Origin of the sequence: Flavobacterium sp. 123, from assembly GCF_003634825.1 — a bacterium.
Classification (GTDB): domain Bacteria; phylum Bacteroidota; class Bacteroidia; order Flavobacteriales; family Flavobacteriaceae; genus Flavobacterium.
Genome location: NZ_RBXD01000001.1, coordinates 793,872 through 909,214 on the forward strand (window position 1 = coordinate 793,872; position 115,343 = coordinate 909,214).

A 115,343-nucleotide genomic window follows, 5' to 3' on the forward strand; every position below is an offset into this window, starting at 1 on the left:
GAGCCAATATTTTATTCCTAACTCTTTCCGGTAAATATCTCGCCAAAACCTCTTTTAATTCATCTGTTGTCTTGATTGGCTGTTCTTCTCTGGCTTCTATAATTGTTCTGGACAAAGCAGGAGCATTTTTCAATTCGCCATAATCTAAAAACACTCTTCTTAGATTTGCATCATCATATTCATTAACAACTCTGTAGGCGTTTAGATCGTTTTTCTGACTCATACGCATGTCTAATTCTGCATCAAATCGAGTAGAAAACCCTCTTTCAGCCACATCAAACTGATGCGAAGAAACTCCTAAATCTGCTAAAATTCCATCCACACCTTTAACTCCATAAAAACGTAAAAAACGTTTTATAAATCTGAAATTTTCATTTATAAGTGTAAATCTTTCGTCTTCCAAAGCATTCGCCAAAGCATCTTCATCCTGATCAAAAGCAAATAATTTACCATCAGGACCAAGCCTTTTCAAAATTTCTTTAGAGTGTCCTCCTCCTCCAAAAGTCACATCAACATACACCCCATCAGGTTTAATATTTAAACCATCTACAGACTCCTGAAGTAAAACCGGATTATGATATTCCATTTTCGTCGTCATTTATATTTCCCATTACTTCCTCAGCCAAATCTGCAAAATCAACATCATCACCGCTTATAGATTTCTCATACAAGTCTTTATCCCAAATCTCAACAATAGTAACCGCAGAAGAAAAAACTACATCTTTAGTAATGCTTGCAAAAGAAACCAAGTCCTTCGCAACTAACAATCTACCTAAAGCATCTATTTCAACCATCTTCACGCCAGCAGTAAATCTTCGGATAAAATCATTGTTCTTTTTAACAAATCGATTCAGCTTATTGATTTTTTGCATCATCAAATCCCACTCTTCCATTGGATACAATTCTAAACAAGGTTGAAATACGGAACGCTTCAAAACAAATCCGCTTTGAAGAGACGAAGCCAATTGCTTTTTTAAAGGTGACGGCAACAAGAGCCTACCTTTAGCATCAACTTTACATTCATATGTTCCAACTATTGTATTCAAGAAAAAAGTATTTAATGATATAAAGCAAAAATATAAAAAATATTACCACAATTTACCACTACATACCACTTTGTTAATAAGTTTAACCACTTTCGAATAAAAACCCTTAATTTTTGGACAATCAGAACATTAGCTTCATTTCAATTATTCTTAACAATGTTTATATGTTGCAAAAAATGATTCCTGAAAAAATTGATTTTTTTAATTTTTTTTGGGTAGTTAAAAAAAAGAATAGTCCTCGTTTTTCATTAAATAAAAATGAAATTTTAATCTACAAAAAGAGATTACACAATTAAAAAATGTTTGCAAAAATTATTTTTTGTTTATTAAATCCTATATTTGTCAAAATTGAAAAAATCGGTATCCAAAACATGGAAAAACACTATAAAAAAGAAGGTAGATACAGTTTTTATGAAGCTGGAGAAGGTACGCCAATTGTAATCTTGCATGGTTTAATGGGAGGTCTAAGTAATTTTGACGCAGTAGCAGCTCATTTTTCAAACAAAGGATACAAAATCATCATTCCAGATTTACCTATTTACACGCAAAGCATTTTAAAAACAAATGTTAAGAGTTTTGCAAAATATGTAAAGGATTTTATAACATTCAAAGGATTAGACCGAGTTATACTTCTTGGAAATTCATTAGGAGGCCATATTGCTTTATACCATACTAAAATGTATCCTGAAAAGGTAGCTGGACTTGTAATTACTGGAAGTTCTGGATTGTACGAAAGCGCCATGGGCGACAGCTATCCAAAAAGAGGAGATTATGAATATATCAAGAAAAAAGCCGAAGATGTATTTTACGACCCAAAAGTAGCAACACCTGAACTTATTGACGAGGTTTACGCAACGGTTAATGACAGAATAAAATTAATAAAAACATTAACTATTGCAAAGAGTGCTATTCGCCATAATATGGCAAAGGACTTGCCAAAAATGCATGTTCAAACCTGTATTATTTGGGGTAAAAACGACAAGGTTACTCCGCCCGATGTAGCAGTAGAATTTAATAAATTATTACCTAACTCTACTTTGTATTGGATAGACAAATGTGGACACGCTGCCATGATGGAGCATCCAGAAGAATTCAACCGTCTGTTAGAGGATTGGTTGACAAAAACACATTTACAAGTTAGTTCTGAAAAAGAATAAATTTACAAATAAATATCATGAAAATTAATACTGCCGAATTCATTATAAGCAATTCACAAGTTGACAAATGTCCTAAAGACTTTTTGCCAGAATATGCTTTTATAGGCAGATCAAATGTTGGAAAGTCTTCGTTAATAAATATGTTGACTAACAATAAAAACCTAGCCAAAACTTCTGGAAGACCAGGAAAAACTCAGCTTATAAATCACTTTTTGATTAATAACAATTGGTTTTTAGTAGATTTACCTGGTTACGGTTATGCAAAAGTATCTAAGAAAACAAAATCAATATTTCAACAGTTTATAACGGATTATTTTGAAACAAGAGAACAATTAGTTTGTGCTTTTGTATTAATTGACATTCGTCATGAGGCTCAAAATATCGATATTGAATTCATGTCTTACATGGGAGAAAGCGAAATCCCATTTTGTATTATTTTTACTAAAGCTGACAAAATAAGTAAAGTTAAAATCGATTCTCATATTGCTGCTTACAAAAAGAAAATGTTTGCAAACAATTGGGCTGAGATGCCACATTACTTTGTAACTTCAGCAACTGAATCAACTGGAAAAGAAGATGTTTTAAACTATATTGACGAAGTAAATCAAGAAGTTTTCAAAAACAATAGTCAGTTTTAGAAATACAATTTTAATTTCAATAAAAAATCCCAAAACTAAGTTTGTTTAGTTTTGGGATTTTTTTAATGATAACCGTCCAAAAATTATTTTTGAAGTTCTAATTTTTCCGCAAAATAATCACAGAAATCTTTCATAGTATCGGCCATTTTCTCGTCATTAGTAGCGCGCTTAAAGGTATCAGACATAGCCACTAATGTTTGATGAAAGAAAATTTTCATTTCGTCAACTGGCATATCTTTTGTCCACAAATCGATACGCATTGTTTCTTTCACTTTACTATCCCAAATAGACAGCATAATTGCTTTTGCCTCTTCTTGTTCCACGCCACCATCTTGTGCGGACCACATTAATTTTTCTGGAACACGATTTTCGTCTAACGCGACTAAAAATTTAATTTCTGATGTATTTTTATCTGACATTATTTTTTTGGTTTATATTTTGATTTTTCAAACAATTCTTTAGCATTCATTTTTAACATATCTGACAAAGGAATATCGTTGTTTTTCATAAAAGAACGAACCATTTGCCATCCTACCCATGCTCCAACTTGACCTGGCGATTCATTATCAATTTCCAAATAGAATTTAGAAAAAGGGGCAGGATTTACAAATCGAGGTATTAATTTTTGATCGTCACTATAAAGCATTTCTTTTTCTAAAAAATAACGCCACATATAACCCTCATTTTCTTGACACCACTTTATTTGATCTTCAGTATAACCCATTTTTTCTGCATCTGTATAATCTGGCAAAAGCAAATCTTTCAGATACAATTGCTTTCCGTGATAAATCATCTGACTAAGCAAGGACTTATCAATTATAGGGGAAATTTCTCTAGTAGAAAAGCTACTCACTAAATCAGGCATGATTTGTTTCTGCTCAAAATTTTGTTTTATGTATTTTGGAAACTGATAAAATTTATGATTCTTTCCTAGATACAATTCAAGCGAAACAATAACTAAGCTATCCGCATAAATAACTTTATTGTTATAATCCATTTCTGAAATTACCGTGATAACTTTTGGCGTTTTTGTTTTGGGAAAATAATATTTTATATGTTTAAAAAGAGTGGTAAGCTCGTTTTTTACAGGATTAATATCTGCATACTTTTTTTGAACTTCCGTATACAATTCCCTCCAAATAGGATCTTGCATTTTATTTAACCAAACACTATCATCATTTCCAGCAGGAAAAAAAAATGGAAACTCTTTTTTAACTTTTGGCAAATCCTGAGCTGGAGTCTCAAAAAATATTTTGTCAAAGCGTACAATTTTTATTTCTACAGGAATTGCTGTAACGGCTTTCTCGACTTTATTCTTCTTATCGCAGGATAAAAAAAATAAACAAAAGGCTACAGAAAACAGATATATTTTCATATTAATTAATTAAATTTGTTTTCAAAGTATCAGGAAAACGAATACACTACGAATTGATTTTGCAAATATACATTCCTGCTTTTTTAATACCTAAACTATTATGACTAAAAAAAGTACTCTTCAAGTAGAAAAAGTGAACACCCATATTGTTAATTGGTTAAAAACATATGCAGAAAACGCTAAAGTAAATGGATTTGTTGTAGGGATTTCAGGAGGAGTGGATTCAGCAGTAACTTCAACTTTATGTGCGCAAACTGGATTAAAAGTTTTATGTGTTGAAATGCCAATCCATCAAGCTCATAGTCATGTTACTCGAGGACGTGAACATATTGAGCAATTAAAAAAAAGATTTCCTAATGTAACTCATATTGAAACCGATTTAACTTCGGTATTTGAAGATTTTAAGAAAAACGTTCCTGATTCAACCGATACTTGCAGACTTCATTTATCATTAGCAAATACAAGAGCACGTTTACGAATGACTACCTTATATTATCATGCTGGAATTAATGGTTTACTTGTTGCCGGAACAGGTAATAAAGTAGAGGATTTTGGAGTAGGCTTTTATACAAAATATGGAGATGGCGGGGTTGATTTAAGCCCAATTGCAGATTTAATGAAATCTGAAGTTTTTCTTTTAGGAGACTATCTGAAAATCCCAAATTCAATTTTAACAGCCGCACCAACAGATGGATTATTTGGTGATGAAAGAACAGATGAAGATCAACTAGGCGCTAGTTATGACGAATTAGAATGGGCCATGACGGAAGCTGAAGAAGGAAAATCAGCAAATGATTTTTCTGGAAGAAAAAAAGAGGTTTTTGAAATCTATAGAAGGTTAAATACTGTAAACCAGCACAAAATGAATGCTATTCCGGTTTGTTTAATTCCAAATCCGTTAAAGTAATTATATTTTATTCTGATTTGCAATTAATTACAGAATTTATTTATTAATTTTACTCTTCCAAAAACAAAATATAAAAATAATTCTTAAAAAATCCAATTATGATTAAAGTATGTATAGCTGATAATTATCCCGTTGTGCATTTTGGAGTAAAATCTTACTTTAAAGATCATGCCGACATATCAATAGTTGCCAACGTAGGTAACTTTCTGATGGTTAGGGACATACTACTTACCAAAGAAATTGATGTTTTAATCTTAGATTTAGAATTAGAAGGTCTTGCAAGTATTTTTGAAGTTAAAGCTGTCTTGAAAAACTTTCCAAAAACTAAAATTATTATCTTCAGTGGTCTTTCTGAACAAATTTACGCTCCAAATGCCATAAAAGCAGGTGTTTCAGGTTTTGTCCATAAAACAGAAAAACTAGAAACTTTAGGCCAGTCCATTATTAAAGTACACCAAGGTAAAATAATAATGAATGAAACAGTTAAGAAAAACTTGGCATTAATTGCGAAACAAAGCAAAAGCGAACGATTATATAGAAAACTTTCTAATCGTGAAGTTGAAGTTTTACGTTATTTAAGTGATGGTAAAAAGAACCACGAAATTGCCGAAATCTTAAATCTTAATGAAAAAACAATTAGTACTTACAAATTAAGATTACTAACAAAATTGAATGTTACAAACCTTGTTGATTTAGTTAACAAAGCAAAAACATTAGAAATCGTTTAAATTTAATGGTATCGTGACATTACTCTTCCTAATTTTTTAGAAAAAGAATTAATAAGTTTGTAGTAGTCCATCGCCATAGACAAAGGCTCTGTATTATCTGAATCTGGTTCAGTTGATATAGAGCTTTTTAATTCCTCAATGATTTTATCTACTAAAAACCATCTTAAAGTAAGAATCGTTTCGGAAACATATTGACTGATTGTTTCACTTTTAGCTTTAGGAAAAATGTTTTGCCCTTCCCAATTATGCAAAGTAACTCGTTCATCTTCCATTAAAATATCTGTTACTTCCTGAGCAAAATCAACAGATAAATGCATCAAATATTGTTCAACACCAAAGTCTCCATTTTGGAGATAATAATTAATAAGGTCATTAAAAATATCTCTGAATAAAGGATTAGCAAGCTCCACTTCGTCTTCTTGTAAGCTCAAATAAATTCTTTGATATACTTTATATTCTTTCTTTTCAATTACATGCTCAATCTCTCCGTCTTCATTTGTTTTTAAAAGCACATCTTCAAATTCTTCCGTTTTATTTCCATACAACAAAAGAATTTCAATTATTTTTCGTTCCAAACGATACAGTACATCAACTTTTTGTGTTTGAACTGGGTTTTCATTTTTGACTACTTCAAATGCTTTTTGTTCTTGTTTTTGCTTCTTATCAATTTCGGCAACATCTTTTTTGACTAACTGCGCAAGAGTACTAACAAGGACTTGTTCAGAAATATCCATGATTCTGGAACATTCCTGAATGTATATTTCTCGCTGAATTCTATCTGGAATTTTTGAAATACTAAGCACCATATCCCGAATCAAATCTGCTTTTTTAATCGGATCATTCTTTGCTTCATTCATCAAAAGCGATGCCTTGAATTGAATAAAATCTTTAGTATTATTCTCTAGATAAGCTACTAAATCATCATAGGATGTTTTTCTGGCAAAGCTATCCGGATCTTCTCCATCAGGGAAAGTACACACTTTTACATTCATACCTTCTTCAAGAATCAAATCTATCCCACGAATAGAAGCACGTAATCCGGCAGCATCTCCATCAAAAAGCACCGTAATGTTTTTTGTTAATCTGTTTATTAATCGGATTTGATCTGGAGTTAAAGCAGTTCCTGATGAGGCAACAACATTCTCAATTCCAGATTGATTGAATTGAATAACATCCGTATATCCTTCAACTAAGTAGCAATTATTTTGTTTAGCTATGGATTGTTTGGCTTGAAAAATTCCATAAAGGACTTTGCTTTTATGGTAAATATCACTTTCTGGTGAGTTCAGGTATTTAGCTGCTTTTTTATCATTGGTCAAAATTCGACCTCCAAAACCAAGTACTCGCCCGGACATACTTTGTATAGGAAACATAACCCTTCCTTTGAAGCGGTCAAATGGCCGATCTTCTCTCGGAATTGTAAGCCCCGTACTTTCTAAAAACTCTAACTTATATCCTTTACCGAGCGCTTCTTTAGTAAAAGCGTCCCAAGTTTCTGGAGAATATCCTAAGCCGAATTTTTTAATAGTTTCATTGGTAAAACTTCTTTCTTTAAAATAGGAATAACCTATGGCTTTGCCTTCTTCTGTATTTAATAGTACATTTTGAAAATAGGTTTTCGCAAATTCTGAAACCAAGTACATACTTTCACGAACATCCGTAATGGCTTTTTCTTCATCCGTTTGTTCTGTTTCTTCAATTTCAATATTGTATTTTTTGGCCAAATATCGAATTGCTTCAGGATACGTGAAATGCTCATGCTCCATAAGAAAAGCTACTGAGTTTCCGCCTTTTCCGGAACTAAAATCTTTCCATATTTGTTTCACAGGCGAAACCATAAACGATGGAGATCGTTCATCAGAAAACGGACTCAGTCCTTTGAAATTACTTCCCGCACGCTTTAATTGCACGAAATCTCCAATAACTTCCTCCACTCGAGCAGTTTCGAAAACAGTATCTATGGTCGCTTTTGAAATCATTTTTTAGTAGCAAAGTCACAAAGATACAAAGATGTTATGTGTTTTAAACAACGAATTTTTAATTTATCAGGAATGACAAATAGACTTAAGAAACTTCATACGCTACCCATCTAATAGCCTTTATGAATCAAATTGTGCCTGAAAAAAGCATTATTTGTTAATACCCTTTTATTTTTAAACAAAAAGTGTAAATTTGCTTTTTAACAACCTACAATAAGATTCCAATTTCTTGAAAAAGAATCAATTACTTTCAAAAAATATGTCATCATTCCCAAATAAAAAACATCTAAGAAAAATATTTGATTCTGAAGATTTTAAACAAGAATTAAATAGCATTCTTTTATTTGTTTCGGAAATATGCGACATTCCATACGCTTATATAGCTTCCATTGAAAATGAGCTTGAAATACTTAAGAATAGTATTGGATTAGATTTTACAACTATTCCTAAAAATATTCAGGAGTTAAATAAAAATGTGATTCAACAAAACAAGTCATATGTTGTTTCGAATATAAACAAAGATTCAAAAATTTCATCTGATTTTTCAGCAGCTGAAAACTTCCCAATAGCATTTTATGCTGGCTTTCCTTTATATTTTGATGTCAATACAATTGTTGGAATTGTCTCTGTAATGGACACAAAACCTAGAGAATTATCTGACACACAATTAAAAACATTATCACACGCAACAAAGCAAATTGAATCACTGCTAAACATTTACATCAAAAATAAAGAATTACAAAAAATAGCGAAGCAAAAAGAAAGTCAATTTCAACTGTTTCTAGATAATTCAAAAGAAATTGTTTACGAAGTTAATTTGGACGGCAAAATTGAGTATGTTTCAAAAAGCTGGAAAAATTTTCTAGGACATGAGGTTGAGGAAGTTATAGGGAAAAATAATGGTGATTTTATTCATCCAGAAGACTTTGACAATTGTGTTGCTTTTTTAGAAAAAGTTGCTGCAGGAGAAAAGACAGACGAAGAAATTGTTTTCAGAATAAAGCATAAAGAGGGTCATTATTTATGGCACGCTTCAAGTTTAAAATTAATACAAAAAGAAGACGGAGAACCTTTTTATATTGGTAACTGTAGAGATATTACTGAATATATAAAAGCAAGACAGGAAGTATTAAAACAAAAACAATTTTACGAAAAAATATTAGATCGACTTCCTACCGATGTAGCTGTTTTTAATAGTAATCATAAATATATTTATTTGAATCGTGCAGCAATAAAAAATGATGCACTTCGGAAATTTATTATTGGCAAGGATGATTTTGAATATGCAAATCATACCGGAAGAGATGATACATTTGCAAAAAGTAGACGAGAAAGATTCAACCAAGCTTTAGACTCTAAAGACGTTATAGAATGGGTTGATGAGATTGCTCGACAAGATCATGAAATTGCCTACTTTACTCGTAAATTTGCTCCTGTTTTTAATGAAATTGACGAATCACTCGAAATGATGATTGGTTTTGGGGTAGACATAACAGATAGTAAGAAAATACAAGAAGAAATTTTAAGAAGTAGACAACTTACTAATAGTATTATTCAAAATGTTGCCGTTGGGATTTTAGTTCAAGGACCCAATTCTGAAATCCTTGAAAACAACAAAGCTGCTTGCGAAATGTTAGGTCTGACTGAAGACCAACTATTAGGTAAAACTTCATTTGATCCACATTGGAAAGTTATTCATTTAGATGGCAGCGAATTTAAATCAGAAGAACATCCTGTACCACAAGCCATAAAAAAATTAAAACCTATAAATAATATTGTAATGGGTGTTCACCGCCCACTATTAAACGATTTAGTTTGGTTATTAGTTGATGCCATACCCGTATTTGGAAAATCTGGAGAATTACTGTATGTTATTTGTTCTTTCAATGATATAACAGCGCAAAAAAATGCAGAAGACGATTTAAAAATAAGTAACGAACGATTTAGTTATTCTAGTAAAGCAACTTCAGATGCCATTTGGGATTGGAATATGATTACTGATAAAATATATGTTGGTGAGAGCTATAGTTTAATTTTTGGACACCAATTCGAAAATAACATTATAACTGCATTAGAATGTGAAAATTTTGTTCACCCAGAAGACAGAGCATCCTATTTTGAAAAAATTGACAAAGCAATTGAAGGCATTGATTACAAATGGTTTGACGAATATCGTTATTTAAAATCAGATGGTTCATACGCCTATGTCAACGACAAAGCAATTATTATAAGGAATGACGAAGGCAAGGCAATCCGAATGATTGGCGCAATGCAAGACATTACTACCGAAAGAAAACTTAAAGATCAATTGCAACAAAGCGAAGAACAGTTCAAAGGAGCTTTTGAAAACTCTGCGGTAGGAATGGCCTTAGTAAACACCGAAGGTTTCTACAAAGAAGTTAATGACCGCCTTTCCGATATGTTTGGTTATTCAAATCAAGAGATGAAATCTATGACATTTCAAGAAATCACTCATAATGAAGACTTAGAAATTGATTTAGATTACAAAGATCAATTAGACTCAGGAAAAATATCTAATTTCAGCTCAGAAAAAAGATTTATTCATAAAAATAAATCTATAGTATGGGTTCATATGTCGGTTTCATTAGCCAAAAACAATAAAAATGAAATTATCCATTACATTGTTCAAATAATTGACATCAGTAATAGAAAAAAAGTCGAAGAGGAAAATAAACTGTTGGTCGAAGAGAACAACCGAAATAAAACAATACAGCTTAATGAAGCTAAAAACATGTACCGTCTTTTAGCGGACAACACGATTGATTTAATCTGTTTACATAATTTAGACACCAGCTTCCAGTATGTTTCACCATCCGTACAAAGGCTTCTAGGGTACAATCCTGAAGAATTGTTAGGAAAATCTCCATTAGAATATGTTCACCCAGATGAGATTGCTACATTAGAAAAAGAGTTTTACGATTTCATAAATGAATATAAAGAAGAGGCTATTGAGCTTAAATTTAAAACCAAAGATGAAAATTATATTCTACTGGAAATCAAAGCTACCATAGTTAAAGAAAATGGAATTACAATAGGATTTCAATCTCATGCACGGGATATTACCCAACGAAAAGAAGCAGAAGATGCCATTGAGAAAACCTTAATGCAAGAACGTGAATTAAATGAATTACGAACAAATTTAGTATCAACTATTTCACATGAGTTTAGAACTCCTATGACCACTATACGTACTAGTGCGGAGTTGATAACCATGTATATAGAAGGTCATAATTTTGCAAATTCGCCTCAATTACAAAAAAGAATAAATATAATAACTGAAGAAATAGATCGAATAGTTGAGCTAATGAATGCGGTGTTAACTATTTCAAAAGAAGATTCTGGAAAAACAAATTTCAATCCCGTTGTACTTGATGTAAAACAAGTTTGCCAAGAAGTTATTGAAGCAAATTACAACAATGATTTACAGGAAAGAAAAGTTACATTTTCTGCTGAAGGAGACGCTTTTATGGTTTTTGCAGATAAAAATCTGATACAATACTCGCTTTTAAATTTACTGAATAATGCTTTTAAATATTCCGAAGATTTAGAGGACGTCTATTTAAACGTTATTTCAAATCGTGATGAAATAGAAATTCAAATAATTGATTTTGGTATTGGAATCCCCGAAAAAGATCATCCAAAACTTTTCAATACTTTTTTTAGAGCAAGTAATACAAATGGAATCCAAGGAACTGGTTTAGGTCTTTACATTGTAAAAACATTTACCGAAAAAAATTCTGGAACGATACAATTAGAAAGTCAACTAGGAAAAGGAACTACAGTTAAACTACAATTCCCATTATATAAAGTAAAATAAAATGTCAAAAATATTGATTATTGACGACGAGATAAAATTAAGAGAAACTATTGCTGAATTGTTTTCGCTTATTAATTATCAAGTCTTTGAAGCTCAAGATGGCTCAGAAGGTTTAGAAAAAGTACAAGAACACAAACCGGATTTAATTATTTGTGATGTTATGATGCCAAAATTAGATGGCTATGGATTCTTAGCAGAACATCAAAAATCAAATCATTCGAATATACCGGTATTATTACTTAGTGCTAAAATTGAGGAAATTGATGAAAAAACTGGTTTTAGTTTAGGAGCTAAAGGATATTTAAGAAAACCTTTTGTATTCAAAGAGCTAAAAGAAATTGTAGATTTTCATTTAAGGGAAAAAATTTGATATAAAAATCAAATCTAATATTCAAAACGCAGGTCTATCAATTATTTAAGCTAAACACTTACTTAAGTAATCATACCTTTCTTTAGCATTGCTGAATTGGGTCATTGTAGTATTTGTTTTGAACATAGAAACAAACGATTGTGCACAACTAAGATTTTGCTTAGATATACTAAATTCATTAAAACAATAATTATTTTTATTTATTAAAAGTCGATATGAATAATGCTTTATTGAAAACGAAGCTATAACAGCTAAAACAATTAATATTAAAAAAATATCATTATATCGATTATCTGCATTGTAAGAAGATAGAAGTGGAAAATTAATCGTAAAGGCAGTTACCAAAACAAGAATATTAGGAATCAAATTTCTTCTTTTAATAATTCTTGCATTTGAAATTTTATTCAAATTCAAGCGTATTTCTTCTCCTTTGTTCTGAATAGTGATTTTTGAATCTACAATGGTAAAAAAGGATTTTACATTGCGGTCTTTTTTAAATTTATCTGTAAAAAAAACACTAAGACCCATACTTTAGAAGTTTTGTTGATTAAAAACATCTTACCAAAAACAGCTTACTTTAACTAAATGTAATCATAAATTCATTGCCCCCAATAAATTTTCTGAGTAAGCTGTTTGGTAAGAAAGATTCCAAATCTAATACAAATTTAGATTTTGATTTTTAATCTAAAGCGTTTTAATCGATAGGTTAAAAAAAAATACTTATAATTTAATTTTAGACTTTTAGACTTAAAAAAAGTAAATGATTGTCCTCTTATACTATAGAGTCGTATCTAATTCATGAAGATATAGATCCCTAAAAAAACTAAAAAAAAGAAAGCTAGAAGAACTAATGTTCTATTAAAATCAACTCTTGCTTTTTCTTCATAATTCAATAAATGATCTAATCTATCCCATACATCTTCTGAAGGCCGTATTTTCATTTTATCAATATATTTTGTCAAACATTAAAGCCGATACAACATATTATTATATCACCTAAACAAAATAAATTAATAGAAAAACAATTCTAAGTAATTTGATTGATAATTTAAAAAAGATTGATGCAGATTAAAATTTTATTAAAAGTAGAAGCAACTTCAAAATAATATATTAGAAATATATTCGTACGCAAATCAAAAAATATTGAAGAATTTACTTGATTTGTTGAAATTCACATAGAATTATCAGGTAATTTATTTTTTCACCTGAATGGTTTTAACATAATCTCGAGGTGTCATATTTACGTATGCTTTAAAACTTGTTGAAAAGTAAGAAAAAGAACTAAAGCCCGTTTCGTCAGATAAAAACTGAATATTTCTTTCACCAAGGTTTATTAATTTTATAGCATATTGTATTTTAAACTCTCTTATATATTGACTCGTGTTCTTATTTACGAGTTTTCTGATCCTTTTATCTAAAGTTGACTTGCTAATAAAAAGTTTATTTGACAAGTCATCTATATCTACTTTTGATTTTAAATTTTTAAGCAAATGCTCATCAACAGAAGAAAGAAAATCTTTTTCGGATAATTTTATTGTAACTTTTGAGAACGGATCTGGCTTATATTTCTTCTCAATATTTGCTCTAAAATCTAATAGATTATTGATTTTAAGTATCAGTTCTTTAACCTTGAAAGGCTTCATTATATAGTCATTGACGCCGTTTTCTAACTGTCTATATTTTACTTCATCATCAATATTAGCTGTAATTATAATAAAAGGAATTGTATCAAGTTTACTATTTTTTCTAACATTCAAGTACAATTCTTCTCCATTCATAAGCGGCATCATCAAATCACTTATGACAATGTCAGGAATATGAATTTTTAGATAAATAAGTGCCTCAACACCGTCTTGAAACCAACTTACGCTAAAATCATTTAAGATCAATAATTCTGATATTGAATTCCCTAATGCAATATCATCTTCAATTAATACTATTTTCTTTTTTTGACTTCTCATCGTACTAAATTAGTTCTTTTTATTTAAATTATAATTATTAATTTTCAAATTATCAGTAATATTAATAAAAAAAAATCGAATTATAAATACATTTATCAGTTGACTTTATGCAAATAAAAAAACATTACCTTCTATCATTAATAATTATTAGATTTATCTAATTAAACACTTCGCCATTTTATCTGTTTAAAAAATTGCTATGTTGTTTAATTACAGCTATTTAAAGAAATTAAAACAATTAATTCCCAATGCAGAATCTTTTATTAAGCATTTCAAAAGCAAATAATCACCTTTTAAAAGAGCAATCAATTGATAATGCTTTGAATTTTTGCATTACTGATATTGGCAAAGGGCAAGACATTGACAGATGCTACATTTTTAAAAATGAAACCGAAAATGGCATTTTAAAACTATATTACACTCACGAATGGTGCAATGACGATGTTACACCTTACATAGGCAGCCCGGAACTCAACGGACTCCCTTACGATGTGTTTCCAGGACTCTTTGAAACTCTCTCTAAAGACGAATCAATACATGGGTTAGTGAGGGAAAGTGATAACGATTTCTTCCGAGAAACCATGGAAATGCAAGACATAAAATCCTATTTATTCACCCCTATTTTTTCAAACAATAAATTTTGGGGATGGATTGGATATGATGATTGTAAAACTGAAAGAAGATGGACAGAAGAGGAAGTATATGCTTTGCATTCCATTGCTAAAAATATTGGCATAAGGCTTAATCAAGACAAAATTATAGCAAAATTAGAATCCACTTTAGAAAAATTTAATTTCTATATGGAAGGTTCGAAACAGGCTATGTGGGAATGGAATCTTGAAACAGATATAACTACATTTTCCTATAATTGGGCAGGAATACTTGGGTATAAAGAAAATGAGATAATTCAGAATCTAGAATTTTGGAAAAAAAGTATCTATCCCGGAGACTTGGTTCAAATTGAGACAAAATTAAAAAATTATATAGAAGGAAAATCAGATATTTACAAAGGAACTACAAGAATGATCCACAAAGACGGGCACCTTGTATGGATAAAATATTCTGGTTTAATTCGGAAAAATAAAGATGGTAAACCAATTAAAATCATTGGAACATACATCGATATTAGCGAAATTAAAGAGGCTGAAAATCAACTAGAACTTTCTGAAGAGAAATTTAGATTTATTGCAGAAAACACCACTGATTTGATTTGCCAACATTCAATAGATTTGAACTATACTTACGTATCCTCGTCATGTGAAGAAATAATTGGATACAAGCCCGAAGAATTATTAAACAAAAAACCGCTTGAATTCATTCACCCCGATGACATAGAATTAGTTAAAAATCACCATGACAATTTAATTAAACATTCTAAAAACCCTATTGTAACTTTTAGATACAGAAAAAAAGACGGAAGTTATATCTGGCTAGAAGCACAAATTAAACTAATCTTTGATAAAGAGAATAAAATTATTGGTATTCAAAGTTGCAATAGAGATATCAGCGAAAGAATAACAGCAGCCGAAGAAATGGAAACAGCTCTTTTAAAAGAACGAAAATTTAACGAATTAAAAGCAAAATTTGTGTCAATGGCTTCGCATCAATTTAGAACGCCTTTGACCGTTATTTATTCTAATGCGGAACTTCTAGAAATGAAGGTTCAGAACATGGAAAATAAAATAACCAAAAGCATCAATTTAATTAGCGAAAGAATAAAAAGCGAAGTGGAACGAATGACTGAGCTAATGAATAACATTCTTGTTTTTGGAAAATATGAGCTCCAAGAAACCAAAAAAGACATTAAATCAATTGATTTTACTGACTTTATCGAAAAACTAATTGAAACTTATTTCAACAATGAACCTGACGGCCGAAAAATTAAACTAAGTCTTGAGGGTACAAAGAAACATTTTTTAACGGATGAAACTTTAATGCTCCATATTATAACAAATTTAATTAGTAATGCCTTCAAATATTCAGAAAACAAACCTGAACCTCAAATCACAATTAAATATTTGAGTACAGAAATACAAATTGAAATTGAAGATCATGGAATTGGAATTCCAGAGAAAGATATTCAAAATTTATATACCTCTTTCTTTAGAGCAAAAAACACAAGCACAATAAAAGGTTCTGGGTTAGGATTAGTAATTGTCAAACAATTTACAGAATTCTTAAATGGTAGAATTACGTTGAATAGTAAGGAAAACATAGGAACAACAATAATTTTAAATTTTCCTTATGAACAAGAATAGAATTCTTCTGGTAGATGATGAGCTAAAAATTAGAGAAACTATTTCAGAGCTCTTGACACATAAAAACTACGAGGTTATATCAGCGCAGGATGGACATGAAGCATTAGAGATCCTCGAAAACTGGATCCCAGATTTAATCATTAGCGACATCTCGATGCCTGTTATGGATGGGTATTCATTTCATGAAATTATTAGGCAAAATAAATTTTTGGAAACTATTCCATTTATTTTTTTGACCGCAAAAAATGATAATAATGAAATGAGAGAATGCCTCCTTAATGGTGCTGATGATTTCATTTCAAAACCTTTTAAAGTCAGTGAACTAATACAAACCATAGAAACAAAAATAAATAGATTCAACAAGATTAAAAATGCAAATAATACTTTTAACGTTACTAAAAATAATTTTTTAATCCACGAAATCAACACTCCACTTACTGGAATTTTAGGCTCTATAGATCTTTTGATTGAAAATGAAGATAATTTTAAAAAAAATGAAATTGCCTTATTTTATGATACTATAAAAACTTCTGGGGAAAGATTGAACAGAACTATGCAAAACTTAATTCTGTATCAAAATTTAAAAAACAACACCATCAACTTTTCTGAAAATTCAAATTCTGAAATTCTTGAAACCTTTTTAAAAGTAAAAGATAAAATTTCAAAAGTTGATGAGAGTGAAGCTAAAAGAATTCATTTCAATATTGATCCTTCTGATGTGAAAATACACCAAAATCATTTGTATTTTATCCTCTATGAATTAATTGATAATGGATTAAAATTTTCACCAAATGACAAAACTGTTCTCGTTACTGGCTTGAAGTTTGACGAAAAATATTATGAATTAACTATATGTGACTCTGGAATAGGATTTAGCGAAGATGAATTAAAAAAAATTGATGCAACAAAACAATTCAATCGCGAAGTAATGGAACAACAAGGATTAGGATTAGGTCTTTTTTTGAGTAAAATAATTATCAAAAAAAAGAAAGGTGTTTTTAGTATTGTTTCAAAGCTAAATGAAGGCACTAAAATTTCTATTTTCTTACCTTTAAAATAAAAAAGCAATTTTTTCAAATTGCTTTTTTAAATAAACGACTTCAAACCATTTTTAATTTAAATCAAATCGAATTCCTACAGAAATATTGTTTTGATTAATTGTATTGTTTTTAAACAAAGAGTTTAAATCATATTTAACATACAAACTGGTCTCTTTGTACCCAATATAAGAACTCAAACCATAAATAAAAGTACTAGTATTAAAGTCCCCTTTACTTTTTTCAGTAGCCTCTAAATTACTATCATCAAATTTTAAAACTTGCTTTGATTTAAGATGAAATCCAGCATATCCCCCAATTCCAAGACGAACATTCTGATGTGTTTTAAAATAGCGTTTGTTACCTTTTGTTTCGCTTCCCGAAAAATCAAACTCTAAATGAACCGGAGCTACTAAATACACATTTCTAAAACGAGAATCTTTCAAATGAATTGGATTTGTCTCTAAATTTGTTTGTTCTCCATTGATAACAAAATTCTGATTATCCGTTGGACGCAAATTATTATACATCAATGAAAGTCCATATTTAGCATGCAGAAAATTACTATTTTGAGCTAATCTAGAATTATAAGTAAGTCCTAATTCATAAAAATGAGAGCCCAAAAATCTAAAATCAGAATCCTCAATTTTACCATCTGTAACCAGATTATTTAACCCTGCGGCAAAAACAAACTGCGAGGTCGTTCTTTTTTCATTTTTAGCAATATGTTTTTTATCTCCTTTTTCCCATTTCAAAATTAGTTGATTCGATTTTTTGATTGTGTCTGATTCGGAAATCTTACCATCAACTTTTTCTTGTACCAAATTTTTCAAATTTTCTTGTTCCTTACCTACTCGAGCTTCAATATTAATTGCTCTAGCTTCTGCTAAAACTTTCTTTTTATTTTCCGCTTGTTCCAAAGTAATTGAACCTTTTTCTAATTGATTGTTAACAGCTTCGACTTCTTCTTTTAATGCCGATTTTTCTTCTTTAGTTATGGTCTCAATTTTTGCAGCAATATTTTTTGCTCTTGTTTCAAAAGTTTCCTGCCCTACTACTTTACTCGCCAAAAGGCATAAAAGAGTTGCTAGATAAATAGTAAAATTGTTCATGATTGATTGTTTTTAATTGTGATTGATGATTTATGGTTGATTATTGCGATTATCTAAAGCGACTTTCAAAGTTTGGTAATTTTTGTTTACCTTATTAATTACTTTTTCTCTAAAAGAAAGTTCTAGTTCACCGTCAACTTGTGAGAGCAAATTATCTGGATTTACATGAATCTTAGATTTTTGATCAGATGAATTTTCTTTTTTTAAATTTTCAACTATCACTAGCTGATTTTCAACAAGAAGAACATTAGTTGGATTGACAATTGATTTTTGTTCTGTTTTTTGATTAATGATTGAAACTGCGACTATTTGATTATTATTTTTTAGTTGTTTATTTGTCGAAGGAATTATGTTGCTTTTTGAAATTGATTTTTTTGTTTCGGAAATTACTACAGCTGACTTCTTACTACTATTCAATATTGGAGCTGTTTCATTACTTTTAATAGTAATTTCGTTCTGAATCTTAATAGTATCTTTTGGATTCAGAACTACACTTTCTTTTTGATTAAAAAAAACAGTGCCTACTGTAAAAAAAACTAATACACTAGCCGCAATATACAACCAGCTAAATTTTCTTTTGGGCTTTTCAGAAACTGATAACATGGCATCTAATCTATCCCAAGCTGCATCCGAAGGTTTTATCTCCCTAGTGCTTAGTTTTTCCTTAAATTGATTATCAAATTTATTCGGTTCCATTGTCGTACTTTTTTAATAAATTAATCTGCTGTTGCAACATCTTTCTAGCATGTGATAATTGTGATTTTGATGTTCCTTCATTAATTTTCAGCATACTTGCTATTTCCTGATGTTTATATCCTTCGATGGCGTATAAATTAAAAATCATTTTATATCCATCTGGCAAACCGTCAATCAAAACCTGAATATCTTCTACTGAAAGTTGGCTGTCCATAGAACTAAAACCTTCCTCAAAATGCATTTCATCTTCAAGAAACATAACTTTTTTTTGGACTCTAATAAAGGAAATACATTCATTCACCATAATTCGCCTAATCCAACCCTCAAAACTTCCTTTATGTTCAAAATTTTTCAGATTGCTAAATATTTTCATAAAAGCAGTAATCATAACATCTTCGGCTTGATGAATGTCTTTTATATACTGCCTACAAACACTTAGCATTCTAGACGAAAACTGTGCATAAATCTTCTGTTGCGCTTGCCGATTGCTTTCGACTGCTAACTGGATTAGTTCTTTTTCCTCTTGATGTAAATTAATTACTTTCAATTTTTTTATAAAGTGTTTCTATTGACAAGACGATTTATAATGCAAAAAGGTTGCATCATGAATTAGTATTTTTTTTAAAATTTCAGAAAGAAATTAAAAAACCGAGAAATTAAAGGGTATTAGGAGAAAAATATTTTACTATTATTCTATTTTTTTCTTTCAATAACATAATTTACCATCAAAATTAGCGCTTCTTTAAACTCTGAATTTGGATAATTATCCAAAATAGAAAGTGCTTCTTGCTGGAACTGAATCATCTTATTTTCGGCATAGGATAATCCGTTGTTATTTTTCACAAAGGCAATAACTTCTTTTACACGCTTTTTGTCTTTGTTGTGGTTTTTAATAGAATTGATTAGCCAATTTTTTTCTTTTGAAGTACATGAATTCAAAACATGAATAAGTGGCAAAGTCATTTTTTGCTCTTTAATATCTATTCCGGTAGGTTTACCAATGGCTTCATCAGTGTAATCAAATAAATCATCTTTGATTTGGAAGGCCATACCAATCAATTCACCAAATTTGCGCATATTCTCCACCTGCATCTCATCTTCAATAACAGATTTTGCACCAAGGGCACAACAAGCAGCAATAAGTGTGGCTGTTTTTTTACGTATAATTTCGTAATAGATAGCTTCGGTAATATCTAATCTTCGAGCTTTTTCAATTTGAAGTAATTCCCCTTCGCTCATTTCACGAACGGCAACAGAAATAATTCGCAATAAATCAAAATCTCCATTATCTATGGAAAGTAGCAATCCTTTTGAAAGCAAATAATCTCCAACTAAAACAGCGATTTTATTTTTCCAAAGAGCATTAATAGAGAAAAAACCTCTTCGACGATTGCTATCATCAACTACATCATCATGGACTAAAGTAGCGGTATGAATTAGTTCAATAACACAGGCACCTCGATACGTTCTTTCGTTCACTGTACCACCAGAAACCATTTTTGCAGTAAGAAAAACAAACATAGGACGCATTTGTTTTCCTTTTCTATTTACAATATAATAGGTTATTCTATTTAGTAAAGCAACTTTGGAAGACATTGATTCGTAGAACTTTTTTTCAAAAAGTTCCATTTCACAAAAGATGGGCTGTTTTATTTGAGAAGTAATATTCATTTAGTTTTCAAATATACAATATTACCACACAAACTTACAAACCATAGTTTGATTTTGAAATTAATTTTCTGAGAAAAAAATTAATTTACGCTTCTTTATTCGCTAATTGTCCACAAGCTGCATCGATATCTTTACCACGGCTACGTCGTACTTTAACTACTATACCACTAGCTTCAAGCGCTTTTATGTAGGCATTTATAGATTCTTCAGAAGCTTGTTGAAACTCTCCATCATCAATAGGATTGTACTCTATAAGATTAACCTTGCAAGGAACGTATTTACAAAATTTTACAAAAGCATCAACAGAAGCTTTAGTGTCATTTATTCCTTTCCAAACTACATATTCATAGGAAACTTTACTTTTGGTTTTTCTGTACCAATATTCTAATGCTTCTCGTAATTCTGCTAATGGAAAATTTTGGCTAAAAGGCATTATTCGAGAACGAATTTCATCAATAGCGGAGTGTAACGAAACTGCTAATTTAAATTTTACATCATCATCAGCCAATTTCTTAATCATTTTAGGCACACCCGAAGTAGAAACCATGATTCGTTTTGGCGACATGCCTAAACCTTCCGGAGAAGTAATCATTTCAATTGCTTTCAGGACATTATTATAGTTCATAAGAGGTTCTCCCATTCCCATGAATACAATATTAGATAGTGGATGATTGTAATACAAACGGCTTTCTTTATCAATAGCTATAACTTGATCGTAAATTTCAGCCGGTTCCAGATTTCGCATTCGCTTTAATCTCGCTGTAGCGCAAAAATTACAATCTAAACTACAACCTACTTGGCTGGAAACACAAGCTGTAGTTCTTGTTGCTGTAGGTATCAAAACAGATTCAACTACCAGACCATCATGCAAACGAACCGCATTTTTTACTGTTCCATCTTCACTACGCTGCATTGTATCTACTTTGATATGATTAATCACAAAATGAGTTTCAAGCATTAACCTTGTAGGCTTAGCCAGATTAGTCATATCATCAAAGCTATGCGCACCCTTACTCCATAACCATTCGTAAACTTGATTGCCACGAAAAGCTTTGTCACCATTAGCTACAAAAAAATCACGTAATTGTTCTTTAGATAAGGCGCGGATGTCTTTTTTTTCGATTTGCATGCTGCAAATTTAATGCTTTTTGTTCTTTTTTTAATTGACGAAAAAAATATAATAATAAATTATTTGCCTTTTCAGAAAAAAAATTCCAGTTCTAAAACGATATAGTAAGGAATTATAAATTTAATAAAACTTTAACAATGACTTTTATCATGTTATTATTTGGAGGTATGCAATAATTTTGTTTCAAATTAATAAGGCATTTAATAGTAAACGCAATTAATTTAATCTCAAATCAATTAATAATAAATAAATAGAATAATGAAATCAACAAAAATTAAATCAATCTTTTTAACAATCGCATTCTTCGGAATGGCATTGTATGCTAATGCACAAAAAAGTTATGCATTGGATACAAAAGCAAATTTTTCAGTGTTTGGTACATCAACGCTTCACGATTGGGAAATGAAATCTGTTTCAGGAACTGGTGTAGCAAATTTAACAGTTACGGATTCTAAAGTAACAGATATTAATTCACTTACTGTATCTCTTTTGACAGAGAGCATTAAAAGCGGAAAAAATGCAATGGACAAAATTGCATATGAAACTTTGAAAAGTGGTAAAAACAAAACAATTAAATATGTTTTAAAATCAGCAGAAAAAGTAAATGAGACTACTTGGAATTTAACTGGTACTTATACTATTGCTGGAGCTAGCAAAGAATTGAAAACACAAATTAAAACAAGTGTAGTAAACGGAGTTGTTTCAATTCAAGGAGCTAACAAAATTACTTTTGATGAATTTGGAATGACAGCACCTACTGCTTTATTCGGAACAATCAAAACTGGAAAAGAACTAACAATAAAATTCAATATTAATTTCAAATAAAAACAACTAGCCATGAAAAAAATTTATTTCTTAGCAGTAGCACTAACATCTATGGCTGCCGCAAACGCCCAAGTATCGTTTGGCAATATGCAAAATCAAATTTCAAGAAGCAAAGATGGAATCAACGTTTTTGACGTACAAAAAGACGATAAGGAATTCAAAGGAATGAGCGTTGATTTAGGAGGCGCATTCAATATGGATTTCCAAGCAATCAATTCATTCAATGATCAACCTGCAACTTTTGTTGCTCCTTCAAAAATCACTGGATATCGATTAATGAATACTGAAAATAATTTTGTCCTTCCAGCTGCTGATATGACTATTGGAGCTCAATTATTTGATGGTGTAAGAGTAAACTTAGATATTTATTTAGCTTCTAGACACCACAATGACACTTATGCAAGAGGTGGATATTTACAAATTGACAAGTTAGACTTCATTAAAAAAGACTTCCTTGCTAATTTCATGAAATACGCTACAATTAAAATCGGACAAATGGAGAACAACTTTGGTGATGCTCACTTCAGAAGTTCTGACAACGGTAGTACACTTAGAAATGCATTTGTAGGAAACAACATCATGAATGCATTCAGTACAGAAATGGGTATTGAAGTATATTACAAAAGAAACGGATGGGTAAGCATGTTAGGTGCTACAAATGGAAATTTAAATCAAGGTACACAAGAAGTTGTTTACACTGCTGGTCCAAATACAAATACTGCAGTTAGCCCTTCAATCTTAGCTAAATTTGGTTATGACAAACAAATTGACAAAGACTTGAGAGTTAGACTTACAGGTTCTTACTATCATAATGCAAACTTGGGTAACTCAAACATATATTCTTCTTCTAGATCAGGATTTGGTTTTTGGGGTGTATTAAACAATAACGCTTATAAAAATAATGGTGTTGATGTTGCTGCTAGTTATAATTCAACTTCTACACCAGAAGCAACTTTCAACCCTAACTTCAAAAACTGGGCTACTTCAATCATGATTAACCCATTTGTAAAATACAAAGGTCTTGAGTTATTTGGAACTGTTGAATTAGCTTCAGGAGGAGATAAAGCAGGTGTTGATGCCAAACGTACTGCAGATCAATATTCTGGAGAGCTTATCTACAGATTTGGAAAAACAGAACAATTTTATATAGGAGGAAAATACAATACTGTATCTGGAAAATTGTCTAATGCAGATGCTAAAAAAGTTACTGTAGACAGACTTGAATCAAGTATTGGTTGGTTCATGACTAAAAACATTGTAGCAAAATTAGATTACGTTAATCAAAACTATAAAGATTACACACAATTTGTAGGAAACGTACCTACTGGAAATGCTAATAATTTTTATGGTGGTCAATTCAAAGGTCTAGTATTTGAAGCTGCAATTTCATTCTAATTCACTGAAATAACTACAAGTAGATTATATTTATTGGGTCTAGTATTTTTCAAAAGAAAAGTGCTAGACCCTTTTTTTATTCCTAATTTTCCAATTAAAACTCGAGAGCTATAAATCAAACAAAATCAAAGGGACAACTCGATTTTGATTCTGAATTTGGTAACTTTGTCCTCTATTTAAAATAAAAAAAATGCATTTCATCTCACAGGAATTAGAAGATTATATTGAACAACACTCTGAAAAAGAACCTGCACATTTAGCTGCTTTGAATAAAGAAACGTATCAGAAAATTCTATTGCCTAGGATGCTAAGTGGTCATTTTCAAGGCCGTGTTTTAAGTATGCTATCAAAACTGATTCGCCCTGTAAACATTCTTGAAATTGGAACTTATACTGGCTATTCGGCATTGTGTTTATGCGAAGGAATGCAGGAAAGTGGAGAACTTCACACCATTGATATAAAAGAAGAATTAGTTAATTTTCAAAGAAAACATTTCGACAAATCACCTTGGGGAAAACAAATTGTACAACATTTAGGAAATGCAATCGAAATTATCCCAACTTTAAACCTCAAATTTGATTTAGTTTTCATCGATGCAGATAAAGAAAACTACCTCAACTACTTTGAATTAATAGTTCCAAAAATGAATAAAGGAGGTATTATTTTATCTGATAATGTTTTGTGGAGCGGTAAAGTTCTAGAGCCTTTACAAAAAAATGATTTGAGCACAAAAGTACTTTTAGAATACAACCAAATTCTGAAAAATGATCCTAGAGTTGAAACCGTATTGCTTCCTATTAGAGATGGTTTAACAGTAAGTAGAGTCCTTTAAATTTTCCCTTTTTTTATTCAGGAAAATACTTTTGCTTTACTATTTTGTATACTTTATACATTAAAAAGCCTAAGATAAGTCCGGCTATATAGCCCGAAATTATATCTAAAGGATAGTGCAATCCTAAATAAATACGGCTGTAAGCAAAAATTAATGGCCATAAAAATAAAAGTCCTAAATAGTTGAAATAACGCTTTAGATTTAAATACAAGAAAGTAGCTACCGCCATTGTATTAGCAGCGTGTCCTGAGAAAAAACTATAGGAACTTCTGGATTGTACGATTCGAATAATCGATTTTATATCCGGATTATTGCAAGGACGCAATCTTTGAAATCCGTTTTTAAACAAATTAGTTGTTTGATCTGTAATAGTAACTAAAACAGCTACGAACAACAATAAATACAAAGTTTGTTTGGTTCCAATTTTTTTATAAATTAAATACAATAAAAGTAAAAAAAATGGAATCCAATTAACTTGTTTTGTAATAAACAGCCAAAAACCATCATAGGTTTCAGAACCTAAACCATTAAGATATACAAAGAGTTTAGTATCGAGGGACTGCAATTTCTCCAACATTAAATCTGACGTTTTATTGGACCTACAATTTCGTCAATTTCATCAATTCCCTCTTTTACTTTATCAACTGGAACAGTCGTGTCACTTACTAATGTGTCTTTTACAATATCAATTTCTGAAGAGAAAGTATTCGAAACAGAAGTCAATGTTGACGTATCGCCTAATAAGTTATCTTTTGCTTTGCTAATTTCTGATGTAATACTACCTGTTAAATCTGATAATGTTTTTTGGTCAAAACCATTATCCTCAACTCCTTTTTGGATTTCATTTTTAATATCATTCGTGGCATTTTTTAACTGCGCCATCGCTTTCCCCATAGTACGTGCTATTTCTGGAACTTTATCAGAACCAAAAAGCATTAAAACTATAAACATGATAAAAATTAATTCTCCTCCTCCTATGCCAAACATATTTTCTATTTTTTTCTTGATGACAAAGATATCAAATTTTGAATGTCTGAATTTTAATTTTTTCATAAAAAAAAAGACTCTTTATCAGAGTCTCTTTTTTTTAAATTAATCAAATTTAGATTTGACTTCTTCTTTTGGCCAAGCATTATTAGTTACATCAATATCAGCTGTCTCTAATTTTGGATCAATCTGTATTTTTTTGATTGCTTTTGTTGTTGCAAACACCTTCTTAGCAGTTTCATTATTTTTTCTCCAAATCTGAGCTGGATACTTGAAAACTTCTTTCGTTTCGTCTTCATAAGTAAGCTCAACAATAATAGGCATAAGCATTCCTCCTGGCTTATTGAAAGTCACTTCATAAAAATATTTAGGTGATTTCAATTTTGCTTTTTCTTCTTCAGAAAGATTTTGACTAACATAATCTGAAAGAGATTTAATCTCGTCAAGTTGCAAAGCTTTCTTTTGTGCAGAAGCTAATTCTGTGCTTTTCTCTGAAATTAAATATACGAAAGGTCCTTTTTCTTGACCGAAACGTCCTTTTCTTACTTTTACGTCTTTCAATTCTGCTGTTGGATTTTCAGAAACATAGTATTGTTTTACCTCATCAATTCCAATATCAACATAATCGGTTGAATAAAACCAACCTCTAAAAAACCAATCTAAATCTACTGCAGAAGCATCTTCCATTGTTCTAAAGAAATCCTCTGGAGTTGGATGTTTGAACTTCCATCTGTTTGCATATACTTTGAAGGCATGGTCAAACAATTCTCTTCCCATAATAGTTTCTCTAAGAATATTAAGTCCTGCAGCTGGTTTGCCATAAGAGTTATTACCAAATTGAATTATGTTTTCTGAGTTTGACATAATTGGTTCCAAAAATTTTTGATCACCGCTCATATAAGGTACAATATTTTTTGCTGGACCTCGACTTGAAGGATAATTAGGATCTAATTCTTGTTCCGCCATATATTCCATGAATGAATTTAGTCCTTCGTCCATCCATGTCCATTGACGTTCATCGGAGTTTACAATCATTGGGAAAAAATTATGCCCCACTTCATGAATAATTACACTCATCATTCCGTGCTTAATTCGGTCACTCGTAACTCCATTTTCATCTGGACGACCGTAATTCCAACAAATCATTGGGTATTCCATTCCTTGATCTTCAGCCGAAACAGAAACTGCTTTTGGATAAGGATAATCAAATGTATGACTTGAATAGCTTTTCAGAGTATGAGCAACTGTTCTCGTAGAAGTTTCTCCCCACAACGGATTACTTTCTTTTGGATATACTGAAGTAGCCATAACCACTTTATTACTTAATTGTACTGCCATTGCATCGTAAATAAACTTTCTTGATGTGGCAATTCCAAAATCTCTTACATTCTTAGCGCTATATTTCCATGTTTTTTTCTTGTCAGAAAATCCTTTTTCACTAGCCTCAGCTTCTTCCTGAGTAACAATAACAACAGGTTTGTCAAATGATTTTTGCGCAAGCTCATAGCGTTTTACTTGTTCTGGTGTAAACACTTCGCTTCTATTCATTAGTTCTCCCGTAGCCTCCATAACATGATCCGCAGGAACGGTTATATTCACATCATAATTACCAAATGGCAAAGCAAATTCTCCGCTTCCCCAAAACTGCATATTCTGCCATCCTTCAACATCGTTATAAACGGCCATTCTTGGAAAAAACTGAGCAATAACATACAATTTATTACCTCCTTTTTCGAATAATTCATAACCCGAACGTCCTCCGTCTTTTTGATAGTTATTGATATTATACCACCATTTTACAGAAAACGAATATTTCTCACCAGGTTTCAATGGCGCAGGCAGATTGATTCTCATCATGGTTTGATTAACAGTATACGATAGCGGATTTCCTTTAGCGTCTTTTACATATTCAATATTAAATCCACGGGATAATCCTTCTTGTAAGTACGTATTTGCAAATTTTTCTACTGTTACTACTTGAGAAATTTTTTCGCTTTCAGCCAAAGGAGATTGAGAGTTTTTGGCCGCTTGATTTTGCTCTAACTGAACCCATAAATATTCCAAACTATCTGGAGAATTATTATAGTACGTAACCGTTTCGGAACCACTTAATCTAGAATTTTTATCATCTAATTCCACATCCATTTTATAATCGGCTTGTTGCTGATAATAAGCTGGCCCTGGAGCTCCTGATGCCGTACGAAACATATTGGGCGTAGCCAATAAATCATACATTTGGCTAAATTTGTTGGTGTCGTACTTACCCGGTTGTTTGGGAGTAATTACTGCTGGTTTTTCTTGAGCAAATAAAATTGCAGGTAGAATTAACAATAAAGAAAAGTTTTTCATAAAAAGGAATACTATTATTTTCAGTGCGTGAAAATAATGATTTTTAACAAATTCTTCTATTTATATCAATATTTTAACACTTCGCTTTTATTAGAACTCGTAAAAAGAACGCTTCTTTTCTCTGAAAAGACAATAAAATGCATGATGTTTTGCTGCTCAGAGTTCCATTCTGACAAAATTGAATTGTATGTTTCAATAGATTTTATTTTGGGGACTTCTTTTATACTACAATAGCAAATAAGAACATCTCCTTCAAGTTCTTTGCTTAAGAAATTAAGTGGCTTAGCCTGCCCATTAATTTTAAAAATAAGATTTTCAGCAAAATATTTTTTAAGCAATACTATGTCTTCCGAGGATTCTTTCTCTGTGCCTAAATAGTTTTTTTTGTTGTATTTTTTTTCGATGGCCTTACTTAGGTCATCAACAAAAATCCGAGAAGTAATTTGGAGCATTTTCTTTTCCGGAGCATAATTCACCTGATAAACTGCCACATAAAATTTATGCACTTCAAAAGCTGAAACGGTTAAAAACAGGAATCCAAGAATTGTGTAAAAAATTGTTTTTCTCATTTTTCAAAAGTAGTAAATCTTTTAAAGTCCCTCTTTTTTAAAGCTAATTTTCTATGTTATTTACGCAAAAGAAGGCAATCTTATTTTTCACATGCAATAGTATCGTTGTATTGTATCGCTAATTCACCAAGCAAAAACTCAACGGTAGTTCTATTTTTTAGGCTTAAAATTTTAGTAAACTTATCGTTTTCAACTGCATAATACTCAAATCCTTTTACGTACTCCGAAGGAATATTAAGTGTATTCGTAAAATGACTTTTATCAAACATTTGTTCTAATAAAGCTAAGTATGATTCTTTCTTTTCAACCGCTAATTCTTTTTTTAACATGGCAGTACGCCCCGAAAATAAATTAAGCAAACCATCAATCCCGCCACCAGAAGTCGCAGTACGTAATTTTCGCTCTGCTTGGGTATAAGATTTCTGTCCTTTGGGAATAATTCCAAGCGACACAGCATTTATATTATCATATCTACGGATAACAACTTCTTTCAATTGATTCATAATCGGCTCCATTTTTACAATGAGCCTTTCTTTTTGAAAATGTTCTGGAGTCAAAACTATCGTAACACTTTTAAATTGAACAGATGAAAACAATAAAGTATCACCTACAGCAGCCTGAATGGAATAATAGCCATCGGCATCCGTAATAGCGGCTTTTTCAGTTTTTAAATTGATTATGTATATCCCTTCCAGATCGAGCATGTTAGCATTTACTTTTCCTTCTAATTGAGTTGGAACCGATTGTTGTGCTAAAACATTAGCTGCAACTAAACAAAATAAAAAGGAAATAGTTCTACTCATCTGTAAGGCGAATCAATTTTAAGATCTTAAATACGGTGTAAAAGTATCTTAGTATACTCCAAATTAATTACTAACGACTTGGTAAAAATATGTTAATTAAAAACAACTATTTAATACCTTTGAATCATAATTTTTTATCAAAACCAAATGAAAAATATAATTATTGCCAGTACCTCTACACTCCATAACGAAGGGTATTTAGACTACTTATTAGAAACCTTACAAATTCATTTTAAGGATTGCAAAACAATACTTTTCATTCCATATGCAAGACCAAGCGGCATTTCGCATGAAGAATATACTGCTACTGTTGCTTTGGCTTTCGCCAAAATAAATATAGGCGTAAAAGGAATTCATGAATTTGAAAATCCTGCGGAAGCTATTCAAAATGCAGAAGGAATTTTTACAGGTGGAGGAAACACTTTTGTACTTGTTTCACAGTTGTACAAGAACAAAATCATGGATGTTCTTGCAGAAACTGTAAAAAAAGGAACCCCTTATTTAGGAACTAGCGCTGGAAGCAACATTTGCGGAATGACAATTCAAACTACAAATGATATGCCGATAGTTTACCCACCAAGTTTTCAGGCTCTAGGATTAATCCCTTTCAATTTGAATGCACATTATTTAGATGCTAATTTGCAATCCAAACACATGGGTGAAACTCGTGAGACTCGAATAAAAGAATTTCATGCTTACAATTCTCTTCCTGTTTTAGGATTACGAGAAGGAAGCTGGTTAAATGCAAAAGGAGAAAAAATTACTTTAGAAGGAAACTTATCCGCTCGTCTTTTTAGACAGAATCAACTTCCTGAAGAATTAGAAAGCGGTTCTGATTTAAGTTTTATAAAATAAGCATCGCTGATTTAAAATAAAAAAGCCGAAACAATTAAGTTTCGGCTTTTAAGAGCGAAAGACGAGGCTCGAACTCGCGACAACCAGCTTGGAAGGCTGGAGCTCTACCAACTGAGCTACTTTCGCATTATAACAGTAAAATAAAAAACCTCAAATTAATGAGGACTTAGAGCGAAAGACGAGGCTCGAACTCGCGACAACCAGCTTGGAAGGCTGGAGCTCTACCAACTGAGCTACTTTCGCATTAACAACGGTGCAAATATAAATAATAAGTTTGCTTCAATGCAAGTTTTTTTAAAAAAATTAATAGCCATAGCCTTCTGCAACTTTATTTAACATGACCTCTGCAATAGATAAAGAATTTAATATGAAAATATTATACCTTTATTTAGTCGAAAAAAATATTTTAAAATCAATGCAAAATATCTCAAAAATATCTTCTCAAGAAACTTTTACAGTAAGGCATCCTGTTTTAAGAATGGGAAAACCAATAGAAAGCTGTTCTTTTGAAGGCGATGATTTAGAAACCACAACTCATTTTGGATTGTTTCTCAAGGAATCAATTATTGGTGTAGTGTCATTATTCGAAGCCACAAATAAATTATTTCCACAAAAAAAACAATTTCAAATTCGGGGAATGGCAGTTTTAAAAGAACATACCAAACAAGGTTTTGGCAAAGCTCTTCTTCTGCATTGTGAAAAATATTCTATCAATCAGGACGCAAATTTAATTTGGTTCAATGCTCGAACAGAAGCGACTGGTTTTTATGAAAAAATGGGATATCAAAAAACAGGAACTCCATTTGACATAAAAGATGTTGGCGAACATTATCTAATGTTTAAACTAGTATAACTTTCTAGATTTCTTACTAATTAAACCTTAAGAAACAAACTTAGATATTGCGGAAGGATGATAAATAAACAAACAAGATTTGTCTTTAATTACGTTTATAATCTCTTTTGATAATTCTTCTGGAAGCGCAGGACACCCTTGGCTTCTGCCTAATCTTTTATTATTTTTGATAAAAGAATTTGACACATAATTTGCACCGTGTACCACAACTCCTCTACTTCTAGCATTATCATTTATTCCTTTTTCAAGACCATCCAATCGCAATGACATTCCATGTTTACCCGAATATATTTCGCCTGTAGCATAAAATCCTAAACTACTTTTGAAAGACTGAGCTGAATTAGAAAAACTTTTAGCAAATTCCTCACCCGTGTTTCTGCCATGAGCAACAAGTGATTGAAATAAAATTGTATTTGTAGCTAAATCAATAACCCAAAGTCTCTTTGAGTTTGACGACAAGCTAAAATCAACAAGCGTTAAAATATTTTTCTTAATTAACCCTTTTTCTTTCAAAGAATAATATCCTTTTAAGGCTTTAGCAAAACTTTCTAATTTAGGCAAAGCATATTTGTCAGAATGCAAATGATTATAAACCATTTCTACATTAGCATCGTCTAAATTTGGATTAATAGTTTTTTCTATTGCTATTGCATTCTTGTTTTCAGATTTTGAAATAAAAGAATGAATTGAAAAAAACGAAAAAACAAAAAGTAAAGAGGCGGGAAATATCTTATAAATCATTGATTACGTTTAGGTTATGAGTTAGACTTGGGATTGCAAAGATACATAAAAACACATTTTTTTTAAAAAATAAAGCTCAAAAAGTCCCTTTTAGAAATAATTTAACATTTGAAACACTATCAAATAATTTATAAATTAATCACTTTTCATGTTAATTTTGTTATTTTTGCTTACCAACATACCCAATTTATGCAGAAATTCCAAGTTTTAGTTTTAGTTTATTTAATTTTTGTTAGCCTTAATTTCTATGGCCAAAAAAAAATTATTAGGGCGAAATCTACTACAGAAAGCATAATCATTGATGGCGAAATCAACGAAAAAATCTGGAAATCAGCCGTTGATGCTACTGATTTTATCATGTTTGAACCCGACAATGGGAAACCAATAAGCAATGATAAAAAAACGGACGTCAAAATTCTTTATGATAATAATGCCATATATATTGCCGCATTATTATATGATAATGAGCCAAATAAAATTCAAAAGGAAATAACTAACCGAGACGTTTTTGGTGTGTCAGATCATTTTGGAGTTTACATCAATGGGTTTAATGATGGCCAACAAGATTTCAGGTTTTTTGTAAGCGCTGCTGGAGTTCAAATGGATTGTTTGGCAACAGAAGATTATGAAGATTATACTTGGGATGCGATTTGGGACAGCAAAGTATCTCTAACCGATTTTGGTTGGGTAGTTGAAATGAAAATCCCTTATGCTGCATTACGTTTTTCTAAATCTGATAATCCAACTTGGGGAATCAATTTTATCCGTGAAATAAAACGAGATGTTCAAAAATATACTTGGAACAGAATTGATACTAAAATTGGAGCTGTAATTCCACAAGCCGGTATTCTTGAAGGGATTGAAAATATAAATACTCCTACTCGTCTTTTCTTAATTCCATATTCTTCTGTGTATTATCAAAAAAGCGATATTGGATCCGACACTACCCTAAAAGCAGGTTTAGATATTAAATATGGAATAAACGATTCCTTTACACTTGATGCCATTTTAGTTCCTGATTTTGGGCAAACTAAATTTGACAATGCCATTTTAAACCTAGAACCTTTTGAACAACAGTTAGAAGAAAATAGGCCTTTTTTCACGGAAGGAACTGATTTATTTACAAAAGGAAATCTATTTTATTCCAGAAGAATTGGTGGTGCTCCAAGCACGGAACCAGCCGTAAATTCAAATGAAGAAATAACAAATTATCCAAGCTCCGTTGATTTACTCAACGCTATAAAAGTATCTGGTCGAACAGAAAAAGGATTAGGAATTGGTTTTCTGAATGCCGTTACCGAAAAAACGTACGCAACAATTCTAGATACTGACACCAATAAAACGCGTAAACAAGTCATTGAACCACTAACAAATTACAATGTTTTGGTTTTTGATCAACGTTTCAATCAAAATTCATCTGTTTCTTTTGTAAATACGAATACAACTCGAAATGGTAACTTCAGAGATGCAAATGTCTCCGCTTTATTGTTCGATTTAAACACAAAAAAGAACACCTACAATTTATATGGCGATTTTAAATACAGTAGTATAAACACTCTTGAAGATTACAACGGATTCAAGACCTCTTTAAATTTTGATAAAACAAGTGGTCGATACCGATATAGTCTTAGCGGAAAATACATCTCCAAAAAATACGATATTAACGATCTAGGAATTAATTTTTATACCAATTACCACAATGCTTATGCAAGTGCTAGTTATAGAATTCTAAATCCTACAAAAGTCTTCAATACCTTCAAAATAAACCAATATGTTAATTTAGAAATTGAAAACACATCTGGAAAACTGCAAGAAGGCGCCATAGGAACTGAGATTAAATCCACAACGCTTGGAAATCAATATCTAGAATTTGCGTTCCAAATTACGCCTTTCAAAACTTATGATTTTTATGAACCAAGAGCAGATGGAAGATATGTTTTTATTCCTGAAGAAATATTCACTGCTATCAATTTTACCACAAATGACAACCATGCTTTTTCAGTAATTTTGCAACCTTCTTTTACAACATACAATGAGGATGGTAGATACAATTTTGGTTTTTATTTTGGTCCAAAATATAGATTCAACGATAAATTTTCATTAGGTTACACCCTAGATTATACGAACAAAAAAAATGACCGCGGTTGGGTGGACACTACCGACTCAGAAATAATTTTTGCGGAACGCAATCGAGAAATCGTTCAAAATGATTTTACCGGGAAATATGCCCTAAATAACAAAATGACAGTAAACTTAACCGCTCGATATTATTGGTCTTATTCTAAAAATCATGAATTTTTCAGCTTACAAAATGATGGCTATTTATCTCCAAATAATGCCTACACTTTAAACAAAAACAGAAATTTCAACTCTTGGAATTTTGATTTATCCTATTCATGGTGGTTTGCCCCTGGCAGTGAAATCTCTTTTCTTTACCGTAATTATTCCCTTGAAAGAACAAATGTAGTCGATAAAAACCTAACTAATAATATCAAAAGTGTATTCAATAGTAACTTAACGAATATTTTCTCTATTAGTGTTCGTTATTTTATAGACTACAATTCTCTAAAAAAGAAATACTAAAAAACCCCCTGATTTTGAAATAAAATCCAAAACCAATCGTTTTTAATTCGTTACTTTTTAATTAGAAAATAATTTTAACTAAACGTTTTGTAACAAAATCGTAAAAGTTAAGTCTATTATATTCTAACCGATCATCAATCAAATTCAATCAATCAAAAATCGTATGAGGAAAATATTTTTTATAGGAATCCTTTTATTTTCGTTTTTTGGCTACAGCCAAAAAAAAGTACTACAAACCAAATTTATCACTGAAGGCAACATAATCATCGACGGAAAAATAGATGAAAAAATATGGGAAACTGTTCCCGAAGCTACAAATTTCATCATGTTTGATCCTGATAATGGAAAACCAATCCCAGAGGAAAAGAAAACAGATGTAAAAGTTTTATATGACAACGATGCCATCTATATTGCTGCTTTCCTATACGACAATGAACCCAATAAAATTTTAAAAGAAATCACAAAACGAGATGAATTTGGAACTTCGGATGTTTTTGGAGTATTTATAAATGGTTTTAATGACGGCCAACAAGATTTTGATTTTTTTGTAAATGCTGCTGATGGCCAATCTGACTGTATATCAACAAATACAAATGGAGAAGACTATTCTTGGGATGCAGTTTGGAAAAGCAAAGCTGTAATAACAGACAAAGGTTGGACTGTAGAAATGAGAATTCCTTATGCTGCATTACGTTTTTCTGGAGAAAAAAAGCAAACTTGGGGACTAAATTTTTTCAGAGAAATTAAACGAGACCGACAAGTATATACATGGAATAGACTGGATACAAAAATTGGAACTTTCACGCAACAATCTGGAAATCTTGAAGGAATTGAAAATATAAAAACACCTACTCGATTGTTTCTTTTGCCTTATTCGTCATTTTATTTAAATGCTAATTCAAAACAAAAATCATACGGAACCCTCAAAGGTGGTTTAGATGTTAAGTACGGAATTAATGACGCTTTTACGCTTGATGCAATATTAATTCCTGATTTTGGGCAGACAAAATACGATGAAAAAATATTGAATTTAGGTCCATTCGAACAACAATTTAATGAAAACAGACCTTTTTTTACCGAAGGAACTGATCTGTTCAGCAAAGGAAATCTTCTTTATTCTAGAAGAATTGGTGGAAGTCCGTCAAAATTTCCAACCCTTGCAACTAATGAAGAAATAAGTAGCAGCCCAGCAAATGTAAATCTTATCAATGCCTTGAAAGTTTCTGGCAGAACCAAAGATGGATTAGGAATTGGAATTTTAAATGCCGTTACTGAAAAAACTGCCGCGACCATATTAAATACGGATACCCAAGAAACTAGAAGAGAAATCATTGAGCCTTTATCTAATTATAATGTTTTAGTATTGGATCAACGCTTCCGCAAAAATTCATCGGTTTCTTTTGTAAATACAAATGTTACTCGTAACGGAGATTTTAGAGATGCGAATGTTTCTGCATTAGTCTGGGATTTGAACACAAAGAAAAATACCTATAATTTAGCTGGAGATTTTAAATACAGCTACGTAAATGAGCTCGAAGACAAAAAAGGAATTGCTACAACATTAAACTTTTCTGAAACATCAGGAAAATATAGATACAGCTTTGGCGGTGACTTGTTTACTAAAAACTATGACAATAATGACTTAGGAATCAATTTTGAAACCAACTATTACAGCATTTATGGCAATGCTAATTATAGAATTCTGAATCCTACAAAATACTTTAATAGCTTTAGATTGAATTACAATAATTTTGTTCAATTCAATAAAGAAACAGGCAAAATTCAAGGGAACAATTTCAATGTTAATGTCAATTTAAATACTAAAAAAAATCTTTTTTTTGGAATAGGAATCAACTTAGATCCATTTGAAAAATACGATTATTATGAACCTAGAACAGAAGGCAAATATGTAATTTCACCTAAACGATTTGGCAGTTGGCTTTACTTTTCTTCAAATTACAATAATAAATTTGCCATAGATATTAATCCTTCTTTTGCAGTTCTAAGCGAATCTGGAAGAAATTCATATGGTTTCTTATTATCCCCAAGATATCGATTTAACGACAAGTTTTCGCTGAACTACTCTTTCAATTTTTTTAGACAAAATAACAATAAAGGATTTGTTGATAGCATTGACGCGGACTCAAATCCAGCAACCGAAAACACTATTGTTTTTGCAAATCGAAATGTAATAACCTATTCCAATACGCTTTCGGGGAAATATTCTATAAACAGCAAAATGAATTTTGATCTTTCGGCACGCCAATATTGGTCTTATGCTGAAAATAAAAACTTTCTGTCATTAGAACAAAACGGCAGACTGACAAATAATTCAAGTTATTCAGAGAACAAAAATTCAAGTTTTTACTCTTGGAATTTTGACTTATCCTATTCTTGGTGGTTTGCACCTGGAAGTCAAGTTTCCATACTATACCGAAACAATGCAGCAAATTTTGAAAACATAATCAATAAAAAATTTGACAAAAACCTGACTAATTTGCTCAATAATGAAAGTTTAAGCCATGTTTTATCCGTAAGTGTTCGCTATTTTATAGATTACAATTCCATGAAAAATAATTTTTTATAAGCATTAATTGTAAAAAAATCGCTTAATATAACAGAATTATTATTGAATGGTTCTGTTCACTTAAAAATGTATAATAGTGATTTATAGACCCCTACTTTTTTTCTAAAATTCTTTATATTTGCGTAAAAAATTATCATGAATAAAAAAGTAATTCTTATGATTCTAGACGGTTGGGGGAAATCTCCAGACCCGAAAGTTTCTGCAATAGATAACGCAAACGTTCCGTTTATAAATAGCCTTTATAAAAATTACCCAAGTGCTCAACTTAGAACAGATGGTTTAAACGTAGGTTTACCTGAAGGACAAATGGGTAACAGCGAAGTAGGTCACATGAACTTAGGAGCTGGTCGTATTGTGTATCAAGATTTAGCCAAAATAAATTTGGCTGTAGCCAATAATACTTTGATAAAAGAACAAGTACTAATTGATGCCTTTACATATGCTAAAGAAAACAATAAAAAAGTTCACTTTTTAGGTCTTGTTTCTGACGGAGGCGTTCACTCGCACACTTCACACTTACGAGGATTAATAGATGCTACTCAGCAATATGGATTAAAAGAAGTGTTTGTTCACGCCTTCACCGATGGTCGTGACGTAGATCCAAAATCTGGAAAAAAATACATTCAAGATTTAGAAAATTATATCGCTAATACTACTGTAAAACTGGCTTCAGTTATTGGTCGTTATTATGCAATGGACCGAGATAAACGTTGGGAAAGAGTAAAATTAGCGTATGACTTAGTTGTAAACGGAACAGGAACTCATTCTAAAAATGCTGTAGCTTCTATTGAAGAAAGTTACAAAAATGATGTTACAGATGAGTTTATTCACCCAACAGTTATGGTTGATGAAAACGACAAACCTCTTGCAACTATTCAAGAAGACGATGTTGTAATTTTCTTTAATTTCAGAACTGATAGAGGACGTGAATTGACTGAAGCGCTTTCGCAACAAGATTTTCATGAGCAAAACATGCACAAAATTAATTTGTATTATGTAACGCTTACTAATTATGACGAAACGTACCAAAATGTAAAAGTAGTCTACAATAAAGACAACATTACAGAAACTCTTGGTGAAGTATTAGAAAAAGCACATAAAAAACAAATTCGTATTGCTGAAACTGAAAAGTATCCACACGTAACTTTTTTCTTTTCAGGTGGTAGAGAAACACCATTTGAAGGAGAATCTAGAATTTTGAGAAACTCGCCAAAAGTAGCCACTTACGACTTACAACCAGAAATGAGTGCTTTTGAATTAAAAGACGCTTTGGTTCCTGAATTAAACAAAGGAGAAGTAGATTTTGTATGCCTTAATTTTGCTAACGGCGATATGGTAGGACATACCGGAATTATGAGTGCAGCCATAAAAGCATGTGAAGCAGTTGATGCTTGTGTAAAAGAAGTTATTGAAGCTGCTTTAGCAAATGATTATACTACGATTGTAATTGCTGACCATGGAAATTGCGAAACAATGATTAATCCTGACGGAAGCCCAAATACAGCTCACACAACAAATCCTGTGCCTATTATATTAGTAGACAAAGATTTAAAAACAATTCACGATGGTGTTTTAGGTGATATTGCACCTACTATTCTAGAATTGATGGGAATTGAAAAACCAGAAGCAATGAGTTGTCATTCTTTATTATAAGATTACAATTCAGCTGAATTTAAACTAAAAAAAGCTGTTCCAGTTGGGACAGCTTTTTTATTATCCGCTATTTAGCATCAAAAGTTGTCATAAAATTGTACTTTTGCAAACTGAAAATTCGTAAATATGATTATAGTAAAATCACGTGAAGAAATAGAATTGATGCGAGAAAGCGCATTGATCGTATCAAAAACATTAGGAATGATAGCTTCCGAAATAAAGGAAGGAGTTACTACTTTATACTTAGACAAACTAGCCGAAGAATTTATTCGTGACCATGGAGCTGAACCAAGTTTTCTTGGCTTATATGGTTTCCCAAATTCACTTTGCATGAGTCCAAACGCACAAGTTGTTCACGGAATTCCAAACGACAAACCATTAGAAAGTGGGGATGTAATTTCTGTAGATTGTGGGGCTTACAAAAATGGCTATCATGGAGATCATGCCTATTCATTCGAAATTGGTGAAGTTGCTCCTGAAACCAAAAAATTATTGCAAGTAACCAAAGAATCGTTATACGTAGGAATTCGAGAATTCAAATTAGGAAATCGTGTTGAAGACGTAGGAAATGCAATTCAAAAATATACCGAAGCACATGGTTACGGAGTAGTTCGTGAACTTGTAGGTCATGGTGTTGGACAAAAAATGCACGAAGATCCTGAAATGCCAAACTACGGAAAACGTGGTCGTGGAAAACTTTTTGTAGAAGGAATGGTCGTTGCTATTGAGCCGATGATTAATCTTGGAACACGAAACATCAAACAATTAAAAGACGGTTGGACAATCCTAACTGCCGATGGAAAACCAAGTGCACATTTTGAACATGATGTTGCTATCATCGATGGAAAACCTGAAATTTTATCAACATTTGGATACATATACAAAGCATTAGGAATTGTGAGTAATGAAGAAGATGAATTTAGAAAAGAACCTTTAGTTATCTAAACAAATCAAAAACTTAAATAGCCTTATATGGTTAACCTTTTTTTAAACCATGTAAGACATTTAAGGTCGTTGAAGAAAAACTAAACTTATATTTTTTTTAAAAAATTATATAAAATAGCTAATGAAAAAACTTTTTAAACTTATACTTAATACTATTCCGAGACCAATTCTTATTCGGTTAAGTTATATTGCGCGTCCAATTCTTGCATTGGCACTAAAAGGAGATGCTTTCACCGATCCAATTGATGAAAAAAGTTTTAGAATGTTTTTGCCATACGGTTATGGGACACAAAGAAATAATGTACTTTCACCAAGCACACTTTCTCTAGAAAGACATCGTTTACTTTGGTTATATTTAAATGATAAAACTGATTTTTTCACTTCAAAAGAAAAAAAGAAAATCTTGCATTTTGCACCAGAACAGGCTTTCTATAAATTATTTCGAAATCAAAAAAATCTAGAATACACCACTACTGATTTATTTTCCCCGCTAGCGGATGTAAAAGCTGATATTTGTAATTTGCCTTTTGAAGACAATCAATATGATGTTATTCTATGCAACCATGTTTTGGAGCACATTCCTGACGACACTAAGGCTATGCAGGAATTATTTCGTGTTTTAAAACCAGGCGGAATGGCTGTTTTACAGATTCCTCAGGATTTATCAAGAGCTACTACTTTTGCAGATGATAGCATTACTGACCAAAAAGAGCGTGCTAAAATATTCGGACAATACGATCATGTACGTATTTATGGACGTGATTATTTTGATAAATTAAGGTCAATCGGTTTTAATGTTATCGAAGAAGATTACACCAATGAAATAGCTCCAGAATTAGTTGAAAAATACTGCTTGGCCAAAGGAGAAATCATTCCCGTTTGTTTCAAATAAGAACATTTTACACCAATAATATAGTATGGCATAATTCGTTATATTTACATTTTAGTAAATTGACAATTATGCCAACTTTGTTTTTTAGAAAACTAATGTTTCTTTTATTCATCACTTCTGTTTCTGCACAAGTAGAAAATGAAGTTGCTCCTCCTTATAATATCAAAACCATTTCGTTTGTTCAAAACAACAAAAACGCAATCCCTATATTTCATTTGGGAGATGGCTTTCAGTTGCAATTTGACGATTTATTCGGAAATGAAGCGGATTATTATTACGAAATAATTCACTGTGATTACAATTGGATTCCTACAAACATCCCAAAAACAGATTATTTACAAGGATTTGACAATCAAAGAATTCAAGATTATTCGAATTCCTTCAATACGTTACAAATGTATTCTCATTATAGATTATCCATTCCAAATCAGCTTACACAATTACGAATTAGCGGAAATTATATCCTCAAAATTTTAAGTGAAGACAAAGAAGTTGTTTTTTCTAGAAAATTTATTTTATATGAAGACCTTGTAACCGTTCCTATTCAAGTAAAAAGAGCTCGAACTGTAGATAACTTAGAATATAAACAAAATCTAGAATTTACCATAAAAACAAATTCCATTAATTTTCAGAACCCTTTAAAAAACGTTAAGGTTGCCTTACTTCAAAACGGAAAATTCAATACTGCCATCACTAATGTGGCCCCACAATACACCATTGGAAATGATTTAGTATACAAGTACGATACACAAACACAATTTTGGGCTGGTAATGAATTTTTGTATTTCGACAATAAAGACATCCGATCTGCTAGCAATAATGTAGCTCGAATTGATTCAAACGGAACCTTATATAATTCTTATTTATTTACTAATAATGCCCGAACAAATTTCCCTTATTCAGTGACTCATGATGTAAATGGTGATTTTGCGGTTCGGAATTTAAATGCGAATAACAACGAAATTGAATCCGATTATGCTTGGGTATATTTTAGCTTATCAGCACCCGCTTTTAGATTAAACAAAGACATATATATTACAGGAATGTTCAATAATTATGCGCTAACTCCTGAATATAAAATGGATTATAATTCTAAAAACAATCGTTATGAAAAAGCAGTACTGATAAAACAAGGATTCACTAATTTCGAATATACCGTAGCGGATAGTAAAGGAATAATTGATTCAGAAAACGGTATTGATGGTAATTTTTATCAAACAGAAAACGATTATACCGTTCTGGTTTATTTCCGAGAAAACAATGATCGTTATGACCATGTTATCGGAAAAGGAACGGCAAATTCTCTAAATATTATCAACTAAAAAAAACATTTCTAAAAGTGATTAAACAAATCAAATTTTCGTAAATTTGTAACTATTAAACACATATTTAACGCTTTAATATGGTTTCTCAAATAACAAGAGGTATAAAAATTTCGGTTTTGACTAGTTTTGAAGGTACTTACTTCAAAAACTACAGAATCCATTTTGCCTTTAGTTATGAAATTAAAATAGAAAACCACAGCAAAGATTCCGTTCAATTAACTTCCCGCCATTGGGAAATTTACGATTCCCTAAATGATCTTGAAATAGTTGATGGCGAAGGCGTGATTGGTAAAAAACCCGTTTTAAAACCAGGTGAATTCCATATATACAGTTCTGGTTGTTTATTATCATCTCCTCATGGAGCTATGAAAGGACATTTTGATATGGTTAATTTTACTACTACAAAAACGTTCAAAGTTATTGTACCTACTTTCAGGCTAAGTGCTCCTTTTGCTCTAAATTAATTTGACTTATATTTTGTTAAAAATAGTGATATTTTAAATTATCATCCGTAATTTTGCGTCAAATTATATAATTCAATGGGTTATATTTTAAATTGTCTAATTATTTAATCGATCAACATGCTTAAAGGATTTTTTAATGTACCCAAAGCGGTAAACGAACCAGTAAAAGGATACGCCCCTAATTCACCAGAAAAAGCTGCAGTTCAAGCTGCTTATTCTACTATGTGGAATTCTAAAATTGATGTGCCTTTATATATCGGTAGCGACGAAATTAGAACAGGAAACACCAAAACAATGTCGGCTCCACACGATCACAAACATATCGTAGGAACGTACCATTTAGCCGAAAAAACTCATGTTGAAAAAGCGATTGCAAATGCATTAGAATCAAGAACTGCATGGGCAAATATGGCTTGGGAACAAAGAGCAGCTATTTTTCTTAAAGCAGCTGAATTAATTGCAGGTCCTTACAGAGCTAGAATAAATGCCGCAACTATGATTGCGCAATCTAAAAATATCCATCAAGCAGAAATTGATGCTTCTTGTGAGTTAATTGATTTTTTACGTTTTAACGTGGAATTCATGACGCAAATTTACAACGATCAACCAAAGTCAAATTCTGACATGTGGAATCGATTAGAATACAGACCTCTTGAAGGTTTTGTATATGCTATTACTCCTTTTAACTTTACAGCTATTGCCGCAAATCTTCCTGCAAGTGCAGCCATGATGGGAAATGTTGTAATTTGGAAACCAAGTGATAGTCAAGTATTTTCTGCAAAAATCATCATTGATGTTTTCAAAGAAGCGGGTGTTCCTGACGGAGTTATCAACGTAGTTTTTGGAGATGCGCTAATGATTACGGATACAGTTTTAGCAAGTCGTGACTTTGCTGGAATACATTTTACTGGATCAACTCATGTTTTCAAAGATATTTGGTCAAAAATTGGAACTAACATTCACCACTATAAAACATATCCAAGAATTGTAGGTGAAACTGGTGGAAAAGATTTTATCATTGCCCATTCAAGTGCTAATCCAAAACAAGTAGCAACAGGAATTGTACGTGGTGCTTTTGAATTTCAAGGTCAAAAATGTTCTGCAGCTTCAAGAGCTTATGTTCCTCAAAGTTTATGGCCAGCAATTAAAGAACAATTAATTACTGATACTAAATCCATGAAAATGGGATCTCCAGAAGATTTCAGCAACTTTATTACCGCTGTAATTCACGAAGGTTCTTTTGATAAATTAGCTAGTTTTATTGACCAAGCTAAAAAAGATGCTGATGCCGAAATTATTGTTGGAGGAAATTATGATAAATCTGTTGGTTACTTTATTGAACCTACAATTATCGTAACTACTAACCCACATTACACTACAATGGAAACCGAATTATTCGGACCAGTAATCACAATTTTCGTTTACGAAGATGCAAAATGGGCAGAAACTTTAGAATTAGTTGATACAACTTCTGAATATGCATTAACAGGTGCGGTTTTCAGTAAAGATCGTTATGCTATTGAGCAAGCAACAGTTGCTTTACAAAACGCGGCTGGTAACTTCTATATCAATGACAAACCTACGGGGGCTGTTGTGGGAATGCAACCTTTTGGTGGTGCTAGAGCATCTGGAACAAATGACAAAGCGGGTTCTGCTTTAAATTTATTACGTTGGGCTTCGCCAAGAACTATCAAAGAAACATTTGTAACACCTGAAGATTATAGATATCCATTTTTAGGAGAATAAATTAGTCCTAAAGTTTGAAAGTCAAAAGTCTTAAAGGACTTTGTAAATATAAAAGCCGAATCTAAAATTTAGATTCGGCTTTTATATTTACATTTTTTCTACTCAATTCTATCTTTCAACTTTAAGACTTTTGACCTTATGACTAATAAACTTTATGACTAAATTTGAAACTTCAACGGCAAATGCACTACTTTCTTTGTTTCGAAAAACTCATCTTCAAAAAAGTCTACTAAATTATATTCCGTAGCTTTCGGAAAATCTTTTAACTCTTCGGTTAAATCACCGCCTTTTAGATACAGAATTCCGTTTTTCAATTCATGTTTGTTGTTTTTTTTGATTTTGGTTTTAACCCAAGATACAAAATCTGGCATATTCGTTACCGCACGACTCACAATAAAATCAAAATCTCCTTTTACATTCTCAGCACGAATTTGCTCTGCTTTTACGTTTTTCAGTTCCAAGGCTTCGGCAACAGCTTGAACCACTTTGATTTTTTTTGCGATAACATCAATCAAATAAAAACGTGTTTCTGGAAAAAGAATAGCCAAGGGAATCCCTGGAAACCCACCACCAGTACCAACATCCAAGACATAAGTTCTCGGTTCGAATTTTATAATTTTAGCAATCCCTAACGAATGTAAAATGTGCTTTGTATATAAAGCATCAATATCTTTTCTCGAAATCACATTGATTTTTTCATTCCAATCATGGTATAAAAAATCCAACTGCTCGAATTGTTTTTTTTGTATATCGGTTAAATTAGGAAAATACTTAAGAATCTCGTCCATTTGAAAAATTTTTAACAAAAGTACTATTTTTAGCTTGTAAATATTTAACTCAATTTTGCATATTGAAAATTTATAATAATTATCTTTGGGGATTATTACAAAAATATATGAATAACAACCCACCTACATTTGCTAAGCAAGACAATTTAAAATTTTTCAGAACGCTTAACTCACGGGTTAACAATTACTTTAAGGAAAATAATATCCAAAAAACAGGAAATTGGAGACTTCACTTAAAAACTATAATTCTCTTTACTGTTTTTCTTGCACCTTACTTTTTAATCCTAACACTGGATATGCCATTTTGGGCACATCTGTTGCTGACTATCGTTATAGGAATTGGTATGGCAGGTGTTGGCATGAATGTTATGCACGATGGTAATCATGGCTCGTATTCTAATAAAAACTGGGTCAATAAATTCATGGGAGGAACCATTTATATTTTAGCTGGAAACGTATACAATTGGCAGGTTCAACATAACGTATTACACCACACTTACACTAATATTCCTGGACACGATGAAGATCTTGACGCAGGAAGAATTATTCGATTTACCAAGGAAGCTAAATGGCATAGTTTTCATCGTTTTCAACAATATTATTCTGTGTTTTTATATGGATTATTAACTTTCAATTGGGCAATCACTACTGATTTTAAGCAAATGAAAAGTTATCTAAAAAGAAAATTATCTTATGGCGAAGCCAAAAGCCCTAAAACACTTTGGACTACTTTAATTATCACTAAAATCATTTATGTTTCTATATGGATTGTATTGCCTATTGTTATAGGAATTACATGGTGGGAAGTGCTTATCGGATTTTTTGTAATGCATTATACAGCTGGATTAATCTTAAGTATTGTTTTCCAATTGGCACATGTGGTTGAAGAAACTACTAATCCATTACCAAATGAAGACGGTGAAATTGAAAACACTTGGGCTATTCACCAATTGTTTACTACGACTAACTTTGCTCCAAAAAATAAAATTGTAAATTGGTATACTGGCGGGTTAAACCACCAAATCGAGCACCATATTTTCCCAAATATAAGTCACATTCACTACGGTAAAATTGCTGCAATTGTTAAAGAAACCGCTAAAGAATGTAATTTACCTTATTACGAATACAAAACAATGCGTTCCGCTGTTATCGCCCATTTCAAACATTTAAAAGATCTAGGAATGAAACCAGAATTAACCGCATAAAAAACAAATAACTAATAAAATAAATAATTAACCTCCCTAATTTTCCAATGGAAACCCGGGACATTCAACCCTTTTTTAATGAGTAATCCACTTTCAGACAGAATTAACAATCTGGCTACATCACAAACATTAGCCATGGCTGCTTTGGCTAGAGAATTAAAAGCACAAGGAAAAGATATCATCAGTTTAAGCTTAGGTGAGCCTGATTTCAATACACCAGACTTCATCAAAGAAGCTGCGAAAAAAGCAATCGACGACAACTATAGCACCTACTCTCCAGTAGAAGGATACGCTGATTTAAAAGAAGCTATCTGCAGAAAATTCAAAAGAGACAATGGTTTAGAGTACAAACCTTCTCAAATTGTAGTTTCAACAGGAGCAAAACAATCATTATATAACATTGCTCAAGTAATGTTAAATGATGGTGACGAAGTAATTTTGCCAGCACCATACTGGGTATCTTATTTCGAAATTGTAAAATTATCCGGTGGAGTTCCTGTAGAAGTTCCTACTTCTGTAGAAACAGATTTCAAAATCACACCAGAACAATTAGAAGCTGCCATCACTCCAAAAACAAAAATGATGTGGTTCAGTTCTCCTTGTAACCCAAGTGGCTCTGTTTATAACAGAGAAGAACTTACTGCTTTAGCAAAAGTATTAGAAAAACATCCTAATGTATATGTTGTTGCTGACGAAATCTATGAGCACATCAATTTCTCAGGAACATTCTGCAGCATTGGTTCAATCCCAGGAATGCTAGAAAAAACAATTACTGTAAATGGAGTAGCAAAAGCATTCGCTATGACAGGATACAGAATTGGATACATTGGTGCACCAGAATTCATCGCAAAAGCATGTACAAAAATTCAAGGTCAAGTAACTTCAGGAGCAAATTCTATCGCACAACGTGCAACTATAACTGCTGTTGATGCTGACCCTAGTGTATTAAACCACATGGTTCAAGCTTTCCATAGCCGTAGAGATTTAGTTGTAGGATTACTAAAAGAAATTCCAGGAATCAAAATAAACGTTCCAGAAGGAGCTTTTTACGTATTTCCTGACGTTTCTTCTTTCTTCGGAAAAACATTAAAAGGAACACATATCAAAGATGCAAATGACTTCTCTATGTACCTTTTGGCAGAAGCCAATGTAGCTACTGTAACAGGTGACGCTTTTGGTAATCCAAACTGTATTCGTTTCTCTTACGCAACTAGCGAAGATTTACTAAAAGAAGCATTACGCAGAATAAAAGAAGCGGTTGCATAACACCTTCTGATTATAACATTAAAAGCCTAAGGAAACTTGGGCTTTTTTTTTGTTTTATACCAAAATAAAATGGAAATTTGAAAAACTATCTATTTCATTAAATTATGCTAACAGCCATACATCCAAAACTCCCTATGCGTAACAAAGCCGTTACAAGAGAATTCTATTGTAATCAATTGGGTTTTGAGGAATTTGGTAGCGCTGACTTTAACGGCTATTTAATGGTACAAAAAGACCAAATTCAGATTCATTTTTTTGAATTTACTACAATTAACCCTTTGGAAAATTACGGGCAAGTCTACATTCGAACCAAAGATATCGAAACCGTTTATAGAAACTTCTTGAACAACGGCGTTGCCATTCATCCCAACGGCCCTTTGGAAATTAAACCTTGGGGACAAAAAGAATTTTCAATACTTGATCCTGACCATAATTTACTCACTTTTGGGCAAAGTTCAGACACTTTTTAGTTTATAAATCTTCGCAGAAAGTTAAAACTTAATTTCTTAGTAGCAAAAAAGCCCTTTTGAATTAGAAATCTCGGATAATTTATAAGAACTTTGCAAACTTTTTTAGGCATATATTTTTTCCTAAAAAGTTTTAGAAATTAAAAATTATCATCCTGAGATGAAAAAGAAAATAGAAATATTAGCCCCGGCAAAGGATTTAATTCACGGTATAGCAGCCATCAATAGTGGAGCGGATGCCGTTTATATAGGCGCACCTCAATTTGGAGCGCGTTCTAATGCACACAATTCGATGGAGGATGTAGCCGCATTAGTCCAATATGCCCATTTATTTCACGCACAAGTTTTTGTGGTAATGAATACCATTTTATACGACAACGAACTCGAAACTTGTCGTCAAATGATTTGGAAATTATATGATATTGGTGTCGATGCATTAATTATCCAAGATATGGCCATCATGGAAATGGAGTTGCCTCCAATTGTTTTGCATGCCAGTACACAAGCCAATAATAGAGATGCAAATAATATTAAATTTCTGAAAGATGCTGGTATCAAACGTGTTGTTTTGGCTCGCGAATTAAACCTGCACCAAATCAAAGAAATCAGTGATGCCGCAGATGTTGAATTGGAATTTTTTGTAACGGGAGCGTTGTGCGTTTCCTTTAGTGGCAATTGTTATATGAGCGTGGCCAATGGCGAACGTTCAGCTAACCGAGGTTCTTGTGCTCAAAACTGTCGTTTACCATACAATCTGATTGACGGTCATGGCGATACGCTAATCAAAAACAGCCACCTGCTTTCTATCAAAGATTTTGATGTTACCGATCAAATTCCTAATTTAATTGAAGCTGGAATTTGTTCTTTCAAAATAGAAGGCCGACTAAAAGATATTGTTTATGTAAAAAATAATGTTTCTTTTCTTAGACAAAAATTAGATGCTTTTTTAGAAGAAAACAACGCTTATACTAAAGCCTCTTCGGGAAGTTGTACCTATACTTTTGATTCGGCATTGAATCGTACTTTTAACCGCGGTTATACCGATTATTTTGTTAATGAACGTCATAGTTCTATTGGTTCTTGGGAAAGTCCAAAATCCAAAGGACAATACATTGGTAAACTTATCGAAACTAAGGGTGGTGCTTACAAAATTGAAAATGGACATCTTTTGAATAATGGTGACGGTCTTTGTTTTATCAACGAAAATAATGAAGCCGATGGTATTTATGTCAACAAAGTAGAAAATGGTTTAGCCTATCCTAATGTGTTGAAAGAAATAAAAGCAGGCACTTTCATTTACCGTAACAATGATGCTGCCTTCATTAAAATTGTAGAACGTGAAGATAGCGCTGTTAGAAAAATAAATACTTCTTTGATATTAACTGAAAACGAAAACGGTTTTGAATTAATTGCTACCGATGAAGATGGTTATGTTAGCACAGTGAATTTGGTTCACGCAAAAGAGCAGACTAAAAACAAGCTCTCCATTGAAGACAACATTAAAACACAATTAGCAAAAACAGGTTTTACTCCTTATACTGCCAACGAAATTACAGTGCATTTTTCTGAAAATTGGTTTCTTCCAATTTCAAAAATCAACGAAATGCGACGAACCGTATATGAGCAATTATCAGAAATTCGTCTGGCCAATTACAAACGTGAAGAACATCAGATTGTAAAAACAAACCACCCTTTTCCGATAGATCAATTGGATTTCACCTATAATGTTTCCAATAAAATGGCGCGTAAATTTTACGAACGTCATGGAGTAACCGAAATTGAAAAAGCTTTTGAATTACAATGGGATCCAGGGAAATCCCGTGTGATGACTACTAAATATTGCATCAAATACGAATTAGAAAAATGTCCAAAATATCATAAAGATACTATGGAAACTAAACTTAAAGAACCTTTAGTTTTAAAACAAGGCGAATTAGAATACAAGTTGAAATTCAATTGTAAACCTTGCGAAATGGAAATTTGGGAAAAAGACGCGGAATTTGAAATCGAAGAAGACCATATTCATTAAAATATAAACCTTCGTTTTTACTAAAAAGGCTGTAACTCTAGTTCAACTAAAATCCTAAAAAAAATAGTATTTTTGTATTCCGATTGAAATTCATTTTCAATCATTTAAATTTTTCAATCTTTAAATAAAAAAAATGAAAGCATACGTATTTCCAGGTCAAGGCGCACAATTTACAGGAATGGGTAAAGACTTATATGAGAATTCTCCATTAGCAAAAGAATTATTCGAAAAAGCGAATGAAATATTAGGTTTCCGTATTACAGATATTATGTTCGAAGGAACTGCTGAGGAATTGAAAGAAACCAAAGTAACGCAACCAGCTGTATTTTTACATTCGGTAATTTTAGCTAAAACTTTAGAAGATTTCAAACCAGAAATGGTAGCGGGACATTCATTAGGAGAGTTTTCTGCTTTAGTTGCTAATGGTGCTTTATCATTTGAAGACGGATTAAAATTAGTTTCACAAAGAGCTTTAGCAATGCAAAAAGCCTGCGAAATAAAACCTTCAACTATGGCTGCAGTTTTAGGATTAGCAGACAATATCGTAGAAGAAGTTTGCGCTTCGATTGATGGTGTTGTAGTAGCAGCAAATTACAACTGTCCTGGACAATTAGTTATTTCAGGCGAAACATCGGCAGTAGAAAAAGCTTGTGAAGCGATGAAAGAAGCAGGTGCAAAACGTGCTTTATTGTTACCTGTTGGAGGTGCTTTTCATTCGCCAATGATGGAACCAGCAAGAGAAGAACTTGCGGCTGCTATTGAAGCAACTACGTTCTCAGCTCCTATTTGTCCTGTATATCAAAATGTAACTGCGACTGCGGTTTCTGATCCATCGGAAATTGAGAAAAACTTAATCATACAATTGACTGCACCAGTAAAATGGACACAATCTGTACAACAAATGATTAAAGATGGTGCGACTTTATTTACGGAAGTTGGTCCTGGCAAAGTATTGGCTGGATTGATTGGTAAAATTGATAAAGAAGCAGTGACGGCTAACGCATAATTTGACCTTTTAAAATTAATTACAAATAAAAATCCCAAATTATCATCTGATAATTTGGGATTTCTTTTTAATATACCTGTATTTAACTTCTAATCTTCTGTTCCCATTTCCAAGCACTTGCCATAGCTTCTTCTAGCGTTGATTGTGCTTTCCAACCCAAAACAGTATTTGCTTTATCTGTATTAGCATAAGCTGAAGTAATATCCCCTTCTCTACGAGCAACTATTTTATATGGTAATTTTTTACCGCTTACTTTTTCGAAAGTATGAATAACTTCTAAAACAGAACTTCCGGTTCCTGTACCCAAATTAAAAGTTTCTACTTTAGCTGTATTCTTTTTATTTAACAATCGTTGTAAAGCAATTACATGCGCTTTTGCCAAATCAACAACATGAATATAATCCCGCACCGCTGTTCCATCAGGAGTTGGGTAATCATCCCCATAAACTGATAATTCTTGGCGCAAACCAAAACCAGTTTGAGTAATAAATGGCACTAGGTTTTGTGGAACTCCAATAGGCAACTCCCCAATTTCAGCAGACGGATGTGCTCCAATAGGATTAAAATAGCGCAATAAAATAGCATTAATACTAGTTACTTTAGCAGTGTCAGTGATAATCTCTTCACCTATTTGTTTGGTATTTCCATAAGGAGACATAGCCGTTTGAATGGAAGCATCCTCCGTTATTGGCATTTTTTCAGCTTGCCCATAAACCGTACAAGAAGAACTAAAAATAAAGTTGGCTTCTGGTTTTTGTTGCAATTCTTGCAAAATATATACTAATGAATTGATATTGTTTTCATAATACAACAATGGATTTTCAACACTTTCACCCACTGCTTTTGAAGCAGCAAAATGTATCACTCCAGAAATATCAGGATGCCTTTTGAAAAAATCCTGAACTTTGTCTTTCTCTCGTAAGTCTAACTTTTCAAAAGCCGGAACTTTGCCAGTAATATTCTGAATTCTATCTAAAACCTCTAAGGTCGTATTAGACAAATTATCAACTACAATAACTTCAAAGCCTTCATTCTGCAATTCAACCACAGTATGTGAACCTATAAATCCCAAACCACCTGTTACTAGTATTTTCATGTTTATTTTATAAGGAGACACACGAATCAGAATGTCAATTGCATTATTTTAAAAATTCTAAAACAGCATCCGTAATATATTTAACTTGCTCATCATCTAATTCTGTGTGCATTGGTAAAGAAAGTACTTCTTTGACCAATTGATTGGTTACAGGAAAATCAGATTCTTTATAACGAGCATCCATATATGCTTTTTGTGAATGCAAAGGAATTGGATAATATATAGCGCAAGGAATTCCTTTATCTAACAAATGTTGCATCAATCCATTTCGGTCTGCATCTATAATTCGTAACGTATATTGGTGAAAAACGTGACAATCACAAATATCACAAATGCTTGGCGCAATAATATTTTTATGCCCTTCAAAAGCAGCAGTATATTTTCTTGCTGCATTTTGTCTTGCTTTATTATATTCGTCTAACAACGGTAATTTTGCATTCAAAACCGCTGCTTGAATACTATCTAAACGTGAATTTACACCTACCACATCATGATGATAACGCTCATACATTCCGTGATTTACAATTCCGCGAAGCGTATGTGCTAAAACATCATCATTAGTAAAAATAGCACCACCATCTCCATAACAACCTAAGTTTTTAGATGGAAAAAAAGAAGTTGCTCCAACATTTCCAATTGTTCCAACTTTCTTTTTGGATCCATCCGAAAATTTGCAATTTGCTCCAATCGCTTGTGCATTATCTTCGATAACATATAAATTATATTCCTTAGCGATAGCCATAATTGCTTCCATATTAGCAGCACGACCAAACAAATGCACTGGAACAATAGCCTTTGTTCTAGGCGTAATGGCGCGCTTAATCCCTTCAATAGAAATATTCATATTGTGCATGTCCACATCTACTAAAACAGGTGTTAATTGTAACAATGCGATTACTTCAACTGTAGCTGCAAAAGTGAAATCAGCGGTAATAACCTCATCCCCTGGCTTTAAACCTAAACCCATCATAGCAATTTGCAAAGCATCCGTTCCATTAGCACATGGAATTACATGTTTTACATCAAGATATTCTTCTAAAGATTTTTGAAAAGCATGAACCTGAGGCCCATTAATATAAGTGTTCGTATCTAAAACTTCTTGAATCGAATGATTTACAGTAGTGGCAATTTTATCATATTGACTTTTTAAGTCAACCATCTGAATTTTCTTCATGAATTCTCTTTTTAAAGTTTGGCTTTTAGCCATGCTAAAGGTGACAATTATTTTTAAGTCTTAAAAAAACAAATGCTTCTTCAAGACGAAAAACAAAAATAGGCATTTAATGAGTTTAAACCAATGAATCCAACATTAAAAATAGTCTTCCGATGAAATAAAAAAGCGAGATCCTATCAACCAAAATTTAAATATTCCTTTGAGAAGAAAATAATATAAAGAAAATGTATTTTAGCACTAAAATAGTACCTATGCTTTTTCTTTATAATACAATTGTTTTCCTATCTGGTTTTTTGTTAAAAATCATTGCCCTTTTTAGTGCAAAAATGAAACTTTTTGTAGAAGGTCGAAAAGTAGTTTTCCCTCTTTTGGAACAAAAAATAAAACCTTCTGATAAAACTATTTGGTTTCATGCCGCTTCTCTTGGAGAATATGAACAAGGATTACCCGTTATCGAAAAAATAAAAGAGAAATACCCTTCGCATAAAATTGTGGTTAGTTTTTTCTCTCCTTCCGGTTATGAAGTTCGAAAAAACAATACTGTTGCTGATGTTACTGTTTATTTGCCTTTAGATACCAAAAAAAATGTACAAGAATTTTTAAGATTAGTTCATCCTGAATTGGTGTTTTTCATAAAATACGAATATTGGCTTAACTATTTGAGTGAACTCAAAAAACAAAATACACCAACATACTTGATTTCAGGAATTTTTAGACCCAACCAAATGTTCTTTAAATGGTATGGAGGATTTTACAGAAAAGCATTGAATACCTTCACTTATTTCTTTGTTCAAAATGAAAGTTCTAAAAATTTATTAAATCAACTTGGCAAAACCAATGTTGCTGTATCAGGAGACACCCGTTTTGACAGAGTAGCTGCAATTTTAGAAAAAGACAATACATTGTCATTTATTTCACAATTCAAAAACAACAAAACGACCATAGTTATAGGCAGTTCATGGCCGAAAGATGAAAACCTATTAACAGACTACATCAATGCCTGCAGCAGTGACGTGAAATTTATTATTGCTCCACACAATATCAAATCAGTTCAAATTGAGCAGCTAAAAAATAGCATTCAGAAAAACTATGTTTTATTCTCCGAAAAAGAAAACAAAACACTTTCTGATTACAATGTCTTTATAATTGACACCATAGGTATATTAACTAAAATATACAGTTATGCAGATATTGCCTATGTTGGCGGCGGTTTTGGCCATCCTGGCGTACATAACTTATTAGAACCAGCAACTTTTGGAGTACCTATAATTATCGGTCCTAATTATTCTCATTTCGCTGAAGCTATAGATTTAGTTCATTTAGGTGGTTGCATTTCTATTTCCAACAAAGAGCAACTGAGTCTTGCCTTTCAAAATTTAATTGAAGACGAAAAATTCCGTCAAGAAAGAGGCACAATATGCAGCACTTTTGTACAAGCAAATAAAGGAGCCACAAATACAATTATGAAAAACATCTAAGCAGAAGATTATAAGAATAGGTTTCATTCCAAAAAAGACCTAAAAACCTATTTCAGGTATTAAAATCGAATTATTTTTAAAAAAAAATCTATTTTTTAAAAAACTGGCGATTTTCATCATTTTCGTAAAATCATCGCCTAATAAAAAATAATCAGCCAATAATAGGCAATTATTTTACCATATTGCTTTTTTGGCATAATAGTTGGTAAAAGAATAAACGCTGGCAAAGAAGATTATTTTTAAAAAAAAAATAAAAAAATATTTTACATATTAAAAAATTTATATCTTTGCCACGAATTAATAATTAACCTTTTATAATAAAGTAAGATGAAAAAAGTATTTTTAAGTTTAGCTGTTGTTGCTGTTTTAACTGTTGTATCATGTAAAAAAGCTGAAGCTCCTGCTGAAGAGGCTGTAGCTGCTGACACTACTGCTGTAGCTGTTGATTCTGCTGCTGTTGTTGCTGATACTGCTGCTGTAGCTGTTGATTCTGCTGCTGCACCTGCTGCTGAAGCGCCTGCTGCTAAGTAATTCTAAATTACAACACAAAAAATTTAAGCCGTTCACATCGTGAAACGGCTTTTTTTTGTTGTAAACTTTCCTAAATAAAAGAAAAAAGCCAAATTATTACTAAAATGGCTTTCAAATTACATCATACAGAATGCTCTAATCAGTGAAAACAAAATTATTTTCAGAGAAATCCAGCATTTCCGATTTAGAAGCATACTGAACAATCTCATTAATTCCTTTCTGAAGTCTTAGTTCAGTTGTATATTTCCTGCTGGTAGCAAAATGGTTTCCAGCCAAGAACAACTTAAAGAAGTATTTTCCAGCCGTAGATTTAAATTTTAAAAACTCTGCTGATTCTATATTCAACTTAAACTTTTCAATATCCTCTTCACACTCAAATTTAAGCTCATAACTCAAACTTGTGAATATAGTCTTTCCTTTTCGCGAAGTGAATACAAATTTATATTCGTCATTGAACCGTTTACTAATTACAAAAACCCCCATAAAATTTCAAATTTCAAACAATACTACTTAGAATTTCTTTTTGTAAATACTTTTCGAGCTACAAATTATTATAAATAAAAAAAGCTCCAAACATAGTTTGAAGCTTTTTCAGTACTCAGAGCGGCTCCGAAGCTTCGGAGTTGAACCCCTTAAAACATCATAATTTATTTTGAATATCTACTAAAATATCCTGATTAGCAATCACTTTCTCCAAAAAAATGCTAGATTTCATTCTTTTTAAAAACTTCTCTAATCCATACGCTTTCTGACTAGATTCACATTCGAAGCTCAATCTTAACTCCCAAGGCGCTCCTTTTACAGTAAAGGCTTCACTATAAAACCCAGAATTATGCTCAATCAATCTTTTTTTGATATCATTCGTAGTCCCTACGTAATATCTGTCTAGTTTTTTTGAATGAATTATATAAATAAAATACATTTAAATTATTTAATAAAAAAAGCTCCAAACATAGTTTGAAGCTTTTTTAGTACTCAGAGCGGCTCCGAAGCTTCGGAGTTGAACCCCTTAAAACATCATAATTTATTTTGAATATCTACTAAAATATCCTGATTAGTAATCACTTTCTCCAAAAAAATGCTAGATTTCATTCTTTTTAAAAACTTCTCTAATCCATACGCTTTCTGACTAGATTCACATTCGAAGCTCAATCTTAACTCCCAAGGCGCTCCTTTTACCGTAAAGGCTTCACTATAAAACCCAGAATTATGCTCAATCAATCTTTTTTCAATATTATTCGTAGTCCCTACGTAATATCTGTCTAGTTTTTTTGAATGAATTATATAAATAAAATACATTTAAATTATTTAATAAAAAAAGCTCCAAACATAGTTTGAAGCTTTTTTAGTACTCAGAGCGGGACTTGAACCCGCACGAACATTGCTGTTCACTGGATTTTAAGTCCAGCGTGTCTACCAATTTCACCATCCGAGCATTATATGGTGTTTGAGCGAAAAACGGGGCTCGAACCCGCGACCTCGACCTTGGCAAGGTCGCGCTCTACCAACTGAGCTATTTTCGCATTTACAATTCTTATTAAAGAATCACGATACTTGTTCTGTATTGCGGATGCAAATTTAATACATTAATTCAATTACACAAGCCTTTTTTATAAAAAAATAGAAGATAAAAGTTAATCTTCTGATAACGTAAACTTTAAAAACAAAGAAACTATTTTCTAGTTAGCATTCTTTTAATTTCATTCAGTTTCATCAACGCTTCCATAGGTGTAATGGTATTAATATCGAGATTTAAAATCTCTTCTTTTATTTCTTCTAAAAGCGGATCATCAAGATTAAAGAAACTCATCTGCATTTCATCTTTAGCAGCTTTAATTCCGTTTAGAGCATCATTAGAATGGTTTTTTTCTAGTTTTTTCAATAGCTTTTGTGCCTTCAAAATGACTATTTGAGGCATTCCTGCCATTTTTGCCACATGAATTCCAAAACTATGAGCACTTCCTCCTTTTAAAAGTTTTCTAATAAAAAGAACGGTGTCTTTTAATTCCTTAACAGCTACATTATAATTCTGGATTCTAGAAAGCGATTCACTCATTTCATTCAATTCATGATAATGAGTAGCAAATAAGGTTTTAGGCCTTGAAGGATGCTCATGCAAAAATTCTGCAATTGCCCATGCTATAGAAATTCCATCATAGGTACTCGTTCCTCTTCCTATTTCATCAAGCAACACTAAACTTCGATCCGAAATATTATTCAAAATAGAAGCTGTTTCATTCATTTCGACCATAAAAGTAGATTCTCCCATCGAAATATTATCCGAGGCTCCTACTCTAGTGAATATTTTATCTACAATCCCCATTCTAACTCCATCTGCAGGAACAAAACTCCCCATTTGAGCTAGTAGTACAATTAAAGCCGTTTGGCGCAAAATAGCCGATTTTCCAGACATATTTGGCCCCGTAATCATAATTAACTGCTGCGTTTCTCTATCTAAGAAAACATCATTAGCGATATAAGGCATCCCAACAGGTAATTGTTTCTCAATAACAGGATGACGACCATTCTTGATTTCGAGTTCAAAAGTATCATCAATCTCTGGGCAGATGTATTTATTTTCAATAGCCAATTGCGTGAAAGAGCACAAACAATCTAACTGCGCTACTAAGCTAGCGTTCATCTGAACTGGCTTGATATAAGTCGCAATCCAACCTACCAATTGTTCAAATAAGTCAACTTCTATTTTGTGAATTTTTTCTTCGGCGCCAAGAATTTTAGTTTCATATTCTTTTAATTCTTCGGTAATATAGCGTTCCGCATTAACCAAAGTTTGCTTGCGAATCCATTCTTCAGGTACTTTATCTTTATGTGTGTTTCGAACTTCAATATAATATCCAAAAACATTATTAAATGAAATTTTCAAGGAAGAAATTCCCGTTCTTTCGGATTCCCGTTTTTCTATTCCTTCTAAAAATTCTTTTCCTGAAGTTGAAATAGCACGCAAATCATCTAATTCCGCGTTAATTCCCTTTGCGATAGCATTCCCTTTGGCAATAGCCACAGGCGCATCTTGATTTAAGGTTGTTTTAATTTTTTCACGCAATAAATCACAGCTATGCAAACTATCTCCAATAACTTTTACTGCTTCTTGGGCGCTTTCTAAAGCCAATGATTTAATTGGAATAATTGCATCTAAAGATTCTTTCAAGTACACCACTTCACGTGGAGACACTTTGCCTGCTGCAATTTTAGAAATCAAACGTTCTAAATCTGATATTTGTTTAATTTGATACTGAATGCTTTTTAGAACATCCTGATTTTCTTTCAAATAAGCCACTACTTGATGGCGACTTTGTATTTTAGCACTATCTTTCAACGGAAGTGCTAACCATCTTTTTAGCAAACGACCTCCCATTGGCGAAAGCGTTCTATCAATTACATCAAGAAGCGTAACCGCATTTGGATTATAACTATGATACAATTCTAGGTTTCTAATGGTGAATCGATCCATCCAAACATAAGCGTCTTCTGCAATTCGTTGTATAGCTGTTATATGTTGAACTCTATTGTGCTGCGTTTCGGATAGATAATATAAAACGGCTCCTGAGGCTATAATTCCTTCTTTTAATTCTTCAATTCCAAAACCTTTTAGAGATACCGTTTGAAAATGTTTCGTCAAGGTTTCTAGTGCATAATCTTCTTTGTAAATCCAATCTTCTAGGTAAAAACTATGGTAATCTTCCCCGAAAATTTCTCGGAAATCATTTTTATTATTTTTAGGAATTAAAACTTCGCTAGGATTAAAATTTTGAAGCAATTTATCAATATATTCTGCGTTGCCTTGCGCAGTAAGAAATTCACCGGTTGAAACATCAAGAAATGAAATTCCAATTGATTTATTAGTAAAATAAACAGATGCAAGAAAATTATTAGTTTTAGACTGCAAAACCTCATCATTCATAGAAACTCCAGGCGTTACAAGTTCTGTAACTCCTCTTTTCACAATAGTTTTGGTCATTTTTGGATCTTCGAGTTGGTCACAAATAGCCACGCGAAGACCTGATTTAACTAATTTTGGCAAATAGGTATTCAAAGAATGATGTGGAAATCCTGCTAAAGCAGTTTCGGTTTCTGAACCAGCACCACGTTTAGTCAATACAATTCCTAATATTTTGGAAGCTCTAACAGCATCTTCGCCAAAAGTTTCATAAAAATCTCCCACACGAAACAACAAACAGGCATCTGGATACTTCCTTTTTATCTCATTATACTGCTTCATTAATGGCGTTTCCTTAACCACTTTATCTTTAGCTGCCAAATTATCTATCTTTAAAAATTGAAAAAAATACGTCAGCGAATTTAAATATTTTAAAGTGAATAAAGAAGACTTCAAAAATTAAAATATTTTTAAGAAAATTTTAGGACGTCGTTTCTATATTTTATATAGATTTGTGAATAATTTTTAATTAAAATAAGGATGAAAAAAATAATTACATTAACTATGCTAGTTGTATTGGGAGTTATATCTGCTAATGCACAAGAAACTTCTAAAAAAACAAAAGCCCCATCAACTAAAGTTTCAACTCCGAAAGTAAACGGTGCAGGGATGGTTTTTGTAAGCGAAGTTATTGATTACGGAACTATTGCTCACAATGCAGATGGTAAACGTGAGTTTGTTTTTACTAATAATGGTAATGCACCATTAATCATTACAAATGCACAAGGTTCTTGTGGTTGTACAGTACCAACAAGTCCAAAAGAACCAATTGCACCAGGCGCAAAAGGAATCATTGGTGTAAAATATGCTACAGACAGAGTTGGCGCATTTACAAAAACAGTAACGATTACTTCTAATGCAGCTGGGCAACCAACAAAAGTTCTTACTATAAAAGGAGTAGTTTTAGCTGATGCGGCACCAAAAAGCTAAATTCAAAAAATAATATATTAAAAAAGCTTCCTTATTTTTAGGAAGCTTTTTTTTGTAACTATAATTTAAAAAATATGAGAAAGCTAGAAAACAGCGAGCTCGAAAGAAAATCTATTGAAGCATTCAAAAATTCAGAAAAAACACCACTCATCTTAGTATTAGATGACATAAGGAGTTTACACAATATTGGTTCTGTTTTCAGAACTGCAGATGCTTTTTTGATTGAAAAAATATATTTATGTGGTATCACGGCAACTCCGCCAAATAAAGAAATCCACAAAACTGCCCTTGGAGCAACTGAAACTGTAGCTTGGGAACATCATGAAAATGTACTTGAAGTTATTTCTGAATTAAAACAAAAAAAAATTACTACACTTGCTATTGAACAAGTAGAAAGCGCTTTTTTTCTTCAAGATTTTAAAGTTGAAAAAGAAAAAAAATACGCCTTGGTTTTTGGAAATGAAGTTCACGGAGTATCACAAGAAGCAGTTGCCTTATGTGATGGAGCTATCGAAATTCCTCAATTAGGCACAAAACATTCTTTAAATATTTCGGTTAGTGCCGGAATTGTAGTTTGGGATTTATTCCAAAAAATGAATTGGCCTAGATAATTTTTATTTGTATATAAAAAAATAATATTTTTATGAAATGAAAAAAACATTATTTTTTTTATTTATTATATTCAATATTCAAGTTAGCGCACAATGTTGGAAAACTGTAAAATCAGGAGATTTTCATACTCTTGGTATAAAAACTGATGGCACACTATGGGTTTGGGGCAGTAACAACTACGGACAATTGGGTGATGGAACAACCACAAATAAAAATATCCCAACAAAAATTGGCAGTTCTAGTGATTGGCAATCTATTTTCCCAGGAGAACTTTGCTCATTTGCCATTAAAACGGATGGTTCACTCTGGGCCTGGGGTATTAATGTATATGGAATACTAGGAGACGGCTCCATTATAGATAAACATATTCCTACAAGAATTGGAAATGATTATAATTGGAAATTTGTTTCAAATAATGCGTATAATACATTAGCACAAAAAAATGATAATTCAATCTGGGCTTGGGGATCAAATAGCAATGGTACATTAGGAAATGGCTCAAATACTGACAGTCAAATTCCTATTCAAGTAGGGAATGAAACAACTTGGAAATCAATTTCGGCAGGAGCCCTTTTTTCAACTGGAATAAAAAATGACGGCACAATTTGGGCATGGGGATCTGGTTACTATGGAGAATTGGGAAATGGAAATTTAGGAAATGTTAATACTCCAACCCAAATTGGAATCTTAAATGATTGGGCTTCCATTTCCGCATCATATCATACAATTTTAGCGAAAAAAAATGATGGCACTTTATGGGGCTGGGGATTGAACAAGTATGGAGAATTAGGTGATGGTACTACAAATCGAAGCAACTTCCCTAAACAGATAGGAACATCTTCAGATTGGGATATCATAGGCATTGGTCCTGGAAATTCTTATGGAATAAAAACGGATGGTACATTATGGACTTGGGGAGCTAACACAGCAGGACAATTAGGTAATGGTAATTTTAACAACAATTACAGCCCGAGTCAAATTGCAACCAATTTTTCCATTCAAGATATTTCGTTAGGAAACCTTTCGGCAACTGTTCTGACAACTCAAAAAGATTTATACAGTTGGGGAAGTAATGAGCAAGGGCAATTTGGCAATGGACAATTTTCAATTAAAAACAACACTCCTATTCTAATCAGTCAATGTCCACAAATCAACTCAAGCAACGCTCCTGAAATTTCAGCAATACCTAATCCTAATGCATATTGTCCCGGAAGTTTTACGGAAATAGTTAAGGATATAACTTTAACTGATCCCGATAAAATAACAACTGAGATTTACATCCAAATCTCATCAGGCTATGTAAAAGGGCAAGATCTATTAAAACTAAATAACCCTAGTTCACATCCAACAATTGGAGTCTCCTCATTTGATATAACTACAGGAAAACTAAGGCTCTATGGGATTGGCAACTCAACAACCTCAGCTGAATTTGAAGCTGCTATTAAAGATGTAGTTTTTAACAATTCCTCATTAACTCCGTCCGGAACACGTGGATTTTCAATTACAATTGGCCAAGCGAATTATTTACCCAGAAACAAACATTTTTATGAATATGTCCCTAAAACGGGTATTACATGGACCGATGCAAAAGCTGAGGCAGCTATAAAAACCTATTATGGTTTAAAAGGCTATTTAGCCACACTGACTGCTGCAGACGAAGCACAGTTAGCGGGAGCACAAGCGTCAGGAACTGGCTGGATTGGCGGAAGTGATTCTCAAACAGAAGGAGTTTGGAAATGGGTTACCGGTCCTGAAGCCGGAACTGTTTTTTGGAATGGAAGCATAAATGGGTCAACTCCAAATTTTGCTTTTTGGAATACAAACGAACCAAACCAAGCAGGCGATGAAGATTATGCTCATATTACCGCTCCTGGAATTGGAATTCCAGGATCTTGGAACGACCTGAAATTAGCAGGTGATTTAAGCGGAGATTATCAACCAAAAGGATATGTTGTTGAATACGGAGGAATGGTACCTGGTGACGTTGACAATATTAAAATTTCCACAAGTACTAGCTTGACAATAGCAAAAATTACAGCTACACCACCAAGTTCTATTTGCGCTTCAGGGACTACTACACTTCAAGCAACTTCAACCGCAGGAACAATAAATTGGTATAATACAAATGGTGATAATCTTGGAACGGGGAATAGTTTCACAACTCCTCAACTCTATACAACTACAACCTTTTATATTGATAACGGATGTACTCCAAGAACACCAATAACTGTAACTGTTGAACCATTACCTATAGCGAATACTGTCATAATTCCAAGGCAGTGCGATGACAATCAAGACGGGAAATTTACTTTTAACACTGCTGCTCTTGAGTCTACCTTATTAGGAAATCAAACAAACGTAACGGTTGCTTATTTTGACCAAGCTAATAATCCATTGAAAGATTCAAACGGAAATTTAATCACAAGTCCATTTCCTGCAAGTTTCTCAACAACATCACAAACAATAAAAGCTGTTGTAAAAAGCAACTCCCCTTTACACTGTAACAGTCAAACAACCATTTCGTTTATTGTTGACGATTTACCCGAAGCTTTTACCGTTCCTCAATCATTAACAACAGCATGTGATGACGAATCAAATCCATTAAATCAAGACGGAAAATTTGCTTTTGACACATCAACATTCGAAGCTACTATTTTAGGAAGTCAAACGGGAATGACAGTTACTTATTCTGATCAAAACGGCAGTCCATTACCAAGTCCGTTACCAAATCCATTTGTTACTGGAACTCAAAATATTTTAGTAACCGTTACAAATCCATTAAATACAAACTGCATCGCAACAACAACTTTAAATTTTGTTATAAATCCGCTACCCATTGCCAACGATATTACTATTATTCAATGTGATAGTGACTTAGCTCCAGATGGAAAAACTCTTTTTAATTTGACTGTAAATAATAATTTAATTTCTTCAAATTACATTAATGAAAATTTTACTTATTATACTTCTTTAGCTGGAGCAAATAGCGGTCTTTCGACAGATTTAATTTCAAATGACTTGGCTTTCGAAAACACTACACCTTCAATAATGGATATTTGGGTTAGAGTCACCAATAAAATTACAGGCTGTTATAGTGTTGCCAAAATAACATTAAAAGTTCCCGCTACTAATCTTCTTTCTACTTATACAGTCACTGTCCCTCCTGTTTGTGATGATTTTTTAGACGCTGTTAACAATAACAGAGATGGAATTGCAACTTTTGATTTCTCTTGGACAAAAGTTACAATACAAAACGAACTACCTACAACAAGTCAAGCATATACTATAAATTATTACAAAAACCAAGCAGATGCCCTAGCTGAACTTAATGCCATTACAAATATTTCAAATTACAGAAATATTGGTTATCCTAACTCACAAGACATTTGGGTTCGAATAGAAAGTAGCCTTGATAATGCTTGTGTGGGTTTAGGTCCTTATATTACTTTAAAAGTTGAAGCCTTGCCTTTTGCAAATCCTGTTATAATACCAAGACAGTGTGATGACAATCATGATGGAATATTCACTTTTGATACCGCTAATCTTGAATCTACTTTATTAGGAAATCAAACAAACGTAACGGTTACTTATTTTGATCAAAATGGGGACATGTTACCAAGTCCATTTACAAGTTCTTTCACAACCACTTCTCAAACTATAAAAGCCGTTGTGACTAATAATTCAACTTTACAATGCTACGACGAAACAAGTATTTCATTTATTGTAGATGATTCACCCGAAGTCTTTGCAGTCCCTTCTGCCTTAACAACTGCCTGTGATGACGAAGAAAATCCTTTGGACCAAGACGGAAAATTTGATTTTGACACATCAACTTTTGAAGCAACTATTCTAGGGGGTCAGACGGGAATGATTGTTAGGTACTACGACCAAAATAATATTGAATTACCAAGTCCATTACCCAATCCATTTACAACCGAATCTCAAAATGTCACTGCCAGCGTTGAAAATCCTTTAAACACAAACTGCTATGCCACTACAACCTTAAATTTTGTTGTAAATCCTCTTCCGAAAATTAATTTGAATACTAGTGGTGACGAAAATGAATTAGTCTGTTCTAATCTTCCAAGCTTTTTTGTCCAACTCGATGCAGGAATTCAAGATGGATCTGCAACGAATAATTACGATTATATTTGGTCAAAAGACGGAAACGTTTTAACAAGTGAAACAGCACCAACATTACAAGTAAATGCAGAAGGAACTTATACAGTAGAAGTAACAAATAGCTATGGCTGCAGCAGAATTCGAACCATAAAAGTTACAGCTTCAGACGTAGCTAATATTGAAAGTATTGATATTGTAGATTTAACGGATATCAATACCGTTACTGTAAATGTTACAGGAAAAGGAGAATACGAATTTAGTATTGACGACCCTAATGGCTTTTGGCAAGACTCTAATTTCTTTAATAATGTACCCGCAGGAATTCACGACGTTTATGTCAAAGACAAAAATGGTTGTGGTGTAGTTAGTCAAACTATTGCGGTTATTGGAGCACCAAAATTCTTTACACCTAACAATGATGGTTATAATGATTATTGGAGTGTAAAAGGAGTAAACGAAACTTTCAATTCAAAATCAACACTCTACATTTTTGACCGATACGGAAAACTAATCAAACAATGGGTTCCGCTTTTAGATCGAGGTTGGGATGGTACTTACAACGGAACGCCTTTACCTTCAGACGATTATTGGTTTACCCTAAAACTAGAAGACGGAAGAGAAACAAAAGGTCATTTTTCACTAAAAAGGTAAATTTTAAGGTGATATTACAATAAATTATATTTTATAAAAGTATTAATCTAAAAAAATCACCACTTTTACAAAATGAAAAATGCAGTTTTTTTAAGAATAATACTACTAGTACTATTTTTTAGTGCTAAAACTGCATATGCAACTAATTGTGATTATTATTCAAAGAAAGTTTTTATTTCAAATGTAGAAGATACTATTAATTACCAATCATCTTCTTTTTTAAAAAAAATTAAAACTACATCAACTGATAATATTCTTCCAATAATTAAGGCCGTAGGAGATCAGGTATATTGCCCACAAACCTCCATGAATATTGTTACTGATATTACTATAACTGATCCTGATAATATAAGCACAGATGCAATCTATATTCAAATTTCAACTGGATATAATGATTCACAAGACGTATTAACCCTCACTGGATTGCATACTACAATAAATTCTAATTGGGATTTAGCTACTGGAAGATTAACTCTGACAAGTTCAACACCAGATATTCCGGTAACTTATATTGATTTTATTAAAGCAATTAAAGATGTTGTTTATACAAATTCATCTAATAAACCAACAGGAAACAGAACCTTTTCAATTAGTACCGATAAACTTAGTTATTTGCCATCAAACCAGCATTTTTATGAGTTTGTTCCAAGTATTGGAATTGCTCCAAATTTAGGAATTGATTGGGGTGTCGCAAATGACTTGGCTAATGCAAGAACCTACAACGGATTAAAAGGATATTTAGTAACTATTTTATCTGCAGATGAAAACCAAATAGCTGCAACTCAACAATCAGGAACAGGATGGATTGGAGGATCTGATATAGGAGAAGAAGGAGTATGGAAATGGATGACCGGCCCCGAAAAAGGAATTACTTTTTTTTACAATCTAGAATCTACTCCTGCTCCTGGAATATTTGCTTCTAATCCACACGGTATTGGTTCAACTACCAACTATGTCAATTGGAATAGAAGCAGTCCAAACTGGTATCTTGGAATTCCTTATTATGAACCCAATGATATTTATAATTTATATAGAGAAGATGAAGATTATGCTATTATTATAGATAATAATGGCAAAGGAACTAAGGGATCTTGGAATGATATCAATTACTATGGCGAATCATTTGAAGGCTCGCAACAAGCTAATGGATTTATTGTAGAATATGGTGGAATGCCTGGTGATCCAGAAATACAGATAGCAACAAGCACCTCAATTACTATCCCGCAAATTACAAGTACAACCGAATCAGCAACCTGTGGATCTGGCAGTTTAACTTTACAAGCAAGTTCTAATTTAGGAACAATTAATTGGTTTGAAAATAAAACTGGCGGAACTCCTTTAGCAACAGGCACTACTTTTACAACACCCAATATTTCAAAAAGCACCACGTATTATATAGATACTGAATATGGATTTTGCGCAAAATATTCTACACGAACTCCAGTTACAGCAACTATTTATAATATCCCTGTAATTACAACTACTAATTCTAGATTTACTTTATGTGGACCCGGAAGCATAACCCTCGACGCAAAAACAACGGAAGGAACAATATATTGGTATAGCGAGCCAACCGGAAGTAATTTAATTGCGGTAGGAACAAGTATAACAAGAGATATTGCTGTAAATACAACATTTTATGTAGAAGCTGTAAATAAAAATTGTACAACTGGAACAAGAGTTCCTGTGGAAGTAGTTGTCTATAAACTACCCATTATTCCAGACGAAAAATTAGTTATTTGCAAGTCAAACAAACTAACTATTGACGCTAAAATAGCAGAAATAGGAATGACTTATTTATGGTCAACAGGAGAAAGAACACAATCAATCGAAATTTCTAAAGACGGCGTATATACTGTAGATATTACTCGTCCAGCTCCTGAAAGTTGTACCGTCAGAAAAACAATAACTGTCATTGAAAATCCAGATCCAATAATAGAATCAATAGCCGTTGATGGGACTATAGTAACGATAATTCTAAAAAATCCTGCTATTTATTATGAGTATTCAATAGATGGTATCAATTATCAATCATCAAATGTTTTTCTAAATTCACCTGCTGGTCTTCAAACTGCATTTGTAAGAGAAACAAATGGTTGCAGCAATGTAACTGAAAATTTTATAGTACTAAGTATGCCTAAATTTTTCACTCCAAACAATGATTCTTATAATGATTTTTGGGAAGTAAAAGGTTTAAATAATTATCCTGAAGCTATTGTTACTATTTTTGACAGATATGGAAAACTGATTACGCAACTTGATGCTTCCTCTCCAAAATGGGACGGAACATTTAACGGTTTGCTTTTGCCTGCTGATGATTATTGGTTTACCCTAAAACTGGAAGACGGAAGAGAAACAAAAGGTCACTTTTCGTTGAAAAGATAATTTCTAAGTTATTTTCTTTTGGATTTCATCTAAAATATAAAGGTAATCCTCGTGCTTATTTACAAAATCTCGATTAGAAACATCAATAATCAACACATTCAAATCCGTTTGAGATTTAATATAATCCAAGTATCCAGAATTAATTTTATCTAAATATTCGGCAGGAATGTTCTGCTCATAGCTTCTGTTTCTTTTCTTTATATTTTGCAAAAGCCTTTCTGAATTTTGATACAAATAAATATACAAATCGGGTTTTGGCATTTCTCTGTATACAATATCAAACAATGTGCGATACAATCGAGATTCATCTTCCGCCAAAGTAATTTTGGCAAAAATCAAAGATTTAAAAATATGATAATCAGCTACAATAAAATCCTTAAACAAATCAAATTGAGCCAAATCGTCTGACAATTGTTTGTATCTATCCGCTAGAAACGACATTTCAAGTGGAAATGCATATCTATTTTGATCTTCGTAAAATTTTGGTAAAAAAGGATTGTCTGCAAAACGTTCCAATACTGTTTTAGCATTAAAATCTTCCGCTATTTTTGTTGCCAAAGTGGTCTTGCCAGCACCAATATTTCCTTCAAAAGCAACATAATTAAACTGTTCTAAAGGAATTTTTTCTAAAGGGGCTTTCAAATTTTGAACCATTTCACAAACACTTTCATCTGGAGTTATTGCAATCAATTCAGGTATGGACTTATTCAAAACAGGATGTACCCAATCTAGATTCAAATCTTGCATAGGCAGCAAAACAAATTTTCTGTTCTGTAGCAAAGGATGTGGAATTTGGAGACTTTCCGTATCAATAATTTCAGCATCAAAAGCAATCAAATCAATATCAATAATTCGGGATTGATAGCCTAAATCTAAATTTCGAACACGCCCCATTTTTTTTTCAATTCTTAAAGCTTGCTCTAAAATTAAATGAGAAGTATGGGAGGTATGCAATACTAAAGCGCAATTATAAAAAGCTTCACTATCAAATCCCCAAGAAGGTGTTTCATAAACTTTTGAAACTTTAACTACGGTACCAATCTCTTGATGAATCAATTGTATACAACGCTCAACGTTTTCCAAACGATTGCCTTGATTTGTCCCTATCGATAAAATGACCTGATGTTGTGATTTCATAATTAGATGCAAATTAACTAAAAGTATTTTAGAATTAGCAATATATTTGTAGGGTCTATTTGTAATTAAATAAAGAGTTTTTAAACCTAATAACGTGTAACAATTCAAACTCCTTTGTTACTAATTAAAAAAATATAATTATGAAATTTTTAGGAAACGTATTAGCAACAGTCATTGGTATTTTTATTTTTTTGATGCTATGCTTATTTGGGATTGTACTAATAGGAACTATTTTTGGAGGAGAAGCGGAGGGTGTTGAAGTAAAAGGAAATTCAGTTATCGAATTAAATTTAGAGGACGTAAAAAACGATTATGCTGGAAAATACAAAGATCCTTGGATGACTATTTTTGCAGACAAAAAACACATAGGCCTCACTGATGTTATACATGCCATCGAAGAAGCAAAAACCGACAATAATATCAAAGGAATCTCAATACTAAACGACGATTCTCCGTTAGGAATGGCTCAAAGCAAAGCATTACGTGATGCTCTAGAAGATTTCAAAAAATCAGGAAAGTTTATAATGGCCTACGCCAATTCTTTTTCACAAAAAGAATATTATTTAAATTCTATAGCCAATACCGTTTATTTAAACCCTGTTGGCGATATGGATTTCAAAGGATTATCCTCAGAAGTTATGTTTTTCAAAGACCTTCAAGAAAAATCTGGCGTAAAAATGGAAGTAATTCGTCATGGCAAATACAAAAGTGCTGTGGAACCTTTTCTTGAAAATAAAATGAGTGATGCTAATAGACAACAAATCACAGCATTGTTAAATTCCATCTGGATTTCAGTTACAAATGACATTTCAAAAAGCAGAAATATATCTGTCGCTAAACTAAACCAGATTGCAAATGGTCTTTTGGCAAGAACACCGCAAATGGCAAAAGCACAAAAATTAGTAGATGTTGTTGCTTATGAAGATGTGTACCATGCCGCTATTAAAAAAGCATTAGATGTTGATTCTTCAGAAGATTACAATAAAGTATCCATTAGAGATTACACCATAAATAGCACTACAACTTCAAAAATATCAGATGCTAATGACGAAATTGCCATTATTTATGCACAAGGAGAAATTCAAAGTGGAGAAGGTGATGTCAATGTTATTGGAGAAGGTTCCATGCGAAGATCGCTTCAAGAAGCAAGAAAAAATGACAAAATAAAAGCAGTTGTGCTTCGTATTAATAGCCCTGGTGGAAATGCTTTAACATCAGATTTAATCTGGAGAGAAGTTGAATTGACAAAAAAAGTTAAACCAGTTGTGGTTTCTATGGGGAATTATGCTGCTTCGGGCGGATATTATATAGCTTGTAACGCAAACAAAATTTTTGCCGAAAATAACACTATAACTGGATCGATAGGTGTTTTTGGTATATTACCTAATTTTAGTCAGCTTGCTACAAAAATAGGTATTCATGTAGAACAAGTAAAAACACATGAAAATTCAGCAAACTATAGTCCTTTTGTCCCTTTGGACGAAAAATTCAAAGCCGTAACGCTTGAAGGTGTTGAACATATTTATAGAACATTTGTCACTCATGTAGCAGAGGGAAGAAAAATGACTTTTGCGCAAGTAGACGCTATTGCTCAAGGACGAGTTTGGACTGGTGCTGATGCTATAAAAATAGGACTTGTTGATAAAATTGGCGGTTTAGATGACGCTATTAAAGAAGCTGCTTCTCTGGCAAAAATAAAAACCTACAGCACTCAAAACTTTCCTGAATACGAGAAAAATTTTGATGATATTCTAGAAAATCTGCCTTTTGCAAAATCAAAAGAAGCTTTTATAAAAGAAGAAATTGGCGAGGAAAACTATTTGGTACTAGAACAAATAAAAAGAATTCAGACACAAAAAGGAATTCAAGTAATCATGCCTTTTACAATTACGATTGAATAAAAAGCAATATCACTGATACAAAATCCGTTTGAGTATGTACTTAAACGGATTTTTTTTTTCAAAAAAGTTCCAAAGTAAACTTAAACAAAAAACAACAGTCGTATTTATAAGAAAATTACGAATATTTTATCTTTTTATTTTAATTTTATACCGATTAAGGCAAGGTTTTTGAAAACAAGTTAACTATATAAAAAACAAAATTATGCTAAAGAAAATCTTAAAAATTACAGGAATTATCATTCTTATAATTGCCGCCTCATTATTTGCCATTCCTTACTTTTTTAAAGACCAAATAAAAGCGAAGATTGCAGATGCAATTAATAAAAATGTAGATGCCAAAGTTAGTTTTGCAGATGCGGATTTAAGCTTGTTCAAAAATTTTCCAAACGCAAATGTAACCTTAGATAAGTTAGTCATCATAAACAAAGCTCCTTTTGAAGGTGACACATTAGTTTCGTTAGGCGAATTGAATTTAAAAATGTCGATTAAAGAACTTTTTAAAGGCAAAAATGAAGCAATGAATATTGACGGAATAGCTTCAAAAAACGGTTTAATCAACATCATCTTCAACAAAGATGGAATCGGAAATTATGATATTGCTTTGAAAGATGACAAATCCAAAGATGATAGTAAAAGCAGTCCTCTATCTTTCAAAATTCAAAATTATAAAATCGAGAATTTCAAGTTTAAATATTTTGACGAAAGTTCAAAAATAAAAATGGTAATCGACAGCTTGAACCATGAAGGAACTGGAAATTTTGCAGCACAAAAATTAGATTTGGTCACTAAATCTACTGCGAAAATATCATTAGATATGGACAAAGTTAATTACATGAAAAACGTTTCTTTGACTCTGGATGCTGTTTTGGGCATTGATTTAGAAAAAAGCCAATACACCTTCAAAGAAAACAAAGCATTAATCAACCAATTGCCATTAGAATTTGATGGTTTTATTCAAATGGTTGAAGCAGGCCAACAATATGATTTGAAATTTAAAACACCAACTTCGTCTTTCAAAAATTTCTTGGGAGTTATTCCTGCAGCTTATGCAGCAAGTTTGGATGATGTAAAAACAACCGGAGATTTTGTTGTTAAAGGTTTTGCAAAAGGACTGTATTCCGACACTACTGTTCCAAAATTCAAAATTGAAATTGCTTCTAATAATGCTTCCTTTCAATATCCTAATTTACCAAAATCAGTTCAAAATATTATTATTGATACTAAAATCATTAATGAAACAGGAATTCTGAATGACACCTATGTAAATCTAGACAAACTATCTTTCAAAATAGATCAAGATGTTTTCAATGCCAAAGCTAATATCAAAAATGTAACACAAAATGCCATCGTTGATGCCGCTTTAAAAGGCACCATCAACTTAGCCAATCTTTCCAAAGCATATCCAATAAAGTTAGACAAACCATTGTCAGGAATTTTAAAAGCAGATGTAACAACAAAATTTGATATGCAATCCGTTGAAAAAAGTCAATATCAAAATATTAACAATGCAGGAACAATGAGTTTGTCTGGATTTAACTATGTGGACGAAAACGGAAAAACAATGAACATCAGTAATGCCTTAGTTCAGTTCAATCCAAGTCAGATTAATTTGAAACAATTTAATGCAACAACTGGGAAAAGTGATATCAATGTAACAGGAGTTTTAGAGAATTTTTATGGATTTGTATTTAGAAATCAAGAACTGAAAGGAAACTTCAATATGAATTCTAAACAATTAGTTGTAAGTGATTTTATGACAACTACAGAAGCTTCTAAAACTGAGCCGAACGGCAGCGAACAGGCAAAACAAACCAAAAAAGCAGATGCTATGAAGATTCCTGCTTTCTTAAATTGTACGCTTACCGCAAAAGCGACTACGGTTTTGTATGATGATTTGACTTTGAAAGATGTGTCTGGAAAACTAATTGTAAAAGATGAAAAAGTAACATTAGAAAACGTAAAAACATCCATTTTTGGTGGAATAATTGGAGTAAATGGTGCCGTTTCTACAAAAGGAAAAGTACCCGTTTTTAATATGGATTTAAATTTAAACCAAGTAGATATTGCGCAGTCTTTTAATCAACTTGATATGTTGAAAAAAATAGCACCAATTGCCGGAATCATAAACGGAAAGTTAAATTCAACCATCAAATTAAACGGAAATCTTGATGCAACAGAATTAACTCCTGATTTAAAAACACTCACAGGTGATTTATTAGGGCAGTTATTATCTACAACTATAAATTCTAAAAACTCTACATTATTGACCGCTTTGAGTTCTAATGTCAAATTTATTGATGTAAACAAACTCAATTTAAATGATTTGAAAGCTGCCATAACATTCAAAGATGGAAAAGTCAATGTAAAACCATTTAACATAAAATACCAAGATATCAAAGCAACAATTGGCGGCTCCCATGGTTTTGATCAGAGCATGAATTACAATGTCAAATTTGACGTTCCAGCGAAATATCTAGGTTCAGAAGCCAATGCATTAATTGCTAAATTATCTCCTGCTGATGCTGCCAAATTAGAAAATCTCCCTATAAATGCTGTTTTGACTGGAAACTTTACGAATCCAAAAATCACAACTGACATGAAAAGTGCCGTCAACAATCTGACCTCTCAATTGGTAAAACAACAAAAAGAGCGATTGGTAAAACAAGGAACTTCTGCTTTGACAGATTTTATAAATAAAAATAAAAAACCAAGCGATACTACAAAAACAGCAGCTCCTTCAACAAAAGAAGAAACTACGAATGCCGTAAAAACAAAAGCTGCTGATTTGTTAAATGGATTTTTTAATAAAAAGAAAAAAACAGAAGAACCTAAGACAACACCTTAGATTACATCTAAACCAAAAAAGCCTAAAAGTTTCAAAATCTTTTAGGCTTTTTTTTATATATTTATCGTTACCACATATCCTTCAGAACCGCGAATATTAAAAACTGTTCCGTCTTCAAAAAGAAGATATTGCCCTTTAATTCCTTTTAGTTTCCCTTGAAAAGAAGGCGTTTTGTCTAAGCTTAAACTAGCTACTTTATTAGGATATGCTATAACAGGATATTGCATTTCATACAAATCATTCTTTTGCGAATAGAAATACTCCTGAACTTCATTTGGAATTAAGTTTTCTACTTTCAATCTTTCGGCTACTAAATCTACTGTTTCAATACTATTTGTTAGCATTTTACGCCAATTCGTTTTATCAGCATAATGATCTTTAAGTGCTACTTCTGTAATTCCTGCTAAATATCTATTAGGTACTTCCACTATTGAAATTGCTTGAGTTGCACCTTGATCAATCCATCGTGTTGGCACTTGTGTTTTTCTAGTCACTCCAACTTTTATTTCGCTAGAAAGTGCCAGATATACTATATGAGGCTGCAATTGTACTTTTTGCTCATACGCTAAATCTCTATCCTGAATACCCAAATGAGCTGTGCTTAACTCCGGTTTCATAATCCAATCCCCTACTGCTGGACTTGAATAAAAACAGTCGTAACAAAATCCTTGACGGAAAATTTTCTTTTTCTTTCCACAATTCAAACATTGAAATCCCGCAAAATTGATTTCTATTTTTTTATCCAACAGTTGATTCATATTCAAAAAACTATTCTCAAAAACCAGATAATATTGAATAGGATTTCCAAATTCAGTTTGCATTTTAGTAAGGACACCTTCGTAAGTCATTATTTTAAAGTTTCAGGTTTAAAGTTTCTAGTTAAACAAAATTTGTTATTTTTGGTAAAGTTATAATTCATAACTCATAATTCATAACTCATAATTTAAAAATGCCTCTACCAATAATTAATTCATTTGCATCATGGGTTCTGAAACAACGGATTCATCAAATTGAGCTTTTCTTGAAATATCCAAATGAAGTTCAGGAAGAGTTGTTAATGAACTTAATTCGTGCATCCGAAAATACAGTTATTGGATTACAATATGATTATGCATCTATAAACTCCTATCAAACTTTTTCTGAAAGAGTTCCTGTTTCAACTTATGAAGAATTACAGCCTTTAATTGAAAGAACTCGAAAAGGAGAGCAAAATGTTTTTTGGGAAACACCCATAAAATGGTTTGCAAAATCTAGCGGAACTACTAATGCTAAAAGTAAATTTATTCCCGTAAGTAATGAGGCCTTAGAGGATTGTCATTATAAAGGAAGCAAGGATTTATTGTGCATGTATCTCAACAATAATGAAGATTCTGAGTTGTTTTTAGGGAAAAGTCTTCGCCTTGGTGGAAGTTCACAGATATACGAAGACAACAATACTTTTTTTGGTGATTTATCGGCTATACTAATTGAAAACATGCCTATTTGGGCTGAATTCAGCAGTACTCCAAGCAATAAAACATCCCTAATGAGCGAATGGGAATCCAAAATCGCTGCGATTATAAATGAAACTAAAACAGAAAATGTAACCAGTTTTGCTGGAGTTCCTTCTTGGCTTTTGGTTTTAATGAATAAAGTTTTAGAAGAAACAGGAAAAGGAAATCTATTCGAAATTTGGCCCAACCTAGAAGTTTATTTTCATGGCGGTGTAAATTTCGAACCCTATCGAGAACAATATCAAAAAATTCTACCCAAAAGCGATTTCAAATATTATGAAATTTACAATGCTTCGGAAGGTTTCTTTGCCATTCAGGATTTAAATAATTCCAGTGATTTGTTGTTAATGTTAGATTACGGCATTTTCTATGAATTTATTCCAATGGACACTTTTGGCACACCTGACCAAAAAATTATTCGTTTAGCCGATGTAGAACTTTTCAAAAATTATGCCTTGGTGATTACTACTAATTCTGGTTTATGGCGTTATTTAATTGGAGATACTGTGCGTTTTACTTCATTGAAACCCTACCGAATTCGAGTTACAGGAAGAACAAAACACCATATCAATGTTTTTGGTGAGGAATTAATGGTCGAAAATACGGATCAGGCAATTGCCAAAGCCTGCCAATTCACACAAACAGAAATTGTTGATTATACTGTAGCTCCTGTTTTTATGAAAGAAAAAGAAAAAGGGGCGCATGAATGGATGATTGAATTCAAGAAAAATCCAACTGATATTGGTGCTTTTCAAAAAATACTGGATCAAACATTACAATCTTTAAATTCGGACTACGAAGCGAAGCGCTACAATAACATGACTCTGAATCCATTAATCATAAATATTGCACGAAAAGATTTATTTTATGATTGGTTAAAAGAAAGAGACAAACTAGGTGGACAACATAAAATCCCTAGATTATCAAACCAAAGAGATTATTTGGAACAACTAAAAAGCATGCAGTTTCAAACCATATAAAAATGAAAAAATAAAAAAGACCGTCTGAAAATGATTTTCGGACGGTCTTTTTATTTTATTTCACTATTTACTACTCTTGCATCATATCAATATGTCTGTCGTGGTAGCCTAATAAATATAAAATACCGTCAAGACCTAAACTAGAAATGGAAGTGGCTGCATTTTCTTTCACTGTCGGTTTAGCATGAAAAGCAATTCCTAAACCTGCTAAATTCAACATAGGTAAATCATTTGCACCATCACCCACCGCAATGGTTTGGTTGATGTGAATCCCTTCTTTGTCAGCAATTGCCTTTAGGTATTCTGCTTTCTTTTGGCCATCAACAATTTCACCTATATAGTTGCCCGTTAATTTACCATCTTTAATCTCTAATTCATTAGCAAATACGTAATCGATTCCTAATTCCTTTTGTAAATAATGACCAAAATAAGTAAATCCACCTGATAGAATAGCCGTTTTATATCCGTAATATTTTAAAGCTCTCATCAAGCGATGCGCTCCTTTTGTTATAGGTAAATTAATAGCAACATTATGCAAAACATCTTCACTCAATCCTTCTAACAACGCCATACGTTTTTTGAAGCTTTCGCTGAAATCAATTTCTCCATTCATAGCTGATTCCGTAATTGCTCTTACTTGTTCACCTACTCCTGCTAATTCTGCTAATTCATCGATTACTTCTGTTTGGATTAAAGTAGAATCCATATCAAAACAAACCAAGCGTCTGTTTCGTCGATACATGTTATCTTCTTGAAAAGAAATATCTACATCTAATGTTCTGGAAATTTCCATGAAACTAGCCGTCATCAATGCTTTATCTTCAATGGTACCTGTAACGGATAATTGCACACAAGAACGAGGATAATCTTCTTTTTCAACCACCGAAGTTCTACCTGTCAATCTGATGATAGAATCAATATTCAAATTCTGATTGGACATTATTTTAGTCACAGCTGCCAATTGTTTCGCCGTTAAAGTTTCGCCCAAAACATTAATAATGTAACGTTGTTTGCTTTGTGCTTTTACCCAAATTTCGTAATCAGCAATAGAAATTGGAATAAACTTAACTTTAATTTCTAATTCATACGCTTTAAACAATAAATCTTTTAAAACTGGCCCAGAAGAAGACCCCGCTTTTATTTCGAATAAAATTCCTAAAGATAAGGTATCATGAATATCTGCTTGTCCAATATCTAAAACAATGGCATCATAAGTCGCTAATATAGATGTTAAACCAGCAGTAACTCCAGGTTTGTCTTGTCCAGAAACTTTTAATAAAATAACTTCTTTATCTTCTATAGCCATTTTTGTCTTATATTAATTTGAGTAGGCAAAAATCGGCAATCTATTGCTGATAAAAAAGAATATCCTATATTTTTTCACAAAGAGAAAATCAAGATTCAAACCTTATAGTTAATCCCTCAGAAATTTTAGATAGTATAATACTCCGCTATAAAAAAACCTTTTCCAGAATTGAATTCCAGAAAAGGTAAAATTTAAAAAATCTTAATCGAATTTTAGACTAGATTTTCATTTGTTCCAATACTAATTATTTTCGTTTTCATCAAAATTCACCATCCAATGGATTCCAAATTTATCTGCAAACATACCGAAATAAGCTCCCCAAAAAGTTTGATTCATTGGCATAGTAACTGATCCTCCTGCAGAAAGTCCATTAAACAATTTATCCGCTTCTTCTTTACTTTTAGCATTAATTGAAAGTGAAACATTCGCCCCAAAAGCAACTTCCCCACTTGCGGAATTACTATCGCTACCCATCAATACATATCCATCACTTATTGGTAATGTAACATGCATAATTCTATTCCCATCTTCTTCAGAAAGTATGGGATTTCCTTCTGCTGGTGGCATATCATTAAATCTTCCGATATAAGGGAATTCCCCACCAAATACAGATTGATAAAACAGAAATGCTTCCTCGCAATTTCCATTAAAAATTAAATACGGATTAATTGATGCCATAATTTTATTTATAAGATTACTATTTTCTTTTTTAGAAACATTCTTATCGATTGCAAATTCCAATGCAATCATTTTGCTTTTTTAATGGACTTAAAAAACTACTGCTTTGGTATTTTACTAAAATCCATATACAACATGTTCCAGCGGTGACCATCTAAATCCGAAAAACCACAACCGTACATCCAACCTTGATTTTCAGATGGTCTAGCAAAAACGGTGCCTCCAGCCTCTTCTACTTTTTTTGCAAATTCATCTACTTCTTCCCTACTTTCTGCATCAATAGAAATTAGAATTTCAGAACTTGACTGCGTATCTGTAATTTTATTTTTAACAAAACCTTCAAACATTGATTCTTCAAAAAGCATGACGACAAAATTACTTGCTCCAACTAACAAACATGAGGAATGTGGTGTGTCCTGCTGTTCATGGAAAGAAAATCCAATCTTAGTAAAAAACTCTTTTGATTTCGCCACCTCTTTTACGGGTAAATTAAGCCAGATTTGTTTTGTCATTTTATTTGTTTTTAAAAAGTAGAAGTTTCAACATATTTTTTAAAATTATCCAAGATTGCCTGCCAACCTTGTTGTTGTAATGCTTCGGAATTTTCTGTTTCAGGGTCGAATTTTTCTGTAAGCATTACTTTATTTCCATGATTTTCGAAAGTAATTTTTACTTCTCTATCATCAGCAAGTTTGTATTCAATTAAAGAATGATTTATCACAGTTGTATAAATTCCTTCAAAATCAAAACTCATTGTTCCCTCTTTTGAAGCCATCGTATATTTGAATTTCCCTCCAACTCTCAAGTCATTTTCTGCAAAAGGCGTATGCCAATCTTCAGAAGCATTATTCCATTTCATGATGTGTTCTGGAACCGTCCATAATTCCCATACTTTTTCAATTGAAGCGTTTATTGTACTTTCTACTGTTATCATTTTAAATTTACTTTTTGAATTTCCGAATATAAATTTACAAAATATTTAAAATTGGCTCTCTATTGAAATCAAAATATAATCCATAAAAAAACCTGCTCAAAGGAATGAACAGGTTTTATATTTTTTAGAAAAGATTACAATCAATCCTTATCAGAACTTCAATTATGATGCAATTTCCAATCGTTTCAATAAATTTTTATTCAAGCTAATGGTCATAATTAAAAATAGGTTTTTACTGCAAATTCAAATTGTTCTATAAATATTTTCTTAAAAGCGCTAATATTATTTTGTTCATAAAAAACAAGCATTGCTTTTTTATAATCAATAGAATCTACAGTTCTAAACGATAACGGACAGTATTTATTATGCATCAAAATAGCATTGCTAATTATTCTTGCTGTACGCTTATTTCCATCTGAAAAAGGCTGAATATAAGACAACAAAACTAAGGCTAACAATGCCTTTTCAAAAATATTATCTTTAGCATTAATAAGGTCGCACATGTCATTTAATGCCTCTTTTATTTGAAATTCATTATCTAAAGGCTTATAATTTGTTCCCGAAATACCCACTCTTCTATTTCGGATATTTCTATCGATACCTAAACCTTCTATGAGCAGGCTGTGAATATCTTCTATTCGTGAAACTGTCAAAGGATTTACATAATCAGGATTATCTAAAATAAAATCTAATGCCGCTTTATGATTCAACAACATAACAGCCTCATCTTTAGTTTTACCTGCTGCTGTTTCTTTCTCTTTTAATAATCTTTCTGTTTCTAATAATGAATAGGTATTGCCCTCTATTTGGGAAGATTTCCAACTTAAATCAATGGCTAACCTCTCAAATTCTTGATTATATTCAACTGCAGTCAATTTTAAAGTGTTTTCACTAAAATCATTTTGCAGATGGGATAATTTTATAATTTCATCATTAGTAAATAACGAAACGGTAATCAGGGTTTCTTTAATTAAATTAAAACTAAACCCCTCTTTTATTTGCCTTTCATCAATTTCTTTTTCAAAATAAGTTTCAATATCTATTGGAAAAAAAACATCTAAGCCTTCACTTATAGAATATTTAGTTGCTTTTCCTCTTCCAGTTGTTACAATAAAATTCTGGAGTAATAGTGTTGCAATAGTTCTTTTAATAGTTGCAAAAGCTACTAAAGTACCTAATCCTTCATGAATCTCTTTTGACGAACTATTGGGATGTTTACTAAGATAATCTAAAATCCCTTTTCCTAAATCGAATTTAAACTTTGCCATAAATCTTACTTTGAGCTCACAAATTTAAAAAATAAAGCTCAAAAACATACATTTTTGAGCTTTATTTGATTTTTTATTGAGCCTGAAATTATTTATGATGCAATTTCCAATCGTTTCAATAAATTTTTATTCAAGGTTTCTTTTGCATATTCTTTATCAATTTCTAATATTTTAGTATCAGAACTTGGTAATTCGTACATCGCATCGGTTAAAATAGCTTCGCACAAAGAACGCAATCCACGAGCACCTAATTTATACTCTAATGCTTTGTCAACAATAAAATCCAAGGCCTCATTTGTAATAGTGAATTCAACATCATCCATCAAAAATAATTTCTCGTATTGTTTGATTAAAGCATTTTTAGGTTGTGTCAAAATTGCGCGCAAGGTTTCTCTATCCAAAGGATCCATGTGTGTCAAAACTGGTAAACGACCAATAATTTCTGGAATCAATCCAAAATCTTTGATGTCTTTTGGGATAATGTATTGCAACAAGTTGTCTTTGTCAATATTATCTACATTTTTAGATGTACTGTAACCAACCGCTTGACGGTTCAATCGTTTTGAAATAATACGTTCAACTCCATCAAAAGCACCACCAGCAATAAACAAAATATTTTGCGTATTTACCTCAACAAATTTTTGGTCTGGATGTTTACGTCCTCCTTTTGGGGGCACATTTACAACGGTTCCTTCCAATAGTTTCAATAATGCTTGTTGCACTCCTTCACCAGAAACATCACGTGTAATAGATGGATTGTCACTTTTACGAGCAATTTTATCTATTTCGTCAATGAATACAATTCCACGTTCTGCTTTGGTTACATCATAATCAGCAGCTTGAAGCAAACGTGTCAAAATACTCTCCACATCTTCCCCAACATAACCTGCCTCTGTAAGAACTGTCGCATCTACGATAGCCAAAGGAACATCTAACATTTTTGCAATGGTTTTAGCCACTAATGTTTTTCCAGTTCCGGTTTGTCCCACCATGATGATATTACTTTTTTCAATCTCAACCTCATCGTCTAATTGCTGTTGCATCAATCGTTTGTAGTGATTGTAAACGGCAACCGACATTACTTTTTTAGTTTGGTCTTGCCCAATTACATATTGATCCAAGAACGCTCTAATTTCTTTTGGTTTCTTCAAAATCAAATCTCCAATCAGCTTTGAACTTCCACTGGATTTTAATTCCTCCAAAACTATTCCGTGCGCTTGTTCGATACATTTATCACAAATATGTGCATTGATACCAGCAATCAATAAATTGGTTTCTGGCTTCTTTCTTCCACAAAACGAACACTCTAATATTACTTTTGCCATTATTTTAGTCTAATGTCATAAAGCCAAAAGTCGTAAAGTCTTAGCAATGCTTTTGACTTTTTGACTTTTGACTTTCGACTAATAATTTATCCTCTTATTAAAACCTCATCAATCATTCCGTATGCTTTTGCTTCTTCAGCAATCATCCAATAGTCGCGTTCGCTATCGTTATGTACTTTTTCAAAAGTTTGTCCGGAGTGGTGAGAAATGATTTTGTACAATTCATCTTTTAATTTCAACATTTCACGTAAGTTGATTTCCATATCTGTAGCAACTCCTTGAGCACCACCTGATGGCTGGTGAATCATTACTCTTGAATGTGGTAATGCCGAACGTTTTCCTGCTGCACCTGCACATAAAAGTACTGCTCCCATTGAAGCTGCCATTCCTGTACAAATAGTTGCTACATCTGGTTTGATGTATTGCATTGTGTCGTAGATTCCTAGTCCTGCGTAAACGCTTCCTCCTGGAGAATTCAAATAAATCTGAATGTCTTTTGAAGCATCTGCACTTTCTAAGAATAATAATTGTGCTTGAACGATGTTAGCAATTTGATCGTCAATTCCTGTTCCCAAGAATATAATTCTGTCCATCATTAATCTTGAAAAAACGTCTAATTGTGAAATGTTCAACTGACGTTCTTCAATAATATAAGGAGTCATATTTTTAGGAGTCATAGCGCCTACTATTTTGTCATAATATAGGGCATTTACTCCTTGGTGCTTTGTAGCAAATTTTTTAAATTCTTTACCGTAGTTCATTTTTTTTATGTTTAAAAGTTTGAAAGTCTAAAGTCTGAAAGTCAGTTAATCCTTAAGGCAAAGTTCATACCTTTCTATAAATGATGCCAATTTGTCTTCTTTAAATGTTTAATAAGTTTCAGATTTCAAGCTCTTGAAATCTGAAACTTATTAAACAAAAGAGCGCCAAAAAATATTTTTTCTGACGCTCAAATATAACTATTTTTTATTGTTTAGTCTTTGTAATAAAATCATAATTTTTGACTTTAAACTTTAAGACTTTTGACTTTATGACTAAAATTTATTCTCCGTATGAAGCGGCAATAAATTCTTCATAAGTAACTTCTTTAGTTGTTGGATTTGCTTTTTCTTTGAACAATTCTAACAATTTAGCTGCTACAACTTGATCTGAAAGTCTTTTTACTTCTTCTTGATTTGACAAAACTCTTGCTACAATTCCTTGAACTTCTTCGTCAGTAGGATTTGTTTGTCCAAATTGTGCCATTTGTTGTTTGATTGCATTAGTAGTAAACGTTTTCAAATCTTCAAAAGTGATTTGAATGTTACTTTGTGCCATTGCTCTTCCTTCGATTAATTGAAAACGCAATCCTTTTTCAGAACGAGCATATTCTACTTCAGCTTCTTCAGCAGAAAGTTTTTTCTCCCCTACAGTTTGCAACCATTTTTTAAGGAATTCAGCAGGCAAATCGAATTTTGTATTTTCGATTAAGAACTCAGTTACATCACCTAATAATTTTTGATCTGCTTGTTGCGCAAATTGAGATTCAGCATCTTCTTTAATTTTTGCTTTCAAGTCATCAATAGTAGCTACATTTCCTTCTCCGAACAATTTGTCGAACAATTCTTGATTCAATTCCGCTAATTCAGCAGTATTGATTGCTTCGATTGTGAAATCAACATCAACATCTAATCCATGAACATCATCATGACTTACTTTTAGGTAATCCATTAATTGATGATCATCTTCAAACAAACCTTTCGTATTTACGGTAACAACATCACCTACTTTTTTACCAATGAATGTATCAGCAGTAGCTTTGTCTTTAAAAAGATCCAAAGCAATAGTAGTTGCGTTATTGATTCCTTTTTCTTCATTTGAAAAAGTTCCAGTAATATCTGAATCTGCTGCTACAACTTCTTGAGCAATTGCTTTTCCAAATTGTTTTTGGATACGTGCTACTTGACCATCGATTAATTTATCGTCAGCAGTAACTACATATTTAATAATATCGTTTTTAGCGTCTAAGTCCAATTCAAAATTTGGAACCAAACCAATTTCGTATTCGAATACTAATTCTTCAGCATCCCAATCCAAGTTTTCGTTTTCTTTTGCAAGAGGAGTTCCAAGAAGATTTAATCTTTCCGATTGCACAAAACGCTCCAAAGCTAAATCAACAACTTTTTTTACTTCTTCTTGTTTGATAGCACGACCGTATTGTTTTTCAACAAGATCTTTAGGCACTTGTCCTTTTCTAAATCCTTTAACAGTAGCTAAAGGCATTTTTTCATTTATTCTTTTTGCTACTTGTCCTTTGTAATCCATGTGAACAACAGTCATTACAATTGTTTCATTCACAGCGTTTATAGCTACTCTTTTGATATCCATCTTCTTCTTTAATTTACATAATAAAATTGGGTTGCAAAATTATAAAATTTTTACAACCCAAACAAGCTTTTTATTCACGATCCTAATCCCAAAGCGTAAGGACAGGACGGGACTGAATTTTAAACGGTTATTTGACCAAATCCCAACACAAAAACAGAAAATAATTTGGGCGTGACCCTCCAGATTGCTTCGTTGTTCCTTCTCGCAACTGCGGGTCAGGCTGTACGTTCCCGCTTTTTATGGCCTGCCAAAAAAAAGCAGCCCATAAAAGAGCTCCACTGCCATCCTTCACGCGAGCCGAAGTATTCAAGAATATTAAGTTGTTTTTATATTTTGTAAGAAAAAATTTAATATATTTGAAATAGCTAAAACGAAACAAACATGCGCATAACATGCCAATTTATAACAAAAAGAGGTGGTTTTATACGTGTATAAAGTAGTTGGTAGCAATGCAAATCGGCAAAACACTAAAATTCAAAGTAAAAAAAATATTTATACTAAATGACTAATTATTTACTTGTGCCAGGACTTGGAAATTCAGGACCAGAACATTGGCAGACATATTTTCAAAATTCAGGCGACAATTTTTATAGAATTGAACAACAAGAGTGGGACGCACCAACTTGTGAAGAATGGATAAAAACTATTGACAAGAAAGTTTCAGAGTTTGACCTTTCAACTGTTGTACTTATTGGACACAGTTTAGGTTGCTCGACAATTACACATTGGGCGACAAAGTACAAGAGACAAATTAAAGGTGCATTACTTGTTGCACCAAGCGACCTTGAAGCACCACAATACACTTTTCCGGCGACAGGTTTTGCACCAATTCCACTTGACAAAATAAATTTTAAAACAATCGTTGTTGCAAGTGCAGACGACATTTGGGTTTCGTTGGATAGAGCAAAATTTTTTGCGAACAGTTGGGGGAGTGAATTTATAAATATTGGTAACGCAGGACATATCAATGCAGTTTCGGGACACACAAATTGGGACGAAGGAATGGAGATTTTAAAAACACTCGGTTGACAAAATGCACTGCTACCAACAGGGGTTTTGCAAAAGCTGGGCTTCAGTGCTAAATTGAACATTTGTGCAAGGTTCAACAGCAGTAATTTTATTGAACTTTTGTGCTGATTTCCCGCCCGAACGCAAATTCCCAAACCGTTTTGCGTAATATTAAAAAAGCTCCTTGGAAGAACCAAAGAGCTTAAGTAAAATCTTTCACTTAATTACGTTTTCTTATAAGAAAAGAGGCTTGATTAAGCATTACAGTACAAATATAAACATTGATTTTTGTAAAATCAATGTTTTTAAGAAAAAATTAATGGAATATAATAAGCTTGAATACTATCTTTCTCAACCTAGATTAAACAAATTTCTATTAGCTTCTGGTAATTCGAAAATAAAAGCTCAAAAATTATACCGTGCAAACTTAAGGGTTTCACAATCGTTTTATCCCATATTAAATTTATTTGAAATATTTTTAAGAAACATTTGTAATTACCAAGTATCAGCACATTTTGCAAATCCAAATTGGATAATTACCGAGAAAAATGGTTTTATGAGCGACCTTTCATTAACTGGCTCAAGATTTTTTCTTAAAAATTCAATCCTAAGTGCCGAAAGAACAATAAAAAGAAAAGGAGGATTATTAACCGCTGGAAAAGTTGTTGCTGAACAATCTTTTGGTTTTTGGACAAGTCTATTTGACACGCATCACTATCGACTTATTGGTGGAATCGTAATACACTCATTTAATAATAAACCAGCAGAAACTAATAGAAACAAAATAAGTCAAAAACTCAATAGAATAAGAGAATTCAGAAATAGAGTTTATCATAATGAGCCTATTTGTTTTAACGGGAATGTAATAGATTTTACATATGCAGAAAATATCAAAAATGAAATCTATGAAATGTTAAGTTGGATTGATGGCGATTTAAATGACTACGTTGAATATTTTGACGCAATTGACAATAAAATAAGTATTGCTAAAAAGATATAAAAACACATAACAACTACTAAAACATACACAAAATAATTTAGCAAATTTAACCAACCTAGTTTTACTTGCTACTCAAAACTTGCACTTCATCTCCCACATTTAAAGAACCGTTTTGTACACCCAACAAATTTTGACCAAACAAGACTTTGTTCCCGACTTTTCTATATTTTGAAAGGGCTAATAGCGGATCTTTTCCCGATTTTTTACCTGATTCTTGATCAATTGTAATTACCACACAGCGTCCGCAGGGTTTTACTCCAAAAAAAGAAACCGTTCCAATCTTAATTTCTTTCCAAGATTCTTCTTCATAAGGTTTACCTCCTGTAAAAACAAAATTAGGACGAAACCGATTCATAGGAACTGCTGCAGTCAACCTCGAATTCAAATCCTCCAACGAAGCTTGCCCAATCACTAAAAAAGGATATCCATCCGAAAAAGAATTGATTTCATTTCCAGTAATAGCATATTTTGGACTCACTTTTCGATGACTATCTTCGGGCATGTAGACTAACCTTACTTTTAATCCCAGCATTTTTGTAAACCAATCATTTGCTTCTTTACTCACTTCATACGCTTCAATAACATCATCCCAAACGGTTACTCGAATCCTTTTCTCGATTTCGGAGAAAGATTGTAAAAGCGGAATTTGGATTTTATCTTCTTTAAACCGATGTGTAACAGACAAGAAATCGCCCTCAATTTCCGTTTGAAAAAGAGCCATTTCTGGATGTTCTCGTTGCGACTGAAACAATCCGTTTTCATCAACTAACAACCAGCGTCTATCGTGTTCTAAACCGCGATCCGTTACTAGTGCTTGCTGAAGTTTAATTCCGCCTAATGATTTTATTGGATAAATCCAGATTTCTGAAAGTTGGAGCATAAAGTATTTTTTTCAAAATTAGTCAAAATAATAGTTAACCAAAATGAAATGAAGGCGTCAAAATTCCAAATTTAAATTACAACTTACTATTTCGCAATCGAAGCGCATTCCCAATTACTGAAACCGAACTAAAACTCATGGCTAAAGCTGCAAGCATAGGTGAAAGTAAAATTCCAAAAACAGGATACAAAACACCCGCGGCAATAGGAACACCCAATGCATTGTAAAAAAAGGCAAAAAATAAATTTTGCTTTATGTTTTTCATAACGGCCTGACTCAACATTTTAGCTTTTACAATGCCTTGTAAATCTCCTTTTACCAAAGTAATCTTAGCACTTTCAATAGCAACATCAGTTCCCGTTCCCATGGCAATTCCAATATCGGCTTGCGCCAAAGCTGGAGCATCGTTTATCCCATCGCCCGCCATGGCAACAATTTTCCCTTCGGACTGTAAGCGTTTAATTTCCTTCAGTTTATCTTCCGGCAAACAACCTGATTTATACGAACTCAAATGCAATGTTGACGCCACAGCTTTCGCCGTATTTTCGTTATCGCCAGTAAGCATAATCACTTCTACTCCTTGGCGCATCAGTTCTTTTATGGCTTCAACACTTGTTGTTTTTATAGCATCAGAAATTGACACAAATCCCACCGCAAGTCCGTCCACTGAAATGTAAGAAACTGTTTTTCCTAGTTTTTGCTCCGTAACTATTTTATTTTCAAGTTCCTCCGAAACGGAAACTTTTACTTGTTCCATTAATTTTTTGTTCCCAAGGGCTACTTTTTTATTTTCAACCGTACCAATGACTCCTTTTCCGGAAATTGCTTCAAAATCCTTGACTGCGATTAATGAAACTCCTTTCGCTTTCGCAAAATTAACTACGGCTTGCGCCAAAGGATGCTCGCTATACTGATTTAAAGAGGCGATACTTTGCAACAGAGAATCTTCGTCATTATTTAAAGAAAATACTTTTTCAACCGAAGGTTTTCCTTCTGTGATTGTTCCTGTTTTATCTGTAATTAAAACATTTACTTTACTCATATTTTCCAATGCTTCAGCGTTTTTTATCAAAACTCCTGATTGTGCTCCTTTACCAACACCAACCATTACGGACATAGGCGTAGCTAATCCCAAAGCGCAGGGACAAGCAATAATTAAAACAGCAATAGCATTAATTAATCCATAAACAAGTGCCGGTTCTGGGCCAAATTTTGCCCAAACAAAAAAAGTAACAACCGAAACAAAAACCACAATTGGCACAAAATACTTCGCTATTCTGTCTGCTAGTTTTTGGATTGGAGCTTTTGAACGACTGGCTGAATTAACCATTTGTATAATTTGCGAAAGCAAGGTTTCTGAACCAACTTTTTCGGCAATCATCACAAAAGATTTATTTCCATTAATAGTTCCAGAACTAACGTTGTCTCCTGTTTTTTTATCAAGAGGAATAGGCTCCCCTGTAATCATCGATTCATCAATCGTGCTTTCGCCATCGGTTATTTTTCCATCGACAGGAATTTTATTTCCAGGTTTTACACGCAACAAATCGCCTTTCTTAATATCATGAATAGAAATTACCTTGTCCTTCCCATCAAGAACCAAAACCGCTTCGGTTGGTGCTAATTTCAACAATTCTTTTATAGCTCCACTGGTTTGACTGTGCGCCCTAGCTTCAAGTAATTGACCCAATAAAACCAAAGTCAATATTACTGTGGTGGCTTCAAAATAAAGTGAAACCATTCCGTTATGTGTTTTAAACTCTGCCGGGAAAATAGCTGGGAAAAACATCCCAAATAAACTAAATAGAAAAGCAACTCCAGTTCCAATTCCAATGAGTGTAAACATGTTTAAATTCCATGTTATAATTGATTTCCAAGCACGAACAAAAAACATCCAACCTGCATAGAAAACTACAGGAAGCGATAATAGCAATTGCACCCAATTCCAATTTTCAGTACTCAAAATTTTCATTAATGGATTATCGGGAATCATGTCTGACATGGCAATAATGAAAACAGGAACAGTACATAAAACTGCTATTTTCATTTTGCGTACCAAATCATTATACATCTTATTTTCTTCAGAATCGGTAGGCTCCATTGTTACTAAATCCATACCGCAAATGGGACACGAACCAGGACCATCTTTGATTACTTCGGGATGCATCGGGCAGGTATATTTTATTTTGATAGTAATTAATTCAGGAATTTTTTCTAAATTCATTCCACAAACCGGGCAACTTCCAGGTTTATCATATACTTTTTCGCCTTCACAATGCATAGGGCAATAGTATTTACCCCTAGCATCATCTGCAAAGACTACATTTTCGATAGCATCTTGTTTTTTAGAGCCGCAACAGGATTTTGTTTCGGGCTTATCAGTAGGAGACTCTGAATTATTGATTGTTATTGTATATTTTCCAGCTGCTGATAATGCATCTTGCAATTGAGCAATTGGAATATGTTTTTTCATTTTTAAAGTAGCTATTGGTGGTTGCAAAGAAACATTTGCTTCAATTCCTTCTATAGCATTTAAGGTTTTTTCAACTTTTGAGCGACAACCGTCGCAACTCATTCCAGTTATTATATAGGTATGTTCCATATTAAAATAAAAAAAAATCGGCTCTGAATATTTACAGAGCCGATTTAATACACTTTTTAATGTTCATCTTTCATGTCATGTTTCATATCATGTTTCATATCATGCTTCATATCGCCTTCTTTCATGCTCATTTTCATTCCACATTTAGAACATTTACCTGGTTTATCAGAAGTGGTTCCGTCCATTTTACAAATATATTTTGCTTCGGTCGTTTTTTTCATCTGACTTCCTTTTATAGCAGTATTATGTTTTAACTCTGTTTTTTTTACTAATTCCATTCCACATTTACCACATTTACCTTCTTTGTCACTCATTTCTTTTGGGTGCATTGGACAGGTATACATTGTTTTTTGAGCTTCTTTTTTAGTGATTTTTTGTGTCTCTTGTGCTGACAAAGCTGAACTTACGGCTAAGAATACGCTTAGTACGATAATCATTTTTTTCATTTTTACGAATTTTATTAATTATACATTTGCTTGGCACTACTATTCTTCAACAAAAATAGGTGCTCGGTTTTTATTAAATTACTGTTGTTATTTTAAACTTGCTTCTTGATTAATTGTTTCCTTTCAAAAACCTCAAAAAGACATATTTATGGCTATTCAAAAAACATTTATGCTATTTTAGGAATAACCCAAATAGAACTATAACCGGAAGAAATGGTTGTTTTTGAATAATAAAAATTTTGTTTCTCAATCCAAACAAGATTGACTTTTATATCCATAGGGATGGGCTGAATAACCCCAAAATGAAATATTGAAGATGTGGTTGAATGATTGCATTTACCAGTACAACCGCTGTTTTGCTTGGTACTCGAATTATCGTGAGTTTTACAACAAGATTTCGATTCAGAAGAAGACACTTTGTTACAACCCATATTTTCTACTTTCATAGTACATGCAATGGTTTCATTTGGCACTAAAAAGAGACCAAATAGCAACATTAGTAATATGAAAAAATTTCGAGTCATTTATATCTTTATTGGTTATAAATTTACGAAATTATCGATTTGAAACCGTTATAAAACTGTTAAATTAAAAAAGATATTCTTACTTTTTATCTCCAATTATACCATTCATAATTGATTGTGAAAGCGACAATATTATACTAAACAAAAGGGCTGTCCAAAAAGAATCAACACTAAATCCTCCCACAATTTTAGTACACAATAGTATTATCAAAGCATTAATAACCAACAAAAACAAACCGAAAGTAACAATGGTAAACGGCAATGTAAGCAGTACCATTATAGGTTTTATAAATATATTTAACAACCCTAAAACAAGCGCAACAATAATTGAAGTTGTAAATCCGGCAACATGAACACCAGGCATAAAGTGAGCAATAAACAAAACTAGGGCAGCTGTGACAAGAATTCTGAATACTAATTTCATAGGAATCTTTTTTAAAATTTATTAAATGTAGTTAAAAATCCAATAATTTTTAATCTGCTTTTAAAAAATTACTACTCAATTCATAAAACAAAGATGGGTTTTCGGCATGAAGCCAATGTCCAACATTAGGAATTGTTTGGATAGTTGAATTAGGAAAATGATGTTTTATGTTTTCAAAATCAGCCTCTAAAATATAATTCGAATTTCCTCCTCTAATAAAAAGTGTAGGTTTAGTTGAAATATTATCATCCGGCAATGGCGTTCCTATTTGTTCAATTTTTTTATTGAAAACGGCTAAATTAAATCGGAAAGCTAATTGCCCCGGTTCTTGCCAATAAAGGTTTTTCATCAAAAATTGTCGAGTCCCAAAATCAGCTATATATTCAGATAAGGTTTCTTCAACTGCATTTCGACTTGGCTTTGCAGAAAAATCAACTGCATTTAATCCCGCTAAAATATCCTGATGATGTGGCGCATAAAATTTAGGTCCAATATCCGCAACAATAACTTTATCAACCCATTCTGGATATGTTGTAGCAAAAAGCATTGCTACTTTCCCTCCCATAGAATGTCCAATAATATTAATGTCTTTCAGATTATGATATTCACAATATTCGAATACATCTTGAACCATTAAGTCGTAACTAAACTCTTCTGAATGGAAACTTCGTCCGTGATTACGCAAATCCAGTAAATGCACTTGAAAGCCATCAGAGGCAAATTGCGCCCCAAGAGTTTTCCAATTATCTGACATTCCTAGAAATCCATGAATGATTAAAAGTGGTTTACCAGAACCTTCTATTTTTGAATAAATCATTTTATTTTAATTTTTGCAAATACATATTAACCACATTGTCCAATCCAAGATAAATAGCTTCTGATATTAAGGCATGCCCTATGGAAACCTCCAATAATCCTGGGATATTTTGGTTGAAAAACTGAATATTATCTAGACTTAAATCATGTCCTGCATTAATTCCTAGTCCAAGTTCATTTGCTAATATTGCTGATTTCACATACGGATCAATTCCTCTTTCGTTACCTAATCCATATTCATGTGCAAAAGCTTCTGTGTACAATTCAATTCTTTCGGTTCCAATTTTTTTAGCTCCTTCAATCATTTCGAGAACAGGATCTACAAAAATAGAAGTCCGAATTCCGTTTCGTTGAAATTCTTGAATTATTTCAGTTAAATACGCCTCGTTTTTTACGGTATCCCAACCCGCATTTGAAGTTATTGCATCAACAGCATCAGGAACAAGGGTAACTTGAGTAGGTTTTATTTCGAGAACAAGATCCATAAAACTTTTTTCTGGATTGCCTTCAATATTGTATTCCGTGTAAACAATAGCTTTCAAATCGCGCGCATCTTGATAGCGAATATGTCTTTCATCAGGACGCGGATGAATTGTAATTCCTTGTCCTCCAAATTTTTGAATATCGGCTGCTACTTTTAGTAAATCAGGAACATTCCCACCGCGAGCGTTTCTTAAAGTTGCAATTTTATTGATATTTACACTTAACTTTGTCATATAAACTGATATTGATTTTGATAAAACTATTTTATGGGAGCAAAAATACAAAGTAAAACTTAGGAGTTTTTGCTTATTTTTGATTATTTTGCATGAAATATCGCTGATTGATTTATGACAGAAATTACAAACTATATTACCAATGATTTTAGAGCTATTGACAGTCAAGAAACTATCGCGGCTGCTCAAGAGTTTTTTATAGATTTACACTTTTCACACTTTCCAATTGTTGAAGAGGGAATTTATATTGGTAGTATTGCTGCGGATGATTTAGAGACTTTTGATACGGATAAAAAAGTTGGTGATTATAAATATACTTTGGAACATTTTTTTGCTAGATCAAATATGATTTGGTTAGATGTTTTGGAAGTTTTTGCCAAAAACCACACAAATTTAGTCCCTGTTTTAGATGAAACCAATAAATACGTTGGTTATTATGAGATAGAGGATATCATGAAATTTTTTCATGAAACGCCTTTTCTAAAAGAAGCCGGAGGAATTATTATCATCAAAAAAGGAATTTTGGACTATTCCATGAGCCAAATTACTCAAATTATTGAAAGTAATAACGGAAAACTTCTAGGCTTATTCATATCCGATTCTGACGCTGAAAGCATAGAAGTTACTATCAAAATAAGTTTGGGCGCTATGAATGAAATCATTCAGACTTTTAGAAGGTATAATTATGAAATTGTATCCGAACATCATGAAGATAATTATATAAACAACTTAAAAGAGCGTTCTGATTATTTAGACAAATACTTAAATATATAGTTCATCGTTTATTTTTAGAATAAGTCACGGAGCAATTAACCAACAAAACACTAATGAAAGTAGCTATATACGGACAGTATTACCTTGTAAGTACAGAACCAATTATAAAAGATATTTTTGTTTTTTTCAACAAGAACAATGTTGAGATGGTTATTGAAGCGGAATTTCTAAAGATGCTTTATGAGAAAAAAATCATCCATGAAAAATACAATACATTCTCATCACACAAGGAACTAGACAAGAGTTTTGATATGCTTATCAGTATTGGTGGAGACGGAACCATCCTGAGAGCAGCCACATTAGTTAGAGATTCTGGTGTACCTATATTAGGTATAAATGCTGGCAGACTGGGTTTCTTAGCTACGGTTCAAAAAGAAAACATTGAGGAGTTTATGCAATTTATAATTGAGAAAAAATTCACAACCTCTGAAAGATCGTTATTAAGTTTATCTTGTTCTCCTGAAAATGAAGCATTTAACGACATCAATTTTGCTATGAATGAAATTTCAGTTAGCAGAAAAGACACCACTTCGATGATTACCATTGAAACCTATTTAAATGAGGAATTTTTGACTTCCTATTGGGCAGATGGACTTATTGTTTCAACTCCTACAGGATCTACAGGTTATTCTTTGAGTTGCGGAGGCCCTATTTTGACGCCCACCGTAAAAAGTTTAGTCATAACTCCTATTGCTCCACACAACCTGAATGCAAGACCACTAGTAGTTCCTGATGAAACCGAAATTAAATTAAAAGTCTCAGGACGTGAAGAACAATATTTAGTTTCTTTAGATTCAAGAGTAGCATCGGTTAAGAACGAATCCATTCTTACCATCAGAAAAACTCCATTTCATATCAATATGGTAGAAATTCCAGAAGAAACATTTTTAAAAACACTTCGTAACAAATTACTCTGGGGAGAGGACAAAAGAAATTAAATTTTTATTCAAACTCAAATCATACGAATAGTACTATTTTTTCCGTTTTAGCTAAATCTACAACCAGTCAAACGGTAATTAATTGATTCTACATTCAAAAAAAGCCATATTTAGTATATTGGACATTGAATCGTATTGATAATTATTATATTTGCACGCAATTTTTACTTAAATGAATAAAGTTTATCTTCTGTTATCTTGTTTATTCCCACTATTAGCCACCCATGCTCAGATTCATGAAATTGGTGTGTTTCTTGGTGGAAGTAATTTTGTGGGAGATGTTGGCGCAACTACCTATATTTCACCAAATGAACCGGCAATAGGTTTGCTATACAAATGGAACAAAAGCCCAAGACATGCCTACAGATTTTCATACACACAGTCAAAAATTGGGGCCAATGACCTTGATTCTAAAGAAATTGGAAGAAATCAAAGAGGGTATGCTTTTGAAAATAATATAAAAGAATTTTCTGCAGGTTTAGAATTCAATTTTTTCGACTTTAATCTTCATCATAAACAAGAAAAAAAATTCACTCCATATGTTTATTCCGGATTGAGTTATGTCAAATATGACGGTCTATTTATAGTTAACGGAAGAACAAATCAGGATGCTAGTCATAAAACTTTAGCAATACCGATAATTTTAGGTGTGAAATCAAATATAACTTCTAATTTTGTTTTAGGTTTAGAGGTTGGAGCAAGATACACTTTTGCAGATGACATCGACGGAAGTAATCCAACAAATGAGAATTTACAAAGCTTCCAGTTTGGAAACCTAAATAATAATGACTGGTATGTTTTTTCGGGACTTACCTTAACCTATACCTTTGGTATGAAACCTTGTTATTGTGCAGAATAAAAAAATGGATTTACTAAATACTATAGATAGCACTAAATTGCCTAAACACTTAGCCATTATAATGGATGGCAATGGACGCTGGGCAAAACAAAAAGGACTATTGAGAGCTTTTGGTCATGAAAGCGGAACAAAATCAGTGAAACTAATCATTGAAGCTAGTGCAAAATTAGGCATCGATTTCCTTACTCTTTATGCTTTCTCTACCGAAAACTGGAACAGACCAAAACTAGAAGTTGAAACTTTGATGAAGGTATTAATAAACTCTTTAAGAAAAGAACTTCCAACTTTACAAAACAACAACATCAAACTGAATGCTATTGGGAATTTAGAAAAACTACCTAAATCCGCTCAAAAAGAACTTCAAGATGTTATTGCCAAAACAAAAGACAATACCAGACTGACCTTAACCTTAGCTTTAAGTTATGGTGCAAGAGAAGAAATAGCAAATGCTGTAAGAAACATCAGTAATAAAGTTAAAAATAATATAATTTCAATAGACGCTATTGACGATTCAATTATAAATGAGCATCTTTACACGCAAAATTTACCGGATGTAGATTTATTAATACGAACAAGTGGAGAACATAGAATAAGTAACTTTCTGCTTTGGCAAATTGCCTATGCAGAATTATATTTTACTGATATCTTGTGGCCGGACTTTAAAGAAGAAGATTTATATGAGGCTATCATTAGTTATCAAAAAAGAGAACGTAGATTTGGAAAAACAAGTGAACAAATTAAATAATTTTTTAGTGTTACATAAAAGCATAAAAATAGTCCTTACCCTATTGATTTTTGGAAGTTTTTCTCAAATTAAAGCGCAAGACAGAGTCCCTTTTGATCAAGGAAAAAAATACATCCTAGCTGACGTAACAGTTGTTGGCAAAATAAGTTTTAACAATCAAACCGTAGTTACCTTTTCAGGACTTCAAAAAGGTCAGGAAATAACAGTTCCAGGTGAAGAAATTAGCAGCGCTATAAAGAAGCTTGGTAAATTAGGGCTATTCAATGAAATCTCTTTTTACGTTAATAAAATTGAAAACGACAGCATCTTCTTAGATTTAAATCTGGAAGAATTACCAAAATTAGGTCAAGTAAAATTTGTTGGTGTTAAGAAAAATAAAACAGAGTCTTTAATAAAAGACAACGGCCTTACCAAGAATAAAGTAGTAAACGAAAACTTAATTACTACTACCAAAAACTACATTGAAAACAAATACAAAAAAGATGGATACTACAATACTAAAGTAAACATCAATACAATAGTTGATACAACTACAGTAAATCTAGTCAACATGGTCATCAATGTTGACAAAGGAACCAAAATAAAAATTGACGAAATTGATTTTATTGGCAACAAAAAACTAAGCGACAAAACCTTGCGCGGAGCAATGAAAGACACGAAGCAAAAGAAAACTACTCGCTTATTAAAAGCTTCGAAATTCATTAAAGACAAATACAAAAAAGATTTAGAAAAAGTAATTGATGCCTATAAAGAAAAAGGATATAGAGATGCTAGAATACTTTCTGATTCTGTGGCTTATGACAAAGACAAAAAAGCATTAGCCATAAAAATAAAAGTTGATGAAGGAAACAAATATTATTTTGGAAATATCAAATTCTTAGGAAATACAGTATACTCTGATCAAGGTCTAAACAGTGTTTTAGGAGTTAAAAAAGGAGATGTTTATAATGGTGTTTTATTAGAAAAAAGAATTGCTGATAAATCAAAACCTGATGGTGAAGATATTACAAATTTATATCAAAATAATGGTTATTTATTTTCTAACATCAATGCAGTAGAAGTAAAAACCGTAAACGACACTATCGATTTTGAAATACGTGTAACAGAAGGACCTATAGCTTATTTTAATAAAATTACAGTTGTTGGAAATGACAAAACAAACGACCGTGTTATTTACCGAGAACTAAGAACTAAACCAGGAGAAAAATATAGCAAAGAAGAACTTGTTAGAACTATTCGTGAGATTGGACAACTTGGATTTTTTGATCCAGAAGCTATTGACCCTAAATTTAAGAATGTGGATTCAGGAGCTGGAACAGTTGACATCGAATATAATTTAGTAGAAAAAGGATCCAGCCAGATAGAACTTCAAGGAGGTTATGGTGGAGGCGGATTCATCGGTACGCTTGGATTATCATTCAACAACTTTTCTGCAAGAAACATGCTAAACAAAGAAGCTTACAAACCACTTCCTATGGGAGATGGTCAAAAAGTATCGTTGCGTTTACAAGGAAGTACTTATTTCCAAACCTATAGTGTGTCGTTTTCTGAACCATGGTTTGGAGGAAAAAAACCAGTACAATTCAGTTCTTCGATATCTTACAGCAAGCAGTTTTCAAACAATTATGTAACCTATAAAGTAGATAAAAGTAAAAGTTTCAATATCTTAACATTATCTGTTGGATTGGCAAAAAGACTGACTGTACCGGATGATTATTTTGTATTATCACAATCTGTTAGTTTTCAACACTACGATTTAAATAATTACAATACAGGATTATTTACTTTTGGTAATGGAGCTTCAAGAAATTTAGCATACACTATTGGTTTAACAAGAAGTAACAAAGGGGTAAATCCAATATTCCCAACTTACGGATCTGAATTTAGCTTAACAGCTAAACTAACACCTCCTTATTCCCTTTTAAATGGAGTTAAGTACGCTTCTCTAGGAGATACTGAAGCTTATAAATATAAATATACTGGAACAACTTATACTGGAGTAAACGGAATTCAAGTAAATAAAGGAGATTACTTAGAAGCAATTCCATCAACAACAAATCCATATCCTAACAGTGTTGCTAATTATCAAGACGCTGCCGCAGACCCAGCATTAGTAGACCAAAAGAAATTTAATTGGTTAGAATATTATAAAATTAAATTCAAAGCAGATTGGTATACAAAAATTTATGGTAAATTAGTATTACGAACTTTATCAGAATTTGGATTTATGGGTGCCTATAATCAAGAAAGAGGATTAGTTCCTTTTGAAAGATTTTATTTAGGTGGAGATGGAATGGCAATGTACTCCATGGACGGTAGAGAAACGATACAATTAAGAGGGTATCCTAACAACTCTTTGACTCCTGTAAATAGTAAAGGAGAACAAATTGGTGCTACGGTATACAATAAATTCTCATTAGAAATGCGTTATCCAATAACCTTAAAAGCATCAGCATCCATTTATGGTTTAGCTTTTTTAGAAGCAGGATCGTCATATGAAAATTTCAAAAGCTATAATCCTTTTGCGTTAAATCGTTCAGCAGGATTTGGTTTACGCGTATTTATGCCTGCTTTTGGATTATTAGGAATTGATTTTGGACATGGTTTTGATGCTTTACCAGGACAAACAAAACCAAATGGATGGGAAACCCATTTTATAATAGGACAACAGTTTTAAAAATTTGAAACGAATTTTTCTAAAACAATAAAGTTATGAGAAAACATTTTTTATTTCTATTTTTAGCCCTTTTTGCAGCCTCTACTATTGAGGCTCAAACTAGAGGAAACAAAGTTGGTTATATTGATATGGAATACATTTTACAAAATGTACCCAATTATACTGAAGCTCAAGCGCAATTAGAAGAAAAAGCACAAAAATGGAAACAAGAAATTGAATCCAAAAAAATTGAGATTGACAAGTTAAAAGAAGCACTAAAAGCAGAAAGTCCTTTATTGACAAGAGAGCTTATTGATGAAAGAGAATCTGAAATCAAATTTTTAGAAAATGAGAGGTTGGAATACCAACAAAAAAGATTTGGAGCTAATGGCGATTTGATTTCACAAAAATCAGTTTTGGCAAAACCAATCCAAGATCAAGTTTTTACAGCTGTTCAAGATATTGCAGAAAGATTAAAATATGATTTTATATTTGACAAATCTTCGGATTTAACCATGCTTTTTGCTTCCAAAAGATTTGACATAAGTGATCAAGTTTTGCGCGTTTTAAACCGTTCAGAAAAAAGAGAAGAACTGACAAAAAAACAACTTGCTGCTGAAGAAGCTAAAGAGAACAAAGAAGATGCGATAGATGAAAATCCAGCATTAGCGGAAAGAGAAAAAATATTAGAGCAAAGAAAAGCAGAAAGAGAAAAAATACTTGCTGACAGAAAATTACTTCAGGAAGAAAAGAAAAAAGAATTTGAAGAAAGAAGAAAACAACTTCAAGCAGAACGTGAAGCTAAAAAAAATGGCACGGTTTCTGCCTCTGCTAAAACAGGGGATACTAATCAAGTAAAAACGGGATTAGACAACTCAAATGAAGAAGCAAAAATAGCTGCAGAAGAAGCACGAAAAAAACAAATTGATGCTAAAGCTAAAATTCTTGAAGAACGTAAAAAAACTCTTGAAGAACGTAAAAAAGTTATAGAAGACAAAAAGAAAAAGGCATTAGAAGATAGAGAGGCTGTTAAAAAAACAACTGTTACAGCTAATGATAAAACTAACGTTCTAAAAGAAGCTGAAAAAGCAATTGACACAACTAGCGAAAAAGCAAAAGTAACTCCAGAAGAAGCTACTAAAAAACAAACAGACGCTAAAGAAAAACTAATTGAGGAACGTAAGAAAGTACTCGAAGAAAGAAAAAAAGCTTTAGAAGAAAGAAAGAAAAAAGTATTAGAAGAAAGAGAAGTTCTGAAAAAAGCAAACGAAGAAAAATTAAAACAAAAAACAAACTAATAATTAATTACTAAATATTTTAAACACGATGAAACAAATCAAAACTTTATTAATTGCTGCAATACTTATTTTAGGAGCAAGCCAAACAATTTCTGCTCAAGCAAAAACTGCTCATGTAGATGTTAGTGATATTATGTCAAAAATGCCAGCAATGTTAGAAGCTCAAAAGCAATTAGATAAATTGAGTACTACTTACGATGCAGATTACAAAAAAATGGTTACTGAATACCAAGCTAAATTAGCTCAATATGAAAAAGAAGCTGCAACAGTAACAGAAGTTGTAAATGGAGAACGTTCAAAAGAAGTTCAAGAAATGCAAAAAAGAATTGTTGATTATAGAGACAATGCTCAAAAAGAATTACAACAAAAAGAATCTGATATCGTTAAACCATTAATGGAAAAAGTTAGAGCTTCAATCCAAAAAGTTGGAAAAGCTAAAGGGTTCCAATATGTTCTTGATGGTTCTACACTTTTACTTGCTGATGGTCCTAACTTGACTGCTGATGTAAAAAAAGATTTAGGTTTCTAGTATAAACCCAACCTATAAAAAAACTGCTCATCCAAAATTTGTGATTGAGCAGTTTTTTTTTGCCATATTATAATTTATTAGGATATTTATATCATAGCATTTAACTTTGTTTATATGAATAATGACCAACCTATAGGAATATTTGATTCTGGTATTGGAGGAACTTCAATCTGGAGAGAAATACACCAATTATTACCAAATGAAAAGACTATATATCTTGCAGATAGCAAGAATGCTCCTTATGGTCAAAAATCAAAACAAGAAATTATTGCATTAAGTATGAAAAACACAGATTTTCTACTTAAAATGAAGTGCAAACTCATTGTAGTTGCATGCAATACTGCAACCACAAATGCGATACAAGAGTTACGCGAAAAATATGATATTCCGTTTATAGGTATTGAACCTGCAATAAAACCTGCAGCAAATAATTCAAAAACACAAACAATAGGAATCTTAGCTACTAAAGGAACGCTAAATAGTGAATTATTCAACAAGACTACCGAGATGTTCCAAGACACAAAAATCATTGAACAAGTAGGTTATGGATTAGTCCAGCTCATTGAAAACGGTCAAATCAATTCGCCCGAAATGACTCAACTACTCCAATCCTATCTTAAACCTATGATTGAAGCTAATATTGATTATTTAGTTTTAGGATGCAGCCATTACCCCTATTTGATTCCACAAATCAAAAAAATAGTACCACCACATATTCAAATTATTGATTCAGGCCAAGCAGTCGCTAAACAAACCCAAAAAATCTTGAACGATAAAGTAGGATTTAGCTCCGCTACAAAAAAGACTCCCGTTTTTTATACTAATACTAATCCAAAAGTATTGTCTGAAATATTAGAAGGAAAATATCTTGTTGAACAAATAGATTTTTAATTAAAAGTCTTTCTTTGAAAAAATCCATTTATAACATTAAGAGCATGAAGTGATAGTGATTATTCTTCGTCTTTAAACCAACTCGAATACATCACGTAATTATTGGAAATACGCTCTATTTCGCCTGCAAAATTAGATTGATCTATGTCTTTTACTTTCTTTGCAGGAACACCCGCATATATACTTCCCGAAGTGACTACAGTGTTTTGAGTAACAACTGCTCCTGCCGCAATAATAGAATTACTTTCTACAATACAATTATCCATTACAATGGCTCCCATTCCTATCAATACATTATCATGAATCGTGCAACCATGCACAATAGCATTATGTCCAATAGAAACATTATTTCCTATGATTGTGGGATGTTTTTGATACGTACAATGTACAATTGCACCATCTTGAATATTTACTTTATTCCCTATTTTGATGAAATTCACATCGCCTCTAATAACGGCATTGAACCAAACACTACACGAATGACCAAAACTTACATCGCCAACTATAGTAGCATTCTCAGCTACATAACAATCATCAGGTATAGATGGAGTTTTTCCGTTAACAGATTTTATTAACATCGAATTTGATTTTAAAAATTAATTAATGGCAGGACAATTACAATCGTATTTCTCAGGTTTGCAGAATAAATTAAGTCCCAAAGTAATCTGATGGTATCCACCAGTATCAAATCTTATATCCCCTGAAACTTTTGAATAGGTATAGGCAAACATAAAATTTTTGAAATTAACCCCTACAATTGGAGTTATATACTGCAGTTTTTGTGAAGAAACACCAGTGCCATTTAGATATTGAGCACCATCAAAGCTTCTTCTATAAGACAATCCTCCCCATAACATCCCAAAATCAAGTTGTTTATAGGCTTTCAAATTAAGATCAATTGATTTTTCTTGTGTTTTGTCAATTAACTGAAACATAATTGATGGTTCCCACAAAACTTTGTCTTTGTTTCCAAAAACATATCCTAAACTCAAGAGATATTTTCTTAAATTATCACTTTCAAATTCGGTATAAAGCTCTCTTCTAGTTTCTATAGCACCCTGAACTGTAGCATGAGCGTAGAAATTTAAATAATTATAAGAAGCTCCAAAATCAACATTAAAATAAGAGTCTTTCTGAACTTGCCCAAAAACTATAGGATCAAAATCTGTAAATTCAGTTTCATCTAATTGACTTTGGATTAACCCTGCACTTATACCAAAAGACAATTGATTCAAGTCAATTTCGTCTCTTGAAAACATAATGTGATAGGCATAGGTAAGTTTAACCCCTTTTTGAGAATGATACCCATTTTTATCGTTAAAAAGAATAATCCCAGCTCCTGTTCTTTCGCCTACTCTACCATTCAGACTTAGTGTTTGCAGTTCTGGCGCATCTTGTTGATTAAACCATTGCTTACGTCCCGTGAATCTTAATTTAGCACAATTAGCCGCTCCAGCCATCGAAGGATGAACTAAGTAATAATTATCAGACAAATAATCGGAATATACCGGTATTCCTTCTTGTGAAAAGGAATAAAAGCTTATAAAAAAAAGTAAAACTAAAAACTTAATTCTGGTATACATTGAGGTTTTTTTATACAAAAAGATAGGCTAAAATAGTAAAATGTTTAACACAAAAAACGAATTGACAACTATGACTATCTAAAAAAAAGTTAATTTATTCCATTAAAAACCAAATATAGGTATTCGTAGAAAATAACTTCACTAAATTTGCAAAAAAATACATCTTATCATGACTAAAATTATCATAAAAGAAACTCAAAACCCAACTATACTAAAATTTGAATTTCCTGATTTTATAACTCAGAACGAAAGTTTTGAATTTAAAAACATAGACGAAGCAAAATCATCTCCTTTAGCACAACAACTTTTTTACTTGCCTTTTGTAAAAACCGTATATATTTCAGGGAATTTTATCGCTATCGAAAAATTCAGCATTGTAGAATGGGAAGATGTAAAAGATGCAGTAGCAGAACAAATAGAAAATTTTGTGAATGATGGTGGTATCATAATTGCTGAACAAGAAAACAAAGCCAAAAAACAGCCTATCACCGTTTATGGAGAAACTACTCCAAATCCTTCTGCTTTAAAATTTGTGGTCAGCAGAATGTTAACTAAAACTGCGGTAGAATTTAAAAATATAGATCAAACTGCTTCTTCTCCATTAGCTAAAGAATTATTCAAATTTGCTTACGTTAAAGAAATTTTTATTGATGAAAATTATATTTCAGTGACTAAATATGAAATTAATGAATGGCAAGAAATAACATTAGAATTAAGAAGTTTCATCAAGCAATATATCGAGAATGGCGGAATAGTTTTAGACGAAAATTTCATTCAAGCAGCTACCGTTGAAGAAAACAATAAAACACAAGATTTTGATAACCTTGATGTTACATCACAACAAATCATCAATATATTAGAAGAATATGTAAAACCTGCTGTAGCAGCCGATGGTGGAAATATTGCTTTTGATTCTTATAATGAATCCGACAAAACAGTAAAAGTAATTTTACAAGGTGCTTGTAGCGGTTGTCCTTCATCAACTTTCACTTTGAAAAGCGGAATCGAAAACATGTTGAAAAGCATGTTAAACGATGAGAATATTAAAGTTGAAGCTATTAATGCTTAACTATTTTATATTAAAAAAACTAACATTAAGCGTTTCATTTAGGAACGCTTTTTTTATTTTTATAAGCGCTCTTCAATAGTATATCATAATCATTCCTGTACTAAAATTACGAAGCAAAAGTATTTTCAATGTTATCTATATAAAAAATAACCATGAACGAATTACATTTAGAAACCAGTCCCTATTTGTTACAACATGCTAATAATCCTGTGCATTGGAAAGCATGGAACACAAATTCATTAGCCGAGGCCAAAGAAAAAAACAAACTAATCATCCTAAGTATTGGCTACTCTGCATGTCATTGGTGTCATGTAATGGAACATGAAAGCTTCGAGAATAATGAAGTTGCTGAAGTTATGAATGCACATTTTATAAACATCAAAGTAGATCGAGAAGAGCGACCTGATGTAGATGCCGTGTATATGAAAGCTGTTCAAATTATGACCGGACGTGGTGGCTGGCCATTAAATATAGTAGCCTTACCTGATGGAAGACCGGTTTGGGGTGGAACATACTTTAGAAAAGAAGAATGGACTGAAACTCTTGACCAATTACAAGAAATGTATCAAGTAGTTCCAGAGAAAATGATTGAATATGCGGAAAAATTACACCAAGGAATCCAATCATTAGAACTAATACAATCAGAAACTATTGAAAATGCTGTTGACCAAAAACAGATTGTTTCATTAGTCGAAAAATGGAAAAAAAGTTTCGATTTAGAATTTGGAGGAATGGCTAGAGCTCCAAAATTCATGATGCCTAATAATTATGCTTTTTTAATGCGATTTGGCTATCAAAATAAAGATGCTGAAGTGCTGGATTTTGTGAATTTAACCTTAACAAAAATGGCTTACGGAGGTCTTTTCGACACCGTTGACGGAGGATTTTCGAGATATTCAGTCGATATGAAATGGCATGTTCCTCATTTTGAAAAAATGCTTTATGACAATGGCCAATTAGTTTCCTTATACAGCGATGCTTATAAATGGACTAAAAATCCTTTATATAAAGAAGTCATAGAGAAAACGCTAAACTTCGTTGAAAAAGAATTAATGAACACCGAAGGTGGCTTTTATTCTGCATTAGACGCCGATAGTTTGAACCCTGAAAATCATTTAGAAGAAGGTGCTTTTTATGTTTGGAAAATTGAGGAATTAAAACAACTTCTAAAAGAAGATTTCAATTTATTCAGCCAAGTTTTTAATTGCAATAGTTTTGGATTATGGGAAGAGGAGAATTATGTTTTAATTCAAAATCAATCGCTGAAAAATATTGCTGAAGCCAATAATATAGACACTTTAAAACTCCAAAAGAAAAAAATTACTTGGGAAAAATTACTTTATACAGAACGAGGAAAACGTTCTAAACCAAGACTTGACGATAAATGTCTTACCTCTTGGAATGCCATAATGCTCAAAGGCTATAGTGACGCTTATAAAGCATTAGGAGACTCTAAATATTTAGATTTAGCTTTGAAAAACGCCCATTTTATTATCAAAAATCTTTGGACTGGTAAAGGGAATTTGCTCCATAATTATAAAACTCAAAAAAGCACCATAAATGGTTATCTTGAAGATTATTGCTTCCTAATTCAAGCTTTTATTGGATTGTATGAAGTCACTCTTGAAGAAAAATGGCTTCATGATGCTAAACAACTTACGGATTACAGTTTTGAGCATTTCTACGATGAAAATAAATCTTTCTTTGCTTTTACATCAAATCTAGATGCACCATTAATTAGCACACATTTTGAAACGGAAGACAATGTCATTCCCGCATCGAACTCTGTTATGGCTAAAAATTTATACCAATTAAGTATCTATTTCAACAATCCGTATTACGAAAAAGTTTGCCAGCAAATGTTACATCAAATACTTCCAAATATTGATTATCCATCTGCTTATTCAAATTGGCTTGATTTAGGTCTTAATTATTCGGGTGAAAATAAAGAACTGGCTATTTGTAGTCCAAAAGCTTTGGATTATACGGAGACAATTAATAGGCTATATATCCCAAATATTCTATTAGCAGGTACTCAGACCAATTCCAAGCTTCCTTTTTTACAAGATCGATTCTCGGATTCAAAAGATCAATTTTACATTTGTCAAAATAAAACCTGTCAAATGCCACTTGCTGATTTTCAAGAAACTATTAACATTTTAATAAAGGATTTCTGAAAAAAAATGCTTAGTATTGTATACTAATCAAACAACAAAGGGTATGGGATTATCATCATTTTTCAAAGATTTATTTGGCACCGCTAAAAAAACGGTAGATCAAATTGCTACAAATGCAGAAATAGCTGTAGAAGAGGCCAAAATAGCAGCAACGCCTTACATTGACAAAGCAGAGGAATTAGTAGAGACTACACTTGAAAAAGTAAAAGAAACTACATCTCCTATAATTGAAAAAGTAGAAATTGTAGCCGAAGAAACAATCGAAAAAGCAAAAGATACTTTAACACCGATTATAGAAAAAACGAAAGAAGTTGTTCAAGAATATTCTGAAAAAGCAGCTGATGGTCTAGATACAATACTTGATAAAGTAAAGGAAAACACAAATCCAACAGTTGAAAAAAAAGAAATTACAATTGATGCTATTGATGTTACAACTGATGATTTTACAGAGAAAAATTCTGATTCAGCTGAAATTATTGACAAAATAGAACCACAGAAATAACAAGACCTCGATTGATTCAAAGAAATAAAATTATTTATATCTTTGCAACACAAACTTAACCTTCTCCTTTGAGAAGGTTTTTTATTATAAAAAATGAACCTAAACCCAAATCAACTAACTGATTACGCAAATACTTTTATCAAAGTATTGATAGATTATTCACCAAAAGTTATCTCAGCATTTTTAATCCTTTTTGTTGGTCTCTACAGCATCCGGCTTATCAATAGATTCATCAGAAGAATGATGATTAAAAGACAACTAGACCCAACCTTAACAAAATTTTTAGCAGATATATTACTTTGGGTTCTAAGAGTTCTTTTGTTTGTTACTTTTATATCAAAATTAGGGATTGAAACCTCTTCTTTTGTTGCTATTTTAGGAGCTATGGGACTTGCAATTGGCCTATCACTTCAAGGTTCGCTATCAAATTTTGCTGGTGGAATGTTAATTATATTATTCAAACCATTCAAAGTTGGAGATACTATTGAAGCGCAAGGGGTAACTGGGACAGTAAGTGAAATACAGATATTTGTAACCAAATTAATTACTGGAAACAATCAGACTATTTTCGTTCCAAATGGATCATTATCAAACGGAACTATTATTAATTATTCTTTACAAGGATATAGAAGAGCAGATTTAACTATTGCCATTTCATACGACACAGATATTAAAAAAGCTAAAAATATAATTAATGAGGTTCTTAATAATAATCCAAAAATACTTAAGACACCTGCAGCCGAAGTTTCTGTTAAAAACTTAACCGATAATGCGATACAATTAGCTGTAAGACCATGGGCGAATAATGAAGATTACAGTGCTGTTTTCTCTGAAACATTGGAAAACTGCAAATTGGCATTTGATATTGAGGGAATAGCTATTCAACCGTTTGTAACAGAATTATCAAAAAATAAATCCTAATTTACTTTTTTGAAGTAGTTATCATAAAGTCTTTTAAATAATAAGGCTCAAAATAAGCGACATCTACAGTGTCGCTTATTTTGAATTTTGTATAACTTAATTCGCTCATCTCTTTGGCGGATGGATATTTAATTTCTTCTAAAAAAATAAAATTTTCCTTAGTAAGAACCGATTTGCATTTATCAAGACAATCACCAACAAAATATAAAGTTTCCTGAAAATCTTCAAATGAGTTTTCGGTAATAATTTCTGCTGCAGTCGCTCTTTGGTTATTTAAATTTGGATGAAAAATAGCACTATATACTTCCATTCTTCTGGCATCAATCATAGGAATAATTAATCCCTCAGAAATTTTTACTTTGGATGCCAAAGCCTGTAAAGTATCAACAGCAATTAAAGGAATATTAAGGGCAAAACACAATCCCTTAGCCGCAGAAACTCCTATTCGTAACCCCGTATAAGAACCTGGGCCTTGACTTACTGCAATTGCAGCTAAATCTTTGAAAGTAATTCCAGCTTCTTTTATAATTTCTTCGATAAAAACATGCAAGCGTTCTGCATGAGAATACCCTTCATCTGCAATTTCTTTACAAAGAATGGTCATACCATCTTTGGCCAAAGCAACAGAACAATTTTTCGTTGCCGTTTCAATATTTAATATATAATACAAGTTTGAAATTTAAGATTTAAAATTATTGCATTCTGACTATATTATTTTTTCGCAGCAGTTTTAAGCTTTACTTTATCCCCAGAATTTAGTTCTTTTGACACTGTTGTGTAAGGTCCAGTAATAACTCGATCTCCTGTTTTAAGACCCGTTAGCACTTCGATATTAGTATCATCTTGTATTCCTGTTTTTATGATTCTAATTTTTGCTTTATCCCCAACTTTTACAAAAACACATTCGAATTTTTTATCGCTTTTGGGAGCTACTTTTTTCTCTTCTGAGTTTGGATCATCAACTTTTATCTCCTTAACAGCAGCAGTATCTGATTTCACCACTACAGCACTTATTGGCACTGCTAAAACATTCTTTTTGGTTTTAGTAATAATATCAACTGTTGCAGTCATTCCTGGTCTAAAAGGCGAGTAAGTATCTGGTCTTCCTTCTAATAAATCTAGGTATGATTCTTTCAGAATTCTAACTTTTACTTTAAAATTAGTCACCTGATCTGATGTCAAAGTAGAACTAGCCGAATTAGAAATACTGGTAACAACTCCTTTAAATTGTTTTTTTAAATAAGCATCTACTTCAACATTAGCTTTATCTCCTACTTTTATTTTAACAATATCATTTTCATTCACATCTACTTCTACTTCCATATTATTCAAGTTAGCAACTCGTAATATTTCAGTTCCTGCCATTTGTTGTGTTCCTAAAACACGTTCACCAAGTTCTACATTAAGCACTGAAACAGTCCCATCTGCAGGCGCATAAATTATGGTTCTTCCAAGATTATCTTTCGCTTCGTTAACGGATGCAGAAGCACTTTGAACATTAAAATAAGCCGTTTGCTTTGTTGCTTTTGCAACATCAAAAGAAGCCACTGCTTTATCCCAATCTGATTTTGAAATTATTCCTTTTTCAAATAAAATTTTGTTTCTTTCATAACTTGCTTTTGCTTCTTTAAACGAAGCATCCGCTTGACTCAAGCCTGCTTTAGTTCCTGATAAATTAGCAACAGTTCTATTTAAACCTGAAGTATATAAGTCTGGATTTATCTTAACTAACAAATCTCCTTTTTTAACTACTTGTCCTTCTTTTATAGGAAGTGCAATAATTTCTCCTGAAACCATTGAAGCAATTTTCACTTCAATTTCAGGTTGAATTTTACCTGTAGCTGAAACTGTTTCAACAATTGTTGTAGCATTAACTTGAGAAATTTCGACTTCTTTTCCCTCGTCTTTATTTCCTATAACTCCAGCTTTTGAAAGTCCTATTAATAAAGCTATAATTGCTACAGCTGATCCTATTAAAATATAAATTGTTTTTTTTGACATGATAAATTAGTTTTTGATAATTGGGATTCCGAAATAAAATTCCAATATTTTTATTTTAAAGATATAATCGTATTTAGTTCTAAGTACTTCTGATTGTGCATTAGTAAGCAAGGTTTGAGACTGATTGAAATCGAATGAATTCATTAAGCCTACAGCATATTTTTCTTTTGCATAATTGTACGCTTCCTGTCTTGCTTCAAGTGCAACAATAGATGATTCATGAGCATTTAAAGCTCCTTTTGCATCTGTAAAGGCAGTATAGACATTTCTTTGCAAATCTAAATCTTTTTGTTCAAGAGCAATTTTAGATTTTTCTAAATTCACTTTTGTGCGTTCCAAATTATTTTTGGTTGAAAAACCATCAAATATCGGAATAGATAACTGTGCTCCAAAAGATTGCCCTTTGTTATCACTAAACTGTGTAAAGAAAGGAGATGGACTTTTAGTACCAATAATATTTCCTGAACTATCAAAAGCAGGAACATCAGCATAAGAAACACGACTATTAAAACTATAAAAACCTTGTAAAGTAGGTTGAAAAGCTCCTTTTGCTATGGCAACATTTTTCTCTGCAATTTCTAAATTAGTTTTAGCAATTTTCAATTCTGTGCGGCTCTCCTTTGCTTTTTCATAAATTGAAGTTGGAGTTTGAGTCATGATATTATTTTCGTCTTTGATATCCGTTCCATCAACAACATCAAAAGAATCAAATTCTTTTAATTGTAATAACTGAGCCAAACTTAGTTTCGAAATAAGCAAAGTGTTTTCTGCATTAATAACGTTTTGATTATTTGAAGCCACTGTAGCTTTTATATCTAATAAATCACCACGAGGAACAGAACCCGCTTTAACTAATTCTTCAGAACGCGAATATTGCTTTTGATTTATTGCTAATTGTTGCTGTTGTACTTTTAAATTTTCTTTATTAAAAAGAACTTGCAAAAAAGCATTGGCTACATTCAAAGCAATATCTTCTTGCATTTTTAACAATTGATATTTAGCAGCAACAATCGAAAGATTAGCTTTTCGGAGTGTATTTTGGTTTTGCAATCCTTTGTAAATATCAATTCCAACATTGGCTCCAGCCGAAGTAAATTGGGTTGTTTGATTTCTTAAAAGTCCTGTGGTAATATCTTGGTTTAAACCAATATTCCATGAGTGAGAAGCATTCGCATTTAAAGACGGGAGAAAATTCCCAATGGCTCCTTTTTTATCAATTTCGGCAGTCTTCGTATCTAATTCTGTTTGTTTAATCGAGATGTTATTTTGTATTGCATACTTGATGCATTCTTCCAGAGTCCACTTTTTAGATTGCGCATGAGTGGACAATGCAAAAAGCACAATAAAAACAAAACTAATACAACTATTTTTTTTCATATATTTTGAATGAAAGTGCAGTAAAGGTACTACACAAATTTAACATTTTTTTTAAAACTAAAATTCTTTTTTAAATTGCTTATTATTGTTTAGGTTCTTCCGTTAATAAGCCTTGATTCCATATTTTTATTTTACAGGTTATCAAAATGAAAGATTAAAATTAATTCCTTTTAATACATGTAATTCGGAACTTCCCATTTTGTAGGATTTATGCAAGTCTTTAATTTCAATCATAGTAAGTCAATTTTTAACAATAATAGTTCTTAGGCAAAAGAAATTGTAATAATAAAACGTTAATATAGCATTGTATATAAATCCATAAGACTTATTTCAATTGAAAATGTTACAGTTTAATACTAAAATATATTTGTTTCACTAATTTTGTGTCTCTTAACAAAAACAAAATGCCAAAACTCATTCCCGTAGTACTTGTATTTGCCTTTTTAATTTTACTTACTAGCTGTGCTAATTCTCAAAAAATCACAACGCTAAAACCTGAACCTGATGATGCTGTTCCTTTAGTTTATGAAAATACTCCCTCTTTTATCAACTTGCCTATTAGTATTAAGCTAAAAGACATTGAAAAGAAAACAAATACCCTTTTGTCTGGATTGATTTATGAAGATAACACTATCGAAGATGATAATATTGAAATGAAAATTTGGAAATTGGCGCCTATCACAATTGAAAACAATCACGGAATAGGAGAAGAAAAAATTAAAACTATTTTACCTTTAAAAGCGGTTATCAAGTACCGAATAGGAACTAAAAAATTAGGCGTTGAACTATACAACACAAAGGAATTTAACTTAAATGGCATGGTAACTTTACTGAGTGATGTAAACCTAACCAACTGGAAACTGAACACAACAACCGAATTAAAATCATTAGATTGGGTTGAAAGTCCAACTATGACTGTTTTTAATAAAAACATTCCAATTACTTATTTGATTAATCCAGCTGTTAAAATCTTCAGGTCAAAAATTGAAAAGAAAATCGACGAATCCATTTCTAAATCTATGGATTTCAAACCAAATGTAATTGCTGCTTTAGAAAAAATTTGCACACCATTTCAGCTGAGCGAAACTTATGAAAGTTGGCTTCGAATAGCTCCTATTGAAATCTATTCCACAAATATAAAACTCAAAAATGACACATTTCTTCTAGATATGGGAATGAAATGCAACATGGAAACTTTGATTGGCAAAAAACCGGATACAAAATTTAATGCAAATACCATTATTTTAAAACCTGTAAGCAAAATCCCTGAGCAAATTACCGCTAATATTGCTGCCGTTTCGACCTATCAAGAAGCTTCAAAAATAATGACCAAAAACTTCTATGGGCAAGAATTTGGTTCAAAAACCAAAAAAATTAAAGTTCAAAACGTAGCCATTTGGCATAAGGATAGCAAAATGATTATTGCCTTAGATGTGATTGGATCAATAAATGGAACGATTTATTTAGCTGGATTTCCGCAGTATAATGAAGAAACCAAAGAAGTGTTTTTTGACAAACTGGATTATGCTTTGGACACAAAAAACAAATTGATGCTAACTGCAAATTGGCTAGCCAAAGGATTTGTTTTAAGAAAAATTCAGCAAAGTTGTCGCTACTCCATAAAACCCAATTTAGAAGAAGGCAAACAAAGTATTTTAGCATATTTGAAAAATTATTCTCCTATGCCTGGTGTATTTATAAATGGAAAAATGGAAGATATTCAATTTCAAAAAATACAATTGACTAACCAAGCCATGATAGCCTTTATAAAGATTAATGGAACTGTGAATGTTTCAGTAGATGGGTTAAAATAATAGAATAAGACAGAAATGATTACGATTTCTTTTTCTTCATTCTATAAATAACATATCCAATACCTCCAACTAATAGATACGGAATCACCATCAAATAAACAATTCCATCATTTACAGCTTCAGCTTTTGTTTTATTTCCTTCACTGGTTAATGCAGCACGACACATTGCACATTGTGCATTTGTAGTTACAGAAATAAGAAAAAAACAGATTCCAAATAAGAGTGTTCTTACTTTAGAATTAAATGTATTGTTTTTAATATTAGTTGCCTTAATTAACATAATAGGGTGAAATCATTAGATAAACAATCACTCCAGTAACAGCAACGTATAACCAAATAGGAAAGGTGATTTTTGCGATTATTTTGTGCTTGTCAAATTTATTGGCCAATGCTCTTACATAAGTAATCAGGACTAAAGGAATAATTGCAATAGAAAGAATTATGTGCGTTATCAATATGAAAAAGTAAACGAATCTAATTGTGCCTTCTCCACCAAATTTTGTTGAATCAGAGGTCATATGATATGCAACATACATCACAAGAAAAGCTACTGACAACGCAATTGCAGTGGTCATTAACCGCTCATGAAGTTTTCTATTTCCGTTTTTTATAGCAATAACTGCTGCAACCAAAATAACTGCAGTTATGGCATTAGTCGTAGCGTATATAGGCGGCAAAAAACTTAGTGGCTCTATATCAAACCCATAATCTTTTAGTTTAACTCCAAAAAGAATAGCTACCACAACTGGGATTAGAATGGAAACGATAATTATAAAACTACTGCTTTTTTGTTCTATCGAATTTTCTCTCATTTTTATTCGTTTAATAATGTATTAATGTCTTGTTGAATATTTCTCACTCCTTTTTTATCCAACCCATCATAATATAAAATTGGATTTCCAAAATCGTCTTTTCTACAACGGATATTCCCGTTTTTGTCAATCAAAGCAAACAAACCTGAATGCTCAAAACCTCCGCTTACTTTACTGTTCTCTCCAGCATAAAGATTAAATCCTTTATTGGCAAGATTAAAAATATACTCTTTATCTCCTGTCAAAAAGTTCCAACTAGAAGATTTAACTCCTAGAAAACTAGCGTGTTTTTTTAGAATTTCAGGTGTGTCGTGGGCTGGATCTATACTTATAGAAACGATTCCAAAATTAGGATTACCAAAGAATTTATCTTCAATAGTCAACATACTGGCATTCATTTTAGGACAAATAGAAGGACAGGTTGAAAAGAAAAATTCTAAGACATAAACTTTACCCTTATAATCTTCATTAGTAATTTGTTTATTGTCTTGATTTACTAATTTAAATTTTGGAGCTGGCCCTATTAGCACCAAATTTTTAGTGTCATTTTGATGTGTTGTAACTTTATCCAAACGATCTCCTTTTACAACATCACCATTTTTAATCCTATCTACAATCTTAGGAATAGCGTAAATTCCAAAGATCAGTACGATAAAAGAAATTCCAATGTATGATTTATTTTTAAGCATGATGTCTCAATTAAATTTGTCTAGTTGCATTATGATTCTTTTTTAGTGCCGCACGATATTCATACAAAATGACTTTAAAATCATCTAACATTTCATTACTTAACTCAGAAGGATGAAATGTATCATAGCCTTCTTTATATTCTTTCTTTTGTTTTCTTCCTCTTAGATTTCTTTCTTTATCTAAAATATAAACATTAGGGGTGCCAAAATTAGCATCTAATTTTCCAACTAATTTTAGTTGTTTGTAATAAGCACTGATTTCATCAGTAGTTGTAAAAACAAAACGCCATTGAGAGACATCAGTAAATGCTGCTAAAGCGTCAACAACTTTTTTAGCATCTGCTTCAGTTCCAATTGGACAAATAACTACAAATTGCAAATCTTTAAAATCATGATATCTCTGATAAATTTTTTGGTTTAAATTAAAAAAGTTACCTCTGTTTTTTAAAAGCTCTGTTCCTGAAAACCCCAGAATTGTCACTTTGCCATTTAAACTGACTTTTTGATTGTCTAAAGATTTCCAATTACCAAAGTCAGCAACTTTAGGAGTTATAACTGGTAGTTTAGTAAAACTATTTACCCCCGATGCAAAAAAAAGATAGGCAACGATAGGCAAAATAAAAAGAACAAAAAGGACTATATTTTTTTTCATTATGAAAAAATAAAATTTAAAGTGCAAAAATAAAAAAAGGCACGCAATGCGTACCCTTTTTTTGAATTAATATCTTGTTAAAAATTCCATTTAATGGTAGAATTTTTAAAAACCCCATAAATATAATCCCCCTCAGTCAATAGAATGAAAAGAATATATAATACTAGAAAAATTACTGGTAAAACAACTGCATTTCTCAAAGTACTTTTTTCACCTTCCATGTGCATAAAAGCCCATACGATATAATATGCTTTAAAGATTGTAAGCGCATAAAATATCCAGTTAAGCAAATTCATACTTAAAAAATTGTTCATGTGAAGAAACTCAGGTTTAATAATCCCTAAATAAACTTCTATAATTGTAACGGCAGATAATATTCCAAATACTTTCCAGATTCTACCG

The 115,343-nt window shown here is 32.2% G+C and carries 103 protein-coding genes, 4 tRNA genes and 1 pseudogene (2 of these 108 cut by a window edge); 50 read left to right on the forward strand and 58 right to left on the reverse strand.

Annotated features, from left to right (window positions below):
• Both rsmH and mraZ read right to left on the reverse strand, forming a co-directional pair.
• A protein-coding gene (gene rsmH, locus C8C88_RS03625; protein ID WP_199711389.1) for a 16S rRNA (cytosine(1402)-N(4))-methyltransferase RsmH crosses the window boundary here: on the reverse strand, positions 1 to 598 show its 5' portion. The gene continues 311 nt to the left of window position 1, outside the view; 598 of the gene's 909 nt are visible here — the first part of the coding sequence; the start codon lies at positions 596 to 598; the stop codon falls past the left edge of the window.
• Complete coding sequence (gene mraZ / locus C8C88_RS03630; RefSeq protein WP_121336816.1) at positions 573 to 1,046, reverse strand: division/cell wall cluster transcriptional repressor MraZ; 474 nt, start codon at positions 1,044 to 1,046, stop codon at positions 573 to 575. The genes rsmH and mraZ overlap by 26 nt, the downstream gene beginning before the upstream one ends.
• 371 nt (positions 1,047 to 1,417) lie before the next feature.
• On the opposite strand from mraZ, the gene C8C88_RS03635 reads away from it, so the two are divergent.
• Both C8C88_RS03635 and yihA read left to right on the forward strand, forming a co-directional pair.
• Positions 1,418 to 2,203, forward strand: coding sequence for an alpha/beta fold hydrolase (locus C8C88_RS03635; RefSeq protein WP_121338552.1), 786 nt, complete (start codon positions 1,418 to 1,420; stop codon positions 2,201 to 2,203).
• Positions 2,204 to 2,220: 17 nt separating this feature from the next.
• Complete coding sequence (gene yihA / locus C8C88_RS03640; RefSeq protein ID WP_121336817.1) at positions 2,221 to 2,841, forward strand: ribosome biogenesis GTP-binding protein YihA/YsxC; 621 nt, start codon at positions 2,221 to 2,223, stop codon at positions 2,839 to 2,841.
• Positions 2,842 to 2,924: 83 nt separating this feature from the next.
• Here yihA and gldC read toward each other — a convergent pair whose 3' ends face one another.
• Both gldC and gldB read right to left on the reverse strand, forming a co-directional pair.
• Positions 2,925 to 3,260 carry a gliding motility protein GldC gene (gldC, locus tag C8C88_RS03645; RefSeq protein ID WP_121336818.1) on the reverse strand — a complete coding sequence of 112 codons (336 nt, stop codon included), beginning with the start codon at positions 3,258 to 3,260 and terminating at the stop codon, positions 2,925 to 2,927.
• Complete coding sequence (gene gldB, locus C8C88_RS03650) at positions 3,260 to 4,216, reverse strand: gliding motility lipoprotein GldB (RefSeq protein ID WP_121336819.1); 957 nt, start codon at positions 4,214 to 4,216, stop codon at positions 3,260 to 3,262. Before gldB ends, gldC begins: the two co-directional genes overlap by 1 nt.
• 100 nt (positions 4,217 to 4,316) lie before the next feature.
• Here gldB and nadE point away from each other — a divergent pair, with 100 nt between their 5' ends.
• Complete coding sequence (gene nadE, locus C8C88_RS03655; protein WP_121336820.1) at positions 4,317 to 5,123, forward strand: NAD(+) synthase; 807 nt, start codon at positions 4,317 to 4,319, stop codon at positions 5,121 to 5,123.
• A 98-nt stretch (positions 5,124 to 5,221) separates the two neighbouring features.
• On the forward strand, positions 5,222 to 5,851 hold the full coding sequence (locus tag C8C88_RS03660; protein ID WP_121336821.1) for a response regulator transcription factor: 630 nt from the start codon (positions 5,222 to 5,224) through the stop codon (positions 5,849 to 5,851).
• Positions 5,852 to 5,853: 2 nt separating this feature from the next.
• Here the strand turns inward: C8C88_RS03660 and dnaG are convergent, their stop codons facing one another.
• Positions 5,854 to 7,830 (reverse strand): DNA primase, encoded by a 1,977-nt coding sequence (dnaG, locus tag C8C88_RS03665; RefSeq protein ID WP_121336822.1) that lies wholly within the window; start codon positions 7,828 to 7,830, stop codon positions 5,854 to 5,856.
• Positions 7,831 to 8,089: 259 nt separating this feature from the next.
• Between dnaG and C8C88_RS03670 the strand changes: the two genes are divergently transcribed.
• Entirely contained in the window at positions 8,090 to 11,668 is a 3,579-nt protein-coding gene (locus C8C88_RS03670) for a PAS domain S-box protein (protein WP_147403439.1), read from the forward strand.
• Between the two features lies 1 nt (position 11,669).
• Positions 11,670 to 12,038, forward strand: a complete 369-nt coding sequence (locus C8C88_RS03675; RefSeq protein WP_121336824.1) for a response regulator transcription factor — start codon at positions 11,670 to 11,672, stop codon at positions 12,036 to 12,038.
• 45 nt (positions 12,039 to 12,083) lie between these two features.
• Here C8C88_RS03675 and C8C88_RS03680 read toward each other — a convergent pair whose 3' ends face one another.
• The 3 genes from C8C88_RS03680 to C8C88_RS03685 form a co-directional block, all read right to left on the reverse strand.
• A complete protein-coding gene (locus C8C88_RS03680) occupies positions 12,084 to 12,566 on the reverse strand; it encodes a hypothetical protein (RefSeq protein ID WP_121336825.1) in 483 nt (160 codons plus the stop codon).
• A gap of 263 nt (positions 12,567 to 12,829) precedes the next feature.
• Positions 12,830 to 12,979: a hypothetical protein gene (locus C8C88_RS12875; protein WP_158588982.1), complete on the reverse strand. Its 150-nt coding sequence runs from the start codon at positions 12,977 to 12,979 to the stop codon at positions 12,830 to 12,832.
• Positions 12,980 to 13,231: 252 nt separating this feature from the next.
• On the reverse strand, positions 13,232 to 13,999 hold the full coding sequence (locus C8C88_RS03685) for a response regulator (protein ID WP_121336826.1): 768 nt from the start codon (positions 13,997 to 13,999) through the stop codon (positions 13,232 to 13,234).
• A gap of 248 nt (positions 14,000 to 14,247) precedes the next feature.
• Between C8C88_RS03685 and C8C88_RS03690 the strand changes: the two genes are divergently transcribed.
• On the forward strand, positions 14,248 to 16,257 hold the full coding sequence (locus C8C88_RS03690; RefSeq protein ID WP_121336827.1) for a PAS domain-containing protein: 2,010 nt from the start codon (positions 14,248 to 14,250) through the stop codon (positions 16,255 to 16,257).
• Positions 16,244 to 17,317, forward strand: a complete 1,074-nt coding sequence (locus tag C8C88_RS03695) for a response regulator (protein ID WP_121336828.1) — start codon at positions 16,244 to 16,246, stop codon at positions 17,315 to 17,317. The genes C8C88_RS03690 and C8C88_RS03695 overlap by 14 nt, the downstream gene beginning before the upstream one ends.
• 51 nt (positions 17,318 to 17,368) lie before the next feature.
• Here the strand turns inward: C8C88_RS03695 and C8C88_RS03700 are convergent, their stop codons facing one another.
• The 5 genes from C8C88_RS03700 to rlmN form a co-directional block, all read right to left on the reverse strand.
• Positions 17,369 to 18,406 (reverse strand): hypothetical protein, encoded by a 1,038-nt coding sequence (locus tag C8C88_RS03700; RefSeq protein WP_121336829.1) that lies wholly within the window; start codon positions 18,404 to 18,406, stop codon positions 17,369 to 17,371.
• A 30-nt stretch (positions 18,407 to 18,436) separates the two neighbouring features.
• A complete protein-coding gene (locus C8C88_RS03705) occupies positions 18,437 to 19,102 on the reverse strand; it encodes a hypothetical protein (protein WP_121336830.1) in 666 nt (221 codons plus the stop codon).
• The gene (locus C8C88_RS03710; protein WP_121336831.1) at positions 19,089 to 19,649 is read right to left on the reverse strand and encodes an RNA polymerase sigma factor; all 561 of its coding nucleotides are present in this window, start codon (positions 19,647 to 19,649) and stop codon (positions 19,089 to 19,091) included. Before C8C88_RS03710 ends, C8C88_RS03705 begins: the two co-directional genes overlap by 14 nt.
• 146 nt (positions 19,650 to 19,795) lie before the next feature.
• On the reverse strand, positions 19,796 to 20,773 hold the full coding sequence (locus tag C8C88_RS03715) for a polyprenyl synthetase family protein (protein ID WP_121336832.1): 978 nt from the start codon (positions 20,771 to 20,773) through the stop codon (positions 19,796 to 19,798).
• An 85-nt stretch (positions 20,774 to 20,858) separates the two neighbouring features.
• Positions 20,859 to 21,902, reverse strand: a complete 1,044-nt coding sequence (rlmN, locus tag C8C88_RS03720; RefSeq protein ID WP_121336833.1) for a 23S rRNA (adenine(2503)-C(2))-methyltransferase RlmN — start codon at positions 21,900 to 21,902, stop codon at positions 20,859 to 20,861.
• 258 nt (positions 21,903 to 22,160) lie between these two features.
• Between rlmN and C8C88_RS03725 the strand changes: the two genes are divergently transcribed.
• The 3 genes from C8C88_RS03725 to C8C88_RS03735 all read left to right on the forward strand — a co-directional run bounded on the left by C8C88_RS03725 (position 22,161) and on the right by C8C88_RS03735 (position 24,954).
• On the forward strand, positions 22,161 to 22,727 hold the full coding sequence (locus C8C88_RS03725; protein ID WP_121336834.1) for a YceI family protein: 567 nt from the start codon (positions 22,161 to 22,163) through the stop codon (positions 22,725 to 22,727).
• A 12-nt stretch (positions 22,728 to 22,739) separates the two neighbouring features.
• Positions 22,740 to 24,122, forward strand: coding sequence for a hypothetical protein (locus C8C88_RS03730; protein ID WP_121336835.1), 1,383 nt, complete (start codon positions 22,740 to 22,742; stop codon positions 24,120 to 24,122).
• Between the two features lie 190 nt (positions 24,123 to 24,312).
• Positions 24,313 to 24,954 (forward strand): O-methyltransferase, encoded by a 642-nt coding sequence (locus C8C88_RS03735; RefSeq protein ID WP_121336836.1) that lies wholly within the window; start codon positions 24,313 to 24,315, stop codon positions 24,952 to 24,954.
• 13 nt (positions 24,955 to 24,967) lie between these two features.
• Here C8C88_RS03735 and C8C88_RS03740 read toward each other — a convergent pair whose 3' ends face one another.
• The 5 genes from C8C88_RS03740 to C8C88_RS03760 all read right to left on the reverse strand — a co-directional run bounded on the left by C8C88_RS03740 (position 24,968) and on the right by C8C88_RS03760 (position 29,662).
• On the reverse strand, positions 24,968 to 25,531 hold the full coding sequence (locus tag C8C88_RS03740; RefSeq protein WP_121336837.1) for a phosphatase PAP2 family protein: 564 nt from the start codon (positions 25,529 to 25,531) through the stop codon (positions 24,968 to 24,970).
• The gene (locus C8C88_RS03745) at positions 25,531 to 25,941 is read right to left on the reverse strand and encodes a twin-arginine translocase TatA/TatE family subunit (protein ID WP_121338553.1); all 411 of its coding nucleotides are present in this window, start codon (positions 25,939 to 25,941) and stop codon (positions 25,531 to 25,533) included. Before C8C88_RS03745 ends, C8C88_RS03740 begins: the two co-directional genes overlap by 1 nt.
• A 105-nt stretch (positions 25,942 to 26,046) precedes the next feature.
• Complete coding sequence (locus C8C88_RS03750) at positions 26,047 to 28,290, reverse strand: M1 family metallopeptidase (RefSeq protein ID WP_121336838.1); 2,244 nt, start codon at positions 28,288 to 28,290, stop codon at positions 26,047 to 26,049.
• Positions 28,291 to 28,355: 65 nt separating this feature from the next.
• Positions 28,356 to 28,859, reverse strand: coding sequence for a DUF6702 family protein (locus C8C88_RS03755; protein ID WP_121336839.1), 504 nt, complete (start codon positions 28,857 to 28,859; stop codon positions 28,356 to 28,358).
• A gap of 80 nt (positions 28,860 to 28,939) precedes the next feature.
• The gene (locus C8C88_RS03760; RefSeq protein ID WP_121336840.1) at positions 28,940 to 29,662 is read right to left on the reverse strand and encodes a carboxypeptidase-like regulatory domain-containing protein; all 723 of its coding nucleotides are present in this window, start codon (positions 29,660 to 29,662) and stop codon (positions 28,940 to 28,942) included.
• A gap of 147 nt (positions 29,663 to 29,809) precedes the next feature.
• Between C8C88_RS03760 and pepE the strand changes: the two genes are divergently transcribed.
• Positions 29,810 to 30,517 (forward strand): dipeptidase PepE, encoded by a 708-nt coding sequence (gene pepE, locus C8C88_RS03765; RefSeq protein WP_121336841.1) that lies wholly within the window; start codon positions 29,810 to 29,812, stop codon positions 30,515 to 30,517.
• 53 nt (positions 30,518 to 30,570) lie between these two features.
• Here the strand turns inward: pepE and C8C88_RS03770 are convergent.
• Together C8C88_RS03770 and C8C88_RS03775 are read right to left on the reverse strand one after the other, a co-directional pair.
• A tRNA-Gly gene (locus tag C8C88_RS03770) sits at positions 30,571 to 30,643 on the reverse strand.
• A gap of 44 nt (positions 30,644 to 30,687) precedes the next feature.
• Positions 30,688 to 30,760, reverse strand: a tRNA-Gly gene (locus C8C88_RS03775).
• A gap of 172 nt (positions 30,761 to 30,932) precedes the next feature.
• Here C8C88_RS03775 and C8C88_RS03780 point away from each other — a divergent pair.
• Entirely contained in the window at positions 30,933 to 31,370 is a 438-nt protein-coding gene (locus C8C88_RS03780; protein ID WP_121338554.1) for a GNAT family N-acetyltransferase, read from the forward strand.
• A gap of 27 nt (positions 31,371 to 31,397) precedes the next feature.
• Here the strand turns inward: C8C88_RS03780 and C8C88_RS03785 are convergent, their stop codons facing one another.
• Positions 31,398 to 32,111 (reverse strand): murein L,D-transpeptidase catalytic domain family protein, encoded by a 714-nt coding sequence (locus C8C88_RS03785; protein WP_121336842.1) that lies wholly within the window; start codon positions 32,109 to 32,111, stop codon positions 31,398 to 31,400.
• 189 nt (positions 32,112 to 32,300) lie between these two features.
• Here C8C88_RS03785 and C8C88_RS03790 point away from each other — a divergent pair, with 189 nt between their 5' ends.
• The 8 genes from C8C88_RS03790 (at position 32,301) to pruA (ending at position 44,306) form a co-directional block, all read left to right on the forward strand.
• Entirely contained in the window at positions 32,301 to 34,694 is a 2,394-nt protein-coding gene (locus tag C8C88_RS03790) for a DUF5916 domain-containing protein (RefSeq protein ID WP_121336843.1), read from the forward strand.
• 163 nt (positions 34,695 to 34,857) lie between these two features.
• Positions 34,858 to 37,281, forward strand: coding sequence for a DUF5916 domain-containing protein (locus C8C88_RS03795; protein ID WP_121336844.1), 2,424 nt, complete (start codon positions 34,858 to 34,860; stop codon positions 37,279 to 37,281).
• 135 nt (positions 37,282 to 37,416) lie between these two features.
• Positions 37,417 to 38,934 carry a 2,3-bisphosphoglycerate-independent phosphoglycerate mutase gene (gene gpmI / locus C8C88_RS03800; RefSeq protein WP_121336845.1) on the forward strand — a complete coding sequence of 506 codons (1,518 nt, stop codon included), beginning with the start codon at positions 37,417 to 37,419 and terminating at the stop codon, positions 38,932 to 38,934.
• Between the two features lie 126 nt (positions 38,935 to 39,060).
• A complete protein-coding gene (gene map / locus C8C88_RS03805; protein WP_121336846.1) occupies positions 39,061 to 39,879 on the forward strand; it encodes a type I methionyl aminopeptidase in 819 nt (272 codons plus the stop codon).
• Between the two features lie 121 nt (positions 39,880 to 40,000).
• Complete coding sequence (locus tag C8C88_RS03810) at positions 40,001 to 40,771, forward strand: class I SAM-dependent methyltransferase (protein WP_121336847.1); 771 nt, start codon at positions 40,001 to 40,003, stop codon at positions 40,769 to 40,771.
• A gap of 95 nt (positions 40,772 to 40,866) precedes the next feature.
• Positions 40,867 to 42,093: a DUF5103 domain-containing protein gene (locus C8C88_RS03815; RefSeq protein WP_370453779.1), complete on the forward strand. Its 1,227-nt coding sequence runs from the start codon at positions 40,867 to 40,869 to the stop codon at positions 42,091 to 42,093.
• An 80-nt stretch (positions 42,094 to 42,173) separates the two neighbouring features.
• Entirely contained in the window at positions 42,174 to 42,560 is a 387-nt protein-coding gene (gene apaG / locus C8C88_RS03820) for a Co2+/Mg2+ efflux protein ApaG (protein WP_121336849.1), read from the forward strand.
• Between the two features lie 117 nt (positions 42,561 to 42,677).
• Entirely contained in the window at positions 42,678 to 44,306 is a 1,629-nt protein-coding gene (gene pruA, locus C8C88_RS03825) for an L-glutamate gamma-semialdehyde dehydrogenase (RefSeq protein ID WP_121336850.1), read from the forward strand.
• A 158-nt stretch (positions 44,307 to 44,464) separates the two neighbouring features.
• Here pruA and rsmG read toward each other — a convergent pair whose 3' ends face one another.
• Positions 44,465 to 45,094, reverse strand: a complete 630-nt coding sequence (gene rsmG, locus C8C88_RS03830; protein WP_121338555.1) for a 16S rRNA (guanine(527)-N(7))-methyltransferase RsmG — start codon at positions 45,092 to 45,094, stop codon at positions 44,465 to 44,467.
• Positions 45,095 to 45,201: 107 nt separating this feature from the next.
• Between rsmG and C8C88_RS03835 the strand changes: the two genes are divergently transcribed.
• The 5 genes from C8C88_RS03835 to fabD all read left to right on the forward strand — a co-directional run bounded on the left by C8C88_RS03835 (position 45,202) and on the right by fabD (position 51,067).
• Complete coding sequence (locus C8C88_RS03835; RefSeq protein WP_121338556.1) at positions 45,202 to 46,299, forward strand: acyl-CoA desaturase; 1,098 nt, start codon at positions 45,202 to 45,204, stop codon at positions 46,297 to 46,299.
• Positions 46,300 to 46,377: 78 nt separating this feature from the next.
• Entirely contained in the window at positions 46,378 to 47,565 is a 1,188-nt protein-coding gene (locus C8C88_RS03840) for a pyridoxal phosphate-dependent aminotransferase (RefSeq protein ID WP_121336851.1), read from the forward strand.
• Positions 47,566 to 47,669: 104 nt separating this feature from the next.
• Positions 47,670 to 48,035 (forward strand): VOC family protein, encoded by a 366-nt coding sequence (locus tag C8C88_RS03845; protein WP_121336852.1) that lies wholly within the window; start codon positions 47,670 to 47,672, stop codon positions 48,033 to 48,035.
• Between the two features lie 157 nt (positions 48,036 to 48,192).
• Positions 48,193 to 50,061, forward strand: coding sequence for a U32 family peptidase (locus C8C88_RS03850; protein WP_121336853.1), 1,869 nt, complete (start codon positions 48,193 to 48,195; stop codon positions 50,059 to 50,061).
• 133 nt (positions 50,062 to 50,194) lie between these two features.
• A complete protein-coding gene (gene fabD / locus C8C88_RS03855) occupies positions 50,195 to 51,067 on the forward strand; it encodes an ACP S-malonyltransferase (RefSeq protein ID WP_121336854.1) in 873 nt (290 codons plus the stop codon).
• Between the two features lie 82 nt (positions 51,068 to 51,149).
• On the opposite strand, the gene galE is transcribed toward fabD, so the two are convergent.
• Both galE and C8C88_RS03865 read right to left on the reverse strand, forming a co-directional pair.
• A complete protein-coding gene (galE, locus tag C8C88_RS03860; protein ID WP_121336855.1) occupies positions 51,150 to 52,163 on the reverse strand; it encodes a UDP-glucose 4-epimerase GalE in 1,014 nt (337 codons plus the stop codon).
• A 43-nt stretch (positions 52,164 to 52,206) separates the two neighbouring features.
• On the reverse strand, positions 52,207 to 53,337 hold the full coding sequence (locus tag C8C88_RS03865; RefSeq protein WP_121338557.1) for a DegT/DnrJ/EryC1/StrS aminotransferase family protein: 1,131 nt from the start codon (positions 53,335 to 53,337) through the stop codon (positions 52,207 to 52,209).
• 251 nt (positions 53,338 to 53,588) lie between these two features.
• Here C8C88_RS03865 and C8C88_RS03870 point away from each other — a divergent pair, with 251 nt between their 5' ends.
• Positions 53,589 to 54,815, forward strand: a complete 1,227-nt coding sequence (locus tag C8C88_RS03870; protein ID WP_121338558.1) for a 3-deoxy-D-manno-octulosonic acid transferase — start codon at positions 53,589 to 53,591, stop codon at positions 54,813 to 54,815.
• Between the two features lie 327 nt (positions 54,816 to 55,142).
• Positions 55,143 to 55,346, forward strand: coding sequence for a hypothetical protein (locus C8C88_RS03875; RefSeq protein WP_121336856.1), 204 nt, complete (start codon positions 55,143 to 55,145; stop codon positions 55,344 to 55,346).
• A gap of 135 nt (positions 55,347 to 55,481) precedes the next feature.
• Here C8C88_RS03875 and C8C88_RS03880 read toward each other — a convergent pair whose 3' ends face one another.
• The 6 genes from C8C88_RS03880 to mutS all read right to left on the reverse strand — a co-directional run bounded on the left by C8C88_RS03880 (position 55,482) and on the right by mutS (position 59,625).
• Positions 55,482 to 55,829 (reverse strand): DUF1508 domain-containing protein, encoded by a 348-nt coding sequence (locus C8C88_RS03880; protein WP_121336857.1) that lies wholly within the window; start codon positions 55,827 to 55,829, stop codon positions 55,482 to 55,484.
• A gap of 157 nt (positions 55,830 to 55,986) precedes the next feature.
• Positions 55,987 to 56,268, reverse strand: a complete 282-nt coding sequence (locus tag C8C88_RS03885) for a GIY-YIG nuclease family protein (RefSeq protein WP_121336858.1) — start codon at positions 56,266 to 56,268, stop codon at positions 55,987 to 55,989.
• 95 nt (positions 56,269 to 56,363) lie between these two features.
• On the reverse strand, positions 56,364 to 56,645 hold the full coding sequence (locus tag C8C88_RS03890) for a GIY-YIG nuclease family protein (protein WP_121336859.1): 282 nt from the start codon (positions 56,643 to 56,645) through the stop codon (positions 56,364 to 56,366).
• Between the two features lie 50 nt (positions 56,646 to 56,695).
• A tRNA-Leu gene (locus C8C88_RS03895) sits at positions 56,696 to 56,781 on the reverse strand.
• Positions 56,782 to 56,796: 15 nt separating this feature from the next.
• A tRNA-Gly gene (locus tag C8C88_RS03900) sits at positions 56,797 to 56,869 on the reverse strand.
• Positions 56,870 to 57,018: 149 nt separating this feature from the next.
• The gene (gene mutS, locus C8C88_RS03905) at positions 57,019 to 59,625 is read right to left on the reverse strand and encodes a DNA mismatch repair protein MutS (RefSeq protein ID WP_199711390.1); all 2,607 of its coding nucleotides are present in this window, start codon (positions 59,623 to 59,625) and stop codon (positions 57,019 to 57,021) included.
• A 159-nt stretch (positions 59,626 to 59,784) separates the two neighbouring features.
• On the opposite strand from mutS, the gene C8C88_RS03910 reads away from it, so the two are divergent.
• The 4 genes from C8C88_RS03910 to C8C88_RS03925 all read left to right on the forward strand — a co-directional run bounded on the left by C8C88_RS03910 (position 59,785) and on the right by C8C88_RS03925 (position 68,004).
• Entirely contained in the window at positions 59,785 to 60,234 is a 450-nt protein-coding gene (locus tag C8C88_RS03910; protein ID WP_121336860.1) for a DUF1573 domain-containing protein, read from the forward strand.
• Positions 60,235 to 60,308: 74 nt separating this feature from the next.
• Positions 60,309 to 60,845 carry an RNA methyltransferase gene (locus C8C88_RS03915; RefSeq protein WP_121336861.1) on the forward strand — a complete coding sequence of 179 codons (537 nt, stop codon included), beginning with the start codon at positions 60,309 to 60,311 and terminating at the stop codon, positions 60,843 to 60,845.
• Positions 60,846 to 60,882: 37 nt separating this feature from the next.
• A complete protein-coding gene (locus C8C88_RS03920) occupies positions 60,883 to 65,619 on the forward strand; it encodes a T9SS type B sorting domain-containing protein (RefSeq protein ID WP_121336862.1) in 4,737 nt (1,578 codons plus the stop codon).
• Between the two features lie 72 nt (positions 65,620 to 65,691).
• The gene (locus C8C88_RS03925; protein WP_121336863.1) at positions 65,692 to 68,004 is read left to right on the forward strand and encodes a T9SS type B sorting domain-containing protein; all 2,313 of its coding nucleotides are present in this window, start codon (positions 65,692 to 65,694) and stop codon (positions 68,002 to 68,004) included.
• 3 nt (positions 68,005 to 68,007) lie between these two features.
• Here C8C88_RS03925 and folK read toward each other — a convergent pair whose 3' ends face one another.
• Positions 68,008 to 69,141, reverse strand: a complete 1,134-nt coding sequence (folK, locus tag C8C88_RS03930; RefSeq protein ID WP_121336864.1) for a 2-amino-4-hydroxy-6-hydroxymethyldihydropteridine diphosphokinase — start codon at positions 69,139 to 69,141, stop codon at positions 68,008 to 68,010.
• A 140-nt stretch (positions 69,142 to 69,281) separates the two neighbouring features.
• On the opposite strand from folK, the gene sppA reads away from it, so the two are divergent.
• Positions 69,282 to 71,042, forward strand: coding sequence for a signal peptide peptidase SppA (sppA, locus tag C8C88_RS03935; protein WP_121336865.1), 1,761 nt, complete (start codon positions 69,282 to 69,284; stop codon positions 71,040 to 71,042).
• 202 nt (positions 71,043 to 71,244) lie between these two features.
• A complete protein-coding gene (locus C8C88_RS03940; protein ID WP_121336866.1) occupies positions 71,245 to 73,887 on the forward strand; it encodes an AsmA-like C-terminal region-containing protein in 2,643 nt (880 codons plus the stop codon).
• A gap of 53 nt (positions 73,888 to 73,940) precedes the next feature.
• On the opposite strand, the gene C8C88_RS03945 is transcribed toward C8C88_RS03940, so the two are convergent.
• Complete coding sequence (locus tag C8C88_RS03945) at positions 73,941 to 74,735, reverse strand: DUF2797 domain-containing protein (protein ID WP_121336867.1); 795 nt, start codon at positions 74,733 to 74,735, stop codon at positions 73,941 to 73,943.
• A 101-nt stretch (positions 74,736 to 74,836) separates the two neighbouring features.
• Between C8C88_RS03945 and C8C88_RS03950 the strand changes: the two genes are divergently transcribed.
• Positions 74,837 to 76,360, forward strand: a complete 1,524-nt coding sequence (locus C8C88_RS03950) for a GH3 auxin-responsive promoter family protein (protein ID WP_121336868.1) — start codon at positions 74,837 to 74,839, stop codon at positions 76,358 to 76,360.
• 70 nt (positions 76,361 to 76,430) lie between these two features.
• On the opposite strand, the gene serB is transcribed toward C8C88_RS03950, so the two are convergent.
• From serB to C8C88_RS03990, 8 genes are all read right to left on the reverse strand, one after another.
• Positions 76,431 to 77,666 (reverse strand): phosphoserine phosphatase SerB, encoded by a 1,236-nt coding sequence (gene serB / locus C8C88_RS03955; RefSeq protein WP_121336869.1) that lies wholly within the window; start codon positions 77,664 to 77,666, stop codon positions 76,431 to 76,433.
• Between the two features lie 240 nt (positions 77,667 to 77,906).
• Positions 77,907 to 78,344 carry a VOC family protein gene (locus C8C88_RS03960; RefSeq protein WP_121338560.1) on the reverse strand — a complete coding sequence of 146 codons (438 nt, stop codon included), beginning with the start codon at positions 78,342 to 78,344 and terminating at the stop codon, positions 77,907 to 77,909.
• A 98-nt stretch (positions 78,345 to 78,442) separates the two neighbouring features.
• Entirely contained in the window at positions 78,443 to 78,856 is a 414-nt protein-coding gene (locus C8C88_RS03965; protein ID WP_121336870.1) for a VOC family protein, read from the reverse strand.
• A gap of 11 nt (positions 78,857 to 78,867) precedes the next feature.
• Positions 78,868 to 79,278 carry an SRPBCC family protein gene (locus C8C88_RS03970; RefSeq protein WP_121336871.1) on the reverse strand — a complete coding sequence of 137 codons (411 nt, stop codon included), beginning with the start codon at positions 79,276 to 79,278 and terminating at the stop codon, positions 78,868 to 78,870.
• Between the two features lie 218 nt (positions 79,279 to 79,496).
• Complete coding sequence (locus C8C88_RS03975) at positions 79,497 to 80,546, reverse strand: Fic family protein (RefSeq protein WP_121336872.1); 1,050 nt, start codon at positions 80,544 to 80,546, stop codon at positions 79,497 to 79,499.
• Between the two features lie 92 nt (positions 80,547 to 80,638).
• Complete coding sequence (gene clpX / locus C8C88_RS03980; RefSeq protein ID WP_121336873.1) at positions 80,639 to 81,871, reverse strand: ATP-dependent Clp protease ATP-binding subunit ClpX; 1,233 nt, start codon at positions 81,869 to 81,871, stop codon at positions 80,639 to 80,641.
• 86 nt (positions 81,872 to 81,957) lie between these two features.
• Positions 81,958 to 82,632: an ATP-dependent Clp endopeptidase proteolytic subunit ClpP gene (clpP, locus tag C8C88_RS03985; protein WP_121336874.1), complete on the reverse strand. Its 675-nt coding sequence runs from the start codon at positions 82,630 to 82,632 to the stop codon at positions 81,958 to 81,960.
• Between the two features lie 280 nt (positions 82,633 to 82,912).
• The gene (locus C8C88_RS03990; RefSeq protein ID WP_121336875.1) at positions 82,913 to 84,238 is read right to left on the reverse strand and encodes a trigger factor; all 1,326 of its coding nucleotides are present in this window, start codon (positions 84,236 to 84,238) and stop codon (positions 82,913 to 82,915) included.
• 501 nt (positions 84,239 to 84,739) lie between these two features.
• On the opposite strand from C8C88_RS03990, the gene C8C88_RS04000 reads away from it, so the two are divergent.
• Both C8C88_RS04000 and C8C88_RS04005 read left to right on the forward strand, forming a co-directional pair.
• Positions 84,740 to 85,267: an alpha/beta hydrolase gene (locus C8C88_RS04000; RefSeq protein ID WP_121336877.1), complete on the forward strand. Its 528-nt coding sequence runs from the start codon at positions 84,740 to 84,742 to the stop codon at positions 85,265 to 85,267.
• A gap of 298 nt (positions 85,268 to 85,565) precedes the next feature.
• A complete protein-coding gene (locus C8C88_RS04005) occupies positions 85,566 to 86,246 on the forward strand; it encodes a hypothetical protein (RefSeq protein WP_121336878.1) in 681 nt (226 codons plus the stop codon).
• A gap of 61 nt (positions 86,247 to 86,307) precedes the next feature.
• Here C8C88_RS04005 and C8C88_RS04010 read toward each other — a convergent pair whose 3' ends face one another.
• The 7 genes from C8C88_RS04010 to C8C88_RS04040 all read right to left on the reverse strand — a co-directional run bounded on the left by C8C88_RS04010 (position 86,308) and on the right by C8C88_RS04040 (position 92,654).
• Positions 86,308 to 87,126 (reverse strand): MOSC domain-containing protein, encoded by an 819-nt coding sequence (locus tag C8C88_RS04010; protein WP_121336879.1) that lies wholly within the window; start codon positions 87,124 to 87,126, stop codon positions 86,308 to 86,310.
• A 76-nt stretch (positions 87,127 to 87,202) separates the two neighbouring features.
• A complete protein-coding gene (locus C8C88_RS04015; RefSeq protein ID WP_121336880.1) occupies positions 87,203 to 89,728 on the reverse strand; it encodes a heavy metal translocating P-type ATPase in 2,526 nt (841 codons plus the stop codon).
• A gap of 56 nt (positions 89,729 to 89,784) precedes the next feature.
• Positions 89,785 to 90,174, reverse strand: coding sequence for a heavy metal-binding domain-containing protein (locus tag C8C88_RS04020; protein ID WP_121336881.1), 390 nt, complete (start codon positions 90,172 to 90,174; stop codon positions 89,785 to 89,787).
• A gap of 167 nt (positions 90,175 to 90,341) precedes the next feature.
• Positions 90,342 to 90,698 carry a hypothetical protein gene (locus tag C8C88_RS04025; RefSeq protein ID WP_147403440.1) on the reverse strand — a complete coding sequence of 119 codons (357 nt, stop codon included), beginning with the start codon at positions 90,696 to 90,698 and terminating at the stop codon, positions 90,342 to 90,344.
• A gap of 79 nt (positions 90,699 to 90,777) precedes the next feature.
• Entirely contained in the window at positions 90,778 to 91,122 is a 345-nt protein-coding gene (locus tag C8C88_RS04030; RefSeq protein ID WP_121336883.1) for a phage holin family protein, read from the reverse strand.
• Positions 91,123 to 91,171: 49 nt separating this feature from the next.
• Positions 91,172 to 91,939: an alpha/beta fold hydrolase gene (locus tag C8C88_RS04035; protein ID WP_121336884.1), complete on the reverse strand. Its 768-nt coding sequence runs from the start codon at positions 91,937 to 91,939 to the stop codon at positions 91,172 to 91,174.
• 1 nt (position 91,940) lies between these two features.
• Positions 91,941 to 92,654, reverse strand: a complete 714-nt coding sequence (locus C8C88_RS04040; protein ID WP_121336885.1) for a pyridoxine 5'-phosphate synthase — start codon at positions 92,652 to 92,654, stop codon at positions 91,941 to 91,943.
• Between the two features lie 114 nt (positions 92,655 to 92,768).
• On the opposite strand from C8C88_RS04040, the gene C8C88_RS04045 reads away from it, so the two are divergent.
• The 8 genes from C8C88_RS04045 to murI all read left to right on the forward strand — a co-directional run bounded on the left by C8C88_RS04045 (position 92,769) and on the right by murI (position 101,344).
• Positions 92,769 to 93,428, forward strand: coding sequence for a CBS domain-containing protein (locus tag C8C88_RS04045; RefSeq protein WP_121336886.1), 660 nt, complete (start codon positions 92,769 to 92,771; stop codon positions 93,426 to 93,428).
• A gap of 53 nt (positions 93,429 to 93,481) precedes the next feature.
• Positions 93,482 to 94,366, forward strand: coding sequence for an NAD kinase (locus C8C88_RS04050; protein WP_121336887.1), 885 nt, complete (start codon positions 93,482 to 93,484; stop codon positions 94,364 to 94,366).
• A gap of 172 nt (positions 94,367 to 94,538) precedes the next feature.
• Entirely contained in the window at positions 94,539 to 95,225 is a 687-nt protein-coding gene (locus tag C8C88_RS04055; RefSeq protein ID WP_121336888.1) for a DUF6089 family protein, read from the forward strand.
• A 4-nt stretch (positions 95,226 to 95,229) separates the two neighbouring features.
• On the forward strand, positions 95,230 to 95,970 hold the full coding sequence (locus C8C88_RS04060) for an isoprenyl transferase (protein ID WP_121336889.1): 741 nt from the start codon (positions 95,230 to 95,232) through the stop codon (positions 95,968 to 95,970).
• Entirely contained in the window at positions 95,903 to 98,647 is a 2,745-nt protein-coding gene (gene bamA, locus C8C88_RS04065) for an outer membrane protein assembly factor BamA (RefSeq protein ID WP_121336890.1), read from the forward strand. The genes C8C88_RS04060 and bamA overlap by 68 nt, the downstream gene beginning before the upstream one ends.
• A gap of 35 nt (positions 98,648 to 98,682) precedes the next feature.
• Positions 98,683 to 99,924: an OmpH family outer membrane protein gene (locus tag C8C88_RS04070; protein ID WP_121336891.1), complete on the forward strand. Its 1,242-nt coding sequence runs from the start codon at positions 98,683 to 98,685 to the stop codon at positions 99,922 to 99,924.
• A gap of 28 nt (positions 99,925 to 99,952) precedes the next feature.
• On the forward strand, positions 99,953 to 100,453 hold the full coding sequence (locus tag C8C88_RS04075; RefSeq protein ID WP_121336892.1) for an OmpH family outer membrane protein: 501 nt from the start codon (positions 99,953 to 99,955) through the stop codon (positions 100,451 to 100,453).
• 114 nt (positions 100,454 to 100,567) lie between these two features.
• Positions 100,568 to 101,344, forward strand: coding sequence for a glutamate racemase (murI, locus tag C8C88_RS04080; RefSeq protein ID WP_121336893.1), 777 nt, complete (start codon positions 100,568 to 100,570; stop codon positions 101,342 to 101,344).
• A gap of 59 nt (positions 101,345 to 101,403) precedes the next feature.
• Here the strand turns inward: murI and C8C88_RS04085 are convergent, their stop codons facing one another.
• Positions 101,404 to 101,922: a gamma carbonic anhydrase family protein gene (locus C8C88_RS04085; RefSeq protein ID WP_121336894.1), complete on the reverse strand. Its 519-nt coding sequence runs from the start codon at positions 101,920 to 101,922 to the stop codon at positions 101,404 to 101,406.
• A gap of 18 nt (positions 101,923 to 101,940) precedes the next feature.
• The gene (locus C8C88_RS04090) at positions 101,941 to 102,927 is read right to left on the reverse strand and encodes a type IX secretion system membrane protein PorP/SprF (protein WP_121336895.1); all 987 of its coding nucleotides are present in this window, start codon (positions 102,925 to 102,927) and stop codon (positions 101,941 to 101,943) included.
• A gap of 169 nt (positions 102,928 to 103,096) precedes the next feature.
• Between C8C88_RS04090 and C8C88_RS04095 the strand changes: the two genes are divergently transcribed.
• The 4 genes from C8C88_RS04095 to C8C88_RS04110 all read left to right on the forward strand — a co-directional run bounded on the left by C8C88_RS04095 (position 103,097) and on the right by C8C88_RS04110 (position 107,596).
• Positions 103,097 to 103,996 (forward strand): NifU family protein, encoded by a 900-nt coding sequence (locus C8C88_RS04095; protein WP_121336896.1) that lies wholly within the window; start codon positions 103,097 to 103,099, stop codon positions 103,994 to 103,996.
• Between the two features lie 152 nt (positions 103,997 to 104,148).
• Positions 104,149 to 106,173, forward strand: a complete 2,025-nt coding sequence (locus C8C88_RS04100; RefSeq protein WP_121336897.1) for a thioredoxin domain-containing protein — start codon at positions 104,149 to 104,151, stop codon at positions 106,171 to 106,173.
• A gap of 43 nt (positions 106,174 to 106,216) precedes the next feature.
• The gene (locus tag C8C88_RS04105) at positions 106,217 to 106,675 is read left to right on the forward strand and encodes a YtxH domain-containing protein (RefSeq protein WP_121336898.1); all 459 of its coding nucleotides are present in this window, start codon (positions 106,217 to 106,219) and stop codon (positions 106,673 to 106,675) included.
• Between the two features lie 93 nt (positions 106,676 to 106,768).
• Positions 106,769 to 107,596 carry a mechanosensitive ion channel family protein gene (locus C8C88_RS04110; protein WP_121336899.1) on the forward strand — a complete coding sequence of 276 codons (828 nt, stop codon included), beginning with the start codon at positions 106,769 to 106,771 and terminating at the stop codon, positions 107,594 to 107,596.
• A 1-nt stretch (position 107,597) separates the two neighbouring features.
• Here C8C88_RS04110 and tsaB read toward each other — a convergent pair whose 3' ends face one another.
• From tsaB to C8C88_RS12960, 4 genes and pseudogenes are all read right to left on the reverse strand, one after another.
• On the reverse strand, positions 107,598 to 108,266 hold the full coding sequence (tsaB, locus tag C8C88_RS04115) for a tRNA (adenosine(37)-N6)-threonylcarbamoyltransferase complex dimerization subunit type 1 TsaB (protein ID WP_121336900.1): 669 nt from the start codon (positions 108,264 to 108,266) through the stop codon (positions 107,598 to 107,600).
• Positions 108,267 to 108,307: 41 nt separating this feature from the next.
• Positions 108,308 to 109,597 carry an efflux RND transporter periplasmic adaptor subunit gene (locus C8C88_RS04120; protein WP_121336901.1) on the reverse strand — a complete coding sequence of 430 codons (1,290 nt, stop codon included), beginning with the start codon at positions 109,595 to 109,597 and terminating at the stop codon, positions 108,308 to 108,310.
• Positions 109,598 to 109,603: 6 nt separating this feature from the next.
• Complete coding sequence (locus tag C8C88_RS04125; RefSeq protein ID WP_121336902.1) at positions 109,604 to 110,974, reverse strand: TolC family protein; 1,371 nt, start codon at positions 110,972 to 110,974, stop codon at positions 109,604 to 109,606.
• A 150-nt stretch (positions 110,975 to 111,124) separates the two neighbouring features.
• Positions 111,125 to 111,208: pseudogene (locus C8C88_RS12960) on the reverse strand (macrolide ABC transporter ATP-binding protein); the annotation flags it as partial.
• A 170-nt stretch (positions 111,209 to 111,378) separates the two neighbouring features.
• On the opposite strand from C8C88_RS12960, the gene C8C88_RS04135 reads away from it, so the two are divergent.
• The gene (locus C8C88_RS04135; RefSeq protein ID WP_121336903.1) at positions 111,379 to 112,788 is read left to right on the forward strand and encodes a DUF4403 family protein; all 1,410 of its coding nucleotides are present in this window, start codon (positions 111,379 to 111,381) and stop codon (positions 112,786 to 112,788) included.
• Between the two features lie 19 nt (positions 112,789 to 112,807).
• On the opposite strand, the gene C8C88_RS04140 is transcribed toward C8C88_RS04135, so the two are convergent.
• The 5 genes from C8C88_RS04140 to C8C88_RS04160 form a co-directional block, all read right to left on the reverse strand.
• A complete protein-coding gene (locus C8C88_RS04140) occupies positions 112,808 to 113,068 on the reverse strand; it encodes a hypothetical protein (protein ID WP_121336904.1) in 261 nt (86 codons plus the stop codon).
• Positions 113,058 to 113,600, reverse strand: coding sequence for a DUF420 domain-containing protein (locus C8C88_RS04145; protein WP_121336905.1), 543 nt, complete (start codon positions 113,598 to 113,600; stop codon positions 113,058 to 113,060). The genes C8C88_RS04140 and C8C88_RS04145 overlap by 11 nt, the downstream gene beginning before the upstream one ends.
• A gap of 2 nt (positions 113,601 to 113,602) precedes the next feature.
• Positions 113,603 to 114,289 carry an SCO family protein gene (locus tag C8C88_RS04150; protein ID WP_121336906.1) on the reverse strand — a complete coding sequence of 229 codons (687 nt, stop codon included), beginning with the start codon at positions 114,287 to 114,289 and terminating at the stop codon, positions 113,603 to 113,605.
• Between the two features lie 10 nt (positions 114,290 to 114,299).
• The gene (locus C8C88_RS04155) at positions 114,300 to 114,941 is read right to left on the reverse strand and encodes a hypothetical protein (protein ID WP_121336907.1); all 642 of its coding nucleotides are present in this window, start codon (positions 114,939 to 114,941) and stop codon (positions 114,300 to 114,302) included.
• Positions 114,942 to 115,018: 77 nt separating this feature from the next.
• Positions 115,019 to 115,343, reverse strand: partial view of a cytochrome C oxidase subunit IV family protein gene (locus C8C88_RS04160; protein WP_121336908.1) — the 3' portion only. Its footprint extends 26 nt past the window's final position; 325 of the gene's 351 nt are visible here — the last part of the coding sequence; its start codon lies beyond the right edge, outside the window — the gene reads right to left on this strand; the stop codon is at positions 115,019 to 115,021.

Coding starts and splice junctions, on each gene's coding strand:
- gldC (WP_121336818.1), bottom strand. CDS start 3,260: ATGTCAGATAAAAATACATCAGAAATTAAATTTTTAGTCGCGTTAGAC.
- C8C88_RS04140 (WP_121336904.1), bottom strand. CDS start 113,068: ATGTTAATTAAGGCAACTAATATTAAAAACAATACATTTAATTCTAAA.
- C8C88_RS04020 (WP_121336881.1), bottom strand. CDS start 90,174: ATGAAAAAAATGATTATCGTACTAAGCGTATTCTTAGCCGTAAGTTCA.
- C8C88_RS04150 (WP_121336906.1), bottom strand. CDS start 114,289: ATGCTTAAAAATAAATCATACATTGGAATTTCTTTTATCGTACTGATC.
- C8C88_RS04045 (WP_121336886.1), top strand. CDS start 92,769: ATGACAGAAATTACAAACTATATTACCAATGATTTTAGAGCTATTGAC.
- C8C88_RS03965 (WP_121336870.1), bottom strand. CDS start 78,856: ATGACAAAACAAATCTGGCTTAATTTACCCGTAAAAGAGGTGGCGAAA.
- rsmG (WP_121338555.1), bottom strand. CDS start 45,094: ATGGACGAGATTCTTAAGTATTTTCCTAATTTAACCGATATACAAAAA.
- C8C88_RS04000 (WP_121336877.1), top strand. CDS start 84,740: ATGACTAATTATTTACTTGTGCCAGGACTTGGAAATTCAGGACCAGAA.
- C8C88_RS03660 (WP_121336821.1), top strand. CDS start 5,222: ATGATTAAAGTATGTATAGCTGATAATTATCCCGTTGTGCATTTTGGA.
- C8C88_RS03950 (WP_121336868.1), top strand. CDS start 74,837: ATGCCTCTACCAATAATTAATTCATTTGCATCATGGGTTCTGAAACAA.
- C8C88_RS04120 (WP_121336901.1), bottom strand. CDS start 109,597: ATGTCAAAAAAAACAATTTATATTTTAATAGGATCAGCTGTAGCAATT.
- C8C88_RS03840 (WP_121336851.1), top strand. CDS start 46,378: ATGAGTAATCCACTTTCAGACAGAATTAACAATCTGGCTACATCACAA.
- C8C88_RS03880 (WP_121336857.1), bottom strand. CDS start 55,829: ATGGGGGTTTTTGTAATTAGTAAACGGTTCAATGACGAATATAAATTT.
- C8C88_RS03755 (WP_121336839.1), bottom strand. CDS start 28,859: ATGAGAAAAACAATTTTTTACACAATTCTTGGATTCCTGTTTTTAACC.
- C8C88_RS03695 (WP_121336828.1), top strand. CDS start 16,244: ATGAACAAGAATAGAATTCTTCTGGTAGATGATGAGCTAAAAATTAGA.
- C8C88_RS03870 (WP_121338558.1), top strand. CDS start 53,589: ATGCTTTTTCTTTATAATACAATTGTTTTCCTATCTGGTTTTTTGTTA.
- galE (WP_121336855.1), bottom strand. CDS start 52,163: ATGAAAATACTAGTAACAGGTGGTTTGGGATTTATAGGTTCACATACT.
- gldB (WP_121336819.1), bottom strand. CDS start 4,216: ATGAAAATATATCTGTTTTCTGTAGCCTTTTGTTTATTTTTTTTATCC.
- C8C88_RS03725 (WP_121336834.1), top strand. CDS start 22,161: ATGAAATCAACAAAAATTAAATCAATCTTTTTAACAATCGCATTCTTC.
- gpmI (WP_121336845.1), top strand. CDS start 37,417: ATGAATAAAAAAGTAATTCTTATGATTCTAGACGGTTGGGGGAAATCT.
- folK (WP_121336864.1), bottom strand. CDS start 69,141: ATGAAATCACAACATCAGGTCATTTTATCGATAGGGACAAATCAAGGC.
- C8C88_RS03975 (WP_121336872.1), bottom strand. CDS start 80,546: ATGGCAAAGTTTAAATTCGATTTAGGAAAAGGGATTTTAGATTATCTT.
- C8C88_RS03705 (WP_121336830.1), bottom strand. CDS start 19,102: ATGGAACCGAATAAATTTGATAATCAATTTAAGGAAAAACTAAGCACT.
- map (WP_121336846.1), top strand. CDS start 39,061: ATGATTATAGTAAAATCACGTGAAGAAATAGAATTGATGCGAGAAAGC.
- C8C88_RS03745 (WP_121338553.1), bottom strand. CDS start 25,941: ATGTTTGGCATAGGAGGAGGAGAATTAATTTTTATCATGTTTATAGTT.
- C8C88_RS03920 (WP_121336862.1), top strand. CDS start 60,883: ATGAAAAAAACATTATTTTTTTTATTTATTATATTCAATATTCAAGTT.
- C8C88_RS04025 (WP_147403440.1), bottom strand. CDS start 90,698: ATGACTCGAAATTTTTTCATATTACTAATGTTGCTATTTGGTCTCTTT.
- C8C88_RS03835 (WP_121338556.1), top strand. CDS start 45,202: ATGAATAACAACCCACCTACATTTGCTAAGCAAGACAATTTAAAATTT.
- C8C88_RS04005 (WP_121336878.1), top strand. CDS start 85,566: ATGGAATATAATAAGCTTGAATACTATCTTTCTCAACCTAGATTAAAC.
- C8C88_RS04010 (WP_121336879.1), bottom strand. CDS start 87,126: ATGCTCCAACTTTCAGAAATCTGGATTTATCCAATAAAATCATTAGGC.
- C8C88_RS04040 (WP_121336885.1), bottom strand. CDS start 92,654: ATGACAAAGTTAAGTGTAAATATCAATAAAATTGCAACTTTAAGAAAC.
- C8C88_RS03685 (WP_121336826.1), bottom strand. CDS start 13,999: ATGAGAAGTCAAAAAAAGAAAATAGTATTAATTGAAGATGATATTGCA.
- murI (WP_121336893.1), top strand. CDS start 100,568: ATGAATAATGACCAACCTATAGGAATATTTGATTCTGGTATTGGAGGA.
- C8C88_RS03690 (WP_121336827.1), top strand. CDS start 14,248: ATGCAGAATCTTTTATTAAGCATTTCAAAAGCAAATAATCACCTTTTA.
- C8C88_RS03785 (WP_121336842.1), bottom strand. CDS start 32,111: ATGATTTATAAGATATTTCCCGCCTCTTTACTTTTTGTTTTTTCGTTT.
- C8C88_RS03780 (WP_121338554.1), top strand. CDS start 30,933: ATGCAAAATATCTCAAAAATATCTTCTCAAGAAACTTTTACAGTAAGG.
- C8C88_RS04060 (WP_121336889.1), top strand. CDS start 95,230: ATGGATTTACTAAATACTATAGATAGCACTAAATTGCCTAAACACTTA.
- C8C88_RS03845 (WP_121336852.1), top strand. CDS start 47,670: ATGCTAACAGCCATACATCCAAAACTCCCTATGCGTAACAAAGCCGTT.
- C8C88_RS03850 (WP_121336853.1), top strand. CDS start 48,193: ATGAAAAAGAAAATAGAAATATTAGCCCCGGCAAAGGATTTAATTCAC.
- C8C88_RS04090 (WP_121336895.1), bottom strand. CDS start 102,927: ATGTATACCAGAATTAAGTTTTTAGTTTTACTTTTTTTTATAAGCTTT.
- C8C88_RS04145 (WP_121336905.1), bottom strand. CDS start 113,600: ATGAGAGAAAATTCGATAGAACAAAAAAGCAGTAGTTTTATAATTATC.
- C8C88_RS04075 (WP_121336892.1), top strand. CDS start 99,953: ATGAAACAAATCAAAACTTTATTAATTGCTGCAATACTTATTTTAGGA.
- C8C88_RS03875 (WP_121336856.1), top strand. CDS start 55,143: ATGAAAAAAGTATTTTTAAGTTTAGCTGTTGTTGCTGTTTTAACTGTT.
- C8C88_RS03715 (WP_121336832.1), bottom strand. CDS start 20,773: ATGAATATTACTTCTCAAATAAAACAGCCCATCTTTTGTGAAATGGAA.
- pruA (WP_121336850.1), top strand. CDS start 42,678: ATGCTTAAAGGATTTTTTAATGTACCCAAAGCGGTAAACGAACCAGTA.
- serB (WP_121336869.1), bottom strand. CDS start 77,666: ATGGCTATAGAAGATAAAGAAGTTATTTTATTAAAAGTTTCTGGACAA.
- C8C88_RS04035 (WP_121336884.1), bottom strand. CDS start 91,939: ATGATTTATTCAAAAATAGAAGGTTCTGGTAAACCACTTTTAATCATT.
- C8C88_RS04050 (WP_121336887.1), top strand. CDS start 93,482: ATGAAAGTAGCTATATACGGACAGTATTACCTTGTAAGTACAGAACCA.
- C8C88_RS04085 (WP_121336894.1), bottom strand. CDS start 101,922: ATGTTAATAAAATCTGTTAACGGAAAAACTCCATCTATACCTGATGAT.
- C8C88_RS04155 (WP_121336907.1), bottom strand. CDS start 114,941: ATGAAAAAAAATATAGTCCTTTTTGTTCTTTTTATTTTGCCTATCGTT.
- C8C88_RS04070 (WP_121336891.1), top strand. CDS start 98,683: ATGAGAAAACATTTTTTATTTCTATTTTTAGCCCTTTTTGCAGCCTCT.
- clpX (WP_121336873.1), bottom strand. CDS start 81,871: ATGGCAAAAGTAATATTAGAGTGTTCGTTTTGTGGAAGAAAGAAGCCA.
- C8C88_RS03890 (WP_121336859.1), bottom strand. CDS start 56,645: ATGTATTTTATTTATATAATTCATTCAAAAAAACTAGACAGATATTAC.
- C8C88_RS03730 (WP_121336835.1), top strand. CDS start 22,740: ATGAAAAAAATTTATTTCTTAGCAGTAGCACTAACATCTATGGCTGCC.
- bamA (WP_121336890.1), top strand. CDS start 95,903: ATGAGGCTATCATTAGTTATCAAAAAAGAGAACGTAGATTTGGAAAAA.
- C8C88_RS04105 (WP_121336898.1), top strand. CDS start 106,217: ATGGGATTATCATCATTTTTCAAAGATTTATTTGGCACCGCTAAAAAA.
- C8C88_RS03670 (WP_147403439.1), top strand. CDS start 8,090: ATGTCATCATTCCCAAATAAAAAACATCTAAGAAAAATATTTGATTCT.
- C8C88_RS04125 (WP_121336902.1), bottom strand. CDS start 110,974: ATGAAAAAAAATAGTTGTATTAGTTTTGTTTTTATTGTGCTTTTTGCA.
- C8C88_RS04055 (WP_121336888.1), top strand. CDS start 94,539: ATGAATAAAGTTTATCTTCTGTTATCTTGTTTATTCCCACTATTAGCC.
- C8C88_RS03760 (WP_121336840.1), bottom strand. CDS start 29,662: ATGAGTAGAACTATTTCCTTTTTATTTTGTTTAGTTGCAGCTAATGTT.
- C8C88_RS03990 (WP_121336875.1), bottom strand. CDS start 84,238: ATGGATATCAAAAGAGTAGCTATAAACGCTGTGAATGAAACAATTGTA.
- C8C88_RS03925 (WP_121336863.1), top strand. CDS start 65,692: ATGAAAAATGCAGTTTTTTTAAGAATAATACTACTAGTACTATTTTTT.
- C8C88_RS03915 (WP_121336861.1), top strand. CDS start 60,309: ATGAGAAAGCTAGAAAACAGCGAGCTCGAAAGAAAATCTATTGAAGCA.
- C8C88_RS03885 (WP_121336858.1), bottom strand. CDS start 56,268: ATGTATTTTATTTATATAATTCATTCAAAAAAACTAGACAGATATTAC.
- C8C88_RS03810 (WP_121336847.1), top strand. CDS start 40,001: ATGAAAAAACTTTTTAAACTTATACTTAATACTATTCCGAGACCAATT.
- rlmN (WP_121336833.1), bottom strand. CDS start 21,902: ATGCAAATCGAAAAAAAAGACATCCGCGCCTTATCTAAAGAACAATTA.
- C8C88_RS03970 (WP_121336871.1), bottom strand. CDS start 79,278: ATGATAACAGTAGAAAGTACAATAAACGCTTCAATTGAAAAAGTATGG.
- C8C88_RS04110 (WP_121336899.1), top strand. CDS start 106,769: ATGAACCTAAACCCAAATCAACTAACTGATTACGCAAATACTTTTATC.
- nadE (WP_121336820.1), top strand. CDS start 4,317: ATGACTAAAAAAAGTACTCTTCAAGTAGAAAAAGTGAACACCCATATT.
- C8C88_RS03815 (WP_370453779.1), top strand. CDS start 40,867: ATGTTTCTTTTATTCATCACTTCTGTTTCTGCACAAGTAGAAAATGAA.
- C8C88_RS03790 (WP_121336843.1), top strand. CDS start 32,301: ATGCAGAAATTCCAAGTTTTAGTTTTAGTTTATTTAATTTTTGTTAGC.
- C8C88_RS03675 (WP_121336824.1), top strand. CDS start 11,670: ATGTCAAAAATATTGATTATTGACGACGAGATAAAATTAAGAGAAACT.
- C8C88_RS03680 (WP_121336825.1), bottom strand. CDS start 12,566: ATGGGTCTTAGTGTTTTTTTTACAGATAAATTTAAAAAAGACCGCAAT.
- C8C88_RS12875 (WP_158588982.1), bottom strand. CDS start 12,979: ATGAAAATACGGCCTTCAGAAGATGTATGGGATAGATTAGATCATTTA.
- C8C88_RS03740 (WP_121336837.1), bottom strand. CDS start 25,531: ATGTTGGAGAAATTGCAGTCCCTCGATACTAAACTCTTTGTATATCTT.
- yihA (WP_121336817.1), top strand. CDS start 2,221: ATGAAAATTAATACTGCCGAATTCATTATAAGCAATTCACAAGTTGAC.
- C8C88_RS04100 (WP_121336897.1), top strand. CDS start 104,149: ATGAACGAATTACATTTAGAAACCAGTCCCTATTTGTTACAACATGCT.
- C8C88_RS04135 (WP_121336903.1), top strand. CDS start 111,379: ATGCCAAAACTCATTCCCGTAGTACTTGTATTTGCCTTTTTAATTTTA.
- fabD (WP_121336854.1), top strand. CDS start 50,195: ATGAAAGCATACGTATTTCCAGGTCAAGGCGCACAATTTACAGGAATG.
- C8C88_RS03865 (WP_121338557.1), bottom strand. CDS start 53,337: ATGAAGAAAATTCAGATGGTTGACTTAAAAAGTCAATATGATAAAATT.
- clpP (WP_121336874.1), bottom strand. CDS start 82,632: ATGAACTACGGTAAAGAATTTAAAAAATTTGCTACAAAGCACCAAGGA.
- dnaG (WP_121336822.1), bottom strand. CDS start 7,830: ATGATTTCAAAAGCGACCATAGATACTGTTTTCGAAACTGCTCGAGTG.
- C8C88_RS03735 (WP_121336836.1), top strand. CDS start 24,313: ATGCATTTCATCTCACAGGAATTAGAAGATTATATTGAACAACACTCT.
- C8C88_RS03945 (WP_121336867.1), bottom strand. CDS start 74,735: ATGACTTACGAAGGTGTCCTTACTAAAATGCAAACTGAATTTGGAAAT.
- pepE (WP_121336841.1), top strand. CDS start 29,810: ATGAAAAATATAATTATTGCCAGTACCTCTACACTCCATAACGAAGGG.
- C8C88_RS03960 (WP_121338560.1), bottom strand. CDS start 78,344: ATGGCATCAATTAATCCGTATTTAATTTTTAATGGAAATTGCGAGGAA.
- C8C88_RS03750 (WP_121336838.1), bottom strand. CDS start 28,290: ATGAAAAACTTTTCTTTATTGTTAATTCTACCTGCAATTTTATTTGCT.
- C8C88_RS03795 (WP_121336844.1), top strand. CDS start 34,858: ATGAGGAAAATATTTTTTATAGGAATCCTTTTATTTTCGTTTTTTGGC.
- C8C88_RS03940 (WP_121336866.1), top strand. CDS start 71,245: ATGCTAAAGAAAATCTTAAAAATTACAGGAATTATCATTCTTATAATT.
- apaG (WP_121336849.1), top strand. CDS start 42,174: ATGGTTTCTCAAATAACAAGAGGTATAAAAATTTCGGTTTTGACTAGT.
- C8C88_RS03910 (WP_121336860.1), top strand. CDS start 59,785: ATGAAAAAAATAATTACATTAACTATGCTAGTTGTATTGGGAGTTATA.
- C8C88_RS04015 (WP_121336880.1), bottom strand. CDS start 89,728: ATGGAACATACCTATATAATAACTGGAATGAGTTGCGACGGTTGTCGC.
- C8C88_RS04095 (WP_121336896.1), top strand. CDS start 103,097: ATGACTAAAATTATCATAAAAGAAACTCAAAACCCAACTATACTAAAA.
- C8C88_RS03700 (WP_121336829.1), bottom strand. CDS start 18,406: ATGAACAATTTTACTATTTATCTAGCAACTCTTTTATGCCTTTTGGCG.
- C8C88_RS04030 (WP_121336883.1), bottom strand. CDS start 91,122: ATGAAATTAGTATTCAGAATTCTTGTCACAGCTGCCCTAGTTTTGTTT.
- C8C88_RS03635 (WP_121338552.1), top strand. CDS start 1,418: ATGGAAAAACACTATAAAAAAGAAGGTAGATACAGTTTTTATGAAGCT.
- sppA (WP_121336865.1), top strand. CDS start 69,282: ATGAAATTTTTAGGAAACGTATTAGCAACAGTCATTGGTATTTTTATT.